Raw genomic sequence first — 101,283 nt, 5'->3', positions numbered from 1 at the left:
TGGTTTTGACGATTTAGTCATGATTATTGCTTGCGGTCTGCATAATTTTAGAATTACAAATTCATTGATTTTTAATCATATATAATTTTATTGAATATAATGTCTAATTAAAAAAAGAAAATTATGGTAACAGGCAAAGTAAATGGTGAAGCAAAAGGCACTTGGTTGGAAGATTTTATTGGGGTTGACCTCCCAATAGTTAAAATCTCCAGTGATGGTAAAGTATGCACCTGCATAATGGATAATGAGGGTAAAAAAACTGAGGTAAATATAAGCTCAATGTATGTTACAATTTTGGATAATAATGAATAAATTAAGATAAAGCTATAGCTCTTTTCTACACTCATACTTTTTTCTACATTAATAATGATGGGGTTGGAATAACTTAATAGTAGTTCCAATCTTTTTTATTACCATTTGACAATAAAAATATACAATCTTTATCTATTTTTGTGGGATGAAAAAAAATAGAGTAAAAAAAGCCATTGAACCCATATTACCTGCCATATCGCTGGCTTATATTGCACAACAGTATTTTGGAAAATCGAGGCAAAATATATATCAAAAAATCAATAATTTAACAATAAATGGAACAGAATATAATTTCTCTGATGGTGAGATTGATGTAATGATTAATGGATTGAAAGATATTAATAGAAACATCACTAAATCAATTGGTATGTTACAACATACTAAGAGAATAAGAGCTAAACATTATACAAACAATAATCCTTTCAATCATCAAATGTTTAAAGAATGGTTGTATCAAATTCCCAACCATCATAAGTTGAAGTATTTAGAACCATTTGCAGGGTCTAATAATATTATCCAACTTGCACAAGATATTAATAATAACATAAATGATTGGTCTTGTTATGATATTGAACCACCAATCACAAATAATGTACCTCAATATAAAATCATAAAAAGAGATACAATTAAATCATTTCCAAGTGGCTATGATGTGATTATAACTAACCCACCATATTTGGGTAAAAGTTCAGCATCCAGAAGAAAATTGAATTTCCCTGATACCCACTATGATGATTTATATAAATTGTGTTTGGATATAATGTTAAATAATTGTCCTTATGTTGCTGCCATTATACCAGAATCATTTATTACTAGTGGTTTGTTTCATAATAGGTTGTTTGGGGTGATTTCATTAAATAGTAAGATGTTTAATGATACTGATTGTCCTGTTTGTTTGGGTTTGTTTATTCCCAATAATCAAGACAATGGTGATTTCAAAGTATATATTGGTGATGATTATGTTGGGATGTATAATGATTCAAAACAATATGATTTATCAGAATATGTAAAGAGCAATAATAATTGGGTGTTCAATGATTCACAAGGTAGTATAGGTGTTAAATGTGTTGATAGTCAGAAAGGTGCTGATATCTATTTCCATAGAGGTGAAATAATAGACCCCAATAAGATAAAGGTTAGTAGCAGGGCATTTACTCGCATTGGTGGGTTGCCTGAAAATATTGATTTAGATAGGTTTATTGCTGAATGTAATAAGGAACTTGGATTATACAGAGACAACACCAAAGATATATTTATGACTTCATTTAAAGGGTTACGAAAAGATGGTAAATATAGAAGAAGAATCGACTTCAAGACAATCAGATACATTTTGAATAAAGTATTAAAAAGGCAGTACCCAAACATATAATGCACCTCTTTAAGAGGTGCAGATATTGCATTTACTTAGTAATAACAATAAATTTGTCTTCTTAGTGATAATAATAATTTCATCTCCATAGTGATAACAATCTTCAAACTTCCTTTGAGGAATAACAATTTTCAAACTTCCTCTTAATAGTTATATTATATATTATAAGATAATAGTTATAAAGTAATAGTTATAAGCAATAAATAAATTAACTAATTTTATAATTATAAGAAAATTTGAAATTGAAGAATAATATTTATAATACAATTGATAATAAACTTAATATATAGAACTATCTTTATTTTTATTGAAAATATATTAAGAAATATTTGGTTAATTCAAATTTTTGTACTATCTTTGTTCATCAATTGAGAATTACCTCAATTCATTTAATACAATTCCCTGCAATAGTAGCAGGCTACGTAATTAAAATATCATTAATAACAAACAAAGGAGGTTACTCAGTAGTGATTGGGTAATAGTTGGAACAAACAATAAGTGATTCCAACATAAATTTCTTTCTTGTTGTTTTTGGTGTTTTTTCTTTTTATCCAAATCAGGATAGTAGAAACTTCCCATTAATAGCATATATATAGCTTCTTCCAAGACAGTAATTAACTGCTTTGGGCTTATATCTTCAATATCCCTACTGAGGTTATAGGTAGCACTTATTTGTTGGGGTTTATGTTATTTAAAAGATTTTTAGGTTATGAGTAAAATGGGAAGATATTACCAACAGCAATTAGATTATATACCTTATGGTGAGGTACAACAAGATAGCAATTATCCAACACCACAGGAATATGAAGAATACTGCGAATGGGTCAAACAGAAAGAGTTAGAAGACTTTGAGAATATGCGATAGAAAAACCTTATAAAGTGTAGATAATCATAAAAGTTTTCTATATCTACTAAATAGTAGACACTTTGAGGAAAAAGTTAATATTTATATATAAAGGGTTGGTGATAATATGGGGCTTGAAATTCTTCTTTCATCTTGCTTCAAGCCCCAACAACCTGACATAGAAAACTAATGAAGATGAAAGAAAAAATAAAAACAAAAACAAGATGAAAACAAAAACAATATTCCAAGACTTTAGCATTAACTGCTTAGACCTGTTGAATATAGACAACATTAATATAACTGATATGATGCTGATGAGCTACATCATCAACTTAGTAGGCTCTAACTATGAATTAAAAAAATACTTCAACAATGATAGTAAACAATTTCATTTGATGATAAGAACAGAAATGTTGGAGAATAAATTTAAATTATCCAAAAATACAATTCTTTCTTTCTTCAAGAAAATGAATGAGTTAGGTTACATCAAATCATTTATAGGTAAATCAAATGACACACCAAAGATTAATTGCATTATAATTAACTTCAATCAGTTATCAACTTCTATTGGTTATGATTTCTTTGAATATGATAAGGCTGGATTATCAACTGCTTGGGAGAAGTTTAAATATAACAAATCCCAACAACAAGGCAGTACACATGAAGATGCTGCACCCACCCCAATAACTGAGGTTAAAAAAGAAACTAAGATTATAAATATGGTAGATAGACAACCAGTTAAGATAGCTATGAGCAAGCAGCAGCCAATAACCCCACTAAATGAATTATTACCATCTTCAACAGATGACGAACCACCACTACCATTTGGTGATAATAATAGTTATGATGAGGATGAAGATAGTAATAATGAGATTGAACCAATACCATTGATTGATGAATTTAATGAAGAATTTGGTGAACTTCCAGATACTGCATCAATTGCGAATTTAAAAAATACCCTGAAGCGAGAATCGAAAATAGGGAGGGAGCAACTAATTTCTGATTTGGGTTATCACCTAAATAACCATTTAACAGGATTTATGGCAGACCCACATATTAATGATTCCCAATTTAACCAAATAGAGAAATGGTTTGAAAAAATAATATAATAACTAAAAAATAAAACAAGATGAAAGAAACGATTAAGAGCAAGTTCATAAAAAAAATGAATCAAAGTTTTAACCTATCAAAGAAAAATAAATTTTCATTGCCTGATATGGCAATAGAGATAGGTGCAACAACAGTAGGTTTAAATAGAATAATTGATAAGTTAATTACAGATGGTGATTTTAACTTAGTTAAAAAATGTGGGAAATACATAACATTGAAGGATATGCGAAAGGTAATAACCAAAACCACAGCAATAGAAATATTAGGTGTAAGTAAAAAAATCTTCCAAGAAATGGAAATACCAATAATGAAGGAAACAAAGAATCCACATTACAGTTGTGCAGCACCAATGGTTTTATATCTCGAAAGTGAGATTATTAAATACAAACAAGCCTAAAGATGAAAGAAGAATTTATATACACTAATCCCAATCCAAATGGAGATAACATAGGAGATTGCTATTTAAGAGCATTAACACTACTGTTGAAGAAAGATTTTTCCTATATAAAGGGTGATTTACTCAAGTTCAAACAAGAACTAGAAACTGAAATGAATGAAAAATACGATATTAATAATGGTTATCTATTGACCCAATACCTACATAGTAAGGGTTATATAGCATTCAATAGATGGTTCTTCAATTGCCCTGTATGGCAATTAGGTAAAAAAAGAACAACTATGTATAAAGATATAGTAGTAGCTGTTGATAACCACATAACCTTTATGAGTAAAGGTACTTGCTATGACACTAGTTATGATGTTATCTTAGAAGATGTTGATATGGTTTTTATTCACCAAAGTTCTCTAACAAGTAGAGATAAAAAAGATTTATTCTTGACATAAAAAAAAAGCTGCACATGACAATCTGCACCCATCCCAACAGAAAAAGAAAAATACTAATAAAAGAAAATTGGTATAGTAAATAGTAAACATTAATTCATATTTGATTTTGATGCCCCTAAGTCGTGATGATTTGGGGGTATTGTTATAACAACGCTATTATCAATACCATAAATGGTTATGACAGAAAGGATTATTTATATATTGGTAATAATTATATTAATAGTGGTGATGATATTCAACAAACAAACTACACATGATACCCCTGCACCCATCCCAATAACTACAATAACTGATACTATATATGTTAGGGATTCGATAATAATAACAGAGCCTAAATATATTACCAAATATCAAACTCATATAACAACAGATACATTATATACAACAGATAGTGTATTAGTTCCTGTACATCTTCCAATTGAGACTGCAATATATCAGGACAGCACCCCAACATATAAATATAAAGCTATTGTAAGTGGGTATAGGGCAACATTGGAAGAATTGAACATCTACACCTGCACACCACAATATAATACTGCCATCACCAAATATAAGCCTTATAAATGGTCTTTGTCACTTGGGGCATCATACCAACCATTTAATAATACTTTCCACCCATCAATCAATATTGGTTATAACATCTTCAGCTGGTAGCAAGTAAATAACTATTCACAATAAATATTTTTCAATTATTTTCTATATAAACCAAATAAACGAAAACTCGACACTATTTATTTATATAAGAGATTAATAAAAATGATATAATAATATGGAAAAAGAAAAACACAAACAGAATGGTTATACAAAACTATTAATAGAACTCTTAGAGGGTATGTTTATGGAACTCTACCCAGAAGATAATAACAATAAAGCAATAACCTATTATGGGTGGGATGGCATAAAAAAAGAAGAAACCCACCACAAACCAAATAAAAAATAAATGAGATATGAAAAATGAAGTCAAACCAACAAATCAAAGAAATTAATGAAAACATAGAAAATAATATTCTTCAAAAATTTAGTACAACAGAAAAAATACAAATACAAGAATATGTTAGTAGGTCAATTCTTGCTACACAATGGCTTACAGGCATTAAAGGTTTAAAGTTCAAAGATGATTATACATTCACTGATTTACAGTATGATAAGTGGGATATAGAATTACCCAAATCAAAATCAGCATTGGAAGTTAAAGAAAGAGCTACAATATATGATGGCAGTCTTATATTACAGGAAGATAAATATAATGCCTTACAAATTGCTCGTAACCCATATTATGTAAATTATACATTAGACAGCAATATAGTATATGTATATAATATTAATGATGAGAAGGTTATTAATGCTCCATTAATATTAGACCCTTTCAATAAGAATACAACAGATAGTAGGGAAGATAAAGTTGAAAAACTGGTGAAGTATCTACCTACTGAATGGGCTACCAAATGTACTATACCTAATGTAACGCAATTTATTAACCTTAAATGTCAGTATATAGATAACCTGATTAAGCACCCCACCAAACTAAATGCCATATTAAAAAAATCTACTGGAAATGAAACACTATAATTATGCAGGTAACGGACGTGGTGGTAAATATGGAAACAATAAGGGAAAAACATATATCAATTATAATATACCTCCTATAATCACCCCAGAAATAACCCAACGATTAAAAGAGTTTAATAAATGGTTTGAAGATAATTATGAGGATATCAAGACCATATTAATAAGCAAGAATAAATTTAATGATGAGGTTATCAGCGATACATATTACAAGGTATATAGGTATATCGAATATGGTGGGGTTATTACAAGTAATTTAAGGTATTATTGGAACACAAGTTATTTCACAAATCTCTTTAATTTCACCATCACCCAATCAAAAAATGAAGCAAAATTCATTTCCACATCGACAATTGATATAATAGACGACGCAGAAGAAGATGAGGTAACATATCAAAATAATATCAACTTAATTAATAATATACAGCAATGGTTGGAGGATAATATAACCAATGACATAGACAGGGAATTATTTATAATCTATATGAATTTAAAGAAACATCCCAATTTTAAAATGACATATAAGAAGCTATCAGAGATAACCAATATTCCTCAATCACGAATTGCAGAAACAATAAAAAAAATAAAAGAACAAATAAATAAAGAATTTAAAAAAACTAGACGATTATGATTAACATTTTATTCACCATTTTCATTTACACTGTTATTAATGCAGTAGCAATAACATTAGCTTGGTTACTAACAGAGAATATTGGTACAAGGATAGCAGACCTACACCCCATATTAGATAGGAAACCATTTAATTGCAAGCCTTGTACAACATTCTGGCTTACCCTATTAGGGCAATCAATAATTGCCTATATAATAGGTAGTTGGTTATGGCTCGCATTAGGTGTTGTTACTGCCTTTGTAATCTTCTTCAATATCAACTATCAAGATAAAAAACAAATAGAAGATTAATTATCAATAAATTAAAAATATTATGGATATAGTAGAAAAAATAAAAGAACTAATTCAACAAACTGAGAAATCAAAAATATATAAATCACAATTGATTACTGATTATTATAATGAAGTATTTGGTACTAATGAGAAACCAACAAATTGCGGTAGTTGCTTAAGGGTAAAGTTATTAAAATTGAAAAACTGGGTAAAGGAGCAAGAAGGTAGTTCATCGCAACCAACCCCACCAAACCACCTAACATTTGAAGAAGCTAGGGAAGAAATCACAATAATAAATGATGCTCTAAGAAATGAAATAATTGAACCTGATAGTAAATTGTCTAATGATAGATTGGTGGAGGTGATTGAAGAAAAAATAACTACTAGAAAGAAAGGTAAAAAGAAAAAAGAATGATAGTAATGATTGGGGTGGATTTTCCACCCTTTTTTTGTTGAATAATAATACTATTATTGGTATGCCATTTTTTAATACTAATATTTTTACAGCAAACCATTTAGTGATAAGGGTTTATGATGCTGCGAACCCCACCACCAAAACAATTTAAACAGTGTTTTGCCATATTCACCCACCTCTCACAGATTTTTGGTTGGGTTTGCAACTAATTTTACCCCCTGCTATTTTGGTGGGGTAAGTGCTACTATTTACCTGACAGACTGACAGTTTTTATTAGAATACTATAAATATTTCTCAACCTATTTATAATATTACCCATATTAAATTGACAATATATAATTGATTAATAATCTATTAGCAATGATTGGGTTGGAATCCCACGAGTTCTACAACCCAACTACCCCACCAAAAATATAGATTATCAATATACTATACTGGGTTGGTTATACCCAACCCCAACAAATAATAAAAATATTGATATGGGAAAGCACACGAAAAATAAAGCTGATACAGGGAAGAAAATATATGAGGTATATAAAGACTTGGTTGGGTTAATGCCAGTCCCTGACATAGTAAAAAAATACGCTGCTGAATGGGATATTGGTGAATCAACCATAAGGGCGTGGTATATACCAAAAGCCTATGAATTAGCAGAAGAAAATTTACAAAAGAATACAGCAAAAATATTATCACGACAAATTGCAACTATCAGTAAGATAGGTGCTGAAGCAATTGCTAATGGTCGTTATAGAGAAGCATTACAGGCAACAGAGCAATTAAATAAACTATCCAATCTCTATACAGAAAAGATTGAATTGGAACATAAAGGTAATGTTATTAATCTACAATTTGCAGGTTTTGATTTATCAGATAATAATGATGAAGAAGAACCAACAGATAATGAAATATAATATGTATAGGGCGTTCACATGGAACGCCTTTTTTATGTTATAATCATATAAATATCAATATTTTAAAATGTTGGTATTAATGAAAAATAAACAAAACATATATGATTTACATCGCAAGCGACAGTTAGAAAAAGCACAAAAACAAGCCAATAAGCCTGTTGTACAGTTATACCATCCTCACAAGGGGCAACAACATATACATCGCTATATATGTAACCCCAACAAAAAAGAGGTATCTAAAACTATCTTCTTGTGTTGTAGTAGGCGTTGGGGCAAGTCATATTTTGCACTTAATCAAGCCCTATATGATGCCTTATCAATTCCCAATAATAAGATTGGATTTCTAACACCAACATATAAGTTAGCATCTGAGTTATTTAACCTGCTATATGCAGCACTTGGTGAATCATTCCCATATTATCTAAGCAAGGCAAAAGGTGCAAACAGCAGTAGTTTGAAGTTCAGATTTAGCAATGGTAGCAGTATTGAGTTCCATTCATTTATCACCCAACCTGAAAACCTTAGAGGTTTGACCTTCACAGAAATGTATGTTGATGAGTTTTGTTTAATGGAACAATCAGTATATAATGCTATTGTTAAACCTATTACCTTAACCTGTACTCGTGTGGTGTATATGAGTACACCAAGGGGTAAATCACATTTCAGCCATAAGATATACCTATGGGGTCTTCGTGATGAATATAAGAATTATAAATCATTTCACTTTGATATATATTCAAATCCACTTATACCAATAGATGAAGTTGAATTAATAAAAGAATCAATGCCAGAGTTAATATTTAGACAAGAAATATTAGCAGAATGGATTGAGGACGATTTAACAGCATTATTTAAGAATGTTGATGAAGTTATTACCAACATAGATAACATTCCTGTAAAACGTTTATATGGTGGTTTAGATGTGGGTAAACAGGATAGTACAGTTCTATCAATCAGTGATGAAGATAACAATGTAAAGTTCATATATAGATTCAATAACCAAGACTATAATCTGATAGTTGAACAAGTGATACAGAAGTTGAAATATCACAATGTAGTATCTTGTATATGTGAGACTAATGGGGTGGGTTCACCTGTATTTGATATGCTTAAATCATCAGCTAAAAGAAATGTATGTAGAACCCAACTGAAAGAATGGTATCAGTTGAATAGAAATAAGAATTATATAATTGAGCAATTAATAATATTGTTCCAAAATCGTGATATAAAAATATCTAATGCTATTGAATGTTTAGAGCAATTAAAGTTAGAACTTAAGAACTTTGGTATGGAGTTTAACCCCAAAACCAGAACCATTAGATATTGTGCAAAGGGTGGTTACCACGATGATATAATATTGTCTTTGGCTATGTGTATGGAAGCAGTAAAACAAAAATCATCTAATACATTATCCTATACTGTTGTGAATATGGGAAACAGAAATAGGTCGTAAAGAAAACGCAACCTAAAATTTTAAATAATCAACCTAAAAAATGGGTGTAATCAACCTATTTTTTGAAAAAAGCAACCTATTTAGTTGGGGTCCTAAATTATTATAACTATCTTAGCTGCAGATAATTAAATAGTTCTTTGTTGTAATTATAATTAATATTGATTGTTGCAATTTATAATAATTGATATAAAATAGGTTGAGAAATCTATTTATTCACTCCAACTGAGGTACGGGCAACTGTACAGGTGGTTTGAATCAATTTGCAAATATAAACATCTAATAATCAACGCTATTTGCAATATTCAGACATAAAAAAAGCAGCTAAATAGCTGCTTATAAATTGTCTAATTTTCTAATAAAAGCGGAAGCGGGGGGATTCGAACCCCCGGTACAGTTACCCGTACGTCAGTTTAGCAAACTGGTGGTTTCAGCCACTCACCCACACTTCCAACACAATCTTAATTCCAGATCGCGATGCAAAGATAATTGATTGTTTTGATTATACAAATACTATTCATCACAATTATTTACATTTTCTAAATTACTTACTGAAAGAATAATCGTATTTTTGTTGTCTCTGAACGATTTAATATCGTTTTTGTATTAACCGGAATTATTCAGAAAAAAAATATAAAATGAATTGGGAACAACTACTTTCATCCAAACGCTTCGGGATGGAAAAATATCACGATGAAAAAAAACACGACAGAACTGCCTTTCAAAGAGACTACGACAGGTTGGTGTTTTCCGCACCTTTCAGGAGGTTGCAGAATAAAACTCAGGTATTCCCTTTGCCCGGAAGCATATTTGTTCATAACAGATTGACGCATAGTCTCGAAGTTTCATGTGTGGGACGTTCCCTTAGCCTGTCGATATCCCGTGAACTGAGAAAAAAATATCCGGAATCTGAAGCTGCTTTCGAAGAAATTGGAGCTATCGTTGCGGCCGCTTGTCTGGCTCACGACCTGGGGAACCCTCCTTTCGGACATTCTGGCGAGAAAGCTATTTCAACTTATTTTGCCGAAGGAAAAGGCAGGTGTCTGGAAAATGAAGTCCGAAGCACAGGCGGAAGATGGGAAGATTTTATCAATTTCGACGGTAATTCCAATTCTATCCGTCTTCTTATCCATCAATTTAAAGGAAGAAGGAAGGGAGGTTTTGCCATGACCTACTCCATGTTGGCATCCATAGTAAAATATCCCTATTCATCTGTAAATGCAGATGGTAAGTTAGGATTCTTCCAATCGGAAGAGAACGATTATAAACTTATCGCCGAAGGGTTGGGGGTACATAAACTATCCGAAAATCCTCTGCAATATGCACGCTTTCCTCTTGTCTATTTGGTTGAAGCTGCCGACGATATCTGTTACAAAATAATGGATATTGAAGATGCCTGTAAATTGCACATATTGTCGATGGATGAAACTATAAACCTTTTTCTGAATTTTTTTTCCGAAGAAAAGCAAGACCACATGAAAGATACCATGTTGATGGTTGATGATGTGAACGAAAAGATAGCATATCTTCGGTCGAGTGTGATCGGGCTTTTGGTGGATGAATGTGCCCGTATTTTTCTTGAAAATGAAGAGAGTATTCTTGCGGGAACTTTTCAAGGAAGCCTCATCAAACATATATCGGAAAGAGCGAAAGAAGCCTATCGAACATGCACAGAGGTCAGCATAAAGCGCATTTACAGGTCGAAAGATGTTCTGGATATAGAACTGGCCGGGCATCGCATCATCGGTTTTCTTATTGAGGTTTTTGTTGACGCTATTCGGAATCCAAACGACAGATATTCTCAACTTCTGCTGGAAAGGATACCCGAACAATATGAAGTTAAGGCAGAAGACTTATATACACGGATTCTGGCAATACTCGACTACATATCGGGAATGACTGACGTTTATGCATTGGATTTGTACAGAAAAATAACCGGTATGAGCCTGCCTGCCGTTTAATGATCTCTTATTTTAATTAACTTTGTTCCGTTTATAAAAATCCATATCCACCTTATGCAAGAAAGACATTTAAACCGAAAGCAATATTTTGAAGAACAAGCAGCAACTTGCGAAAAATATTATATTCCATATATTGAGAATATTGTACCCGTTTCAGGTCTTTCGTCAATTTTAGAAATCGGTTGTGCTGATGGTGGTAATCTCTTGCCGTTTGCAAAACGAGGAATTGATGTAATAGGAGTGGATATAATGGACGGATTTATAGAACTGGCTAAAGAAAACTATAAAGAATTAGGCATAAAAGGAACATTCATTGCTACCGATATATTTAAAACAGACAATGTTTTAGGCACTTTCGATATGGTGATCGTTCATGATGTTATCGAGCATATCTACGATAAGAAAAATTTACTGTTGCATATTAAGAATTTTTTGAAACCGGGAGGGGTTGTCTTCTTCGGATTTCCGGCATGGCAAATGCCTTTTGGCGGACATCAGCAACTTTCCAGAAATAAATACATATCGCACATGCCTTTCATTCATCTTTTACCCAATTTCATTTATAAAGGATTGATGAAAGCAGGAAAAGAGCCGGAAAGCGTAATGGACGAATTACTGGACATTAAGCGTTGCCGGATATCAATCGGTATGTTCAAAAAATTGGCAGCAACAACTAACTTTGAAATACTAGACGAACGTTTCTATTTCATCAATCCTCACTATGAGATAAAATTTGGATTGAAACCCAGAATTCTGCCGAAATTCTTTTCCAAAATACCTTATGTCCGCAATTTCTACACCACGGCATGTTTTTTCATAATCAGACCCGTGTAAACAAAGCAGTTCAACTCTTACGGGTTTAACAATTCTATTTCTGTTCTTTTTGCGTAACGGTTGACGAGGCATTCACACAGCGCAGATAAGCGACCGGAACAAAAAGATGTTAATTAAAATTTCAATCGGCTAAATTTCTTTCTTCTCCGTATATAATAATCCCAGAGAAGACTTCTCGGGTATATGGTTATCGTAGTCTTATTCACCGTTTTAGATAGGTTTTCTTTTCTCGTTTGGCGATAATTCGATTTTATTTTCCTGAACTCCTGATTTGCCTTTAATACGGCTTTTGCATTAGAAACCTGACCTGTAATCAACATTTGAAAAGCCGCTAGCAGATCGAGAAAATAACGCATCCAAAGCACCAGATTCAACCTCTTGGATGGCATGTTTTTATACATCATCAACAGGTTATTCCGAAAATTGAGAAAGGTTTTGTGTGGACTTGATTCGCTCAAGGTTGCGCCTCCCACATGATAAACAACCGAGGTGGGAATGCATACCACTTTCCTCCCTCTTGCATTCAAACGCCAACAAAGGTCTATTTCTTCCTGATGAGCAAAAAACGATTCGTCCAACCCTCCGGCATCAAGATAATCTTTCAATCGGATGGTTATACATGCCCCCGTTGCCCAGAAAATATCTATTGTAGTGTCATATTGTCCATTATCTTTTTCCACCTCGCTGAACAATCGCCCCCGGCAAAACGGATATCCGAGTTTGTCGATGAAGCCGCCTGCAGCTCCGGCATATTCAAAAAAGTGTTTTTCCCTTTGAGCTAGAACTTTGGGTTGCAATGCTGCAACATCCCGATTGTCATCCAGGTGTGAAATCATCGGGTCGAGCCAGTTTTCAGTAACTTCCACATCCGAATTCAGCAAGACAACATATTCCGAATCAACCTGTGCCAGAGCCTTGTTGTAGCCTCCTGCATACCCATAGTTGTCCGGCAATAGAATCAGTTTCACGGATGGATAATTTTCCCTGATAAAAGATACGGAGTCGTCGGAAGAGTTGTTGTCGGCAACAATGATATCAACACTATCTCCTTGCGAGTATTTTGTAACAGAGGGAAGAAATTGCTCCAGCAATTTTCGCCCGTTCCAGTTGAGAATAACTACCGATACTTTTTTCATCCAGCTTCTGTAAAATCTTTTTTCTTGTACTTCCAGCGTTTGTGAGTCCATAACCAATATGCAGGATTACGCAAGATAGTTTCTTCCATCGCGCGGATATACTTTTCGGTTATTACATTTTCTGGTTCTTCTTTCGGTTTTTCAGATATCAACCTACATTCACCTTCATACCTTCCTCTGGAAATCTTTTTCACGTCGAGGTAGACTACGGAAAAACCCGTTGTTTTTGCTATTCGTTCCACTCCTGTGAAAACAGCCGTATCCTGATTCATGAACTTTGTCCAATAATGAATGTTCCCTTTGCTGGGTGTCTGGTCGGACATAAATCCAATGAGTACTTTTTTTCCTGATTGCCTCATCCTGACAATTGCTCGAAGAGTATTGTTTTTAGGAATGTTGACAGCCCCAAAGCGGCTCCTTATTTTCAGGAAGATATCGTCAACCGCTTTGTTTTTTAACGGACGGTATATGTCGCCCGTCATCACATCATTGCCCATCAACAACGTTATAGAGGGCACCCACTCCCAATTGCCGTAATGCCCCAGATACATTAGAGCCGAATTGCCGTCTTTCATGAGGTCTTTCACCAAATCTATATTCTTGAAAACAAATCGTTTCTGCATCTCTTCGTTACTTATATGCAGTAGTTTGATTGTTTCCACAAAATAGTCGCAAAAATTATGGTAAAAATCTTTCTCTATCTGTGCCAATTGTTTATCGGTCTTGTCGGGAAAAGAGTTCTTCAGGTTTTCTCGTACCACTTTCAGCCGATAACCAAATATTTTATATACAAACAGATAAAGTATATCGGAAAGAATATACAGTAGTCTGAAAGGCAATAAGGCATGAACAAGCATCCATGAATACAATAGAAAATATGTGATTTTATTCAACATCGAAATATTTTTTTAAGATTTGTCATTCAGCAAGACTTGTAACTTACACTACTGGTAACTCGTAACTTGTCTACTCGTAACTGTTTAATGTCAGGGCAGAGCAACTTGCGTTGAAATCTCCCAGCTCTACTGTTTTTATTATATTTACAATAGATTCGTTGTAATCAGCTTCAACTTTTACATAATTTTCCGTGAAACCATACATTTTATCATCATGACGGGTATGCTCGAACAAAACCTTGCCGCTTCGGCCTTGTTGCGAGCGGTAAAATTCGTTCAGTTTCCGGTCCGAAATATCCAATAAGGTTTTACATCTGTCGTGTTTCGTTTTCGGGTCGACAACGAAATCAATTTTTAATGCCTGCGTATTAGGTCGTTCCGAGTAGGTGAAGACATGCAGTTGAGATATGTTGATACTATCAATAAACTGACGGGCGTCCTCAAAATATTCGTCCGTTTCGCCACGGGTTCCCACAATAACATCTACTCCGATGAATGCGTCCGGCATCACTTGTTTAATTTTTTCGACCCTCTGTTTGAACAATGCCGTGTCATATTTTCGTTTCATAAGACTCAAAACATTGTCTGAACCCGATTGCAAAGGGATATGAAAATGAGGGGCAAAACGTTTCGACTGTGCTACATATTCAATTATCTCATCGGTCAGAAGGTTTGGTTCTATGGACGAAATGCGAAAACGCTCGATGCCCTCCACATCATCTAAAGCCTTCACCAGATCGAAGAATGTTTCGCCTGTGGTTTTGCCGAAGTCGCCGATATTGACACCTGTCAGAACTATCTCCTTGCCACCTTTCGCAGCCACTTCTTCCGCCTGTTTCACCAAGTCCCGAATAGTTCCGTTACGGCTTCTTCCTCTGGCCAGAGGAATGGTGCAATATGTGCAGAAATAGTCACATCCATCCTGAACCTTAAGGAAATAGCGCGTGCGGTCATCCTGTGAGCAGGATGGCACAAAGGTTTTTATATTATTTGTTTTAGAAGTGCAAACCGTTCCTTTATCCTTTTTCTTCAACTCGTTCAGATAAGAGACAACATCCAGCTTTTGTTCAGCACCTAAAACAACGTCCACGCCCTCTATCGCAACAATATCTTCGGGTTTCAACTGTGCATAGCATCCCGTAACAATAACAAATGCTCCCGGATTTTCCTTTATCAGCTTCCGTACCGCCTGACGGCATTTCTTATCCGCCAGTTCGGTAACCGAACACGTATTGATTACACAAACGTCAGCCACCTCTCCCTGACGGGCTTTTCTGATACCCAATTCCAAAAGTTGCTTGCTAATGGCCGATGTTTCTGCAAAATTGAGTTTACACCCCAATGTCAGGTATGCGGCTTTTTTATCTTCAAATATCGAATTATCAATCATTTATATAGTAATATAGCTATTCCTTATTTATCCGGAATCTACAAAATTACATAATTTGTATCTATTTTGAGGATAAAATGCTTGGAGAATATATCATCTGTAACTATTTTTGCACAAAACCGCGAAAAATGAGCAATAATTATGATTAAAGAAAATTTTATACAGCTTTATGAGGAGAGTTTCAAAAACAACTGGGATCTTCCTGCTTTGACCGACTACTCAGAAAATAATACCAGATATTACAAAGATCTAGCAAAGGAAATAGCTGAGATTCATTTGTTTTTCAACAATATAGGAATAGAACGGGGCAACAAAATAGCCCTTGTCGGAAAAAACAGCAGCACGTGGTGCGTTGTTTATCTTGCCGTTATCACATACGGAGCGATAGTGGTTCCTATATTGCCCGATTTTCATCCGAACAATGTTCAGCACATAATCAACCATTCCGACTCAAAACTTTTGTTTGTGAGCAATCAAATATGGGAAAACCTGGATGAAGAACAAATTCCTCTGATAAAAGGGGCGATTTCTCTATCCGACTTGTCTTGTCTGTATGATAAGAACGGACATATAAAAAGCGACCTGACTCAAAGGCAAAATCGCTTGAAGGAGTTGTATCCCGACGGATTCGGTAAAGAAAATATAAAATATGCGGATGTTGACAATTCGGAAGTCGTTTTGTTGAACTACACTTCCGGAACAACAGGATTCAGCAAAGGTGTTATGCTGACTGCTAACAATCTTGCTGGAAATGTGGTTTATGCCCACGGACTCGACTTGCTACACCGGGGCGAACGCATCCTTTCGTTCTTGCCATTGGCACACGCATACGGTTGTGCGTTCGACTTCCTTTATGCGATGTCGGCAGGCGTGCACACTACATTGTTGGGCAAAGCACCCTCCCCGAAAATATTGATGCAGGCTTTTGCCGAAATCAAACCCAATCTGATCGTAACTGTTCCGTTGGTTATCGAAAAAATATACAAGAAAGTTATTTTGCCAAAACTTAGCAGTCCGACAATGAAAGTGGCTCTGAGTTTGCCAATCGTTAAGCAAAAAATTTATGCCAAGATAAAAAATAACCTGACGCAGGCACTTGGAGGCGAATTTTGCGAAGTTATTATTGGTGGTGCGGCTTTCAACAAAGAGGTTGAGAGTTTCTTTCATCAAATCAAGTTCCGTTTCACGGTTGGTTATGGCATGACCGAGTGTGCCCCTCTTATTTCTTACGATCATCACTACGATTTCATCCCTACGTCTTGCGGACAAGTGTTGAAAGATATTATGGAAGTGCGTGTAGATTCGCCCGATCCATACAATGTGTTGGGAGAGATACAAGTAAGAGGTGAAAACGTGATGGCAGGATACTATAAAAATGAAGAAGCCACTCAAGCTGCATTTACCGAAGATGGTTGGTTGAAAACGGGCGACTTGGGTACTATTGACAAAAATAACCGCATCTATCTGAGAGGAAGAAGCAAAACCATGCTGTTAGGTCCAAGCGGTCAGAATATTTTTCCTGAGGAAATTGAAGCCAAACTGAATAATATGCCTTACATCATGGAGAGCCTTGTTATCATGAGAGAGGGCAAACTTGTAGCTCTGGTTTATCCCGATTATGAAGCAATGGACAATGATGGGATAGGGGATAAGGATCTGGAAACCATAATGGATGCCAATAAGCAATCTCTCAATAAAATGGTTTCGAACTACGAAAGCATCAGTTCTATACACATCTATCCCACCGAGTTTGAAAAAACTCCGAAAAGAAGTATTAAAAGGTATTTATACGAAACATAAATGTACATTTTTGTGTACATTTATGTGTGCATTTTTCTTATCTTTACGAGAAACAACTAAAAGCTGTATGTTATGATAATTATTAGTCCGACCGATTTAAGAAACAATCAAAAGAAATATCTTGATCTGGCTGAAACTGAAACAGTTGTAATAAAACGAGGTAAGAAATTGATAGAATTAGTTGTAAAAGAGCGGCTGATTACAGATGAAGATTTGAAGAAAGGAATTTCGGGAGAAGAGTTATTAAATAGGCTCAAACCCCGAATTAAAAAGCTTTTTGATAAATGAAGATCATCTTTGATCCTGAAGCCGAAGAATTTTTGTACCAACTAGTGGAAATGTTATACCATAAGGAATATTTCGGGTTCTATGAAGATGCGGTGGAATATGTTGCAACTTTGATTGCAGACATAAATACATCTTTACCAAATAAGCTAAAGAAATCAGCTTCAAAGCATTTTTCCAAATACGGAAAGAACCTGGTTTACACTATGTTCAAAAAGAATGACAATACACAATGGTATGTCTTCTTTAACTATGAAGATGATGTTTATTATATTCGTTATATCGGGAATAACCATACTTGTGCCCAATATTTGAATGAATAAGAAGCCACTCAATTATAAAAATGACCCGTACCGCACATGTATGGGTCATTTTATTTTCCAGTCATTAAAAAGTTATTAATTTTGTATCCGATTGGAAATTAAATAACAACATATACGCTTGTGAATACGGAAGAAAATTGGGATATAGTAATTAAGCCCAAAAAAGAAAAATATGGTTTGAATCTGAAAGAAGTATGGCAATACCGTGATCTTCTTCTTATGTATATCAACCGCAATATTACAACGGTATACAAACAAACGGTGTTCGGGCCTCTCTGGTTTTTCATTCAGCCTATATTTTCCACCATTATGTACACGTTTGTTTTTGGAGGCATTGCGGGAATACCAACGGACGGGATTCCGCAACCATTGTTCTATATGGCAGGAATACTATGTTGGACCTATTTCACGGAGTGCCTGAACTCATCCTCAAGCACATTTTCGGGCAATGCCAATGTATTTAGCAAAGTGTACTTTCCCCGACTGGTGGTTCCCTTGTCCGGCATCATATCCAACATATTTAAACTCAGCATACAGTTTTTCTTATTCTTTGCGCTTTACATCTATTTCGTTGTAGCTAAAGGAACACCTATGAGTATCAATATCTATGCTTTACTGTTTCCTGTCCTGATAGTTATGTTGGCTTTTCTCGGATTTGCTTTCGGAATCATCATATCATCCATGACCGTAAAATACAGGGACTTAACAATATTAGTTGCATTTGCTGTCAACCTCTGGATGTATGCTACACCTATCATCTATCCATTGTCGATACTGAAAGACAGATTTCCCGAATGGGCATGGCTGATAGAATACAACCCGCTCTCGCCAATCATCGAAACGTTCAAGTTTGGATTTCTCGGTGCGGGCGAATTCAGTTGGTATTCTTTAGGTTACAGTTTGCTGTTCACTGTCGTAATCACACTTTTTGGTATCAGGACATTCAACAAGGTAGAAAGAAACTTTGTCGATGTAGTCTAGGGCATTGGTAAGTAAAATAACCATTATTGTAGGGACTGCGATTTGCACTGTCCGAAAAATAAATTCGCTTATTGATGAACATAGCCTATATCTCACGGTTCGAATCTGTAAATATCAAAAATTGGTCTGGTACAGAATATTTCATAGCCGAAGCTATCGGAAGCAGATTGGGCAATCATCTTGACATCGTAGCCGGTCTGCAGGAAAGACTGGATATATGGACACGCATCAAATATCAGGTCAACTTCAGAATGGGTAGAAAGTATAGCCTGAACAGGTCGCCCTATGTTGTCAAGCAATATGCAAAGCAGGTTGAGCACCAACTGAAAGGGAAAGACATAGATATAATTTTTTCGCCGGGAGTGATGCCTATCGCACACCTCGAAACCAATACCCCCAAGGTTTTCTATACCGACGCCACCTTTGCCTCGATGGTCAATTATTACGACTGGTATACCGATCTGAGCAAAATCACAATCAATGAGGGTAACAGGCTCGATCAGATTGCAATAGATACATCCAATCTTGCCATTTTTTCGTCCGAATGGGCAGCTCAGAGCGCAATAAATGACTACGGCGCATCTCCCGATAAGGTGAAGGTTGTGCCTCTGGGTGCGAACATCGAAAAAGAACCCGAACTCAACGACATTAAAAATGCAATATCGAATAGAAGTAAAGATGTATGCAAGATTGTATTTATTGGGGTGGATTGGATCAGAAAAGGTGGAGATACTGTGTTCAGAACAGTCAAAGAGTTGAACAATAGTGGATTGGAAACCGAATTGCATACAATCGGGATAACAAAATTGCCAGCCGATGTTCAATCCGAATATTTTGTTTTCAATCACGGCTTTATTGACAAATCAACGCCATCCGGACTGTCGGAATTGGAGAAAATAATCAGCGATTGCCATTTTCTTTTTGTACCATCACATGCCGAAGCCTATGGCTTAGTATTCTGCGAAGCCTCCGCTTACGGACTACCTTCCATCGCCACACGCACGGGAGGCATACCAACAATCGTAAAAGACGATTTGAACGGGCATACATTCAATCTCGATAGCTGCATATCCGAATATGCCGAATATATATATAATGTGTTCAATAACAAGAAGATGTATGCCGAGTTAGCACTTTCATCCTATAATGAATACAAAACCCGCCTCAATTGGGATGTAGCGGGGCGGATATTGAACAAGTATATGAAAGAATTATTATAAAGAATCCTTACAACCTATTGTTTTCAAAATACTTGCACCACTTTTTTATTCCACATTCCTCACATTTCGGCTTTCTTGCCATGCAGACGTATCGTCCGTGTAGAATCAGCCAATGATGCGCTTTTGAGAGCAAATTTCTCGGAATATTTTTCACTAATTCTCTTTCTGTTTCTTTAGGTGTTTTTGAGTTTGTTGTAAGTCCTATTCTGTTTGCTAACCTGAAAACATGCGTGTCGACAGGCATAGCAGGCTTATCGAAAGCTACAGCCAACATCACGTTTGCGGTTTTTCTGCCTACACCCGGAATCGACTCCAAATCTTCGAGTGTGTCCGGCACTTTTCCGTCAAAATCGGCAACCAATTTTTTCGCCATGCCTAAAAGGTTCTTAGCCTTGTTATTAGGGTAAGAAATACTTTTTATGTATTCATATATAACCTCCACCGATGAATTGGCCATTACTTCCGGCGTTGGATAAGCCTCAAACAGAGGAGGCGTGATCATATTCACACGTTTATCGGTACATTGAGCAGACAAGATGACAGCAATCAGCAGATGAAAGAAATTGTCATAATGAAGTTCCGTCTCCGCTATCTGCATATTCTCCTCAAACCAAGATATAACTCCCGAATATCGCTCTTTTTTAGTCATATACCTACAATTAGTTTTCCAAAACAAACTTAATAAAAAAAACTCTCATCGGTTTCCCTTTGAGAGTTTTTCTTATATATTCTACTTTTAAAGTTCTTAGAAGAAGTTGACTCTGTTATCCTTAACTTTCAACTTTTCGTACAAACTAGATAAGGTGCGTGATGCTATGTTGTTGTACATATTTTGTGACTGCATTCTGATAGTTTTAGGATCATAATTGCCACCTTGTTCTTCTCTCTTAAGAACGCTTAAAACAATCACACCGTTCTCACCCTTCAATGGCTCGGTCACTTTATTCAATTGTCCTACTTCGGCATAAGCATTCACAACCGGCTCGTATTGCAAACCTTGAATTGATTGAGTAGAGAAAGTTACAAATCTTGTTGTATCTACTTTTCCATTCATCACCTGAGCATAAGCGTCAAGAGTTGTTGCCGATTTAGATTTCAAATCAGCTATAATTTGCTCTGCTTTCTTCTCTCTGATTATTTCGGGTTTCAACATACTCTGAACTTCAGTAGCTGAATAGGGAACATATCCGGCTTCAATTTTGTCGGTAATGATAGCTACTACTCTCTTACCTGTATAATCGAATTTATCTATCGATCCAACCTTTTCTCTGAACGCCCAGTTTACAACCTGGCGAGAACCTTGCACACCACCCACGCCTGGCATTGTAGGCATTAACATTTCGTTGGCCATAACAGAGTATCCTTTTTCAGTAGCTCCCGTTACAAAATTGTCGAGGTTTCCGCTAACTGAAATAAATTGATTCAACTCTGTATCAATATTGCTGATAGTTCTCGAACTTGGCGAAACAGGCACTTGTACCGTGATCAGATTAACCTTCTCTATTGGTTGTGATTTAGAGTTTATCTTAACCAAACGGATAGCTCTGCGATCTTCCAATCTCAAAAGTTCTCCGGATGTAGCATTGAAACAAGCTGTTATAAAACTATGGTCGAAACCATTTTGTGCCAACATTTCTTCTGTCACATCGCCTAGTCTTCCTCCATTCGATTGAGGCATCAATTCGTTGGCAACTGTTGTGAATTCTTTTCCGTCTTTCAATACGGTCATTATACTGTCGGCAAAACGCTCACTTATAGCTCTGTCTTGCAATGGAATTGATATCAATTGAATATTCACAGAATCGGCACGCGTAGTTTTGTCAACCAGACGATACAGGTAATAGTTTGTATTATCTTTTATTGGCCCCAACACTTGACCGTCGGCAGCTGTTTGAACAAAGTTCTGAACATCCGCATCCAACTTGTTTTGTGCCACAAACACATTGTAATATGGTGTTGTCGGATAATCATCTACCACTTCTTCTGGTTTTTCTGCAGTTTGCAGTCTTTCCTTTACTTTTTCAAGTTCTTTTTCCGCAGCCTCGTAATCTTCGGCACTTGGCACTACATCTTTCACGAAATAAGAGATTCTTCTCAAATCCATAGATGTTTTGAAGTTGTTCTTTTTCTCGTTATATAGCTTTTTGATCTCACTATCCGACACTGTTATCGTAGAATCGGGTATTGACGAGTATCTTTGTACAACATAAGCCAAGTCGGCAGAATTTTTTGTTCCTTCGTAGCTTGCTTTTGTTTCCAAATCGTTCATCATCAGGGATCTGGAGAATAAATTGTTGTATTTTCTTTGCAAACGTTCGTTGATAATTTCTTCTTCAATCAGCACCCATTGAGCATTGCTTTGAGCCAATTGTGCGCGTTGTTGGTCAGATTCAAGAGTTGAAGGGTCTGTATTCAGATCTGATATGAATTGTTGCAAAACAGCTCTGTTTATTTGACCTTGCTGATCGCCAAAGTATTGCATCAAAACAGGGGATAGTTGTTGACCTGAAACCAAATCTTGAAATTCTTCGTTCGACACGGCAAGACCTAATGCTTCAGCCTGATTTTTAAGAGCCATTATTCTTACCATTTCCTGATACACTTCATCTCTTACTTGTGCTGTCTGCTCTTCAGTCAAGTTTCGCAAGTTAGGATTGCTTTGTAGAATCATATTAACTCTTTGCTCAACTCTTCTACTAAATTCACCTGTTGATATAACCTCGCCATCAACTTCAAAAGCGTTATCCTTAAATTTATTGAACATTGTTGTTCCTGAGTTCAATAAGTCTCCTAAGACAAAGCACAACAGAGCAACGCCTAATATACCGATAAGAAGGCCAGCTCTATTTCTAATCCTCTGTAATGTAGCCATTTATAATAAAATGTTTTGTTGTTTTATATTAATTTTTATTTTTTTCTGCAAATTGGCATGCGAATATAAGCATTTTGAACCGAAAACAAATAATTCCGTGCAAAAAATATGCTTCTGCATGACTAAATTAGCATTTTGACTGCTTTGTTAAAACTCCTTGTTTTCGTCAAAATACAAATCCGTGTCAAATGGCTTGATGATTCGCCACGATGTCATACTTTGGTTCGACTCAAATCCAAGACCTTGCACCAATCCCTTGTTTGGACGCACTATTTTTATATATTTATCCGAATAGATCTTTTCTTTTTTTTCGTCCCAAAACAATTCTTCGCTCGAAAAAGTTTCGTCTATTATATTTTTTATAAAAACATTTCCTTTCAGTTTCCATATCTGCTTGTTCGTATACCTCCAGGCGGTATCCGACTTAATGCTGACTTCGATATGAAACAGGGAGTCGAACTGTTCTACGTAAAATCCATCAGGGAAATACCAATGCGGATCTTTTGACTTTTCGAAAAATTGCCAGGTTTTTGTCACCAGTTTATACCTGATTAAACCTGAATCGGAAATCAATGTAGTGACGCTATCCGAGTCGATCATGGGTACGGTTTCGGAATCGAAAATAAGTGTTGCTAGATCTTCTTTTTCCTTTTTGCAACCAGACAAAAGAAAGATAGCAACCCCTAGAAAAGTTGCTATAAATGCTTTCGTATATTTTTGTATTGTGGTCAAAAGTTGATCAATTATTAGGTTATCTGAATTTGTTTTTAACAAACCACAAGTCGTTTATGTTGACACCTAACGATACTCCGAAATATTGCTCTTTCACCATGTTCGATATCTCGGGAGCCAGATGCCTGTACTCGAAATTGATATTGATGTATGACGTACGACCTGTGAAGTTCATATCCCTGAACGGCAACCCGAATCCGAGGGTGACGCCATATTGTTTATACCCGCCTATGCTGCCTTCGTTAGTTTTTACGTTCAGATACGAGTTTGAGTAATTTGCTCCTCCTCTGAATTTTATCCTCTTGAAATAACTGCGATCCATAGGGTTGGCCACATATTCAAATCCGGCGCTTACTTTCCATCGGTCTTTAAATCGTTCAATATCGTCCAGATTGTCGTTACCCAGGTTCTCATATTTTATTTTAGACCATTCTTGAAACGTTACATCTGCACCAACCAGCCAATTGTGTCTGTTAGCCAGAGTGAATCCTAAACCGTACGATGCCGGCATACCGCTATTCACGTTGTGTGTGGTATCTACTCTGGCAGTGGTTACAGAGCCTGAAGAATTGTACGTGTAAACTCCTTTTATGAATCGGCTTTTAGAATTGATTGCCGGAGTATATACAGCTCCGATTGTCAGTAATTTATTGTTCATTACGGGCATTTCGTATTGTGCCCCTATGTCGAATTTTACAGTGCTGATTTTCGACTCTGTCACAATGTAAAGCGAATTAGTGTAGTTTTCGCCGAAAGCCGGAACACTCCTTGTATTATCTAGCGAGCCAAAAAGATATGACACATTTGCTCCTATCGAGATACCTTTGAACGGCTCGTAAGCTAATCCTCCATATATTTGACTCAATCCTCCCGAACCATTGAATTCGCGTTTTACGTCAACACCGTTTATCGTTTCAATGTTTCCGAACTGATAGCCTACCGACGAAAAGGGCAGGATACCAAAGCTTATCCCGATTTTTTTCGATAAGGGCATCATCATTGTTATATAGCCCAAGCCTCCGTTATCATCGGTTTGCGACCCGCTGTTGTCGCTCAGTTTGGTTTTGGAATAGCTCACTCCAAAATCGAAAATAAAAGTAAGTGAGTCTATTTTAGAATAGGATGCCGGGTTTCCGGGGTTGATGTTGGCACTTTTGCGTAAACCGTAACTCAATCCTCCCATTGAGCGGGATATGCCTGCGCCTTGGTCTGTCAAAACGCCATAGCCATAGCGGCTATACGGTGAGTTTGTATTCTGGGCAAAAGATATTGAAGAGAAGCACAGTAATAGGACTGCTAATAACGATTTACTAATATTCGACATACAATAATTTTATATTATGTATAGATTAAATCTTCCACAACGTTTTTTCGCCTACAAATGTATTGTTTTTTCATTCACATACTAAACAATTTGGAAACTTTAGTAAATTTTACTGTCCCAAATTTTAAATATGTTAACTAATTTAACCTAAATATTTGAATACAAAATAACATTGAGAAATATTGCGATAACAATCATTCACACTTTAAAAACATTTTTTAATCCGGCTTGCCATGTTTTTTTATTATTTTTCATTGTTATATGTAGTATCTTTGTAGCCTGGTTACGAGCAGTTGATAACTGCTGAATATAAACATCGTATAGTTAATGAGACTCAACATCAAAGCTCACATACAAAATATACTGAAAGCCATTGCTCCGATCAAGGATATTCTCTGGTTTCTATTTCTTTTTCTTTTACTCAACTTTCTTTGGAAATTGGTGGTGGACGACAGTGCCAAAAGATTATTGATTGTGTTGGGGAAAGACCTCACATGGTATGTTCATCCTGTATGTGAATGGACGGCAGGCGCTACATATTGGGTGATACACGACTTGCTTGGCTATCATGAGTATGTGAAGGCGGGCACGTTTTTGTATTTTCCCGACTCTCTCAAACTGGTGATTGTCTGGGATTGTACGTCCATCAAACAGGTCATTATTTTCACCATATTGTTTGCCTGCTATTATGGGCCTTGGAAAAAGAAACTGATCTTCATTCCTGTTGCTTTGCTCATTATCAATGTGATAAATATCTTGCGTATTGTTAGTATTGCCCTGATTGTTAAAGACGGTTTTCCCGAATGGTTTATCAATTTCAATGAGTGGTATAACAACAAAATCTGGATAAATGACCAAATATCAAAGATGGAGTTTGAGCGGGATTGGTTTCAATTATTTCACCGGGATATATTCACCTGGATATATTACGATGGTATCATTTTCTTGTTGTGGTTATATTGGCAAGAAAAGATAAACCTGCCATATCAGCGGTTGAAAGCAAGAACCAGAGATCAGGCTGCTGTCAACAGTTAGCAAAATAACTTTTCACACAGAAATTACTCACTCAATTGTTACATGTGCGCCGACCTGTACTTCTGGTTATCTTTCTTCCTGCTCAAAAATTTGAAGCGGAAATTGTATATCGGTTGCAGTATGTCGAACAATATGAATGATATATAGAATCTTGGCGTTTTGAAATATTCGCTTGCTTTTTTCAGAATAAAGTATTGAACAAAATATCTGATAAAGAACAATAAGGCTATTATTCCCAGATACACCCAATTTTCCGATAAAATGCCATACGTCAACAAAAGAGCAAACGAAAGATAGAACAGATAGCGTGTTGTGGCTTCGAGCGAAAATATGCTATGACCATCTTGCTTGAAATAATTTTTTGCCCTCAAGTAGGTGGTTTTAAGCCCTCGCCATGTTGAGTACGAATCCAAATCCATCTCCATGAAGCTGTCTTGATGTACCTCCACAGCTGTATTTTCCTTTGTTACTATCCGGTTGATGAATACTTCCTCTCCGTTTTCGTAGTTAAGAACCGAAGAAAAACCTTTATTGTTGAAGAACAATTCGCGCCTGTATGCCAAGTTGCGGTATGTGCCTGTAAACGGCTTCTTTTTTATGGCTCGCGATAGGTATTGCAAGCTGAAAAACAGGTTATCGAAGCAAGCCAATCGCTTGAAAAAGCGTTTCTTGCCGGTTATGTAACTGTATCCAAGCACAACATCTTTATCTTCCGTAAAGTTCTGAGCCATCAACGAAATCCAGTTTCGTGAAACAGGTCGGCAATTGGCTTCGCAAAACAACAATATGTCGTTTTTTGCAGCCTTTATGCCTATTGTCATCGACAGCTTCCTGTCTCTCGAATCGGGCGAAAAGGTATGATACAAATTAGAATGGCTTGCGCTATACCTGTCCAGCAGTTTCTCGCTTTCGTCCGTAGAGCCTTCATTTACCACAATGACCTCAAAATCAGGATAGTCCTGATCGAGAACGATAGGCAGATTTTTTGCCAGGTTTTCAGATTCATTTTTTGCAATAATAATCACCGATACCGATGGTTTTCCGGTATTCAGCACCCTGTCCTGATTTTTATTATCTTTCTTCTGTTTATTTGCCGGACGGCGATAATATACAAGATAGAACAGTATTTGGATAAAGAATATAAGGAAAAACACACCCAATGAAACCAACTCCGGTTTTGTAAAGTGAATATTATTCAAAAAATCTTCCATAATTTTTTAAGAAAAACAGGAGCCGGGAAATTTATCTCAACTCCTGCCTTATAACGATTATATACGGTTTTATAATTTGTCTGAGTAATATGGTTTTGGCAACTCGCGGCAGTTGTACCTCGATGCCATAATTTCGCCATAAGCTCCGGCCGAACGCAAGGCGATCAGGTCGCCCCGTTTTGTCTCATTCAGCGGGTAGTCTTTTGCAAAAACATCCGACGATTCGCAAATCGGGCCCACTACATCGTATTTTTCTTCCGGCAGGTTAGACGATATATTTTCTATTTTATGATATGCCTGATAAAGAGCCGGACGAATAAGGTCGGTCATTCCTGCATCCAGAATCAAGAATTTTTTCTCGTCGCCATGCTTCACATAGGTCACGCGGCTAATTAACGAACCACATTGAGCTACTATTGCCCTGCCTAATTCGACATGTAGCATTTGCCCCTGACGAAGTTTCAGGTTTTTATGATACAACTCGAAGTAAGTCTCAAAATCTGGTATCGGGTTGGTATTCGGATTTTCATAATCTACGCCAAGTCCACCCCCTACATTTATATGTACCGGTTTTATGCCTTTTTCTTCAAAAAACTCCTGAAGCTCGTTCACCTTATCACACAAAGGCTTGAAAGCCTCCTCTATATCCAATATCTGCGATCCTATGTGAAAATGAATGCCAATGAGCGTTACATTTGCCATCGTTTTCAAGACATCGAGCGCCGACGTGATTGTCGTAAGGCTGAATCCGAATTTGTTTTCATTCAATCCGGTTGTTATATATTCGTGTGTGTGTGCATCCACATTCGGGTTGATGCGCAATGCTACCTGAGCCACTTTCCCTTTTTTTCCGGCAAGTTCGTTGATTACCTCCAATTCGGGCAACGACTCCACGTTGAAGCAGAATATGTTCAGGTCTAAGGCTTCATTTATTTCTTTGTCAGTTTTTCCCACACCTGCAAAAACGATCTTACTGGCCGGAAAACCTGCCGTAACGGCCGCTTTCACTTCGTTTCCGCTAACGCAATCCGCACCAAATCCGGCAGCTGCAATTTGTTGTAGTAGATGATGGTTTGCGTTTGCCTTCACTGCGTAGTGTTGTGCATATCCGTATTTGTTGGTCAATGCTTTTACCGTTTGCAATGTCTTTTTCAAAAGCTCCACGTCATAGTAATAGAAAGGAGTTTCAATACCTTTAAAACGATCTACAGGAAAATTTCCTTTTGTCATAAAATATTTAATTAAAAAACAATCTATTTTGCTAATATCTTTATCTAATAATCTTTAAAATAACTCTTCGTTCAACAACCTCAATGCATCCGGCTTATCTTTGCTATCGACAAGAAACGATACGTTAAAATTGCTGCCACCATACGAAATCATACGTACGGGCAATGTTTTCACAGCATTCAACACTTTCGACTCGAAACCAACATTGTGCCAGTCAAGATCGCCGACAACACATATCAGAGCCATATCCTTATCAACCGATACGGTTCCGAATTTTTTCAGATCGTCCAGTATTTCTTTCAGGTAGCGGTCGTTATCGATGGTTACGGAAACACCGACTTCCGAGGTCACGATCATGTCTATTGATGTTTGATGAAAATCGAACACTTCAAACACTTTCCTCAAAAAACCATGAGCCAGCAACATTCTTCCCGATTTTATCTGAATGGCGATGATACCGTCTTTTGCCGCAACGGCCTTGATTGTGCCTTGCGAAAGTTTGTTCGAAATCAGCGTCCCTTGTGCCTGAGGTTCCAGCATATTGAGCAACCTGACCGGAACATTCGCCATCTTTGCCGGAAGCACACAGGTGGGATGCAGTATTTTATCTCCGAAATAAGCCAATTCGGCTGCCTCGTCAAAGCTTAGTTGCTCTATCGGCTTAGCGGTATGAACATACGCCGGATTGTTGTTTTGCATCCTGTCGGAATCTGTCCAGATTTGGATTTCTTCGGCATTTATGGCTGCCCCTACCAGCGATGCTGTATAATCACTGCCGCCCGAACTGCGCAAGTCGTCTATTTCGCCATACGCATTACGGCATATATACCCTTGCGTCACGTATGCCGCCGCATCAGGGTTTTCGGCTAATAAGCCTGTTAATTTTTCTTTTATATATACAGGGTCGGGTTCTTTATTTTTGTCTGTACGCATGAAATCGGCAGCCTGAATCAGTTTTGCGTCAATGCCTTGTTCTACCAGCAGCAGATGGAAAATTCCTGAGCTCAGCAACTCTCCCTGTGCCAATACAATACGTTCTTCGAACAGTGTAAACAAATCTTTAGTGAAAGAACGGACATAGTTTATCTTTTCCGTCACAAATTCTATTGCCGCAGTTTTAGCTTCTTCCGTTGAATAGATACCCGAAATTTCCATCAGGTAACGAGCTTCAAGCCTGTTGATGATTTCGTTTGCACCCTCAATGTTTTTGCGGTACAAGTAGTTAGAGATATCTTCCAATGCTTGTGTGGTTTCTTCCATAGCCGAAAGAATCACAATACAACCCGGAGTATTGCTAACAATATGAGATACTTGCTTCATCCTATCGGCCGAGCCTAGGCATACGCTACCAAATTTTAGAACTTTCATCTCTTTTCCTACTTTAATAATACCTTTGAGAATATCTGAGCAAAAGTACAAATTAATGTTTTAACTCTAGTAATATCTTGGCAAAAATCATATCCTTATCACCATACTATGGGCTCAATGCCTTTCGACTCAAGGTATTCGTTTGTTCTGCTGAAATGCTTGTTGCCGAAAAAACCGGAATGTGCCGACATGGGTGACGGATGAACGGATTTGAGCACCAGATGCTTGTTTTCATCTATAAATGCAGCCTTGCGCTGGGCATAAGATCCCCAAAGAATGAATACAAGATTTTCACGTTCGTCAGCCAATCGTTTTATGGCCGCATCAGTGAAAGCCTCCCATCCCTTGTTCTGATGCGAACCTGCTTTGTGAGCTTCGACCGTGAGCGTAGCGTTCAACAGGAAAACTCCCTGGTCTGCCCACCGAATCAAACTTCCCGACGCAGGACGTGGTGTACCTATATCCGCTTCTATCTCCTTGAATATATTGAGTAGCGAAGGCGGAAAGCGTACACCATCGTTCACCGAGAAGCAGAGCCCGTGAGCCTGCCCGTCGTTGTGATACGGGTCTTGTCCCAGAATGACCACCTTTACCTTGTCGAAAGGAGTATGGTCGAAAGCGTTGAAAATCAGCTTTGCCGGAGGAAATATTTTTTTTGTTTGATATTCGTTCCTGACAAAATCGGTCAACTTGAGGAAGTACTCTTTTCCAAACTCATCTTTCAATTGTTCTTTCCAGCCTTCTTCAATTCTTACGTCCATATTCTTTTCTGTTTTTATTTTGACCCAAATATATCACATTTAATTTTAACATAAAAGATTTCTATTCAGGTAAAATGAAACAAAGATGTAAAGAACGTTTTTCGTTACTCATTCTTCTTGTTCATCTCGATGGTCAAGCTATCCGTACTTGAAGGGGTTTCCAGTATTGTCAACCCAAATACTCTCACAATTGTGATAAGATGGTTTATAACCTCTCCCGATATGCGTTCATAGTCTAGCCAGACAGTTGTGTTGGTGAACGTATAAAGCTCGATGGGAAGTCCGCCTGTCGATGGGGCCAACTGCCGCACCATCAGGGTCATATTTTGGTTTATGTTCGGATTGTTTTGCAGATACCATGTGGCATATTGCACAAACAAATCACAATTTGTCAGTCTGTAACCTAGCAAAGGAGAATCTTTGCCAATGCCTAGTTTTTTGTTCAGGTTGTCATATTCCGAACGTTTTTCTTTAAGAAATCCCTTGAACGGAGGTAAAGACTGATATTTATCCAGTTCTTCGTCTGTGAGGAAACGGATGTCCAGTTGCTTTATTATTAATGACCTCTTCAAACGTCTGCCACCGCTTTCCTGCATGCCTCGCCAGTTCTGGAACGAGTCGGAGACAAGCGAGTATGTGGGGATGGTGGTTATCGTTTTGTCAAAATTCCGCACCCTTACGTTCGACAGGTTTATTTCTTCTACATTGCCATCGGCTCCATATTTGTTCATCGTAATCCAGTCTCCGATCATAACCGTCTTGTTAGACGAAATCTGGATGCTTGCCGCAAATCCCTTGATCGTATCCTGAAACATCAGCATCAGTACGGCGGAGGCTGCACCCATAGCCGCAAAAAAGGCGGTGGCAGATTTTCCTGTAATAATAGAATATATAGCCACGGCAACAAATATGTAAAGGATGATTTGTATCACCTGCAAATAGCTCTTCATCGGCCTGTTATGAAAAGCAGGCTTTTCTTGCAATACATCAGCAAAAGACCTGATGACGGACATTAAAGTCCAGACAATCATAAATGCGATATAGACATCGGCAAGTTTCATCAAAGGACTTATCCACGATGGATAATCGGCAAAAATGGTTGGTATTGCATTCACTATAAACGTATAAGGAACAACCATTCCCAGATAAAATGAAAATTTATTCTTTTGAAGGCGTGAAAATATTTTCAAATGTGTGATTTTCTCAATTCTTTTGAAAAGTTGGTTTAGGATGAAGTCGATCAGCTTTTGCAGAATGACAACAATAACGATCACTATAATCAACAGTAACAGTAGATTAACAAAACTGATCCACCCTTCGGGTACGCCCCAGCCATGCAGCAGGTTGCGGGTGAATTGGGTTATCGCATTGGCAGACGTGTTAAATTCTTTGTCTAAAATTTCCGGTTCCATATTTATCTTTTTTTAGTTATGTTCGAGTTGTATAATAGTATAAACGCAAATGCAGCCTAAATATATTAAAATTTTACATTTTTTTTACATTAAAGTTCGTGTTGATATAATATCTGTTTTATATTAATCCCTTGATGCGAAATAAATACTTAAAAATAACACTTGCATAGTATTCAATTCATCTAATTATCTTATTTTTGCTGTTTATTAAGTGAAAAAGCATTTATTAAGATATAACTTGCAAATTGCGAAAACAAATAAAAAAGGTTTGCGACCCTTTAAGATTTGAAATGCCGTATGAAAGAGATCAAAATTAAAGATAAGGAGTTTGAAGTATTCATTCAGGAAGAAAAAATACGTGAAGCAATAAAGGTTATAGCACAACGTATGAATAAGGATTTGGAGGGTAAAGATCCTCTGTTTATCGCAGTGTTGAACGGAGCGTTTATGTTTGTCGGCGAGTTGATGAAGCACCTGACAATCCCCTGCGAAATATCTTTTGTTCGTATGGCTTCGTACCAAGGAATAAAATCGACCGGAAAAATCAAGGAAATATACGGATTGGAAGAAGATATAGAAGGACGGACTATCGTCATTCTGGAAGATATAGTGGACACAGGGCATACCATGTCGCTGATATTAGACCAGCTTGCTTGCGACAGTCCTGGCGAGATAAAGGTGGCCACGCTTTTGTTCAAACCCGATGCGTTGAAAACAGAGCTTAAGTTGGACTATGTAGCTCTCGAAATACCAAACGATTTCATTGTGGGGTATGGACTCGATTATGACGGATACGGACGCAATCTGGCTGATATTTACAAAATAAAATCGTAAGCAGACAAAAAGAAATACAAAATATTCATATACCTAATATAAGAAGCATGCTAAACATTGTAATTTTTGGAGCTCCCGGATCGGGAAAAGGAACACAAAGTGAAAATCTGATTGAGAAATACAATCTTGCGCACATCTCGACGGGAGACGTACTCAGGGCTGAAAAAGCTGCAGGAACGGAACTCGGCAAACTAGCCGATAGCTATATGTCGAAAGGACAGTTGATTCCCGACGAACTGATGATTGATATTCTGGCAAGTGTTTTCGACCAAAAAACAAAAAACGGAGATTGCAAAGGCGTTATTTTCGACGGTTTTCCCCGTACCATTCCACAAGGAACTGCATTAAGCGAAATGTTGAAGGAAAGAGGTGAGAAAATTGCTGCCGTGGTCAGCCTTGATGTAGCCGAAGAAGAACTGATAGACAGGCTTATCAGCAGAGGACAGAAGACAGGTCGCACGGACGACAACTACGAAACCATCAAAGCCCGTTTGGATGTTTATTACAATCAGACAACACCTCTGAAAGAGATGTACGAAAAGGAAGGCATACTTCATGCAATTGAGGGTATCGGTACTATCGACGAAATATTCGGACGCATCGCTACCGTAGTTGATAAAGTAAAATAAGACAAATGCAGAATACCCGAAACCGGGAATCGAATCTCTATGGCGGTTCGTTTCTTGGTTTTGGTTTATTATATTCCCTCTCTTCCGGGGAAGATTGGGGAGAGGTGTAATCAACTGTTGATTCGCATTATTTAGTAAATAAGTTGCGGGATACAGGTAAATTTTCATTCTTAATTTAAAATATATGTCAGGTTCAAATTTTATAGATTACGTTAAAATATACTGCCGATCGGGAAAAGGCGGTAGAGGTTCAACCCACTTCCGTCGCGAGAAATACATCCCGAAAGGCGGGCCTGATGGCGGTGACGGTGGTGATGGCGGACACGTCATCTTGCGTGGAAACCGCAATTACTGGACGCTTTTGCACCTGAAATTTCAGCGACACATTCTTGCAGGGCATGGCGAAAGCGGATCGGGCAGACTGAGTACCGGAAAAAAAGGTGAATCTAAAATCATTGAAGTGCCTTTAGGCACAGTGGCTTATGACGCTGAAACCGGCGACTATCTGTGCGACATAACAGAAGACGGACAAGAGTTGATCTTACTGAAAGGTGGTAGGGGCGGACGTGGAAACAACCATTTCAAAACGCCTACAAATCAGGCTCCCCGCTATGCTCAACCGGGCGAACCCTACGAGGAGCGGCGAGTGATTCTGGAGCTGAAAGTGTTGGCAGATGTAGGTTTGGTTGGTTTTCCCAATGCAGGGAAATCGACTCTGCTGTCGGTGGTATCGGCAGCAAAGCCTAAAATTGCAAATTATGCCTTTACAACACTTGAGCCTAGTATCGGGATAGTCAGTTACAGAGATCACCAATCGTTTGTGATGGCAGATATTCCGGGAATTATTGAAGGCGCAAGTGAGGGTAAGGGGCTAGGATTAAGGTTCTTGCGACACATCGAGCGGAACTCTCTACTTCTGTTTCTTGTTCCTGCCGATGCCGACGATATACACAAAGAGTATAATATTCTTTTAAACGAACTGGCACAATATAACCCTGAGTTGCTTGATAAACGCCGTGTGTTGGCAATATCCAAATCGGATATGTTGGACGACGAGTTAATGGAAGCCTTGAGTGCAGACTTGCCCGATGTTCCTCATATCTTTGTTTCGTCCATCACCGGGTATAATCTTCAGCAGCTTAAAGACTTGCTTTGGTCTGAGCTGAACAAAGACGGAGACTACCGCAAAGAGGCACATACAATAGTTCATAAAAAACTGAACATCAAATCTATTCTGGGAGAAGAAGAGGAAGATGATCTCATCCCAGAAGACGATTACGATGAAGGAGAAGATTATGGCTACGAGATGGAAGATGAGGATGGTTTCGATCCTGAGTTCTATTACGAAGACGGTGAGGAATTTGAGGAAGACAAAGACGAAGATGAAGAAAAATGATAAATACGGCAATTTGCTTCAATTCGAGAACCTGAGCAGGTTCAATTCTCTTTTCCATTTTACCACAACCATTGATGGTGGCGTGAGCAAGGGCAACTATGCCACCTTTAATCTGGGTATTTATGCAGGTGACGACCCCGACAGTGTGGAGGAAAACCGTAATCGCCTAGCCGTAATGGCAGATGTGGATGCCGAAGACTTGTATTTCCCGTACCAAACGCATGGTAGTGAGGTGAGGGTGATTGATCGTGATTTTATGTCGAAATCTGATCTTGAGAAAATGCAACTTCTTCATGGCATTGATGCTGTGATTACGAACAGGCGCAATATCTGCATAGGTGTTTCAACAGCCGATTGTGTGCCTATCCTGATCTACGATCCTGAGAAAAATATACTGGCGGCGGTTCATGCGGGTTGGCGCAGTACGGTTGCACGGATAGCCGAAAAAACAATTGAAACGATGTCTCAAAAATTCGGTTGCAGTCCTTGTAACCTTGTGGCAGGTATCGGACCATCTATATCGCCGGAATATTTTGAAGTGGGCGATGAGGTTGCCCAAGCATTTACTGATGCAGGCTTCAATATCAACGAAATATCTTTCAGAAACGACAACACAGGCAAGGTGCACATCGACTTATGGAAAGTAAACCAAATTCAATTGTGCGATGCAGGGGTGTTGAACGAGAATATCGAAATTGCTGCGCTTTGCACTTACTCTCTGCCTGAATTGTTTTTCTCAGCCCGTAGGCAGACAATACATTCGGGTAGGATGATTACGGGCGGAGTTTTACGGTAATTACTTTTTCCAGTAGTGTTTCATTAACGTATTCCCGCTTGCGAAGTAGATGCCGTTCTGCCTGACGGGCGTAAACGTGACATTTGGCTAATTGACGGGGTACCCACACAGCGCAAATAAGCGATAGGAACAAAAAGTTGTTTGAGCATAGCCGAACTATTCTGGTTTTGACAGGCTTTTGGTGCGAGTTATTTTTTGTTCAGCTTATTAAGTTGTATAGTGGGTCGGCAAGGAGCCTTGGTCACAAAAAGCCTTTTTGATTCCTTTTGAGGCTTAGGTCAAAAGGAATGCAAGCAATCTTGATTGCGCGCAGTGTAGGGGGGTATTTATAAAAATTAAAGTTGAATCTAAAAAATATTTTTATGAAAACGATATTTAAAACATTGCTTTGTGCTTCAATTTTTATCTTGACAAGTGTAAGTCTTTCGGCAGAAGAGAGAAATATAGCAGAAGAATTTGAACAGGATACGGCTCGATTGGAAAAGAAAATAGCCGATATGCTCGAAAGTGATTACAGCACAATGGGCATGATTGAAGCTGCCAATGCTCAGGCGGAAGGTTATGATGCCTTGTTGAATAAATATTACAAGATATTGATGCAATGCCTCACCGAAGCCGATAAAAAGGTACTGAGAGAGTCTCAACGCAATTGGATAAAGTTTCGAGACGGGGAATATGCTGTGATTTCAGGTCTGGTGGCTTCGAGAAAATATACGGGAGGGGGAACCATGTGGGGACCCGTAAGCGTATCTATGAGAGCATCCTTAATCAAGCAACGGTTGATGGAAATCTATGCTTATATCGATGTTGTTTATCCGGGCACGGTTTATGAATGAGAATGATTATCTTTGCGTGACAAAAAAAGTTGGCACAAAAGGTAAGAAGATAATGGCAGGAAAACTAACATTTTACATAGCACGTCATGGAAAAACATTGCTTAACACGCTCGACAGGGTTCAGGGGTGGTGCGATTCTCCATTGACACAAGAGGGCATTGAGGTGGCTCAATTTCTGGGCAAAGGTTTGGAAGACACGATGTTCAGGTCGGCATATTGTAGCGACTTGCGCCGTACATTGCAAACTACAAGAGTCATACTTGATGCAAAAAATCAGAATGATATTCCGGTGATGGAAATGGCTGGTTTTCGGGAAGCCTGTTTCGGTAGTTACGAATCGGACTTCAATCATCGGATGTGGACTGATATTTCCATTTATCTACAATATGTTACGATAGAAAAGATGTATGACGCCTTTCTGCGAAAAGAGATTACATATCGGGAGATAATGGCAGCTATTGTTGAACTGGACAGGCTGGGAACGGCTGAAAGTTTTGAGCAGGTGAAAGAACGTTCGATCAGAGCATTATTAGACATTTGCCAAAAGGAAGAAGCCGGTGGAGATGGAAACATACTTGTTGTATCGCATGGCATGACTATTCTTGTGCTCATGTTTGCTTTGGAAGCCGAAAATCTCATTGAAGGGCATTTGCCAAATGCAGCGGTGTGTAAGGTGGTATATGAAAATGGTAAATTTAACGTGCTTTCGGTAGGTGACCTGAGCTATGTAAATCGGGGAAAAGAAAAATTAAATAAGTGACCTTTTTGTTTACATCTTGTATCGGAAATTACTACCTTTGTTCATCTTTTATAACAATAATTATTAAAAACAAACTTTATCATGAATAAATTTTCTTTGGATGCATTCTTGAAAGAAACTGCACAAGACGACTCAAAACACGGTTTTTTTGAATTAGAGAAACCTGAAATGTTGGAGTTGAATCTACAAAATCAAACCGTAATGATGAAAGCCGGTTCGATGGTGGCATACGACGGTGATATCAAATTTAAACGTGAAAGTATTCTTAGCCAAGGACTTGGTAATTTGCTGAAAAAAGCAATTTCGAGTGAAGGTATCAAGGCTATGGAGGCTTCGGGTACAGGGCGCATCTATGCAGCCGACCTGAAGAAAAGAATCCGTATTCTATATCTTGAGAATGAAACGATATTTGTTAACGGAAACGATGTTCTTGCATACGAAAAAGATGTGAAATCAGAAATAAAAATGATGAAATCGGTAGCCGGAATGGTAGGCGGTGGTCTTTTTCAGGTGAAACTATCCGGAACCGGGCATATTGCCATTACAACACACGGAAATCCTCTTACATTGCGCGTAGAACCGAGTAAACCTGTATTTGCAGATCCTAATGCAACAGTGGCATGGTCGGGAACGTTGACTCATTCAATCAAGACAGATGTGTCGTTCAAAACATTTTTGGGAAGAGGTAGCGGCGAAAGTATCCAAATGAAATTTGAAGGTTCGGGATGGGTACTCATCCAACCTTATGAGGAATCTTACGGAACGGCGAAGTAACATTTTGATATATATCGATTGATGAAGGTGACCATTCTGACAAAGGTCACCTTTGTTTTTCTTATATAATCTGCTTTGGTAAAGGTATTCTTCATTTAAAATTTTTATCTTTGATTATTGAAAAATCATTGATGATGACAGAAGTTACAGGCGAAGAAAAAAATACACCCGAATCGATGAAGGCTCTTATAGAGGCCTTTACGGAGGCAGCACGTAAAAAACTAGAATATGACGTGGAAAAGTATAGGCAAAAGCGAGCCAATGGTAATATATTGATGATGGATTATTACAAAAGAAAATTATACAAAGCCATCTTGGCTTTGCGTGACTTTGAATCTAAAGTAGGGAAATAGTAATGCGATGTGTGGGTGAGTTACATTCCCATGCCTAGCCAAACATAATATTCTTTCGGAAAAATATTGTCTAAGCTGACTTCTTTCTCAAAAATTCCAAAGACGGATGACCCCGATCCCGACATAGAGGAATAAATAGCACCAGCCTCATATAATTTGTTCTTAATCTTTTTTATCTCAGAGAATTGAGGGAAGATGCTTTTTTCAAAATCATTATACATCAGGTGTTTCCATTCCTCAACAGGTTTTGAGGCGATTTCTTTCAGCGAAATCTCAGGTTGTTGAGGCTTAATGAGGGCGAAGGCTTCTTTTGTTGAGATATGTATATTGGGTTTAATCAGTACAAATTGGTATTTGCTCAAATCTAAATTAACATTTTCGAATAGTTCGCCAATGCCGGAAGCAAACAAGGGTTTGTTATAAATGAAGAAAGGGCAGTCTGCTCCTAGTTTTCGGGCATATATAGCTAATTCTTCGTTTGAAATATTGAGGCTGAAAGTATCATTCAATAGTTTGAGCATGAATGACGCATCAGCCGAACCACCTCCGATACCTGCGCCGAATGGTATTTTTTTTAGCAAAAAAATGTCGATAGGAGGAATCTCATAGTCTTCCCGCAAAATATTCAAAGCCTTTATCACCAGATTGTTCTCAGGGAGCGAATCTACTTTTATTCCCGATTCCGAAAAACTATCTTTTCCGTTTTTTGAGGGGATAATTTCCAACGCATCTTTTATGGCGATAGGATAAAAAATGGTTTCGAGATTGTGATAGCCATCTTCTCTTTTTGAGACGATATTTAATCCGAGATTTATTTTGGCATTAGGGAAGCAGATCATATATTTTGAGATTAAAAAAACAAGAGCAGAGTTATGGCTCTGCCCTCAACTTATTTTTATTTAAACCAGTTTTTTTATCAGAGCCTCTTTATCTCCGTAAATATAGTCAATAATCGGCACTTCTATCATCGTGTATGCTCCCGGTCTTTGCTTCATTGTTGCACGAGCAGATGCTACAAGAACCTGTGCTGTGAGAGCCGGATTATTTATTTTCATGTTGAAGTCGAATAATTGATTTTGAGTTTCACCGGAAACACCTTTGCGAACCATGTTCACACCATGTCCCATATCTTTCAGGTTATCCACATTGTCAACCTGCATTACATGAGTTTCGTCGTGAACGAAATAATCGTCTGCTTTGATTGCTGCCGCTACTTCATCAAATTTGTAACCATCTTCCACCTCAATGTAAACCATACGGCGATGAATGCTCGTGCCTAACGGGATGGTCATGGAAAGGGCTGCTTTGACTCCTTTTATCGCCTTCACCGCTACGGTGTGACCCATGCTCATGCCCGGTCCGAAATTGGTATAAGTAACCCCTTTAGGAGCCATGAATTCGAACATAGAACGTATCATCGAATCTGTTCCCGGATCCCATCCGGCAGAAATAATAGCCACTGTGTTATTGGCCTGCGCCACTTTCATCAATTCGCTACGGAGGTTGACTATGCCACCGTGTATGTCGTAACTGTCAACAGTGTTGATCCCGTTGGCAAGGCAATCTTTCGCATACGTCTCAACACTGCGGGTCGGCGTACATAAAACAGCGACATCAACGTCTTTCAGTTTTTTTACATTGTCAACAACCTCGTATTGTTTAATCTCTTCAGGGATATTCGACACATCACGGCGTACAATGCCGGCTATCTCTATATCGGGAGACGTGTTTATGGCTTCCAACACATATTTCCCTATATTGCCATATCCTACTACGGCTGCTCTTATTTTCTTCATATTACGTTTTTATTAATTCAACTATTGTGTTACATTTAAAGAAATTTCCGCTACTATCTATTTTCTACGAAAATAACCCAAAAATATAAAAAAAGATTAATTATAGAGGCACTTTTCCATTCTTTATGATAGTTTCTGAAGATTTAATAGTTATATTCGCAATTCTAAACTATTGTCAGGTATGAAATTAATTGATAAGTTTCCGGGCGACATAAGAAATATTATCTTCGATTTTGGAGGCGTGATTATGGACATTAATATTGGTAAGACTATCGTAGCCTTTGCCAATCTTGATATTGCCGGCCTGAAACCGGATGATATAATTTCATCACACAAAAGTTTCCTTTACGAATTGGAGATCGGTACAATTACTCCCGACGAATTCATAAGTTCCCTTTATCGGGAATATCCTACTGCGAAGAGGGTATCAGACAAATTGATTTGGGATGCATGGAATGCTCTGCTACAACCATACGACCCGGAACGTATTTTGATGGTGGATAAGTTGAAAAACGACTATAATCTTTATTTGCTGAGTAATACGAATTTTCCGCACAGAATAAAATTCAAAGAAATGTTCAGGCGGCAATTTGGCGAAAATTTCGAGGATCTTTTCATTGAATGTTTCTATTCGGACGAGATGCACTTGAGGAAACCCGATCCGGAAATATACAAAAGAGTGATTGAGGAAACGTGGGTAGATCCCTCCAAAACCCTTTTTATTGATGACAATGAAGCAAATATAACGTATGCCCGTAAAGTGGGGCTGCATGCCTATCACCTGACGGGAGGCGAAAAGATAACCGATTTGTTTGAGTGACATCATCGGAATGGTATAAAAAGAAAAATGAAGAATTTGTCAGTAGTGAGTACAAATTCTTCATTTTTTTTTGTCGATATATCCAATCTTTACCTTAACGGCTTATCCGTCAATATTGCTTCTTTACCGGTGATGGTGCCAAGTTGCCCTACACCGCCGGAGAGATTTACAGCACCAAGATATTTTATTGGGGTAGTGTTGAGAGCATTTCGAATCTTACTTCCTCCGTATGCGATAAGTGTGCCCCAACAACCCATATTAGCTTCAGCAATATCGCTACTTCTTGAAGATGTGTATAAGCTTGCTTTATGAACACCATCTCTGTCATAGAATTTTATACACCTGTTGGTTTGAAGATTGCCACAATATTGCAACGCATCGGGATGAGCCAAAGCTTCATCTTCATTGTTACACTCTATTACCCGTGCAAAACCAGAACTTCCTCCCGTATAATTTTCTTCGGTGGTTACGACATACCATTTAGAATCTTGATTGAAAACGAATGCCCTGGCTGCAGATCCGTTTGGACATTCTGCCGGCGGTTTTAAAACAGAAAGATGAATAGAACATGTGCTTCCGCCTATGTTGATCGGGAACGATACTTTGTTCATTGTGTTGGTTGGGGTTCCCGAAAATTTGACATCAATAAATCCGGATGGTGAGTTGAGGGTTTGAGCCTCAACATTGGCTACGATACTTCCTACCGTGCCTATTGTTCCGGCAGCCAAAGAGTAACTTCCACTCGATAGTGTATAAGGTATTTTTACGACAGGCGTCGACACACTCATATCTGCATTAATATATCCTGTTGCAAAAATATTCGTACATTCAATGGCTAAAAGATCTGTAGTGTTGATAGAAATATTACAACTGCTACCACCTATCGTAATAGGTAAGTTGAAGCTGGAAGATACCGTAGGATTTCCGATGATGGTTACGGTAATCTCCCCGGTTTCGGTATTCAATGTTTGTTCCCTGGTTATTACGGCTCTAATATCATTGGTTGGTCCGCCAACTATACCTACAGGTATGGTGTATGGTGTGTTGCTTATGGTATATGGTATATACACTTCTTCGTTTATAGGTACATTGATTGATCCGGAAACCGATATGCCGGTGCAATTGATGTCGAACGAGAAGGCGCATGGATCTAGAAGTCTTTCCCATTCTTTGCCATTCCAAACATACGGTCCGGGGCATAAGCCTTTTAGAGGATCATTTGTTAAATTGTAGACAATGAGTCCGGTATGAATAGATCTTTCATAAACCGTATAATTCATATCATTTGACTCGAACATAGGATAGAGTTCGTCTATAAGCGTCAAATTGACTCTGGGCAACATCATCCCCTTATTGGTGTTGCTATCCATATTTTCATTTTCTTTCAGGTCGAGCAGTGCTCCTTTTCTGGCATCTATGCCGGAGCCAATGGTAACCTGAGCGTGCATTTCCTGCGTAATGAAGAACAGTAGAGTAAAAAAGATTAGTCGTTTCATTTTTCTTATTGGGTTTAAATTCGACCTGTTTTTGAAATTGAAAATGTAGGGGGTATCGAAAGTCTTTTCTTCCCCTAATTGGCTCCGCCGAACGTTGTTTCTGAACGGAGTGACGGATCTCTGTTTTGAGAGTTCCGATGCTTTGTTTCACTCAGCATGACAAAAATGAACAAAGCTAAAAGTCAAGATGACTTCATTGTATCTATTAACAAAAAGATGATAAGTGGTAAAAAATAGTCGTATCCTATCTTACAATTAACCTAAAGGCAAATTTATGAAGACTTTTACAAAAATTATATTTTTGATGTTTCGGATTACAGACAGAGATAAGAATTCTTTTTTGATTATAGTTTAGATGTCAGACTGATAGCTCGACGTGTTTCAGAATCCGTAAAAATATATTCGGGTGTTTTCTTATATTGAATATCCCTGTTGGGATGGAGCAGAAATCAGAGTAAATGTGAAAGAGCAAAAGGTATTAGCACAGTCAAAAGAAGAGTTGAAGACTTTGATGTTAACTCATTATATTATAAGATTTATATCGGTTTTGTCATTTTGTACGAAGTGAAAAATCTGGATGTTTTCAATCCAAACCCTTCATTTTACTCAGAAACAACGTTCGAGGAGCGAAGGCGGCTCAATGACAGTGTAAATATGTATTATATTTCTGTTAGTTATCTTTTATTTATGTGAATCAGTAGTTGAAAAGTGTTGGATTGTTTTCGATATTGTGTAGGGGCGAATAAACATTCGCCCTGACATTCGGGCGTAAAATTTTACGCCTTGTTTCGCTTAACGTGTTCCCGCCTACGAAGCAGATGCCGTTTCGCCTGACAGGTACAAACGTGACATTAGGCTAATTGACGGGGTACCCACACAGCGCAGATAAGCGACTAGAAGAAAAAGCTGTTTGAGCATAGTCGAACCATTCTGATTTTAACAGTCTTTTAGTGCGAGTTATTTTTTGTTCAGCTTATTAAGCTGTAAAGTGGGTCGGCAAGAAGCCTAAGTCACAGAAAACCTTTTTGATTCCTTTTGAGGATTTGGCCAATTAACAATCGAGGAGCGAAGGCGACTCAAAAGGAATGCAAGGAATTTTAATTCCGCGCAGTGTATTAATAAAACTATTGAAGTATCTTTTTTGTTACTTATATTATGAAACCGTCTAGACTTTTTCGTTTTATTCAATTTTGTCATCCTGAGAGTATCGAAGGATCTGTTTTTTAGATGTTTCACTACGTTCAACATGACAAAAACTCAAAAATTAAGTATAATTTAAAAAGTCTAGATGACTTCTATGTCTTACCTTTGTGAAATTCATAAATAGCATTATGCAAAAAGAAATCAATTTAAGAATAAGTCCGGAAGCAGCTTCCGATATCAGTTCCGTAAAAAGAATATTTGCTTCGGAAACCGGAGTTCCGGTCGAAGAAATCAACTCGGTTCGCATCATAAAACGGTCGATAGACGCAAGGCAGCGAAATGTGTTCATCAACCTGACAGTCAGAGGGTATATTGGCGAATCGGAACCCGAAGTTCAATATACACAAATTCACTATCAGGATGTTAGCGACAAGCCACAGGCTATTGTGGTTGGAGCAGGCCCGGCGGGTTTGTTTGCTGCATTGCGGTTGATAGAGTTAGGTGTTCGCCCGGTTGTTGTAGAACGGGGAAAAAATGTAAGGGACAGAAAAAAAGATACGGCTCGCATCAGTACGGAACACATTGTCGATCCCGATTCCAATTATTGCTTTGGAGAAGGTGGGGCAGGGGCCTATTCGGATGGAAAATTGTATACCCGCAGCAAAAAAAGAGGAAATGTGGAAAAGATATTAAGCATATTTTGCCAACATGGGGCAAGTACGAATATCTTGATAGATGCACATCCTCACATAGGTACAGACAGATTGCCTGCGGTAATTGAAAAAATGAGAGAACAGATTATAAGTTCGGGAGGAGAGGTGCATTTTCAGACCCGTATGGACGAACTTATTATAGAAGACAATCGGGTGAAGGGCGTAAAAACAAATACAGGTAAGACTTTCGATGGCCCGGTTATCTTAGCCACAGGACATTCAGCAAGAGATGTTTTCTACATGTTATATGATAAGAAAGTGAAAATAGAAGCCAAAGGTTTGGCTGTTGGCGTTCGTGTAGAGCATCCTGCACATTTGATAGATCAGATTCAATATCATAATCAGGAGGGTAGGGGAGAGTATCTTCCTGCCGCCGAATATAGCTTCGTAGTTCAGGTGAAGGGTAGGGGAGTATATTCGTTCTGCATGTGTCCCGGAGGCACTGTCGTTCCTTCGGCAAGTGCGCCTGAGCAGGTTGTGGTGAATGGAATGTCGCCCGCCAACAGAGGTGCTCATTGGTCTAATTCGGGAGTGGTGGTTGAAATTCATCCCGAAGATTTTCCCAATTATCAACAATATGGAGAATTGTGCCTGTTGAAGTTTCAGGAAGACTACGAAAAAATGGCATGGATTGCCGGAGGACGCACTCAGGTAGCCCCTGCGCAGCGGCTCTACGATTTTGTAAACAACAGACAGAGCAAATCTTTACCGAAAACATCTTACACACCGGGTATAATATCTTCTCCTTTGCACGATTGGATGCCCGATTTTATAAGGGAAAGATTGCAAGCCGCATTCAAGGAAGTGGGAAAGAAACAACGTGGATATTTGACCAACGAGGCCATATTGTTGGGTGTTGAAAGCCGCACGTCATCCCCAATTCGGGTTCTGCGCGATAAGGAGACATTGCAACATGTAGAGGTTGAAGGTCTGTTTCCTTGTGGCGAGGGGGCAGGCTATGCCGGAGGAATTGTTTCGGCAGGGATGGACGGCGAGCGTTGTGCCGAAGCATTGGCGCAATATATGATGAAATAACCGTATTTCTTAAAATATCATAAATGTAAGCAGGGTTTATGAAAAAGGCATGTCAAATTGCATCTATGAATAAACGTTGCATCGAAATAGAGTGTTATTTGATTAGCAGTTGGCTTTTATAGTCATGCTGAGTGAAACGAAGCATCTGTGCTAAGATCAGTTGACGAGAGAACAAGAAAACAGGTAGACAAGAAAAAACTTGTACCTTGCTAACCCGGATAAAGATCCTTCGCTATGTTCAGGATGACAAAAGCTAATCGCTTCGTATAAAACTCTGAATGTTGGAAGAAATTAAAATAATATATATTTATATGAGAAGATTAATCGCAGTAGTTTTTCTCCTGACCCTTGTAATGGGAGTGTCAGCTCAATCTAAGCAAAATCAGAATACAATGAAATCGTATGAAGAATTGTGGAAGGAAGTAGGTTTGATGGACAAAAAAGATTTGCCAAAATCGGCAACGGAAATAGTAGACCGTATCCTTCAGAAAGCCATTTCGGAAAAGAATACTCCGCAAACGGTGAAATCGCTTATTTATAAAAATAAGTATGCCACGATAATAAATAAGGATGAAGATAGCCATATTTTTGACGATTTGGAACAGCTATTGGCTTCTATCCCGAAAGTGGAAGACCAAGCCTTGTTGCATTCAGGTCTGGGACAACTGTATCTGAACTATTATCAGTCCAATCGGTGGAAAATAAACCAAAGGACAGATTTGGGCGACTTTGTTCCCGAAGATATGAAGGAGTGGACTAAAGGCATCTTTTTCAAAAAGATAAGGACGCATCTCACGCAATCGGTCAAAGACCGGTCTTTGTTGGAAAAAGCAACCACCAAATCGTATCAGGATATTATAGAACCGGGTGAAGACTCAAGAACTATTTATCCTACCCTCTATGACTTTCTGATGAAAAATGCGATTGAAATATCTTCAGCTATTGATGTTGTTGATTTTCAGCGGGCACTGAAAACGAATGATATACAGGTTTCCGATCTAGCAGCTTCGGCCGAAAAATTTGTAAGGTTGAATTTTTCGGATAATGATGATTTGTTAACTCTTTCATTCTATGCTCAATACTTGAAATCACTCCTGTCTCGAAATATGGGCGAAACGATAGTTCTGACCGAATTGGATAGGAATAATTATTTGAGGGGCAAATCGCAGACATACCGTACCAAACATTCTATGGATTTCCTTTTCGCTCTGGAAAAGAAATATCAGGATAAGGATTACAGTGTGGAAATAATCGGTGCGATAGGCAACAACTTGCAATCGTACAATTATGCTACAAGATACTCTGCGCAATCGGACGAAAGAAATGAAAATCTTAAGCAGGCATACGATTGGTACGCCAAAGGAATAAAGAAATATCCCCATTATAAGCGCATTAATGTTCTGAAAAACGCCCTTAATAATATGGAGCAGCCTAATGCTCAGGTTTCGGGGACAGCGGTTTTTCATCCGGATAATGAAAAGAAAACATTTAAACTTACTTACAAGAATCTAAGTAAGGCAACCATTACCGTCAGGGATATAAAAACAAAAGCTGTTGTCAAAACCATTCAACTGGATTTGGCTCCTAAGGCTTCATACCTGAATGATAGTAAGGATTTTACCGTAGACCTGAATAAGGTGGGTGAGTATGAATTGAGTGTGTTGTACGACAAAAAAACAACTTCGGGGTCGAGCAATAAGCTGAAATTCAAAGTCTCCCGTTTGGCTTATTTCAATAGGTTTGCAGGAGATGATAACTATGAGTTTTATGTTGCAGACCGCATTACAGGGGCGCCTGTTGCCGGAGCAGCAGTAGAAATAGTGCGAAAAACCGGTTCGTATAATAAGCCTGTTTATACAAAGATAGTGGATGGCACCACTGATAAACAGGGAATTGTTCAATTGAATCTGAAAGATAAGAATGACAAGTACAACTACTTCTATCGCATCAGTAAAGCCGGAGATATAACTTCCGATTATAAGAATTTGCCTTACTCATACAATTACGAATCCGATTCGGACGAGACTTCCGAGTATGTCAATATTTTCTTAGATCGCAGTATCTATCGTCCGGGGCAAACGGTATACTTTAAGGCGATAGTCGTCAAGCTCAGCGAAAAGACAGACGGACAGGTAATAGCCAACAAGAGCTATAAGGTGAGCCTGTATAACCCTAATTATCAATTGGTGTCGGAGAAAAACTTGCGGACAAACGAGTTTGGCTCTTTGTCGGGCGATTTTACCTTGCCTCAAGGTGGATTGACCGGTGGATACAATATTAAGATAGGCGATCAGAACGAATACTTCAGCGTGGAAGAATATAAGCGTCCGACATTTCAGGTAACTTTCGATCCGATAAAGGAAACCTATACATTTGGCGATTCTGCTAAAATTGTAGGACGGGCAGAGAGTTTCTCCGGGGTGAAGTTGCAGGATGCAACGGTGAACTATACGATAAATAAAAGTACGCTGTTCAAATGGTTTCCACAGTCTCCCGAATTTGTAGAAAGCGGAGAGGTTACGACCAAAGATGACGGGTCGTTCGAGATCAACTTCCTGATACCTCAGAATGATAATGTAGGAGGTATTCGCCCATTGAATCAAATATTCAATTTCAATGTAGAAGCATCCGTGACCGACCTGAATGGTGAAACTCAATCGGGGGATAAAGGGTTTGTTGTGGGTAATGTGTCTATGATGCTTTCTGTTTCTATCCCGGATATGTTGGATAAAACACGAAAAGATAGCATCAAGGTGAAAGCCTTCAACCTGAACGGGCAAGAGGTACAAGCTGCAGGAAACTATACAGTGTATAATCTCTGGGAGAATGACAGCATCAAGGCTGAGGTGACTTCGGGCAAGTTCGATACTAAGGGCAATTTCGACCTGATGCCAATGCTGAAAAAGCTGCCCTCGGCTAAATATCGTATCAAACTGACATCGAAAGACGATAAAGGGCGGGAGATAGCATCAGAGTCCGATTTTATACTGTATTCACTTGATGACAAGAAACCTCCGTATAAAACGAACGAATGGCTGATATGGCATAAATTGTCTTTCGACGAGAAAGAGCCTGCCGAAATCGTCATTGGAGCATCCGCCAAAGAGGCTAATATTATGTTAGACCTGATAAAAGATGATAAGGTGTTTGAACGCCAGCAATTTAAGTTGAGTGACTCGAACAAGAAAATCAGCATACCTTATAAATCTGAATATGGAGATGGCGTAACCGCATCGTTCACGTATGCCGTAGACGAACAGCCATATACCATACAAATGGATATAAAGAAGAAGGAAGAAAAAAAGGCTTTGACTTTGAAATTTAATGTTTTCCGTGACAAATTGCGTCCGGGGCAACAGGAAGAGTGGAAAATCTCCATCAAAGACAAGGACGGAAAGCCTGTGGCTGCCGAACTTCTTGCTTCCATGTACGATTCTTCTTTGGATAAGTTGCGAAATACCAACCAGTGGAATTTTACTTCTAAATTGAATGTGTACAGAGGCAATTCAACGTTCGATGGTTACGAAACATTCAGAAGTACAAGCCTGTATAGCTATTTCCCATATACAAATTCAAACGTACCTCAGTTTAAATTTGATCGGCTTGATTGGTTTGGTCTTTATCTGGGCGGATTTGATGATATTGTTATGTATGGAGCAACAAGATCTAAATCGGCAGACGGAGCACTTCAAGGACGAATGGCAGGAGTAAATGCAGCACCGATGGAGGATCAAGCTATGGTAAAAGAAAGTGCTTCCGATGAGTCGGAAATGAGTGCTAATGTGCAGTTTACCCCTCCTTTGGTTGCAGAAGCTAACGATCAGGTTGAATTTGAAGGTGGATGGAGACAGACAGGCGTTGTGGGAAAACTTGAAGATAAGTTTTCGAATCAGGCACTTAAAATCCGTAGTAATTTCAACGAAACGGCGTTCTTCTATCCTCAGTTGAAGACGAACGAAAAGGGTGAAACGATTCTTGCGTTTACTGTTCCCGAAAGCAATACTACATGGAAGTTCCGAGCATTGGCTCACGACAAGTCTTTGAATACAGGCTCGCTGGAAGCAATAGCTATGTCTCGTAAAGAATTGATGGTAACGCCAAATATGCCACGGTTTATCCGTCAGGGAGATAAGACAAGTATTTCTACGAAAATATCCAATCTTTCGGACGGAGCGATCAGCGGAAAAGTAAGGATCGAGTTTTTCGCCCCGTTAACCGATAAGGCTCATAACATTTCGATAAGCAATCAGTCTCAGGATTTTTCTATCGGAAAGGATGCTTCAACTTCTGCGGAATGGACATTCAACGTTCCGTCGGATATGGATATGATAGGGGTGCGTATTATTGCCGAAAGCGAAACATTCAGCGACGGCGAACAGCATGTTGTTTCTGTTCTTCCTAACAGGATGCTGGTAACGGAGAGCATGACAATGAACATCAAAGGCGATCAGACGAAAGATTTTACGTTCGATAAACTTGTAAACAGCAATTCGTCTTCGCTGACAAACTACCGCCTCACACTCGAGTATGCGGGAAATCCTGCTTGGTATGCTATTCAGGCATTGCCAACCATGAGCAACCCGACAAACGAAAATGCGGTAAACTGGTTTGCCAGTTACTATGTAAATACGGTTGGCTCGTCTATCGTTCGTCAGTATCCGAAAGTGGCAACAATGATAGACGCATGGAAGAAACAGGGTGTAGACAAAGAAACCCTCGTATCTAAATTGCAGAAGAATGAAGAGCTGAAATCCGTTCTTCTGGAAGAAACTCCTTGGGTGATGGATGCAAAAGACGAGACTGAACAAATGAGTCGCTTGTCATTGTTGTTCGATATGAACAATTCGAAAATGCAAACCGAAAAAGCTATCGAGAAACTGCTTGAGCTTCAACGCGAAGATGGCGGTTGGGCATGGTATAAAGGAATGTATTCGAGCAGAAGCGTTACACAATATATGCTCTATGGTTTCCATCAATTGATAAAACTGAATGCAATTCAATATGGCGAAGATGTGAAAGTGGCGCAAATGAAAGCATTGAAATATATCGACAGCCAGATAACTAAAGATTTTGCCGACCTGAAAAAATGGAATAAAAATTGGGCTAAGATAACCACAATCTCTACTAACCAATTGGAATATATGTATGTACGTTCGTTCTATCGTGACATTCCGATTGATAAGAGTGCCCGTGAAGCCGAACGTTTCTATACATCTGTTGTAGAAAAGAACTGGACAAAACTGAGCCTTTACGAACGTTCTCTTTTGGTTGTACTAGCCAAACAAAACGGAAACAAAGAGCTGCAAAATGCAATAATGAAATCGTTGCGTGAACATGCCACAACCAATGACGAAATGGGAATGTTCTGGGCAAACAACCGTAGTTCGGCATTTATGTCGCAGTCGGCAGTGTCGGTTCACTCGTTCATAATGGATGCCTTCAAGGAAACGAATGCCCCGGCGTCTGAAATGGATGGTATGAAACAGTGGTTGCTGAAACAAAAGCAAACGCAGGTTTGGGAATCTACCCATGCTACAATCGACGCTGTTCAGGCATTGTTAAGCACAGGTTCAGATTGGTTTGCAAGCGATGGCGAATCGGTGGTTAAGGTTGCTAAAAAGACAGTAGAACCCGAAAACAAAGAGCTTGGAACAGGCTATTTCAAAGAAACATGGAACAAGGGCGAAATAACCAAAGATATGGGTAAAGTAAGCATCAATAAATCGGGTAATGGTGTTGCGTGGGGTGCTCTCTATTGGCAATATTACGAAGACCTTGACAAGATTACAGCTCAATCCGGAGAGTTGAACGTGGATAAGAAACTGTTTGTGGAAGCAACGTCCGACAAGGGTAAGAATCTGGTTCAAATCACAGAAAACAATCCTATTAAAGTGGGAGATAAAGTGGTTGTGCGCCTGACGGTAAGGGTTGATCGTGATATGGAGTTTGTTCAACTGAAAGATATGCGTGCGTCTTGTTTCGAACCGCTTGAAACCATTTCGGGAATCAAATGGCAGAACGGTACGATTTATTATCAATCGACTAAAGACGCGTCAACCAATTTCTATTTCGACCATTTGCCAAAGGGTACTTATGTGTTTGAATATCCTGTGTATGCAAATCGCACAGGTGAATATTCGAACGGAATCACCAGTATACAATGTATGTATGCACCTGAATTTGTATCACATACAGCAGGAATAAAAGTTAGTGTGAAGTAGAAAATACACCTCCCCCTACCCCCCCTCCCTAAGAGGGGGAACAAAAGGGAGAGGGCGAAATTAACTCCTTCCCTTTTGGGTGGGGTGATAGTAGGGGCGTAAAATTTTACGCCTCTATTTTTGTTTAATACATATCTTGTAGGGACTAGGGGCTGTCTTGTCTGTTTTTTCTTTTCAGCTCAGCCAATCTTTTTAAATCCTTATCATTTGCTGATTTTGAGTGTAACTGTGACATAATATTTTGTTTAAAATTGTTTTATGTTTGTTTAGAAAATAGAACAGACATAGAGTTCACTCCTGATTATTAACATTATAGTATGGCTTTTCGTTATCTGTCGGTTTTTCAGTCTTTTCATTGTCTTGTTTATCCTCTTTCTTGTACCAGTTCACCTTTCTGAGGATAAACATAACGATGGCTAATGCAACAAACAGTCCTACGGAACCGATAAGTAATGCCGTATCTTCAAGTTGCAGCACCACATACAGATACGTATACAATCCGGCAAGGAAGCCTCCCATCAACAAGGTTTGCTTCAAATCCTTGAATATGGTTTTAGAATAAGCCGTAATCAATATTACCGTTGCAGCAGCCGAGATCAGGTATGACAACGCAAATTGCATGTGTTCCGAAAACGAAAGCAACAAGGTATAAAACAACACCAATGCTAAGCTGACCAGAACATATTGTATCGGATGAATTTTTCTCTTACCAAGAATTTCAACCAAAAAGAACACGAGAAAAGTAAGGGCAATGAACATCACCGCATATTTGGCCGAACGCATTGTTTGCTGGTATTCATCAATCGGTAACAAAAGATCGACTCCGAGATTCGATTTTTGCAAGTCGCTGTATCCTCCCGTAATCCACATTTGTGGATAATCCCTGTTGTAATCGAATATATCCCACTGGGCATCAAAGCCATTGTCGTCTACTACACGCTTGTTTGGCAAGAAATCGCCGGAAAACGTAGCAGTTTTCCAAAGAGATGATATATGAATGTGGGTTTGTTTGCCAATCGGTGTAAACTCAATGCCTTGTGTCCCGTTAAGGGTCAGGTCGAAATCGAAGTTGTAAGACATCAGGCTTTCCGGATTGATCGGAACTTTTATGGTTAATCCCGAAGGCAAAATCTCTTTGTTCACCGCACTTGATAATTCGCCTTGAGGTTTTCCGTTCCAATTGAAACTTATTTGATTTTTTATTCCTTGAAGATGAGGTATACCGATCAACACATAAGCCTCGTCCCATTTCATATGATCTGGGTTTAAACCCAATTTCCGAACATCGGGTGTCAGGAATTTGCCACTTATTTTTGCTTGTGCCTGATAGCAAAGTATGTCATACACCCCTCTCGAACGTTCTTCTGTGTCCATTTTTCCATCTATATTGTATTCGTCCGGTAAGAAGTAGGCAAAGAGAGTTTTCTCAGTTCCCTCGCCGGACACATGTTTGTATGGCAAAACAAGAATGGGTCCTGTTATTGATTGTTTGCCTCCCCATTTCGAACTGATGTCGTCCTGCACCTGAACCTTGTTCTGTGTTCTTTCTTCAATCAGTGATTTTATCATGCCTACGGGTATGAGCATGAGTAGTGTTAAAACAGCAACCAGAATGGCTTTTACTGTAATTGTGTTTGCTTTCGATAATGTTTCTTGATTCATAATTGTATGTATTTGTTGAATTAAAAAGAACTTTGAATTGCAAAGTGTTTGATTAAAAAAAATTATGATAAAGGGTTAATTAATTTTTCAAGAGCGTTGATATGTTCCATAAATAGTATCCGACCCAATTCGGTCACCATATACGATGTGTTTGGTTTTCGTCCTATAAACTGTTTCTTCACCTGAACAATGCCTTCTTTTTCAAGAGCTTTCAGGTGGCTGGCCAGATTGCCGTCGGTCACTTCCAACAACTCTTTCATGGTGTTGAAATCGACGCTGTCGTTCACCACCAATACCGACATTATACCCAAACGAATACGACTGTCGAAAATCTTATTCAACCCCGATATAATATCTTTCATGCGGCTGTTTGTTTTTTATTTCGTCCCGAGTCGTATTTGTAATAGATAACAATGCCATAGACAATGTGAAGCACGCCAAAACCTATCGCCCATATAATCAGGCCATAGCCGATAGAAACTCCGGCAATGAATCCCAATATTATTTCACAGGCTCCCAATATTTTAATGTCCCGATAGGTACGGTTGCCCGCTGCAATGAGGGATATTCCGTAGAAAACCAATGTTGCCGAACCTACCAGATAGCCACAACGGTTATAGATGAGTATCAAACAGAAAACTCCTCCGGAAAATAATGGAATGCAAAGGTCTTTCGCTATTTGTAAGGTTAAGGGTGACCAAAGTTTGGCGTTGTTCTTTTTTGCTTTTCTTGCCGAGAAATACAATCCGGCCGAAACGGCCATAAACAAGACTACGGCTGCAATTATCAGAAGATCGCATATCAAATTTTCGGTAATCACAATATTACCTTTAATAGCATAATGGGCTATTATCGCTCCGATTATGGCAAACGTACCTGCCAATACGCCCGAAATTCCGCTGATTGACAAAAACTTTGTAGAGCGTTCCATCATGGAGCGGATATGTCTTAAATCTTCAATGTTGTTATTCATGCTTTTTAATAAAAGAACTTTGAAATACAAAGTAAATGTTTATAAATTATATATGCAAGGAATCGGGTTAAATTATTTTATTTATTTTTGAATGACTATTAACAAAGAAGACAGGTATGGGTAAAGATGCTACGATAAACACACATCGAAGGAGATCACATTGAATGGGAATGTGAGGATATAATGATGTCATTTCTTTCAAAGTTTCCTTTTTCTATCAAGAATACCTCAGAAGGGGTATTCCTCAATGCCTATTTAACTATTTAAAGACAGGAACACCCTTTTTGAAGACAATTTTACCTATCGAAATGAAGCATCTCCATTTACTTTGCAGGTATTAACATTCATAAACGTCTAATATCAAAAAAAAGTGAAATGAGAAAAAGTGTCCTTTTGTTTTTAGGATTATTCCTATCCACACTTATTATTTATCCGGCATCAAATATTCCTCGGCCGGAGTATCCTCGTCCTCAATTTGAACGAGCAGATTGGGTTAACTTGAATGGTACGTGGAGCTACGAATTTGATTTTTCAAAAAGCGGCAAAGAACAATTGCTGTTTACATCCAATGGGTTTAAAAAATCAATAATGGTTCCTTTCTGCCCCGAAAGTTCGTTGTCGGGGGTTGACCATAAAGACTTCATAAATGCGATGTGGTATCAACGTAAAATAAATATTCCTGCCAATTGGGATGGAAAGCGTATACTGCTCAATTTTGGAGGTGTGGATTATAAATCTACTATTTATATTGATGGAAAAGAAATATTTGTCCATTATGGAGGTTCATCTTCTTTTTCGGTAGATATAACATCTTATGTTAAAGCAGGAAGTGCCAGCAATCTGATTGTATTTGTTGAAGACGATTTACGTTCCGAGCTGCAACCTGCCGGAAAGCAATCGCTTCGTTTACATTCGTATGCTGCCTTATATACGCGTGTAACAGGTATCTGGCAAACAGTGTGGCTGGAAGCCGTTGCTAAAGGAGGATTGAAAAATTGTCGGATAACACCGGATTTAGACAATAAACAATTTGTATTTGAACCTACTTTTTATGATTTAGATCAAGAGACTTCGTTTAAAGTCAGAGTTCTGGATGGTGGTAAAGAAGTATTCTCTCAACAGGTAGAAGCAAGTAATAATTCCTTTGTTTTCGCTAAATTGAAAAATGTAAAGACTTGGTCGCCGGAGTCTCCATTCCTTTATGACATTGAGTTTTCGGTATTGAATTCGAAAGGGCAAGTGATTGATAAGGTAAATTCTTATGGAGGAATGAGAAAAGCCGAACTTCGTGGAAAAACTTTCTACCTTAATAATGAGCCATATTATCAGCGTTTAGTACTCGATCAAGGATATTACCCTGATGGACAATGGACTGCACCAACCGATGAACAAATGAAAAGAGATATAGAATTAGGTAAAAAGGCAGGATTCAATGGAGCCCGTTTGCACCAAAAAGTGTTTGAACAAAGGTATCTCTATTGGGCAGATAAGTTAGGTTATATTACGTGGGGAGAATCGGCTAGTTGGGGTATGGATTGGACGGATCAAATAGCAGCCCGCAATATGTTGTCAGAATGGGAAGAGTGTATCCACAGAGATTATAATACACCATCTTTGGTAGCATGGTCACCCCTTAATGAAACGTGGAAAGAAGATGTGGACAATCAGCGTGCTCGTATGACCAACGACCTCTATTTCATGACAAAAAGAATAGACAGAACCCGTCCTGTTGTAACTGCAAGTGGAGGCTATCATGCCGGATTTACAGATATATACACCGAACATACCTATGTTCAGGACCCGGTGCAGCTTTATAAGCAATTGAAGTGTGATGAAAATGGTTACCCTTATGTTTTTCGTCCCGAATTCAGCGCACCTTATAAAGGTGAAGCATATATGGTAGATGAATTTGGCGGAATTCAGTGGATAAAAGAAATGAAAGCACCTGAAGTAAGCGAGCGGAAAGAATTTTGGGGATACGGAGAGGCTCCCAAAACACTGGATGAATTCTACAAAAGACTCGAAGAACAGGTGAATGTTGTTTTGAGCCTGGATCATATAACAGGATTCTGCTACACACAAATAGTAGACGTGGAGTTGGAAAAAAATGGAATCTATACTTACGACAGAAACGAGAAGTTTGATATGGAACTTGTCAGAAAGATTTTCACAAAGTCGAGAGAACAGGCCAAAAAAGAAGTAGAACAAATGTTGAAAGAACGAAGAGAAGAAAAATAACTAATTGCTACATAAATAAACTAACTAATTTATTTTTTCACTTTAAAAAATAATAACATGAAAAAGAAGACTTTATTAATTTTGACCTCTCTTTTTGTGATGGGAGGAGTTTTCGCACAAACATTGCCTGATGGTATGGTAAGTCTTTTGCCCGCAGGGGTAAAGGCATCCATTGGCGACGAAAGAAAAGCCGCCAAGCAAAAAAATTTGGTAGTTGCCGGAGACAAAACAAAGGGCTACAAAGCGTTTTTTGCTGCATCGGATGACATTAATGGTGAAGAACTCTGGGTGACTGACGGAACAGTGGCAGGAACCAAAATGGTGAAGGATATTAACAAGGGGGCAACAAGTTCCGATATTAGCTGGCTTACTCGTTTTAACGATAAAGTGGTTTTTGCTGCAAATGATGATGTAAATGGAGTGGAAGTTTGGATATCTGATGGAACTGAATCCGGAACTTATATGATTAAGGACATTCATGATTTTGGATCTTCCGAGCCAAGAGGTTTTGTACAGGTTAATGAAAATCAATTCATATTTGGAGCAAAAGATTTTGATAGTGAAAACTATAGCGACCGTGGTGCGCAATGGTGGTTGTGGGTTAGTGACGGAACAGCCGATGGCACAAAGTTGATCTATGAATGCGATACGAAATTTCCGGGGCAAGATTATCATACATCGTCAACTCCATATTGCCGTGTAGGACGTAAGGTATTCTTTAAAGCAGACAATAAGGATGGAACTGTGGGCGAAGAATTATGGGCAACTGACGGAACAACCGAAGGAACCGTTTTTGTGAAAGATATCAATACAGAAACAATAGCTACAGGAACGGCAAATTCGGCCATAGATAACATGGTGAATTTTTACAACGAAAAGTTGTTCTTCAAGGCCTTTTCCATCGAGAGTAGTAACGAGCCTTGGGCCAGTGATGGAACTCCGGAGGGTACGTATGAAATATTCGATTCGAATCCGACGTTCGACGAAAACGGCTTCCCTCGTGGTGGTGGAGCATCCGACGCCGGTGTTTTCCCTTACAATGGGAAAGTATATTTCAGAGGATTTTCGTTGGAAACAGGAACCGAGTTGGCATGTACAAATCTGGAAAAGGGCGATTTTACCATCTTTGATATAAACAAAAACGAACCGACAAGCGATAACCATAGTTATGCTGACGTTGGTGTTGAATACGATGGCGTTTATATGTTTTGTGCTGCAACAGGATTTGATGCAACAAAACCAAGCAACTTTGGAGGAGAGCTGCATTATACCGACGGTAGCACTATCACTATGCAATCGGATATGGGACCCGGTATACAAAGTAACTGGGTGAAAGAACTGACTGTTGTTTCGGGTAGCTTATATTGGTGGAATGAGAGCGGAGAAGTAGCCGAAAACAAGCAGAAATTATTCCGTATTGATAATAAATCACAGTTTCCGGTACGTGTAACAAACCTTAATCCTGACGGAGACAGAATACATACGTTACGCAATCTGGGAGGCGATCTTATCTTTACAACCTCAGACGAAAGCAAATCTTTATACGCATATCATTACCGGAAGGCTGGATATGATCCTGCAAAAGATGCTGACGATTTAGATATTGAATTCAGAACTCGTAACGAGATTATAACCGGAATTGAAACGCCTCAGCAATCGGCAAAACTAGCAATTCATCCGAATCCGGCAACAGAAAGTTTTAGCTTTAATATCGGAGAAAAAGTTTCTTCCGTTCAGATTTATGATTTGACAGGACGGTTAGTATATCAGAACGTAAACCCTGAAAATAATACTGTTAATGTTTCATCTCTAGCAAAAGGAATTTATAAAGTTTTAATTATAAGTCCAAACGCACAACATGTTTCAAGCTTAATAGTAAAATAAACTTTAATTAGTATAAGGGGTAGGATGTATTGCCTTAGTTCAGAGTAAAACATCCTCCCTTATACATTATAACCTTAAAGTTATTCTATCATTTGAGTGGTGGATTGTAAACTATCACCGTAAATCAGATTAACAGATGATTAAAAAGAAATTTATCAATATAGCAATTTTATTTATTGCTATATTTTATTCGATCTCTTCCTATGGTCAAAAATCAATATCGGGGAGCGTGTTCGACAGCCGGAGCAGAGAACCTCTTATTGGGGTCATTGTGTCGGAAAAAGGTGTGACCAATGGTACGGTCACAGATATTGATGGGGAGTTTAATCTTAAAACAGCGGCAGACGCAACCCTTGTTATTAGTTATATGGGTTATACAACTCAGGAACTGAAAGTTGGAGATGAAAAAATAGTTGTTCTTCTGGAAGAAAAAAAAGAGCTTCTTGACGAAATTGTAGTTATAGGATATGGAGTCCAGAAAAAGAGTGATGTCACGGGTGCAATCTCTTCTATTTCGGGGAAAGATATAAACAATGTTCCGGTAGCCTCTGCTTTGCAAGCCTTGCAGGGTAAAGCAGCCGGAGTGAATATTATTCAGAATACCGGAGCTCCCGGAGGTAATACGACCATAAAAATTAGAGGAACGGGCACAATAAACGATGCAGACCCGTTGTACGTGGTCGATGGCTTTATTGTTGACGGGATAAATCACATAAACCCGAATGATATTGCCAATGTGGAAGTACTTAAAGATGCAGCATCGGGTTCGGTGTATGGTGCGCGTGGAGCTAATGGAGTTGTTGTTATAACAACAAAAAGCGGGGAAAAAGGTAAAACAAAAATAACGTTCGACAGTTTTGTGGGTTTTTCTAATCCATGGAAAAAAATAGATGTGATGAACATAGGAGACTTTGCTCTTATGCAAGATTATATCAATGGGTTAACAAATTATTCGGTTGATGGAAAATTGTACTATTCAAAAGATCCTGCTACGCAAGAACTTGTTTACGACAGAGCCAAATATCACCGGATTGATACGATAAGATCTAATTCACCTTCAAACTGGTGGGATGCTATCACCCAAACCGGAATTAAACAGCAATATAATTTATCGGTTTCGGGCGGAACTGAAAAGACCAGATACATGGTGAGTGGTAGTTACTACAAGGAAGAAGGTATTGTAAAAACCTCGGAGTATGAACGATTCAATACCCGCTTAAATATAAACACACAGTTGTTGCCTTGGCTAAATCTGAGTGCAAATATGATGTACACCAATGAAGATCGTCATATTGTGCCGGAAGGAGAAAACAGTGTCATGAAGCGTGCCCTGTTTCAAAGTCCGATGGTATATACTTACAATTCGAAAGGATATTACTCGGAAGACCATCCTCTGGCGGTGCTTAATCGCAATCATAACAAGATGGAGCGGCATCGTATTGATTTGAATATGAGCCTTACGGCCAATATAACGAAGCAGCTGACCTATCAGTTTAAAGTATCTGATTATTTTGTTCCCGAAAATCTGAGCAATTTCTTCGAAGTAAATAAACTGGACGAAGATTTTGAAATGCCATACGACCTGACCGGAGTTTATAGACGAAAAAATGAGGCTAATAAGTGGGAGGTTAATAACTTGCTTACTTTTACATGGAACAATGACAAGCATGATATAACAATTCTGGGAGGGCAAATTCTTGAAGGGTATAAATCTAATTTCCAGGAATCGAACAGAAAAGGAACGGCTAGCAATTCGTCAGACCTTTGGTATTTGTCAAGTGCTTATACCGGAGATAAAACATCCGGGCTCGATCGTCATTGGACGGCAGTCGGTTTTATCGGACGTGTCAATTATAGTTTGTATGACCGTTATTTGTTTCAGGCAAATTTCCGTGCCGATGCGTCGTCTATTTTTGCGAAAAAAGAAAGATGGGGATACTTCCCGTCGGTTTCTCTCGGATGGAAATTCTCTTCCGAATCTTTCATGGAAAATATGAGTTGGCTTTCCTCAGGAAAAATTCGTGTAGGATGGGGAAATCTGGGGAATAACAGAATAGATGAGATGTCTCGGTATACGCTTCTGAACACACAGTACAACTATCCTTATGGAATCGGGAATCACATCCTTTATCCCGGAACAACCGCAACAACAATAGGCAATCCGGATATACATTGGGAGAAAACAGAGACATATAACATCGGGCTTGATTTTGGTTTCCTCAAAAACCGATTGACAGGAAGCATTGAATTTTTCAATAAAAAAACAACTGATATGTTGCTGAGGGTTCCCGTTACCCTGTCGGCAGGATTGGACGATGCTCCGATGACTAACGCCGGAGCTGTTCGTAACCGTGGAGTCGAATTTAACATTAACTACAAAAACAACATCAATAAATTCAGATACGAAGTTGGCTTCAATATTTCTTACATCAAGAACAAAGTAATAAGCCTCGGAACCGGAAACGAACCGATTTATGGAGGTTGGTTAACAGAGTCGAGCATTCTTGACTTTACAACTAAAACAGCAGTAGGTAAGCCAATTGGTAGTTTCTTCGGATATGTAACAGATGGAATATTCAATACGTATGAAGAGGTGAAGGCAAGTGCCCAATATGACGAAGGAAAAAATGATTTTGAACAGACAACACGTCCGGGCGATTTCCGTTTCAAGGATTTGAATGGAGATGGACGCATAACAGCCGAAGACCGTACCTATCTGGGTTCACCGCTTCCTGATTTTGTATTTGGTATTCCATTGTCGTTCAGTTATGCAAACTTCGATCTGAACATGTTTTTCCAAGGGCAAACAGGAAATAAAATTTTCAATGTGATGGATTATTATCTAAACAATGCGGCTTCGGGAAATCTTTATGCTGATATCAGAAGTAAACACTGGTCGGGACAATTGAGGTCGGATAGAGAATTTTTCCCTCTGAACCTGAATGCGTCTGTTCCCGATCTTGATCCTTCCGATGCAGCCCGAAATTTCAGGGCATCCAATTTCTTTGTGAAGGATGGTTCATACATTCGCCTTCAAGAACTTCGATTGACTTACAATTTTGACGAAAAGATATGTTCCAACCTGAAATTGTCAAATCTGTCTGTATTTTTAGGAGCTTACAATTTAATAACCTTTACAAGTTACAATGGCTTTGATCCTGAAGTCGGAAAAATAGCCGGAACCGAAGGCAATAATCTTAATATGGGCGTTGATCAGGGAAACTATCCACAGGCACGCACATTTACTGTCGGATTTAAAATTGTTATGTAATTAAAAGATATCAAAGATGAATAGAATATTATTCAAGATACTGATATTCAGTATTAGTTTTTTTACACTAACCGGATGTGATGATTTCTTAGATAAAGAAGTTCTTGGAAACTCAACAGATAAGAATTATTATGACACCCGCTACAAGCTTCAGGCGGCCTTAAATGCCGGTTATGACGTATTGCAGATGGATCTTTTCAACGAATGTGAGTGGCGTTTCGGTGAAGCCTGTGCCGATGATGTTTGGGGAGACGATGAAGGTCTGTCAAGCCAAATGGGGCAGTTGGTGCAATTTCGGTTTAGCACATCAAACGAATGGGTGCAAAATAGATATACGATCAATTATAAAGGCATCCATCGGGTAAATCAGGTAATAGCAAATGCGCATAAAGTGAAACTGTCGGTTGACGATTATGCGTCGTATAAGGCTATACGTGAGATATTGGGACAGGCTAAATTTTTAAGGGCTTTATACTATTTCAATTTGGTTAAAACTTACGGGGGGGTACCTATTCGCCCGGAGGTGGAAACGGTAAAGAATCTGGTAATACCCCGTAGCTCGGAAAAAGAGGTTTACGCCTATATTGAAAAAGACTTGAGAGAAGCTGCAATTATGTTGCCTGCCCGCTACATGGGAACCGATGCCGGCAAAGCCGGAGAAGGCGCAGCAGTAGCTTTGTTGATGAAGGTGCTTATGTATCAGGCAACTCCGGGCGAAAAATCGGATTACTGGAGAGAAATGGTACGTTTAGGAGAGTTTTTTGTTGACGGAAGGTCTATGACTTTGGGTGAGATTCTCAAATACGATTCGTCTAAGGAAGATTGGGAAAGCCTTCGTAAACGCTTGTGGTTTAAGCCGAAAGAATTAAACTCATCAACAGATCCCTACGAAACTGAAAACACAGAATTGCCGGCATTGCAGAATGCATATTCGCTCGAATATAAAGACTATTATGGAAAAGATATAGACTATGTTGATCAGTTTTTTCAGGTAGGCGAATTTAGCAAAGGTTCTGTCTTCGAGGTTGTTTTCAAAGAATCGGCCGATGGTTCGGAAGGTGATATAAATGAAGGAACGCCAATCTACACGAACCATTATTCAAGTACTCCTCAAATCTGGACAACTGATGATATAATCCAGCAGATATTTTCCAGCGATCCTCGTCGGAACTATACTATCGGGCATCAGCAATATGCACCTGACGGAGATTTGTGTCAGAGTGGACCGGGGCGTTATCTCTCATTGAAATGGTATACGCCGATCAAAGACCGCCCGCAATATGGAGGCGATAATGGGAAAAACAGGCGTTTGATTCGTTATGCGGAGGTTGTTCTGATGTATGCCGAAGCCTTGAATGAGTGTGGGCAAGGAGCGATGGCTTTGGTTCAATTGAATAAAAACAAAGCACAGGCTAATACTATAAATAACAGTTCGGCATTGTATATTGGAGGCGGTTATGGTCAGATGCGCGATCAGATATGGAAAGAGCGACGTACTGAATTATGTTTTGAGTGGGATCGTTTCTTTGACCTGGTTCGTCAAAAAAGGGCCGCAGATGTTATTAAAACGTATGGTGCAAAACGAGCCAACAAAAGAGGCTATTATTTCAGAGAGGGAATCAACGAGTTATTCCCTATACCTCAAAGTGAGATTGATATATCTAATGGTGTTGTAGAGCAAAATCCGGGGTATTAATTATTAATCAGAAACAGAATGAAAATGAAAATATTTTTTAAGATATTGTTGGGAGTTTGCCTGCCATTGTTTCTTCTCTCTTGCGAAGAGGAAAGTGCCGATACTCCTATCGCCCGAATGACCATTAACAAGGATAATTTTGAAATTAATGAGTCGATGATTATTAACTTCACGGGATATGCAGATCAGGTTGTTGTTTATACCGGTGACGATATGCACAATTATGAACTTAGGGAGCAGAGTAATACCGGATTTGTGGTGAATAAAGGTTTGTTCACTTATTCATATTCATCGCCGGGAATATACAAAGTTGTGTGTATCGCTTCTACGCATACCGATAAAGCAAAAGACCTGAAACGTGACACGTGTTCTTTTACAGTAACGGTAATTGACAATCAGACAGAGATAGATAAGCTCTCGTGCCCTCAGATTCTTTATGATGAAGTGTTTGCGCAAAAGTTGGCTGATGATGAGTGGTTGATGGTTTTACCCCGTAAAGTGAAATATAACAACTCGACTCCGTCGATAGCTTTGTCTCAAAGGTTACGTTTCTATATTCAATCCGATTCTACTAAGGTCTTTGTCAATGATGCGGAGTATTCAAGTACGACTAAGTATAATTTATCGAATACTGTCTATATTTCAGTAAAATCAGATTTCGGAACAGTACGCCCATATAAACTTCACACAATGTATTATCCTGAATTTAATACATTTAAGATGCTTGGGGCAGAAGGGACATTGATACGTAACGAATTTGATTATAGTACTTTCGACATGGCAATTTCGTTACCCGCAGGAACAGATATCAGCAATATTATACCGGAGTTTACAACACACTCGTCAACCGATAAAGTTTACATCGGGAATATTGAACAAACATCAGGAACAACTGCTGTCGATTTTAGTCAAAATGTAGTTTATCGTTTGGTTTCAATTTCTCCCGAAAATGCAAATTTACGGTCGAAAGCGACTGTCAACGTGAAGATTAGTTATCAGTGAATAATATAACAATGAAAAAAAATAAAATTATATTACTATTGTTTGCGTTGACAATGTGTGTCCCATCTTTTGGTCAACGAGTGACACCTTATCAGGGCTCGCGGATATTTTGGGATCTTGGTAGTCAAACAACAGTATTTCCATCGGGGAATTATGCCCGTATGATTGAGCTTCAGGATGGGAGGTTATTGGCTGTTGCCGAGGCTTTGGGAGGAATTAGTATAACGTTCAGCAATAATAAGGGAACTTCGTGGTCGTCTCCCCGGCTTATAGCGTCGCCACCCAATAAAGTATCTTATGCAGTTCCTGATGTTGTTCAGCTGTTGGATGGTACAATTTTAGTCGGATTTAATCCCCGGCCTATGGCCCCGTATTCAACCGATCGCCTTTTCGGTATTCGTGTTTTGCGCAGTACAGATAATGGCGAAACCTGGAGTGACCCATATTTTGTGTTTGACGCGAAGCATGTTTTTGTTGATGGCTGTTGGGAACCGGCTTTTCTTGAATTGCCGTCAGGTGAAGTACAGTGCTATTTTGCAAATGAAAATGAATATACCACAAATGAAGATCAGAACATATCCATGTGCCGTTCTTTTGACAAAGGGGTAACATGGAGCAAACCTGTAACTGTTTGCTATCGTGCTGGTTCGAGAGACGGTATGCCTGCTCCTCTATTGCTTCGCGATGAGAGTGAAATTGTGGTAATCATCGAAGATAACGGATGGCCTGGAAGAAGACATTTTGTAGCTACTACTGTACGTAATACTTTAGACGATAATTGGACAAAAGGGCCTGTAAGTGCAACTAGTTCTAATCGTGAAATGATTTTTGAAACGATACCCCCTGCAGGTTTAATTTCTGCGGCTCCATATATCCGTCAACTTCCATGGGGAGAAACTGTAGCTTCTTATCAGAGTAATGAGAATAGAATCTCAGACGATTTACAGTATTTCGATATGCACGTATTGGTCGGAGATGAAAGAGCGCAGAACTTTAAGGCTAAGAGCACACCGTTTGCTCTTGGCAATGACAAACATTCTATTTGGAATTCTGTGTCGGTCATAGACACGGGAGTTGTTGTGGCTTTAGGGTCTGTCGGGCCACCTAATAAGCCTAATGATGTTTTGATGATTAAAGGATATCCTATCCGTCAGGCACGAGCCGACTATGGAAAAATTACGGTTGACGGGGTGAAGACTTCGGGCGAAAAGTGGACAACATCGAATCTTTCGCAGCTTCATTTGGGGCATGTGAGCAAAAATAAAACAACGGTAGACTTTTTGTATGATGAAAAGTATCTTTATTTCACCTCCCGTGTTATCGACCGAAACATTATAAATACGGGACTTGACAATGACGGCGTACGTTTTATGATTGATGCTGATGATGTTTCAGGGTCTACTCCACAAGAAGGAATGTATAGCTTTTTCTTCGACACGGATGGAACTGTAAAGTTTCAGCGTGCAAGCAACGGCGTGTGGAAAAACGACAATAATACCTCTGAGATATTATATGCCGTTGACGTAAAGTCTATTTATTATAATATAGAAGTAGCTATCCCCTGGAGTTTGATGGGCAAAACTGCTCCTCCTATTGATACCCGAATGGCAATAGCTGTTGAGGTTGTCAATAAAGAGCAATATAAACTCACAACGGATAACATTGCAGACGTTGATAACGACGCTTCGTGGACATGGTTGGAGTTTCGCTTGGTTCCGAATAAAGGCTCAGCGATAACTGCAGATAAAGATAATCCGAGTGTACGGGCTTTCGTCGAAGACAACATTTTGCATATAAATAGTCCGTTCGCAATAAGTGATTTATTTTTCTACTCTTTCACTGGTGGGTTAATTGATAGGAAAACAAATCTGGATCAAAATACCCAAATCCCTCTTCCCCAGTCATGGGGAGGCGGGATTTTGAGGCTACATCTTGTTAGTGGAGATATCGTAAACAAAAAAATATTATTCTGAAATCGGAGCAAGAATATTTTTGTTTAGAGCCTGTTTAAATTTTTAATGAAAAAGATTTGAGGAGTAAAAATTGCCTTTTTAGGCACACAATAATTTCAAAGAAAAATTTTCAACCAGACTCTTAGTAATCTTATCTTTATGACAGAGAAACCGTCTAGACTTTTTCGTTTTATTCAATTTTGTCATCCTGAGAGTATCGAAGGATCTGTTTTTTTTAGATGTTTCACTACGTTCAACATGACAAAAACTTAAAAATTAAGTATAATTTAAAAAGTCTAGATGACTACAGAATTAAATAAAATCAGAAAACCAGAAACCTGATTCATGAAAAATTGTTTTAACCCGGATTCTTATATTTTGAAGATTTTCAGGAATAAATACCTGTTAATCTTTTTCTTGTTTATTTCTATAATGGCATTTCAGCCGGTATTGTTGTTTGCGGCCAATTACAGGTTTATGCACCTTACGGGCAAAGACGGACTGCCTCATCAGCAGGTCGAAGCATTGATGCAGGACGATAAAGGTATGCTTTGGATAGGAACGCGTAACGGACTATCCCGTTATGACGGATATGAAATCACAAGTTATTTTAAACAGGTTGGCAATCCTCATTCTCTGAATCAGAATTTTGTCAGGGCAATATATCAGGATCGGAAAAAAAGAATCTGGGTTGGCACATACGAGGGTGTTTGTTTGTACAGGCCTGCAACAGACGATTTTAAGTGCTACAATTTGTCAAATTCGATAATATCGTCTATCGTAGAAACCCAAACAGGTAAAATTATATGTGGAGGTACTCAACTGTATATATACGACGAAATTGCCGACGAGTTTGTTATGCATCCACGGCAAGACGCTGAATATATAGTGTCGATGGCGGTAGATGCAGACGACCGTTTGTTTATATCGACCAATCAATCCATATTCTACTATGACTCGTCTTTTGCAAAGATAACGCAAATAAGACCTGGTTATTTTTCAGATTTTATAACCGGCTCAGATGGTATAATACCTTTATATTTCGACAAGAAAGGATGCCTTTGGATAGGACGCAATGGCAAAGGCGTTATGAGTATTGATCTGAAAACGGGGAAAGATAATATATACCATGCCGGTCAGCTTTCCGACGGAACGGTGCGCACTATTGCCGAAGATGACCGGGGGCGAATGTGGTTTGGTACGGAAAAGGGTATTACAATATTGGATTCTGACGGTAGAATCGAAGTTTTGCAGCAAGATTTCGTAGACAAGAACAAGTTGAATGACAATGCCATTTATTCAATCATTTGCGATAGGGATGGCAATATGTGGATAGGCACTTATTTCGGGGGAATTAATATTCTACTTAAAAATAGCGAGCAGTTTCTTTGGATTGAGGCGGGATATGGCTCCAAGAACATTAAAGGAAAAGCTGTTCGCAAAATTGTAGAACCACAAAAAGATATTTTATGGATTGCAACCGAAGACGGAGGATTAAATATATACAACACCAAAACCGAAGAAGTAAAGGTTTTTGATCGTATCGAAACATTAGGTCATAATGTTCATGAGCTTTTTTATAATGATGCAAAAAAGGAGATGTGGATAGGAACGTTTCGCAACGGGTTGTTTTGTTACAATCTCTCGTCCGGAGCTTGGGAACAGTATATGCCGGGTTCGCAAAACGGCTTGGCGTCGGATGCTATATTTGCTATTGTGAAAGAACGAAGTGGTACGATGTGGGTAGGTACAACCCAAGGATTGAGGTACTATGATTCTGAAAAAAATATGTTTTTGAAAATCAACCATCCCGTGTTGGACAACGATTTTATTTATTGTTTACTTATTGATAAAGATAATAATATATGGGCAGGAACCCGAAATAGCGGACTTTTCAGGGTCGACAGCAAGACGGGAGAAGTGAATGGATGGAGTGCAAAAACAAATAACTCGCAACTTAAAGACGATTATATAACCAGCTTATATCAGGATTCGGATAACAGAATCTGGATCGGAACCAATAACGGGGGATTGCAATATATAGACCTTTCCGATTTAACAATTAAAACCTTGGCGAATGAGCTCAGCTTGTCGAAAACTACTATTTGCAGCACAATTGAAGACGAACTGGGGCGATTATGGATAAGCACTAGTCAGGGTTTGTATCAGTTTAATAAAGAGCGCAGTGCATTTATCTGTTATACGGTGGAAGATGGCCTTCCCATCAATCAGTTTAATTTTTCGTCATCCATCCAGGCTCAGAACGGACAGTTATATTTCGGGTGTGTGAATGGTTTTATATCATTCATTCCGGAAGATATCAAGATCGAACGAAAGCTCTTTCATGTTCATCTGATTAATTTGAATGTAAACAATCAGATTGTTACTTCAATCGGCAAAGACTCACCCCTGACAGGCGCTTTGGACGATATGACCGATATTACGTTCTCATACGGTCAATCCCGTTCTTTTAGTATCGATTATGCGGCAATATCGTTAGGAAATACCAGTACGATAAACTATCAGGTTCGTTTATTAGGAGTTGATAGAGAATGGCGAAATGTTGGGCAGGAATGTAAATTTGTGGGTTCGAACTTGCCGTTTGGAAACTACACACTGCAAATAAGAGCCAATAACTCGAACGAAGGCTGGGAGCAAGCTCCTATAAAAGAAATCAGATTTATTATAAAGTCTCCGTTTTATCTTTCCGTATGGGCATTTCTGATTTATATTGTAGTTATAGGACTGATTATCTATATCGTGTATAGGATATTTTCGATGCGGATAAGAGAACGAAATGCCGTAACCCTGGCCAATATGGAGAAAGAAAATATGGAAGAAATAAATAGAGTTAAGATGGACTTCTTCACATCGGTTTCACATGAACTGAAGACCCCTCTTTCTTTGATTATGGCTCCACTGAAATATGTATCGACGCACGAAAAGCTATCAGCCGAGTCTTCCGAAAGATTGGATGTTGCTATAAAAAATACAAATAAAATGGTTGGGTTGATTGACGAGTTGGTTACATTCAACAAAGTAGAATCCGGGAATTTTCAGTTCTATATTCAAAAAGGAAATCCGCTTGATTTTATCGAAAATATAGCTCTGTTGTTCAAAGAAAGTGCTTTGGAAAAATCCATATCTTTTTATATTCATTGTGAAAACAATGGCGAAGAAGTTTGGTTTTCGCCGTCGTATGTTGAAAAAATAACAAACAATTTACTTTCCAATGCCATAAAATTTACACCTTCGGGCGGAAATATCATCATAAGTGCTGCAATTACTGAAAATTCGGAAGGTTATACATGTCTGCGTATTGATGTTAAAGACACAGGGATAGGTATTGCCAAGGAAGAACTCGACAACATTTTTGAAAGATATTATCAAACAAAACGAGGTTATAATGTCAACAACAAAGGGTGGGGCATGGGGCTGGCTCTGGTCAAAAAGTTTGCTAAAATTCATAAAGGAGATATTTATGTTGAAAGTTCTATTGGAGAAGGCTCTTGTTTCGTTGTAACGTTAAACGTTTCAGAATCAAGTTTCAGTGCTCAGGATAAGATTAATCCGGATAAAACATTGATCTCGCTTAATCAATACGAATTTGCCGCACCTTTTTTAGAACAAGCTAATTCAACACCTCTGTCCGAAAAGAAAAGTTCGTATTTAGAATCCTCTATTCTGATAGTGGAAGATAATGAAGAACTGCTCCGTTTTTTGTCAAATATGTTTACTCCGAAGTACAATGTTTTTTTAGCAAAGAACGGTGTTGAGGCATTGGAGATTGCACGTAAATATCCTGTCGACTTGGTTATCTCGGATGTTATGATGCCCGAAATGGACGGAAACGAAATGTGTAAAATATTGAAAAATGATATTTCCACATCGCATATACCTATAATTCTGCTGACCGCCAAAAACGACACGGAAGATGTGAAGAAAGGATATGAAAGCGGAGTTGAGGCATACGTGGAGAAGCCGTTTGATCCTGAGATATTAGAGCTTCAGGCAAAAAATATCATCCACATGAAGCAGGTGCAGCGGGGAAAAATAGTGAGTGCCTTGGGTGATAATGTCGAATCAGAATCGCTAAGCAAGTATGATAAGGAATTTATGGAGCAAATAAATCGGCTTATCGAAGAAAATATGGATAATGATCAGTTTTCAGTTGCCAATATAACTCAAAGTCTTTCAGTAAGCAGAAGCCTGCTTCACGTTAAAATGAAAAGTTTACTTAATATATCGATAGGAGATTACATCAGAAAGAAGAGGCTTAATAAGGCATGTGAATTGCTCTCTAATGGCTATAATGTTTCGGAAACTGCGTATAGGACAGGCTTTTCCGACCCCAATTATTTCTCTAAAAGTTTTAAAAAGGAATATGGTGTTAGTCCTACTGAATATCAGAAAAAATAACCCCACCCCTACAATCAAATAGGGTGTTGTCGTAGAAAAGTAGGGGCGAATAAATATTCGCCCCGATATTCGGGCGTAAGATTTTACGCCCCTACTTTTGGGCAGACTAGAAGCCTGCCCTGGAGATAATTTATCAGTTTACTTTTTTATAAAAGTCAATACTTCTTTTGCCGACGACGCTTTATCTGTAACTTCAAGTAAGAATAGCGACGAAGCCAGAGCAGAAATATTTATCTCACAATCTTGTTTCGAAAGATTCCGGGTAAGTAAGCGTCTTCCATCGGATGCCAGAACGGTACAGCTATATTCTTTTCCGGCGTCAAGCCCACCCACACTGATAGCATTAGTGGATGGATTCGGATAGATATAATATTCAGAACGGTTGTCCGACGTGTCGGGCGCAATTGCACTGGTTGTATCAGTTACTAAAGTCAATCTGTTTGTACTTTGTGCCAGATTTTCAAGAATACCCTCTTCGTTTCCTTTCGAACCATCTAAAGGAGCGTATATTTCCAAACTCGATTTCAACATTTTACCTTGAGCAAGTTCTGTTATTTCTTCGATATTCATACCCGAACGATAAAAGAATAATTCTCGGAAATCAGAGACACCATTGGTTTCAAAATCGTTCAGATGGAATGTTTTTGATACTATTTTTTCATTGCATCCACCTACATTTTGTCCATTTACGTACAGTATGGTTCGTCCCCAAGCATAATAATGCGTAAGAGTTATTTGTAGCCATTCGTCATTGTTGGCAGTAGTTGAAGTTGAAATTAAAGTTCTGTTTCCCGCAGTATAACTCAATTTTCCGTCTTCTGTTATTGTCAGATAGCGAGTGCCCGACGCAACATTTGTTTGGATAGAGGCAATGTTTCCGGTTGCTTTTGTTTTTATTCCGAATGAATATGTAAACGAATGTGCTGTGGCTTCGGGAGTAAAAGATATTTTACTTTTCGACACCGACGGATCGAATTTGTAGCTTGTGCCTTCAACTCGTTGAGGCAAGGGTTTACCAGCCTCTAAAGCATCAAAAAGAGAAGGTACTATTGCATAAGACAATTCGGTGTGCCCGTCTGTGTTAGGGTGAAATGCGTCCCCTCCATTCTGATAGCCGGTTGCCCAACGGCCGGCTCCATTGTCTATTGCACCCAGCAAGTTCACACTGGGAACGTCCCACTTATGAATCAGCAGGTTCATTTGTTTTATAAAATCATAATCGGTTGCATTAAAATCGCCACGGGTATAATTGTTGGTTACAACGGGAACTTTGCTTACCTCTCTGGCTTTTTCTATTAGATGTAACATATTGTCACGGTATCTGATGAATCTTTCTTCACCAAAGTCGTGGATGCCTTCGTTGCCTAACGACAAAGCATATATTACGTATGGAGCGCAATCGCTCAATAAGTCTCTTTCCCAACGATTTAGTAAATCCACAGTAGAATTACCACCAATGGAGATGTTCGATGTTTTCCAGTTTAACCCTAATTGCTCGTCAAAACGTTTTTCCAACAGGTTTCCGAACATGTGGATATATCCGAAGTTGTTGCTGGCTCCGGTACCACTGGGAACAGAAGATCCCATGACTGAAATTTTAAGCTCTTCTTTCGAATCACAATCAATATAATATGTATAATTCAGCAAGTCGAGTACAACCTTGAAAGTTCCGCCTTTCATTGTAATATCCTGAAGCGTATACCCGTAGGATGGAGCCTCGGACATATAAAATACCGAATTTTCATTGGCAATCTTTTTCAGTTCCACACTCTTGTTAATTATAAAATGGAGTTCGCCCTGATTTTCAAAATTCAGAGTTTGCGACCAGACGCCGTTTCCTTTATATTCCAAATTCAGACCTTTTTCTTTGTCCCAGCCATTGGATGTTACCGTACCAATAACACTAACCTCATTTATGGCAATAATTTCGTAGGTGTAATCCGACAAATTTGCACGGATAAGAGCCGGACCGCTAAAGTCTACTGTAATCGGACTTCCGTTTAGCTTCAATGAACCGGGAGTATCTCCCATTCCAAATTTTAGGGTGTTGTTTTTGTCGGCATTAAATAAGATAGTCATGCCCGAGGTAACTGTCGTATACATTTCGTATACGCCTGCACCGGCACCGTCAGCTCTTTTCAGGTTCTTCATTTGCAGACCGTCGCCAACATCTTGCCCGTTTTCTAAGGTATACAGTTCATTTATCTGATTAGAAATAGTTATACTTTTTGTGGTGGAGATTTTTTCGTCATTGCTGTAAACAATTGAAGCTGTAACCTGTACAGTTCCATTGATTTTTGGGTATACTTTTCCTTTTGAGTCGATACGTGCTATGTCTTCGTTATCCACAGACCATATAATATCCGGATAAATAGCTAATTGGGGTAAAACACTGGCAGACATTTGTATAACCTGTCCGGGTTGTGTTATGTTTTCGCCCGATATGGAAATGGATGTTGCTTTGGATATATTGATATCACACTCTTCAATTTTCAACGTATTGATATGTGCAAAACCTCCCCTGAGAAGAGAAACTTTGAAGGTTATTATTCCATCCTCGTTAGGCATGATCAAATCTGAAACAAATATCTCGCTGTCGTTTTTATTTTTATCCAGGTTTGCATCCACACCTACGGAAAGATTGTTTCCTCCCATTTTGTGAGGCCCTACCGAAGAGTTAGTTCCTGCAAAGGTGAATAGTCCTATCCGGTCGTTACTATCCTGTCGGCTACCGAAAGCATAAAACCGATAATACTTGTTTTTATTCAATTTCGAAAATTCTATACTACTGTTCAACGTATTGGCAGTGTTGTCTACAAAAAAGTAATCGTGCGTAGCGGTAGCAATGGCGAAGTCGCTAAGTAAATCCCGATTGGGACTGAGCAGTGCGCCGTTTTTCATGCCATTGGATAAGTAGTTTCCTTTCAGAGTAAGTGTATAAGAGCTATTTGCATTATCAGCTGTTATCAGGTTCAATGTAGCTCCGCTTTGGGTAGCAATCATATTATTCCAATAGTTGCCATTTTCGTCAGGACTCTCGGTTTTAAGCCCGTCAGTTCCGTTATCTTTACCGAAGTCGATATAGAATTTATCTCCGGCAGTAACCACAATGCCGTTGTATTCTTCTATCTTCATGGCGTTAATGTAAGCAAAACCTCCGGTCAGAATTGAAAGTTCGAATTGTATTTCTCCATTTTTATCGGGGAAAATCATATCCGAAGTAAAGATGTTACTGTTGTTCTGATGTGTTCCGGTTCCTCCCAGGTTAGCGTCCGATGTTTGATGTAAGCTGTGGCTGCCGTTTGCTCCCGATAAGGAAAAAATTGAGGTTCGGTTTTGATCATGGCTCCGGCTACCGAAGATATTAAAACGGTATGCCTTATTTTTATCAAGATTTTTGATTTTAAAGGCTCCCGCACGATTGTTATCCACAAAGAAATAGTCGTGTGTAGCAGTGACGATGGCTAAGTCGCCAAGCAAATCGGCACTGGGATTGAGTAATGCTCCATTTCTCTTTCCGTTCGAAGAGAAAAATTTTGTTATTTCTAAAGAATAACCGGTCGATACATTTAGTGCATTTACTAAATTGAGATTAGAACCCGCCGCAGTTTCGACTGCATTATTCCAGTAATTTTCATTGATGTCGGGACCCAGAGTTATTTCTCCGTCGTCGAAATTGTTTTTACCGAAATCAATGTAAATCTTTTGTTCCAAAGTCTGTGCTTGCGACCCAATGCAAAACAGAATGCTAAAAAAAAGAAATAGTTTTTTCATGATATAAAAATGATATTCACAATCCGAAATTTCTTTTGAATTGTGGTTAATGATTAAGTTATTATTGGTAATTTAATCTTATAAATACTAACCTGCAGGGATGTGATTTATAGTGTACAAACTTATTTATAAAGCGAAAAAGTGAAGGGTAAATGTGTCCAGAATGTGGGTAAAAATGTCTTGTCTGAATGGAAACTTATCAAATTGGGTGTTTCGGTAAAATCAGCTTCTGTATTCCTGTTCGTCAAATACTTCTAATAAAGCTTAGTTCGTTTGTTCCAAATCGTAGCATTCAGCATAACAGATTAAAACAGGAAACCCAGATTTTCTTTAAAAATCTGGGTTTTGCTTACTTCTATGTATTATTTATTTGTTGTCTCACTAGGATTCGAACCTAGACTGGCAGAGCCAGAATCTGCAGTGCTACCATTACACCATGAGACAATACCAATTCCTTAATGCAAAGGAATAATTTTTTTATTTAACTATAAGCAAAAAATAGTTTTTCTTGCCTTTTTGCGCTAAAATATATTTTCCTCCGATCAGGTAAGACGCATCAATTAAAGTATCCTGATCTTCCAGTTTCGCTTTATTTATCATCACTCCACCTGCTTGAGTTGTTTTGCGCATTTCTCCTTTCGATGGAAATACGGATGCTTTTTCGGTAAGCAAGTCTATTGCTTTTATTCCCGCCGAAAGTTCGTCTTTCGATATTTCGAACTGAGGCACGCCTTCAAATACTTGCAACAGGGTTTCCTCATCCAACGACTTCAATTCGTCGGCCGTAGAATTCCCGAACAAAATATTGGATGCGCTAACTGCTGCCTCATAATCTTCGACAGAGTGAACCATCACAGTGATTTCTTTCGCCAATCGTTTTTGCAACGGACGCAAATGCGGTGCAGCTTCCTGCTCTTTCACCAAAGCATCAATCTCGTCTTTAGACAAAGCCGTGAATATCTTGATATATTTTTCGGCATCTGCATCGCTCACATTCAGCCAGAATTGGTAGAACTTGTATGGCGAGGTATATCTTCTTTCCAACCAAACATTACCCGATTCCGTTTTACCGAACTTCGTGCCATCGGCTTTCGTGATAAGCGGGCAAACAAGAGCAAATGCTTCTCCTCCAACCTTACGGCGTATCAGTTCCGACCCTGTGGTGATATTGCCCCACTGATCCGAACCTCCCATCTGGATTTTGCAGCCATAATCCGAATAAAGATGTAGATAGTCATAACCCTGCATCAACTGGTAAGAAAACTCAGTAAACGACATGCCTTCGGACGATTCTCCACTCAACCGCTTTTTCACAGAGTCTTTTGCCATCATGTAATTTACGGTGATATGTTTTCCTATATCACGAATAAATTCCAAGAAAGAAATATCCTTCATCCAATCGTAATTATTCACCAACAATGCGGCATTGGGTTTGTCCGACTCAAAGTCTAAGAACTTAGCCAACTGCTTTTTAATGGCTTCCTGATTGTGACGAAGTGTTTCTTCATCCAGCAATTTCCTCTCTTGCGATTTCATAGATGGATCGCCAATCATACCCGTAGCTCCTCCAACAAGGGCTATCGGACGATGTCCGGCACGCTGAAAGTGTTTCAAAATCATTACACTCACAAGGTGACCAATATGCAACGAATCGGCCGTCGGGTCAATACCAACATAGCCTGAGGTCAATTCTTTTTGCAATTGTTCTTCTGTTCCCGGCATAATTTCTTGAATCATGCCACGCCATCTTAATTCTTCTACAAAATTCATCGATAGATTTAAATTACTTATTTTAATAGTTTGAAGGACAAAAGTACGACTTCTTTTTAGAAGAAAGAAAAAAGTACTGAAAGATTGTAGGGGAGAATTTCTCTCCTACCGATAAATTGTTGATATTCGGGCGTAAATTATACTTTTTTGCAAAAAAATAGCAGCAAGCTAAATAACTTACTGCTAAATATTATATTACAATTAAATAATCAACATCAAATCCAACGAACAAAGGCAAAGTCCATTCTATGAGGCAGATCAGGGTTGCTAGGATAAACCCTGTATGCAAACCTGTGATATCCTGTATATTCGATATTCTCAACTGCTTTGAAATAGAGCTTAGAACCTTCTTTCCTCTCCAATTTGAATGGCATGGTTTTGATGAACTTGGTTTCATTGGTCTTATTGTCATATCTCGACAACACTGTTTCTATGCCCAAATCGCCAATCATGTCTTTTTTGTCGATAACAATTTCTACCGAAATTTCGTCATGTTCAAATAAATTCATCGCAGGAACAGAAGATGCCTCCTGACCATTTATTTTCAACGATTCGACAACAAAGCTATCCCATTTAGATGCCATATCTTCTTTCCATGCAGCTATTTCCTTAGCTTTCGCATAATTGTTGTCCGTAACCATTTTCTTACGTGTAGCCAACGGAATATAGAATCTTTCGATATAATCGTCGATCATACGTTTGGTTGTATAATCCGGAGCTATTTGCGCGATACAGTTTTTCACGTATTTAACCCAAGCAGGTGAAAATCCTTCTTTGTTACGGTTTTCGAAATACAATGGTAGAATCTTGGTTTCGAATGTATTGTAGATAGTTGCCGCATCCAATTCGTCTTGGAACGCCTGATTTTCGTAACTTCTCTTGTCGGTCAACGCCCATCCGGCTTCTTCCGTATATCCTTCATACCACCATCCGTCAAGCACAGAGAAGTTTAACACTCCATTCATAACGGCTTTTTCTCCCGATGTTCCGGATGCTTCCAACGGACGGGTTGGTGTATTCAACCAAATATCAACACCCGAAATCATACGTTTTGCCAATTGCATATCGTAATTTTCAAGGAAGATGATCTTACCTTGGAATTGTGGCATACGTGATATTTCGATGATTTTCTTTATCAACCCTTGACCTCCACCATCGGCAGGGTGAGCCTTTCCTGTAAACAGGAACTGGATAGGACGTTCCGGATTATTCACCAACTTAGCCAAACGATCAAGATCGGTGAACAACAAGTGCGCTCTTTTGTAAGTAGCAAAACGGCGTCCGAACCCAATCAGCAAGGCTTCTGGGTTTACTTTTTCAACTATCGAAAGAACGTGTTTCGGATCTGTCTGGTTTTTAATCCAACTTTCCCTCAAATATTCCTTAACATAATTGATAAGGCGTTTTTTTAGCGATTTTCTTAAATTCCAAACTTCCGAATCGGCAACATCATAAATTGCTTTCCAGATATCTTTGTTCGATTGGTCGTTATAGAAATCTTTATTGAACGATTTTTCATACAATTTTTTAGCCTCGTTTGTGGCCCATGTTGGCAAGTGAACCCCGTTTGTCACATATCCCACATGCAACTCTTCGGCAAAGTAGCCGCTCCAAATCGGTTGAAACATTTTGCGGGATACAATTCCGTGCAAGTAACTAACTCCGTTTGCCTGACTGCATGTGTTCAGAGCAAAAACACTCATGCTGAATTTTTCGCCCGATCCCGGATGTTCACGCCCCATATCAATAAACTCTTGCCAAGATATGCCCAAACGCGCAGGATAGCTGCCCATATATTTGCCCAGCAATCCTTCTTCGAAATAGTCGTGACCTGCCGGCACAGGTGTGTGAACCGTGTACAAACCTGATGCACGTACAACTTCAAGTGCCTGATTGAATGTCAAATGCTCTCCTTCTATAAGATCAAGAAGGCGTTGTATATTTATAAATGCGGCATGACCCTCGTTGCAGTGGTAAATATCTTTCTTAATACCCAATTTATTTAACAATTGAATACCACCGATACCTAAAAGGTATTCTTGTTTCAGACGGTTTTCGATGTCACCGCCATACAATTGGTGTGTAATAGGACGGTCGAATTCGCTATTGCTATCTAAGTCCGTATCCATCAAGTATAAAGGTATACGACCTACATTTACTCTCCATACATGGCAATAGATATCTCTACCGGGGAATGGCACAGACAAGATCATCGGATTTCCGTCAGATTCAAAAACCTGCTCTATCGGCAAGCTGCCGAAGTTTTGAGGCTCATAATTCGCAACCTGCTGTCCATCAGGAGATAATGTTTGCGTAAAATATCCGTATTTGTAAAGAAACCCTACTCCGGTAAGGTCTACATGGCTGTCGCTGGCTTCTTTCAGGTAGTCGCCCGCCAAAACACCTAAACCTCCGGAATAAATTTTCAGAATATGGGTGAATCCATATTCCATACTGAAATATGCTATTGAAGTTTTGTTCGGATCAAATTTCTCTGACATATATTTGTCGAAATCGGCAAATACTTTTTCGGCTTTCGCCATCAATGCTTTATCCTTAACAATCTCTTCTTCTCTTGTAACAGAAAGGTTCTGAATCAGAATAACAGGGTTTTGCCCCGACTCTTTCCATAATTTAGGATCTAATGCTTCGAAAAGTTCAGCAGCATCGCTATTCCACACCCACCATAAATTTCGAGCGATTTTTTCTAGTGGCTCAAGTTCCTTGGGTAGTTTTGCTTGTGAATAAATTTCCTTCCATGCAGGTTGATTGGAATTACTCGCTTGAATTTTCATACTTACAGTGATTTTAGTTTACGAAATAATATCTTGATTTTCTTGAAAAAAGAAGACACAAAGATAAGGATAAATTCTAAAAAAAAATCAGGTTTTATATTTAATATAGTTATATTCAACCAAAAATGAGGTTCACTTGTTATGATAATGACAATTAAAAAGAGTAGAAGAAGCCTCTTTTTATATACCTTTACCAATTGAAAATGGAGCACACAAAATGAACTTGGAATTTTTTACATTTATTCTGTTTCTTGGGGCTATTTGCGCCGGTTTTTTAGGCTCTTTAACGGGGCTTGGCGGTGGAGTCGTCATTATTCCGCTGCTCACTCTGGGATTCGGTATAGACATGCGCTATGCTATCGGCACAGCTTTGGTTACGTCCATTGCCAGTTCGTCGGGTGCTGCCGCTGCCTATATAAAGGAGGGAATAACCAATGTGCGCATAGGGATGTTCCTCGAAATTGCCACCACAACGGGCGCCGTTGCAGGTGCTTTGATTGCCATGTATCTCGATAAGATGTATATTGCCATCATATTTGGTTGTGTATTGATATTTTCGGCCGTTCGCTCGGTTTCTCAAAAAACGGAAAACGTGGACTACTCTGCCCCGGGAGATAAACTGGGCGAGAAATTGAAGTTGAACGGATCGTATACTGATAACGGAAAAGTAGTTGATTATAAAGTAAAAAACGTTGCCGGAGGCTATTCGCTGATGACTTTGGCTGGAGTTTTATCCGGATTGTTGGGTATAGGCTCCGGAGCATTGAAGGTTTTGGCAATGGACACAGCTATGAAAATACCGTTCAAGGTTTCCACAACTACCAGCAATTTTATGGTGGGAGTAACCGCCGCCGCCAGTGCAGTCATTTACCTTCAACGCGGATATATTGATCCCGGTTTGGCTTTACCTATTGTGGTTGGCGTTTTGCTGGGTGCATTTTTCGGATCGAAAATATTACCGAAAGCCAACGTCAGGAAATTGCGTTTACTGTTTAGTGTGGTAATATTCTTTCTCGCAATAATGATGATGTATAATGGTATAACAGGCAAGCTATGAGCAAGATGAAACCTAGTATATTTTCAAAAGAATTTTGGGTAGAGCGGGATGTTGAGCTGTATATCGGGAAATTGTTGCGCTACGGGGTGATGCTCGCTTGTGGCATTACGCTTTTGGGCGGAATCATTTATTTGATACAACATCACGGAATTGTACCCGATTACAAAACTGTGCCTTCGGGAGAAACCTTTGCGGGAGTAGATCAAAGCCTGAGGGAATTTTCTTCTATCTGGAAGGGGGTATTGGCTATCGATGGAGCTTCGATAATTCAGCTGGGAGTGATTGTGCTGATCGCAACTCCGATAATGCGGGTTGCTTTTTCGGCTGTTGCTTTTCTGATTGAAAAAGATTATATGTATGTTGTGATAACGCTTATCGTGTTATTTATCATTTTAGCTAATGTGATATTCGGGTTGCATTGAACATTATTATTAGTAAATAATGCCAATCAGTATTCGGATTTTCTATAATAAAAACGTTGGATTTTACTCAACGAATATCCGGGTGGAGTAGAAGCCTGCCCAAAAGTAGGGGCGTAAAATCTTACGCCCGAATATCAGGGCGAATGTTTATTCGCCCCTACGGTCATTATTATCGAAATTAATCCAACCTATTTTAACTACTGATTCGCATAAATAACGAGTTATGTACAACAATAATTAGGTAAATTTTTAGTTTAAAATAAGGTTTCAGTCCTTTTTCTTATTTTTTTTGTAGGTTCGATAGCAAAGACAGCTATATTTCAGAAATATATCATTTAATACTTTTATTAATTTACTGTAGCAATGAAAAATAATAAAATAACATCTCTTTTTGGGATTCAGTATCCGATAATATCGGGAGGAATGGTTTGGTGTAGCGGATGGCGTTTGGCTTCCGCAGTGAGTAATGCCGGTGGGTTAGGTCTTATTGGAGCAGGTTCGATGCACCCTGAAACACTTCGTGAACACATTCAAAAGTGTAAGGCTGCAACGGATAAGCCATTTGGTGTTAATGTGCCATTGATGTATCCCGAAATAGAAACAATAATGAATATCATTGTGGAGGAGGAGGTTAAGGTTGTTTTCACATCGGCCGGAAGTCCAAAGGTATGGACTAAGTTTTTGCAAGAAAAAGGCATCAAAGTAGCTCATGTTGTGGCAAGTTCCAAATTTGCGTTGAAGTGCGAAGAAGCCGGAGTAGATGCCGTTGTTGCCGAAGGGTTTGAAGCCGGAGGGCATAACGGACGCGAAGAGACAACGACAATGGTTCTTATACCTCAAGTGAAAAAAGTTTTGAAGAATACGCCTCTTCTTGGAGCCGGAGGGATAGGCACAGGCAAAGGAATGTTGGCAGCAATGGCTCTTGGGGCAGATGGTGTGCAGATAGGAACTCGCTTTGCTTTGACCGAAGAAAGTTCCGCATCGGAAGAATTCAAGAAACTATGTATTAGCCTGGAAGAGGGTGGAACAATGTTGTCACTGAAAAAAGTTAGTCCTACCCGACTAATCAAAAATGATTTCTTCTATAAAGTTAACAATGCTGAAGACATAGGTGCATCGGCAGAAGAAATAAAGGGTATTTTGGGTAGAGGTCGTGCCAAGAAAGGAATTTTTGAAGGTGATTTGATTGAAGGAGAACTAGAGATCGGGCAGATTTCATCCTTGATAGAGGATATTCCAACCGTTTCGCAAGTCGTCGGAAATATAATATCTGAGTATAATGAAAACGTTGAAAAATTAATAAAGTTCTAAATTACGATGAAATATTTTGTCCATACATTCTTATTCGTTTTCAGCATTCTTTTTCTCTCTTCTTGTGGTGAGGAAGATACCCAAAGAAGTACAGCCAAAGTCCGATTTAAATTGGATTTAATAGGTTTAGACAATAATCTTAGTGCACCATATAGTTATAGTATTTTTAATAAGCCGAGAAATAAAGAAGAATATCTTGGCTATTCTGGATTGATTATTTTCAATAACGATAATGCCTTGGGTGATGGAAAATTAAAAGCTTATGATCAAATGTGTCCTCACGAAAATCAAGCTAACATAAAAATTACTCCAACTGAAGACTTCAAAGCTGTCTGCACAAAATGCAATTCAATGTTTGATTTAATATATAATGGAATTAAACTATCTGGACCATCTAAATACAGTTTGTATAGATATTCTATTTATGGTAGTGGAACAAATTTAACAGTGGGAAACTAATTTTTTTATTGATTTCTTTTGTTAAATAGGAAAACATTTTTACATTTGCAGTCGCTAAAACGAACAAAGGAATTGAATAGTGTTTTGATTTATGTTTTAGGATAGCAATGTTTGCGAAAGTAGCTCAGTTGGTAGAGCACGACCTTGCCAAGGTCGGGGTCGCGGGTTCGAATCCCGTCTTTCGCTCAACTCGAAAAAGACACTTTAGAGAAAACAAAGAATAATGCCTTTCAAACAAACAGTTTGGGAGGCTTTTTTTATATTACAGCTTCTAACTGGAACTCTTTTCTACAAAATCCCTCAATTTTTTACATTGATCCACAATATATACCAAAAAAAAAGAGATAAACTAATTCAAGTTTATCTCTTTTTTGAGCCTCTTGTCGGATTCGAACCAACGACCCCGAGATTACAAATCACGTGCTCTGGCCAACTGAGCTAAAGAGGCAAGTGGGTAAGCTTACTACATCGCGTCGCTACGACCAACTACCCTTGCTGCGATCAAACCCTGGGGGATTTGTTAGGAGCTGACCGTATAGGACTTACCCGAGCACAAAAGTAGTGCTTTTTTTTAATTCTCCAAATACATATTTTTATTTTTTCTTTCCTATCCTTTTTCTATCTTTGTTGTAGACTTGGCTGGAGTAGTATAAAACAATTATAAAACAATGACTTAATGGTTGTTGTTATGAATATAGACAATTGATATAAATTATCTAATTTTTTTTCGAATGGTAACACTTATAGATCGTTTTATTAAATATGTGAAGTTTGATACGGAATCAAACCCCGAAACGGGAGTAACACCAAGTACGCCCGGACAGATGGTATTGGCTAAAGAGTTGGAAAAGGAATTGAAGGAAATGGGCCTGGAAGATATTACCTTGGACGAAAAGGCATATCTGATGGCTACATTGCCCGCTAACACAGACAAACCAATACCTACAATCGGATTTATTGCGCACCTTGACACAAGTTGCGACTTGACGGGGAAAAACGTAAATCCGAGAATTGTACAGAATTATGATGGAAAACCAATCATATTGAATGAGGAACAAAAAATAATCCTGTCACCAGATGATTTCCCTGAATTATTGAACCATATAGGTGAAGACCTTGTTGTAACAGATGGTACAACATTGTTGGGAGCCGACGATAAGGCAGGGATCGCTGAAATTCTGACTGCCATACAATATCTGCAAAATCACCCGGAAATTGAACATGGAAAAATACGTATTGCGTTCAATCCGGATGAGGAAATAGGCGAAGGTGCTCACAACTTTGATGTGGAAAAATTTGGAGCCGAATGGGCATATACAATGGATGGAGGTGAAGTTGGCGAATTGGAATTTGAAAACTTCAATGCCGCCGGAGCCAAAGTAACCATTCAGGGGAGGAACGTACATCCCGGATATGCAAAAGGAAAAATGATAAATGCTCTGGTAGTTGCCAACAAACTGATAAGTTTACTACCGCCCGATGCTCGCCCCGAACATACAGAAGGATATGAAGGTTTCATTCATCTTGTGGGTATTTCCGGATCGGTAGACTCGGCAACCGTTCAGTTCATAATACGTGATCATGACCGGAAATTGTTTGAGCAGAAAAAACAACTGATGAATGATTGTGTCGATTTTATAAATAAGCTTTACCCCGGTTCAACGAAATTGGAGTTGAAAGATCAGTATTATAATATGAGGGAAAAAGTTGAGCCTGTGAAGCATATTGTAGATATAGCTTTCGAAGCAATGGAATCATCTGGCATCGAGCCACAGGTAAAACCTATCAGGGGAGGAACAGATGGTGCTCAACTATCGTTCAAAGGCTTGCCTTGTCCAAACATTTTTGCGGGAGGACTTAATTTTCATGGACGTTACGAATTTGTCCCCATTCAGTCGATGGAAAAGGCTGTGAATGTGATTGTTAAAATCGCTGAACTTGTAGCAAAAAAAGGGAAATAAAACTACCAAAATGCAAACTAAAATACTATGAACTATTACAGAAAACTACTCACGTTTGGCTTGTTAGTTGCTTTAACATTTTCATTATCAGCCCAAAAGGGCAACAGAAAAGGAAGCGTAACAGGAGCTAGTACAACGGAAGCTCAGGCTTCAAAAATTATTGAATACACAAATGCTGTTATAGAATTGAATAACAGGCAATTTGATAGATTGAAGGATTACAGGAGCGTTTTGAAGGCCGGGGATGCGGCTTTGGAAAGATATAAACGAAATTATGACCCACGTTTCCCCGTTTCATTCACGCAAACCAAGTATCCGGTTCCGGCAGGATATATAGCACAGTATGAGGAGGCGGAGAAAAAAGCGCCTGCTTTTCCTGAAAAAGCGGAAATTGTGCAAGCAGTAAAAAACGCCCGGGCAAGTGTGGCTAAGTTGGACGAATGGAGCGACAAAATGGGTAAGTATTTTAAAGAAACCCAGTTTACGCAAGACAATTTTGCCCAATATCCAACAATAAGAGACAGTGTTGAATATTATTTGTCCGACAGCAGGAAAATGTGGCGGATAGCCGCCAGATGCGCATCGGCCGTAGGAAGCGAGAAAGAAAATATATTTCTGAAAAAAAGCAAAGTGGCTCCATTTATCATCCCGATGAAAAACGATCTGGGTTTGATGAAAGATATTGTTACAGAATTATATGATTCTGTTGACGATAGTTTCCAGATAGACAAAACCGTGCTGCCAGCCTTAAAGTCGGGGTTGGATGCTACGAATGCTTCTCTAAAAAAGAATGAAGACCTTAAGGGTCGTAATACTTCGGCTCTGACACGTATAGACGATTATAAATATTTCTATTCTAAAGCTGCAGAATGTACAAAATATTATGCAAAAATTCTGGACGGTTTCGCCGTAGAGCGTCCTGATTATGATAGGCTTGACTCGGATTTCAGAATGTTGAGCCAGGAATATAACAACTTGATCGGTATATATAACCACTTTGCGGAAAGGGCAGGGAAATAATAAAACAATGAATTATGAAAACCACACCATTTACAGATGTACATATTGCACTGGGTGCAAAGATGCATGAATTTGCAGGCTACAACATGCCTGTCGAATATTCCGGTATCATTGACGAGCATCAAACCGTATGCGATGCAGTTGGAGTTTTTGACGTTTCTCACATGGGTGAGGTCTGGATTAAAGGTCCGAATGCAGAAAAGTTTGTACAGAAAATAACTTCAAACGATGTATCCACACTACCTATCGGCAAAGTTCAGTATACTTGCCTGACTAATCCGAATGGTGGAATAATCGACGATTTGTTGGTTTATCACTACGAAGCCGAAAAATACATGCTTGTGGTGAATGCTTCGAACATAGAGAAAGACATCAAATGGTTTGAGCAAAACAACGATTTGCGGGTTACGATCGACAATGCTTCCGACAGATTGGGATTATTGGCCGTTCAAGGGCCTAAGGCTTTGGCCACCCTTCAGAAATTGACAAAGGTAGATTTGACAAAGATTCCGTATTATTCGTTTGCTGTGGCTTATTTTTCCGATATTGACGATGTAATCATTTCAAACACAGGTTATACGGGAGCAGGTGGTTTTGAAATATATTTTTATGCCGAGCATGGACTTAAGTTGTGGTATGCGATAATGGAGGCGGGAAAAGAATTCGGAATCAAACCAATAGGGCTGGGGGCACGTGATACGCTTCGCTTGGAAATGGGATTCAATCTATATGGAAACGATCTGGATGATACAACAACTCCGCTTGAAGCCGGATTGGGATGGATTACGAAATTTGTGGACGGGAATGATTTTGTCGGACGAAAAGTTCTTGAAAAACAGAAAGAAGAGGGTGTCAGCCGTAAACTTTGCGCTTTCAAGATGATAGACAAAGGTATTCCTCGTCATGGATATGAAATTCTGGATGAGGATGGTAATGTGATAGGCAATGTCACTTCCGGAACGATGTCTCCAACCATGAAAATAGGCATAGGTTTAGGCTATGTGAAAACGGGTTTCGCAAAACCGGAAACCACTGTATATATTAAAATAAGGGATCGAAAGCTGAAAGCAGAAGTAGTGAAATTGCCTTTCAGAAAATCTCAGGTTTAATAAATAAAGCGAATTGTTTTTAGGTTAACATAAACATAAAAGTAAAGATGAAAAAAAGATTAACAATTGCTCTTGTTGCACACGATCAGCGAAAAGCCGATATGGTTGAATGGTGTTACTACAATTCTGATTTTCTAGCTCAGCACCACTTGGTCTGCACCGGAACAACAGGGCATTTGATAAGAGAAGCCTTTGACAAGAAAGGCATTGAAGCGGAAATAACGTGCATGCATTCGGGACCTCTGGGTGGGGATGCCGAAATTGCGGCGATGGTGGTTCGGAAAGAGGTCAATATGGCCGTGTTTCTTATCGACGACCTTAATGCACAGCCACACGAAGCCGACATTATGATGTTGCTTCGGCAATGTCGTGTGCATAATGTTCCTATTGCCTGCAATCGATATACAGCCGATCTGATGATTACGAGTAGCTTGTGGGATCAAGACGCTTATGTGCCAACCCAGCCTCGTTATATTCCATTCGACAGAGATAATTTCGAAAAAATGATAGATAGAGGAGAGGTTTGAAAAAACTCTTTTTATTTCAAAGAAGTTAATTATTTTGAGTATACTCCATACTCTCTTTATCAATAATAGTAAAGCTCTGTCACTTTTAAAGTGGCAGAGCTTTGTATTTAAAAGAGAATTTCTTTTTTCCTTTATTGTTCCAAGGCAGAAGCTCCGCCGATAATATCCAGCAATTGATTCGTAATTGCAGCTTGCCTGCTCTTGTTATACTCAATTTTAAGTTCGTGAACCAGCTCCTGAGCATTGTCAGTTGCAATTTGCATCGCCATACTACGAGCAGCATGTTCCGATGCCTGGGAGTCGAGTAGGGCAGAGAACAGATTGGAAGCTAACACTTTCGGGATTAACTGTGACAAAAGTTCATCTTTAGATGGTTCAAGAATATAATCCGGCAGGATAGTGTTTGTAGAATCTTCCTGTGTTGCACTCAAATCGATAGGCAGATAAACAGACCTTGTCAACTCTTGCGAGCCGGCCGATTTGAAATGTGTATAAACAAGAATGATTTTGTCTACTTCCTGATCCAGAAATTTTTGTACCAATTCTTTAGATAAATCTAATACCGGTTGAAAAAGAGGCTTGTCAGCCATTTCTTCATAATTCCCTTGAGCCTGAATATTTTGCTTCTGAACATATGTCGCTATTTTCTTGCCTATGGGATAAACCAGAATATTGTCTTTACCAAGACTCTTATATTCGGAATATACGGCCGCAAACTCTTTAATTATATTGGCATTATAACTTCCACAAAGAGACGAGTTGGACGAAAATGCAACTATTGCTACCTTCTTCACCTCACGTACTTTCGAGTATTCAGAATCGAAGTCGTTGTCTGCGGCAAGGAGTCCTGTTAAAATCTGGTTCAATTTGACAGAATAAGGCAAAAATGAAGTAATTGCGGTTTGTGCCTTACGCAACTTAGCCGACGCAATCATCTTCATAGCCGATGTTATTTTCATCGTACTATTTACCGATGCAATCCTGTCTTTTATTGCCTTCAAAGATGCCATATTTTAACTCCTTTATTAAGTAATTGATAAAATTTGATGATATATTTCAAGTCGTAATACGCTGTGCTTTTTCTACTTGCAAAGCAACAAAAAGGCCTGAGGCCTTATTTGTACAGACTGGCAACACTTTCCGCAACTTTCTCAATTGTTGCCGTTACCTCATCATTAATAACTCCCGATTTCAGAACGTCCAGCACGTCTTTCTGATGCTGCATTTCCAATACACGCAAAAATTCACTTTCAAATTCACGAACCTTGTCGATAGGAACAGATTTCAATAAACCATGCGTTCCACAATATAAGATTGCAACTTGCTTTTCAACGGGCATTGGTGAATATTGAGGCTGTATCAGCAACTCAGCGTTCTTTTGTCCTTTGTCAATTGTCAAGGCAGTTACAGGGTCCATGTCTCCACCGAACTTTGTAAATGCTTCCAACTCACGGAACTGTGCCTGGTCGATCTTCAATGTTCCGGCAACTTTCTTCATCGCTTTTGTTTGTGCACTACCACCCACACGAGATACAGAGATACCCACATCAATAGCCGGACGATTACCCGAGTTGAACAAGTCCAAGTCGAGGAATATCTGACCGTCTGTAATGGAAATCACATTGGTGGGGATGTATGCCGAAACGTCTCCCGCCTGAGTTTCAATGATGGGCAAAGCTGTCAAAGAACCTCCACCCTTAATTCTGCCTTTAAGCGAATCAGGTAGGTCGTTCATCTGTTCTGCAACTTCTTGTTGTTCAATGATTTTTGCTGCTCTTTCCAAAAGGCGTGAGTGCAAATAGAATATATCTCCGGGATATGCTTCACGTCCGGGAGGGCGTTTCAGAATCAGGGAAACTTCACGGTACGCAACAGCCTGTTTCGACAAATCGTCATAAACAACCAAAGCATGTCGTCCTGTATCACGGAAATACTCGCCGATAGCAGCACCTGCAAAAGCCCCGAAATACTGCAATGCAGCAGGTTCGGCAGCAGTGGCAGATACTATGACCGTATAGTCAAGAGCGCCTTTTTCACGTAATGTTTCCACAATATTGGCAACAGAAGATGCTTTCTGTCCAATTGCCACGTAGATACAATATACAGGATCGCCGGCGTCATAATTGGCCTTCTGGCTGATTATGGTATCTATGGCGATTGCAGTTTTTCCTGTTTGACGGTCACCGATAATCAACTCACGTTGCCCTCTACCAATAGGTATCATGGCGTCAATCGCTTTCAAACCTGTTTGTAGAGGCTGTGTTACGGGTTGACGAAAGATAACTCCCGGAGCTTTGCGCTCAAGAGGCATTTCTATCAATTCTCCCTGAATGTCGCCTTTGCCGTCAATAGGTTCGCCCAGAGGGGTGATAACACGCCCCAAAAGACCTTCGCCCACGTTAATAGAAGCAATCAAGCCCGTACGTTTTACAGTGTCTCCTTCCTTTACCATGCTGGTAGGCCCTAGCAGAACGGCTCCGATATTGTCTTCTTCAAGGTTCATGGCAACGGCTTTCAAACCATTGTCGAATTCCAGCAATTCGTTCGATTCTGCATTCCTCAAACCGTAGATGCGAGCCACACTGTCACCGACAGAAAGCACTACCCCGATTTCGTCGAATTGAACACGGTTGTTTATCCCGTCCAATTGCATTTTCAGAACATCAGAAACTTCACTGGGTTTTATATTTTCAGACATATTATTCTTTGTAATTAAGTAAGGTCGCAGACCTATCTATATTGCTTAATGTTTTTTTCAAACTGCATGTTTTATGCCATGCTGAATTACACAATACTTTTATTTTTTCGGAGCAATTGCTCTTTTATTTTTTTCAATTGTGTAGCAACACTGGCATCCAGACGATAAGTGTCGATGTATAGGATAAAGCCGCCATCAATTTTAGGGTCAACTAGAGTTTCAAATTCGAGAGTTCCACCTTGTTTTGTATTCACAAGTCTCTTGATTTTGTCTTCCGTTGTTTTATCAATGGCACTGGCAGTGACCAGCCTTCCAACACTTATATTTTTATGATCACGGTATAAATCCATGTATACCAAACAAATAGATTGCAGTTGAAACTCTCTTCTCTGATGTAGTACCAGATCGATGAATCTTTCGAATATATCGCTCACTTTACCTCCGGCGGCAGTTTTTATTAATTCAAACTTGTCGGAATTAAGCAATACAGGATTATCCAGGATAGTACGAAGATTGTTTTCACCATCGAAAGCAGCATAAAGCCGTTTCATCTCGTTGAAAACTGTATCTTCCATCCGCTTATCCGAAGCATATTCGAATAAGGCTCGTGCGTATCGTGTAGATATAAGTCCTGAATTCATAATGAGTAATATATTAAGATTTTGAAACCATTGCTTCGTCCACCAAGCGGTCGATCATAGCCATTTGCTCTTTACTTGTGCTCAAATTGTCACGAAGAACCTTTTCTGCAATATCAACCGAAAGATCTGCAACCTGACGACGTATGTCTTTTATTGCGTCTTCTTTTTCCAGTTTTATTTGCTTTCTAACTTCTTCCAACTCTTTCAGCCCTTCGGCTCTGGCCTGATCTTTTGCTTCGTTCACGATGCGGTTTCTGGTACTTTCTGCATCATTTAAGATTTTCACCTGCTCGTTTCGAGCCGAAGTCAGTAAGGCTTCGCACTCTTCTTTTATGTTGGCCAATTGTTTGTTAGCTTCTTTGGCTGCATCTAAAGATTTTTCGATATAGGCGTTGCGCTCATCGACCATCTTCGTGATGATTGGGAAGCCGAATTTAGCCAAGATGGCAAAGACGACCCCAAACGAGAGAAGCATCCAAAATAAAAGACCGAAATCAGGTTGTAAAAGCATATTCTTTTATTTTAATTTTCTTTATTCTTAAAGAATAAATCCACAAACTACAACAGCAAACAGAGCCACACCTTCGATAAGAGCTGCCGCAATAATCATCGACATACGAATATCTCCACTTGCTTCTGGTTGGCGTGCGATACCTTCCATTGCCGAAGCTCCGATTTTACCAATACCAATACCTGCTCCAATAGCTGCTAAACCTGCACCTAAAGCTGCACCGAATCCTGTTAAACTTGCAGCTGCTTGTAATAAAATTGCTAGTAACATAATCTTTTTATTTTTAATTGTTTAATTATATATATTTTTTAAGTTCTGAGTTTTAAGTTCTGAGTCCCAAGTTTTTCTTTTTGTCATCCTGAGTGAAACGAAGGATCTTTTTGTCAATATATCTCACTTCTTCTCTTTTCACTCATGACTTTTAGCATGATGTGGTTCCACTTGCGCCAAACCGATAAACACAGCCGAAAGCATGGTGAACACATACGCCTGAATGTAAGCAACAAGTATTTCTACAAAGTCGATGAATATTGTCAACAATACCGATACGCCCGTCATAGACAGATTGATTGCTGTACCCAGTTTTACAGTCACGAATATCAAACAAACCAACCCTAATACAATTGAGTGCCCTGCCAAAATGTTGGCAAAAAGACGAATCATCAATGCAAATGGTTTTGTAAATACACCTACAAGTTCAATAGCAGGCATAATTGGTATAGGTACTTTCAACCATGTAGGAACTTCGGGCCAGAATATTTCTTTGTAATATTCTTTAGTTCCGAATACATTGACTATCACCAATGTAAACACCGCTAAAACTAATGTAATTGCTATATTACCTGTAACATTCGCCCCTCCGGGGAATAGAGGAATCAACCCTAACAAGTTGTTGATGAATATGAAAAAGAATGCAGTCAACAGGTATGGCGCAAACTTTCTATAATTCTTACCCACGCATGGTTTAATGATGTCGTCGTTTACGTTCATGATAAACAATTCCATGAAACCAACAAAGCCTTTCGGTACTTTCGGGTCATCCGCCTTGCTGTTCTTTTTATACCAGCGAGCCACACTTAGGATGATGATGATAAGTAATATACTGGCAATGATTAAAGCTGCGGCATTTTTTGTTATGGAAAAATCCCACGGACGCACCTCTTCGCCGGCAGCATTTTTTTCTACAATCTTACCTTTATAATCACCATCTTTAGCTATGTAGAAACCGTTATGTGATTCCGCTCCATGATGAAATTTCGAGGAACTGAACATTTGAAATCCACTGCTTTCGCTGTATAATATTACAGGCAAAGGAATAGAAATATGGCTGTCTTTCCATGTGGTTATATGCCATTCATAGGCATCGCCAAGGTGGTCGAGTATCAACTCCTTAACGTTCAGGTCTTCTCCTTCATTTCCATGATCTGCGGCTTTTACCGGCTGGAATATGCCGCCTGCAATGAACAAGAAGATAAACAGTGTTATTATGTATTTGAAACGATTATTCATCACTTTCTATTTTTTTACTTAATTGCTTTTCAATCTTATAAAATAAGAATGTTTCGGCTGCCAGAAACAATAAGGCAAATGAAATGAAAACGGCTACAAAACTTTTCATATCGGTTTTGTCGGTCAACATATAGATCAGGATAAATCCTAAAGCAGTAAATAACTTGATCACTTTTGTCAACATGTAGATGTTTATCAGTTGCTTCTTATCTTTTTTCTTACTGAAGTTGTGAACAAGAGACAGTAATAAAGATTCTTCAACAGTGAAAAACAACAGTATTGCAACAAACCAATTTTGGCTGAATGTTGGCAGAACAAAATATAATACTCCGCCAATACACGCACCGATAATCAGTCCCAATGCAATAATAGAAACAATTAGCCTCGATTTGGTCAAATCCATTTTATTCAATGCAAACTGTTACTACATTTTTCAGAATTTCAACAAAACCACTGTTAACAGAAACTTTTTTCACATCATCTGCATTTTCCGATGTTCCGTACTCAATTTCACCCGCTTTCAAGGATGAAATAAGAGGCGCATGGTTGGGATGTATGCTAAAGTTACCCTCTGTTCCGGGAAGCATCACGTACGCAACCTTTCCTTCAAACAGCGATTTTTCGGCCGAAATTAGTTTTAGTTCCAATTCTTTCATTATGCTCCTTTCGATGCTTGTTCTTTCAATTTATTACCTTTTTCTATGGCATCTTCAATTGTTCCGACATTCAAGAATGCTTGTTCGGGCAAGTAGTCCACTTCGCCGTCAAGAATCATTTTGAATCCTTTTATAGTATCTTCAATATTTACCATAACTCCCGGTATACCGGTAAACTGCGTTGCCACGTTGAACGGTTGCGACAAGAAACGTTGTACACGCCTAGCCCTGTTCACTGTCAAACGGTCTTCGTCCGAAAGTTCTTCCATACCTAAGATGGAAATGATATCTTGAAGTTCCTTGTTTCGTTGCAATATTTGTTTTACCCGTTGAGCAACGTCGTAGTGTTCCTGACCTACTACGTTCGGGTCCAAACTACGAGATGTAGACTCCAATGGGTCAACCGCAGGATAAATACCCAATTCCGTGATCTTACGGCTCAATACGGTCGTAGCATCCAAGTGGGAGAAAGTCGTTGCGGGAGCAGGGTCGGTCAAGTCATCGGCAGGTACATATACTGCCTGAACGGATGTGATAGAGCCGTTCTTTGTAGACGTGATACGCTCCTGCATAGTACCCATTTCAGTTGCAAGAGTAGGTTGGTAACCTACGGCCGAAGGCATACGCCCAAGAAGAGCCGATACCTCAGATCCAGCCTGAGTGAAACGGAATATATTGTCGATAAAGAATAATATATCTTTTGCACCTCCGTCTTTTGCATCACGGAACGATTCGGCTATTGTCAGTCCTGACAAAGCAACAGAAGAACGTGCTCCGGGAGGTTCATTCATCTGTCCGAAAACAAGGGATAACTGCGATTTTTCCAATTCTTTATTATCCACTTTCGATAGGTCCCAATGCCCTTCTTCCATGCTCTTTTTGAACTCATCACCATAACGTATAACGTTGGCTTCGATCATTTCGCGAAGCAAATCGTTTCCTTCTCGGGTACGTTCACCAACTCCGGCAAAAACCGAGTAACCGTCATGCTTTTTAGCCATGTTGTTGATCAATTCCAGAATCAGTACGGTTTTTCCTACCCCGGCTCCTCCGAACAATCCTACTTTACCACCTTTAAGATAAGGTGCAAGCAAGTCGATAACCTTGATGCCGGTGAATAAAACTTCACGCGTTGTCACCAAGTCTTCAAACTTAGGAGGTTCGCGATGTATTGGTAAAGCATCAACCGATGTTAATTGATTCATACCGTCAATAGCTTCACCCACAACGTTCATCAGGCGTCCTTTAACCTGATCGCCTGTTGGCATTGTTATCGGGGTTCCCATCGCAACAACATCCAGACCTCTGCGTAATCCGTCTGTACTGTCCATTGCCACAGAACGCACCGTGTTTTCGCCAATGTGCTGCTGTACTTCAACAATTAAAACTTTGCCGTCTGATTTTTTTACATGTAGAGCTTCATGAATTTTTGGAAGGCTGAAAGTTGCATCTTTTTTCTCAAAATATACGTCCACCACAGGACCAATAATTTGAGATATATGACCTACTAATTGCGACATAATTATTACTTTATATTTTTGTTTATTTTTATACCCTGATTAACAATCGTCAGATGAGTGTTTGTTGTCTATGCAACAATATTGTTATTCTATAAAAAAAAGTGTTCGCAAACTTACTATTTTTGAATTGTAGTGTAACACTTGATCTTATGTTAGAAAACATAATCAAATCTGATTTGTTGAAGCAAATATAGGGATTAATTCATTTTTAAATTTTATTTTTGTAAAAATTTAAGCCATATAAATTGGTTTTATAATATTAATTAACACTAGAAGGATTTTATTCAGAAATATGGGAAAAGTTTTAATAATTGGAGCGGGTGGGGTAGGCACTGTTGTCGCACACAAAGTAGCTCAGAATAGAGATGTCTTTACGGAAATCATGCTTGCAAGCCGCACCAAATCGAAGTGTGATGCTATTGCGGAAAAGATTGGGAAGGACATTATAAAAACAGCTCAGGTGGATGCCGATAATGTAGAGGATTTGATAGCATTGTTTAATTCTTATAAGCCTGAATTAGTTATAAATGTCGCCCTTCCGTATCAGGATTTGACAATCATGGATGCTTGTCTTGCTTGCAGGGTCAACTATCTGGATACGGCCAATTATGAACCTAAAGATGAAGCTAAATTTGAATATAAATGGCAGTGGGCATATCAGGACAAATTTAAAGAGGCCGGACTGACAGCTATTCTTGGTTGTGGATTTGATCCGGGGGTGACAAGTGTATTCACTGCGTATGCAGCGAAACATCATTTTGATGAACTGCAAACGCTTGATATTGTAGACTGTAACGCCGGAGATCATGGCAAGGCTTTTGCAACTAACTTTAATCCTGAGATAAATATACGTGAGGTAACTCAGAAAGGCAAGTATTGGGAAAATGGCAAATGGGTGGAAACCGAGCCGCACGAAATTCACAAACCTTTGAATTATCCTAATATTGGAGCAAAGGAATCGTATGTTATTTACCACGAGGAGTTAGAGTCTCTTGTGAAGAATTTCCCTTCGTTGCAACGGGCACGTTTCTGGATGACATTCGGACAAGAGTATTTGACTCATTTACGTGTGATTCAGAATATAGGCATGGCTCGTATCGACCCTATTATATACAATGGTGTGGAAATTGTTCCTATCCAGTTTTTGAAAGCAGTCCTGCCCGATCCGGGCGAACTGGGAGAAAACTATGTAGGCGAAACGTCTATCGGTTGCCGTATCAAAGGTCTTAAAGACGGAAAAGAACGTACCTATTATATATATAATAACTGTTCGCATGAAGCGGCTTATAAAGAAACAGGTGCGCAGGGAGTAAGCTATACAACGGGAGTTCCTGCAACAATCGGGGCAATGATGTTCTTTAAAGGATTGTGGAGACAGCCGGGAGTGTTCAATGTTGAAGAATTTAATCCCGATCCGTTCATGGAACAATTGAATAAGCAAGGTTTGCCCTGGCACGAATTGTTTGATGTGGATTTGGAAATGTAATGTATTGATTTATAATTAAATGTTCTTTTTTGAAAATATAAAAAAGAACGAAATAAATATAAAAAACGAGAGAATTCAGATGAATTTGCTCGTTTTTTGCATTATCGTGATTATCTTTGCGCATCATCAAGCGAAATCAAAGTATGAAGAAACTCATTCTTTTGGCTCTGATCTTCTCATTTTTAGGAGTAGCCGAATCAAAAGCACAGTTTGAACAGAAAGGTAAAGCATCGTTCTACGCTAAAAAGTTCCACAAAAGAAAATCTGCAAGTGGAGAAATTTATAATCAAGACAGTTTAGTTTGCGCACACCGCACACTTCCTTTCGGAACACTATTGGAAGTTTACAATCCAAGTAACGATAAATCAGTGGTGGTAAGAGTGATTGATAGAGGCCCTTTTGCAAAAAAGAGGATAATAGATTTATCTCCGGCAGCAGCCCGCAAACTCGATTTTATACAGTCGGGGGTAACGACAGTCGAAATCAGGGAGTATAAACCCAGACGCTTTGAACCATTGGATGAAGATTACTTACTCAATATTTATCTGTTGAACGAAGAATTGTCTTTGCTAGATAGACGAAATTTATTTGATTTATCGACTCTTGCTAAAGAAGATTTAGTAATGAATTGATTTAATGAACAAGTGAGAGATTAAGTGCTGTTTCTGCAAAGGGATGGCACTTTTTCGTTTTATAAAAGATTATTGTAGAAACCGTCTAGACTTTTTCGTTTTATTCAATTTTGTCATCCTGAGAGTATCGAAGGATCTGTTTTTTAGATGTTTCACTACGTTCAACATGACAAAAACTCAAAAATTAAGTATAATTTAAAAAGTCTAGATGACTTCGTAGTATAAACTTTATTAGCCTATATAAATCTTCGCAATTTCGTAACAATTGCTTAGTATGGATGTTACAATTGTAGAATAATATTGTATCAGAAAAAATAGACTAAAAATAGACTAAAAAAAGATTATGAAAAAGATTATGAAAAAGATATTATTTTTTGCAATAGCAATACTCTCTCTTTCGGCATGCGGTTTCAATACTGACAATAAGCTATCCGGTTCGGGAGCAACATTTCCTCAGCCATATTATAAAATCATATTTAAAGATTTTACTCTAGCAACAAGTAACGACGTTAACTATAATGGAGTTGGTAGTGGCGGAGGTGTTCGTAACCTGAAAGATAAAACGGTTGATTTCGGCGCAACCGACGTGTTCTTATCTGATGACGAATTGAAAGAAATGGGCAGCGATATAATTCACGTTCCCACAGCTTTAGGAGCAGTTGTTTTATCATACAATTTGGATGGTATAAAAGACCTAAGATTAACTGCAGCTGTTGTTTCCGATATATATAGAGGCGTAATTACCCAATGGAACGATGAGAAAATTAAGGCTTTAAATCCTGATGTAAATTTACCTGACCTGAAGATTATACCTGTCTATCGTTCGGATGGTAGCGGAACAACCTATGTTTTCTCCGATTATATGAGTAAAGCGGATGAAAACTGGAAAAATTCAGTCGGAACAGGAAAATCTTTGAAATTCCCCGCAGGAGTAGGTATATCAGGAAAAGGAAACCCCGGCGTAGCAGGCTTGGTTGCCGAGACTAAAGGCTCGATAGGTTATCTGGGGTCGGAATTTGCTCTGGCTGTGAATATGCCGACAGCTTTAGTGCAGAACAGTTCAGGCAATTTTATAGAAGCTAATTCGAACAGCATTTCTGCTGCCGCTAATATTGACATGCCGAACGATACACGCATTATGATAACAAACTCATCCAATCCGGATGCTTACCCGATAAGCACATTCACCTGGATTATAGTGTATAAAGAACAAGGATATAACAACCGTTCGGAAGCAAAAGCAAAAGTTCTGGTCGATTTGCTCAACTATATTATAAGCGATAAGGCACAGGAAGTTGCAGCTAAAACACATTACGCACCGTTGTCTAAGGTAGCGATAGAAAAAACAAAAGTAAATATCAACTCCATAACGTTCGACGGAAGACCTGTTTCGGCAATTAAAATAGGTGATGATGAAAGATAAAATTTTCAAAATATTATTATTATCCGCATCCTGCTTAATCCTTCTGTTGACGGCCGGTGTGATTTATGCCCTGATAAGCCAGAGTATAAGCGCATTTTCCGAGTTCGGATTCTTCGGGTTCATTTCATCCGGCGAATGGGATTCGCAGAACGATGTTTATGGAGCCTTGCCTTTCATCACGGGAACCCTGATGACGGCGGTTCTGGCACTTTTGTTTTGTATTCCGTTCTCTCTGTCGGTAGCTCTGTTCAACGGAGAATATTTCAGAGGGAGAAAGATAGCAACAGTGGTCAGTTCTGTTGTCGATTTGTTGGCAGGCATACCGTCTATTGTTTTTGGTTTGTGGGGATTTTATGTTTTACGGCCCGTGCTTATAGATATGGGAGTTAATGCCCAGGGATTTGGGGTTCTCTTAGCGTCCATCGTCCTGGCAATAATGATCATAGCCTATGCCTCCTCTTTAAGCACCGAATTTATATCAATGGTTCCTAACGAATTGAAGGAAGGAGCATACAGTCTGGGAGCAACAAATCTGGAGGTAATAAGGTCGGTTAGCCTGCCTACCGCATGGTCCGGTATTTTCGCATCCTACATTTTGGCTTTAGGCAGGGCATTGGGAGAAACAATGGCTGTGACAATGCTTATCGGCAATACGAATAATATACCTCAATCTCTTGCCGACACAGGAAACACGATGGCAAGCCTCATAGCCAATCAGTTTGGCGAAGCAAGCGGATTGAAACTCAGCTCCTTGATGGCATTAGGTTTATTACTGTTCCTTATCACCGCAGCCATTAATTTTGTTGCTAAGAACGTTATGAAATTTGTAAGCAGATGACAAAAAAGATACATACAAAAACAGAATACAGAAAGGCGAAGGACAAGTTATTCTTCGGAATAGTTTGCCTGTTTTCTGCTCTTACGATGATTCCCCTTTTTCTGATAATATGGGAATTACTGAAAAGAGGTTACAAGCAGTTCAATCTCGATCTCTTCACAAAAATTGCACCTACCTCAATGGATGCAATGTTTGCCAAAATGAGCGGTGATGCTATTCCGGGAGGTATATTGAATGGGTTGACAGGTACTTTGCTTATGCTTGTTCTGGCTACGATCATGGCAATACCTGTGGGCATACTGACAGGTATCTATCTTGCCGAAAAACCTAAAGGAAAATTCAGCAGTATAATCAGAAATTTGTCAGACCTTTTGCAAGGAATACCATCTATTGTTATCGGGGTTATTGTTTATTTCTGGGTGGTGAAGCCAATGTATAGCTTTTCAGCTTTGGCAGGCGGTGTGGCATTAGCAATAATGATGCTGCCTATGATCATACGTTCGACAGAAGAAAGCGTGAAAATGTTGCCGGCATCGCTCAAGGAAGCAGGACTGGCTCTTGGAGGATCGTATACGACCGTCATTTTACGCGTGCTTTTACCATCAGCGTTCGGAGGATTGTTTACAGGATCTCTGTTGGCGGTATCGAGGGTGATGGGAGAAACGGCTCCGCTTTTGGTTACGGCATTGGGCGCATCGGCCATCAATTGGGATATAACCCAACCAACGAGCGCCGTTCCGCTTTTGATTTGGGAATTTTATAACGATCCTAACCTATCGAGTTTGATATGGGCAACATCGCTTCTGCTACTCCTCATAGTTTTAGGAACTAACCTTATAGCAAAAAGTATTTCAAGGAAATGGAAAATTCAATAGATATTCATTCTTAAAGGATTTGTCATGCCGAGTGAAACGAAGCATCTATAAAAAACAGATCCTTCGATGCTCTCAGGATAACAAAACAAATGAAAAGTCGAAATGACTTTGGTTATAAAAATATAAACATCAATGATAAACAACAATATGGCAAGAGATTATCTACTTCAACTGAAAAATGTCTCGGTTTCGTACGTTCGCGGAAAATATGCTGTCGACAAGGTTGATGCCGATATAAAAGCCAATACGGTAACGGCAATTATGGGACCATCGGGATGCGGAAAGAGCACGCTTCTGCGTGCAATTAATCGTATGCACGATCTGTATCCTGAAATAGAAACAACAGGCGAAATCTTGCTGAAGGGCGAAAATATTTTTCACATGAATCCTATGAAAGTGAGACGCTTGGCGGGTATGGTTTTTCAACGGCCAAACCCTTTCCCTACTATGAGCATCTATGACAATGTTATTGCAGGATATAAATTGAATGGTATACCTTTAACAAAAAAGGAAAAGGACGAAATTGTTGAATCAAGCCTGAGAAGCGTTGCCTTGTGGGACGAAGTAAAAGATTCGATGACAAAAAAGGGCACATTTCTTTCCGGAGGTCAACAACAACGGCTTTGCATAGCCCGTGCCATCGCCTTGAAACCGGAAGTTCTTTTGATGGATGAACCGACTTCGGCTCTTGACCCCATTTCAACCAATCGCATTGAAGAACTTATCCTTGAGCTGAAAGAGCATTATACGATTGTTATCGTGACGCACAATATGTCGCAGGCTGCACGTATATCGGACAATTCTATGTTCATGTATCTAGGCGAATTGGTCGAATACGATTCAACCCGGCAAATGTTCACCAAGCCAAAGGATAAACGTACTGAGGAATATCTAACGGGCGTATTTGGGTAATGAAAAGTGGTAAGTCCTGAGTTATAAGTTATGCCAATCAGTATTTGGATTTTCTATAATAAAAACGTTCTTTAACTTTGTATAATACACTGCGCGTAATCAAAGATTACTTGCATCCCTTTTGCCCTAAGCCGCAAAAGGAATCAAAAAGGCTTTCTGTGACTAAGGCTTCTTGCCGACCCAC

At 39.0% G+C, this 101,283-nt stretch carries 84 protein-coding genes and 4 tRNA genes; 55 read left to right on the top strand and 33 right to left on the bottom strand.

Features of this window, described 5'->3' with window-relative positions; translation table 11 throughout:
- The first annotated feature begins 123 nt into the window (after positions 1–123).
- The 14 genes from D0T56_RS13560 (at position 124) to D0T56_RS13495 (ending at position 9,726) form a co-directional block, all read left to right on the top strand.
- Positions 124–312, top strand: a complete 189-nt coding sequence (locus D0T56_RS13560) for a hypothetical protein (protein WP_163320691.1) — start codon at positions 124–126, stop codon at positions 310–312.
- A gap of 145 nt (positions 313–457) precedes the next feature.
- A complete protein-coding gene (locus tag D0T56_RS13555) occupies positions 458–1,681 on the top strand; it encodes a DUF5053 domain-containing protein (protein ID WP_163320690.1) in 1,224 nt (407 codons plus the stop codon).
- A gap of 709 nt (positions 1,682–2,390) precedes the next feature.
- Complete coding sequence (locus D0T56_RS13550; RefSeq protein WP_163320689.1) at positions 2,391–2,546, top strand: hypothetical protein; 156 nt, start codon at positions 2,391–2,393, stop codon at positions 2,544–2,546.
- 203 nt (positions 2,547–2,749) lie between these two features.
- Entirely contained in the window at positions 2,750–3,634 is an 885-nt protein-coding gene (locus tag D0T56_RS13545; RefSeq protein WP_163320688.1) for a hypothetical protein, read from the top strand.
- A 20-nt stretch (positions 3,635–3,654) separates the two neighbouring features.
- Positions 3,655–4,032 carry a hypothetical protein gene (locus D0T56_RS13540; protein WP_163320687.1) on the top strand — a complete coding sequence of 126 codons (378 nt, stop codon included), beginning with the start codon at positions 3,655–3,657 and terminating at the stop codon, positions 4,030–4,032.
- 2 nt (positions 4,033–4,034) lie between these two features.
- Positions 4,035–4,478, top strand: coding sequence for a hypothetical protein (locus D0T56_RS13535; protein ID WP_163320686.1), 444 nt, complete (start codon positions 4,035–4,037; stop codon positions 4,476–4,478).
- Between the two features lie 177 nt (positions 4,479–4,655).
- On the top strand, positions 4,656–5,132 hold the full coding sequence (locus tag D0T56_RS13530) for a DUF6808 domain-containing protein (RefSeq protein WP_163320685.1): 477 nt from the start codon (positions 4,656–4,658) through the stop codon (positions 5,130–5,132).
- 115 nt (positions 5,133–5,247) lie between these two features.
- Positions 5,248–5,418 (top strand): hypothetical protein, encoded by a 171-nt coding sequence (locus D0T56_RS13525; RefSeq protein WP_163320684.1) that lies wholly within the window; start codon positions 5,248–5,250, stop codon positions 5,416–5,418.
- Between the two features lie 14 nt (positions 5,419–5,432).
- Complete coding sequence (locus tag D0T56_RS13520) at positions 5,433–6,047, top strand: hypothetical protein (RefSeq protein WP_163320683.1); 615 nt, start codon at positions 5,433–5,435, stop codon at positions 6,045–6,047.
- Positions 6,034–6,675: a hypothetical protein gene (locus tag D0T56_RS13515; protein ID WP_163320682.1), complete on the top strand. Its 642-nt coding sequence runs from the start codon at positions 6,034–6,036 to the stop codon at positions 6,673–6,675. Before D0T56_RS13520 ends, D0T56_RS13515 begins: the two co-directional genes overlap by 14 nt.
- A complete protein-coding gene (locus tag D0T56_RS13510; RefSeq protein ID WP_163320681.1) occupies positions 6,672–6,965 on the top strand; it encodes a hypothetical protein in 294 nt (97 codons plus the stop codon). The genes D0T56_RS13515 and D0T56_RS13510 overlap by 4 nt, the downstream gene beginning before the upstream one ends.
- A 22-nt stretch (positions 6,966–6,987) precedes the next feature.
- Positions 6,988–7,362, top strand: coding sequence for a hypothetical protein (locus D0T56_RS13505; protein ID WP_163320680.1), 375 nt, complete (start codon positions 6,988–6,990; stop codon positions 7,360–7,362).
- Between the two features lie 479 nt (positions 7,363–7,841).
- Positions 7,842–8,273, top strand: a complete 432-nt coding sequence (locus D0T56_RS13500) for a hypothetical protein (protein ID WP_163320679.1) — start codon at positions 7,842–7,844, stop codon at positions 8,271–8,273.
- A 79-nt stretch (positions 8,274–8,352) separates the two neighbouring features.
- A complete protein-coding gene (locus D0T56_RS13495; protein ID WP_163320678.1) occupies positions 8,353–9,726 on the top strand; it encodes a terminase large subunit domain-containing protein in 1,374 nt (457 codons plus the stop codon).
- Positions 9,727–10,088: 362 nt separating this feature from the next.
- Here D0T56_RS13495 and D0T56_RS13490 read toward each other — a convergent pair.
- Positions 10,089–10,175, bottom strand: a tRNA-Ser gene (locus tag D0T56_RS13490).
- A gap of 186 nt (positions 10,176–10,361) precedes the next feature.
- Between D0T56_RS13490 and dgt the strand changes: the two genes are divergently transcribed.
- Both dgt and D0T56_RS13480 read left to right on the top strand, forming a co-directional pair.
- Positions 10,362–11,684, top strand: coding sequence for a dGTP triphosphohydrolase (gene dgt / locus D0T56_RS13485; protein ID WP_163320677.1), 1,323 nt, complete (start codon positions 10,362–10,364; stop codon positions 11,682–11,684).
- Positions 11,685–11,738: 54 nt separating this feature from the next.
- Positions 11,739–12,518, top strand: a complete 780-nt coding sequence (locus D0T56_RS13480; protein ID WP_163320676.1) for a bifunctional 2-polyprenyl-6-hydroxyphenol methylase/3-demethylubiquinol 3-O-methyltransferase UbiG — start codon at positions 11,739–11,741, stop codon at positions 12,516–12,518.
- 113 nt (positions 12,519–12,631) lie between these two features.
- Here D0T56_RS13480 and D0T56_RS13475 read toward each other — a convergent pair whose 3' ends face one another.
- The 3 genes from D0T56_RS13475 to mtaB all read right to left on the bottom strand — a co-directional run bounded on the left by D0T56_RS13475 (position 12,632) and on the right by mtaB (position 15,940).
- Entirely contained in the window at positions 12,632–13,654 is a 1,023-nt protein-coding gene (locus tag D0T56_RS13475; RefSeq protein WP_163320675.1) for a glycosyltransferase family 2 protein, read from the bottom strand.
- Positions 13,651–14,550, bottom strand: a complete 900-nt coding sequence (locus tag D0T56_RS13470; RefSeq protein ID WP_185153886.1) for a lysophospholipid acyltransferase family protein — start codon at positions 14,548–14,550, stop codon at positions 13,651–13,653. Before D0T56_RS13470 ends, D0T56_RS13475 begins: the two co-directional genes overlap by 4 nt.
- Positions 14,551–14,620: 70 nt before the next feature.
- Positions 14,621–15,940 carry a tRNA (N(6)-L-threonylcarbamoyladenosine(37)-C(2))-methylthiotransferase MtaB gene (gene mtaB, locus D0T56_RS13465; protein WP_163320674.1) on the bottom strand — a complete coding sequence of 440 codons (1,320 nt, stop codon included), beginning with the start codon at positions 15,938–15,940 and terminating at the stop codon, positions 14,621–14,623.
- 141 nt (positions 15,941–16,081) lie between these two features.
- Between mtaB and D0T56_RS13460 the strand changes: the two genes are divergently transcribed.
- From D0T56_RS13460 to D0T56_RS13440, 5 genes are all read left to right on the top strand, one after another.
- A complete protein-coding gene (locus D0T56_RS13460; RefSeq protein WP_163320673.1) occupies positions 16,082–17,740 on the top strand; it encodes an AMP-binding protein in 1,659 nt (552 codons plus the stop codon).
- 72 nt (positions 17,741–17,812) lie between these two features.
- Positions 17,813–18,028 carry a hypothetical protein gene (locus D0T56_RS13455; protein ID WP_163320672.1) on the top strand — a complete coding sequence of 72 codons (216 nt, stop codon included), beginning with the start codon at positions 17,813–17,815 and terminating at the stop codon, positions 18,026–18,028.
- Positions 18,025–18,348 (top strand): hypothetical protein, encoded by a 324-nt coding sequence (locus D0T56_RS13450; RefSeq protein ID WP_163320671.1) that lies wholly within the window; start codon positions 18,025–18,027, stop codon positions 18,346–18,348. The genes D0T56_RS13455 and D0T56_RS13450 overlap by 4 nt, the downstream gene beginning before the upstream one ends.
- A 120-nt stretch (positions 18,349–18,468) precedes the next feature.
- Complete coding sequence (locus D0T56_RS13445) at positions 18,469–19,329, top strand: ABC transporter permease (RefSeq protein WP_163320670.1); 861 nt, start codon at positions 18,469–18,471, stop codon at positions 19,327–19,329.
- A 74-nt stretch (positions 19,330–19,403) separates the two neighbouring features.
- A complete protein-coding gene (locus tag D0T56_RS13440; protein ID WP_163320669.1) occupies positions 19,404–20,549 on the top strand; it encodes a glycosyltransferase family 4 protein in 1,146 nt (381 codons plus the stop codon).
- A gap of 7 nt (positions 20,550–20,556) precedes the next feature.
- On the opposite strand, the gene nth is transcribed toward D0T56_RS13440, so the two are convergent.
- The 4 genes from nth to D0T56_RS13420 all read right to left on the bottom strand — a co-directional run bounded on the left by nth (position 20,557) and on the right by D0T56_RS13420 (position 25,477).
- Positions 20,557–21,198, bottom strand: coding sequence for an endonuclease III (gene nth, locus D0T56_RS13435; RefSeq protein WP_163320668.1), 642 nt, complete (start codon positions 21,196–21,198; stop codon positions 20,557–20,559).
- A 96-nt stretch (positions 21,199–21,294) separates the two neighbouring features.
- Positions 21,295–23,421 carry a peptidylprolyl isomerase gene (locus tag D0T56_RS13430; protein WP_163320667.1) on the bottom strand — a complete coding sequence of 709 codons (2,127 nt, stop codon included), beginning with the start codon at positions 23,419–23,421 and terminating at the stop codon, positions 21,295–21,297.
- Between the two features lie 147 nt (positions 23,422–23,568).
- Positions 23,569–24,153: an LPS export ABC transporter periplasmic protein LptC gene (lptC, locus tag D0T56_RS13425; RefSeq protein ID WP_185153885.1), complete on the bottom strand. Its 585-nt coding sequence runs from the start codon at positions 24,151–24,153 to the stop codon at positions 23,569–23,571.
- 19 nt (positions 24,154–24,172) lie between these two features.
- Entirely contained in the window at positions 24,173–25,477 is a 1,305-nt protein-coding gene (locus tag D0T56_RS13420) for an OmpP1/FadL family transporter (RefSeq protein WP_163320666.1), read from the bottom strand.
- A gap of 327 nt (positions 25,478–25,804) precedes the next feature.
- On the opposite strand from D0T56_RS13420, the gene D0T56_RS13415 reads away from it, so the two are divergent.
- Positions 25,805–26,512, top strand: coding sequence for an exosortase/archaeosortase family protein (locus D0T56_RS13415; protein WP_163320665.1), 708 nt, complete (start codon positions 25,805–25,807; stop codon positions 26,510–26,512).
- Between the two features lie 38 nt (positions 26,513–26,550).
- Here the strand turns inward: D0T56_RS13415 and D0T56_RS13410 are convergent, their stop codons facing one another.
- From D0T56_RS13410 to D0T56_RS13390, 5 genes are all read right to left on the bottom strand, one after another.
- Positions 26,551–27,723: a glycosyltransferase gene (locus D0T56_RS13410; RefSeq protein ID WP_163320664.1), complete on the bottom strand. Its 1,173-nt coding sequence runs from the start codon at positions 27,721–27,723 to the stop codon at positions 26,551–26,553.
- A 69-nt stretch (positions 27,724–27,792) separates the two neighbouring features.
- Complete coding sequence (lysA, locus tag D0T56_RS13405; protein WP_163320663.1) at positions 27,793–28,953, bottom strand: diaminopimelate decarboxylase; 1,161 nt, start codon at positions 28,951–28,953, stop codon at positions 27,793–27,795.
- Positions 28,954–29,007: 54 nt separating this feature from the next.
- Positions 29,008–30,321 carry an aspartate kinase gene (locus D0T56_RS13400; protein ID WP_163320662.1) on the bottom strand — a complete coding sequence of 438 codons (1,314 nt, stop codon included), beginning with the start codon at positions 30,319–30,321 and terminating at the stop codon, positions 29,008–29,010.
- Positions 30,322–30,419: 98 nt separating this feature from the next.
- The gene (gene ung / locus D0T56_RS13395) at positions 30,420–31,082 is read right to left on the bottom strand and encodes a uracil-DNA glycosylase (RefSeq protein WP_163320661.1); all 663 of its coding nucleotides are present in this window, start codon (positions 31,080–31,082) and stop codon (positions 30,420–30,422) included.
- Positions 31,083–31,186: 104 nt separating this feature from the next.
- Positions 31,187–32,494 carry a mechanosensitive ion channel family protein gene (locus tag D0T56_RS13390; RefSeq protein WP_163320660.1) on the bottom strand — a complete coding sequence of 436 codons (1,308 nt, stop codon included), beginning with the start codon at positions 32,492–32,494 and terminating at the stop codon, positions 31,187–31,189.
- Between the two features lie 297 nt (positions 32,495–32,791).
- Between D0T56_RS13390 and hpt the strand changes: the two genes are divergently transcribed.
- The 8 genes from hpt to D0T56_RS13350 all read left to right on the top strand — a co-directional run bounded on the left by hpt (position 32,792) and on the right by D0T56_RS13350 (position 38,872).
- Positions 32,792–33,328, top strand: coding sequence for a hypoxanthine phosphoribosyltransferase (gene hpt, locus D0T56_RS13385; RefSeq protein ID WP_163320659.1), 537 nt, complete (start codon positions 32,792–32,794; stop codon positions 33,326–33,328).
- A gap of 47 nt (positions 33,329–33,375) precedes the next feature.
- Positions 33,376–33,957, top strand: a complete 582-nt coding sequence (locus D0T56_RS13380; RefSeq protein ID WP_163320658.1) for an adenylate kinase — start codon at positions 33,376–33,378, stop codon at positions 33,955–33,957.
- 184 nt (positions 33,958–34,141) lie between these two features.
- Positions 34,142–35,353, top strand: a complete 1,212-nt coding sequence (obgE, locus tag D0T56_RS13375; protein ID WP_163320657.1) for a GTPase ObgE — start codon at positions 34,142–34,144, stop codon at positions 35,351–35,353.
- Positions 35,340–36,149, top strand: coding sequence for a peptidoglycan editing factor PgeF (gene pgeF / locus D0T56_RS13370; RefSeq protein ID WP_163320656.1), 810 nt, complete (start codon positions 35,340–35,342; stop codon positions 36,147–36,149). Before obgE ends, pgeF begins: the two co-directional genes overlap by 14 nt.
- Before the next feature lie 362 nt (positions 36,150–36,511).
- Entirely contained in the window at positions 36,512–36,985 is a 474-nt protein-coding gene (locus D0T56_RS13365; RefSeq protein WP_163320655.1) for a lysozyme inhibitor LprI family protein, read from the top strand.
- Entirely contained in the window at positions 36,978–37,745 is a 768-nt protein-coding gene (locus D0T56_RS13360; RefSeq protein ID WP_255491180.1) for a histidine phosphatase family protein, read from the top strand. The genes D0T56_RS13365 and D0T56_RS13360 overlap by 8 nt, the downstream gene beginning before the upstream one ends.
- An 81-nt stretch (positions 37,746–37,826) precedes the next feature.
- Entirely contained in the window at positions 37,827–38,519 is a 693-nt protein-coding gene (locus D0T56_RS13355; RefSeq protein WP_163320654.1) for an AIM24 family protein, read from the top strand.
- Between the two features lie 131 nt (positions 38,520–38,650).
- On the top strand, positions 38,651–38,872 hold the full coding sequence (locus tag D0T56_RS13350; RefSeq protein ID WP_163320653.1) for a hypothetical protein: 222 nt from the start codon (positions 38,651–38,653) through the stop codon (positions 38,870–38,872).
- Positions 38,873–38,892: 20 nt separating this feature from the next.
- Here D0T56_RS13350 and ispE read toward each other — a convergent pair whose 3' ends face one another.
- Together ispE and D0T56_RS13340 are read right to left on the bottom strand one after the other, a co-directional pair.
- The gene (gene ispE / locus D0T56_RS13345) at positions 38,893–39,711 is read right to left on the bottom strand and encodes a 4-(cytidine 5'-diphospho)-2-C-methyl-D-erythritol kinase (RefSeq protein WP_163320652.1); all 819 of its coding nucleotides are present in this window, start codon (positions 39,709–39,711) and stop codon (positions 38,893–38,895) included.
- Positions 39,712–39,771: 60 nt separating this feature from the next.
- Positions 39,772–40,668 (bottom strand): diaminopimelate dehydrogenase, encoded by an 897-nt coding sequence (locus D0T56_RS13340; protein WP_163320651.1) that lies wholly within the window; start codon positions 40,666–40,668, stop codon positions 39,772–39,774.
- Between the two features lie 181 nt (positions 40,669–40,849).
- Between D0T56_RS13340 and D0T56_RS13335 the strand changes: the two genes are divergently transcribed.
- Positions 40,850–41,488 carry an HAD family phosphatase gene (locus tag D0T56_RS13335; protein ID WP_163320650.1) on the top strand — a complete coding sequence of 213 codons (639 nt, stop codon included), beginning with the start codon at positions 40,850–40,852 and terminating at the stop codon, positions 41,486–41,488.
- Between the two features lie 89 nt (positions 41,489–41,577).
- Here D0T56_RS13335 and D0T56_RS13330 read toward each other — a convergent pair whose 3' ends face one another.
- On the bottom strand, positions 41,578–42,984 hold the full coding sequence (locus D0T56_RS13330; RefSeq protein ID WP_163320649.1) for a hypothetical protein: 1,407 nt from the start codon (positions 42,982–42,984) through the stop codon (positions 41,578–41,580).
- A gap of 1,331 nt (positions 42,985–44,315) precedes the next feature.
- Between D0T56_RS13330 and D0T56_RS13325 the strand changes: the two genes are divergently transcribed.
- Together D0T56_RS13325 and D0T56_RS13320 are read left to right on the top strand one after the other, a co-directional pair.
- Positions 44,316–45,875, top strand: a complete 1,560-nt coding sequence (locus tag D0T56_RS13325; protein WP_163320648.1) for an NAD(P)/FAD-dependent oxidoreductase — start codon at positions 44,316–44,318, stop codon at positions 45,873–45,875.
- 311 nt (positions 45,876–46,186) lie between these two features.
- Positions 46,187–52,096, top strand: a complete 5,910-nt coding sequence (locus D0T56_RS13320; RefSeq protein WP_255491179.1) for an alpha-2-macroglobulin — start codon at positions 46,187–46,189, stop codon at positions 52,094–52,096.
- A gap of 291 nt (positions 52,097–52,387) precedes the next feature.
- Here D0T56_RS13320 and creD read toward each other — a convergent pair whose 3' ends face one another.
- The 3 genes from creD to D0T56_RS13305 all read right to left on the bottom strand — a co-directional run bounded on the left by creD (position 52,388) and on the right by D0T56_RS13305 (position 54,731).
- A complete protein-coding gene (creD, locus tag D0T56_RS13315) occupies positions 52,388–53,758 on the bottom strand; it encodes a cell envelope integrity protein CreD (protein ID WP_163320647.1) in 1,371 nt (456 codons plus the stop codon).
- A 62-nt stretch (positions 53,759–53,820) separates the two neighbouring features.
- On the bottom strand, positions 53,821–54,120 hold the full coding sequence (locus tag D0T56_RS13310; protein WP_163320646.1) for a transcriptional regulator: 300 nt from the start codon (positions 54,118–54,120) through the stop codon (positions 53,821–53,823).
- Positions 54,117–54,731 carry a hypothetical protein gene (locus D0T56_RS13305; protein ID WP_163320645.1) on the bottom strand — a complete coding sequence of 205 codons (615 nt, stop codon included), beginning with the start codon at positions 54,729–54,731 and terminating at the stop codon, positions 54,117–54,119. Before D0T56_RS13305 ends, D0T56_RS13310 begins: the two co-directional genes overlap by 4 nt.
- Positions 54,732–55,106: 375 nt before the next feature.
- On the opposite strand from D0T56_RS13305, the gene D0T56_RS13300 reads away from it, so the two are divergent.
- From D0T56_RS13300 to D0T56_RS13270, 7 genes are all read left to right on the top strand, one after another.
- On the top strand, positions 55,107–56,969 hold the full coding sequence (locus tag D0T56_RS13300) for a glycoside hydrolase family 2 protein (RefSeq protein WP_163320644.1): 1,863 nt from the start codon (positions 55,107–55,109) through the stop codon (positions 56,967–56,969).
- Between the two features lie 57 nt (positions 56,970–57,026).
- On the top strand, positions 57,027–58,853 hold the full coding sequence (locus D0T56_RS13295; protein WP_163320643.1) for an ELWxxDGT repeat protein: 1,827 nt from the start codon (positions 57,027–57,029) through the stop codon (positions 58,851–58,853).
- A gap of 136 nt (positions 58,854–58,989) precedes the next feature.
- On the top strand, positions 58,990–62,124 hold the full coding sequence (locus D0T56_RS13290; protein WP_185153883.1) for a TonB-dependent receptor: 3,135 nt from the start codon (positions 58,990–58,992) through the stop codon (positions 62,122–62,124).
- Positions 62,125–62,140: 16 nt separating this feature from the next.
- Positions 62,141–63,820, top strand: a complete 1,680-nt coding sequence (locus D0T56_RS13285) for a RagB/SusD family nutrient uptake outer membrane protein (protein ID WP_163320642.1) — start codon at positions 62,141–62,143, stop codon at positions 63,818–63,820.
- Between the two features lie 24 nt (positions 63,821–63,844).
- Positions 63,845–64,822, top strand: a complete 978-nt coding sequence (locus tag D0T56_RS13280; RefSeq protein ID WP_255491178.1) for a DUF5017 domain-containing protein — start codon at positions 63,845–63,847, stop codon at positions 64,820–64,822.
- An 11-nt stretch (positions 64,823–64,833) separates the two neighbouring features.
- Positions 64,834–66,795 (top strand): sugar-binding protein, encoded by a 1,962-nt coding sequence (locus D0T56_RS13275; RefSeq protein ID WP_163320640.1) that lies wholly within the window; start codon positions 64,834–64,836, stop codon positions 66,793–66,795.
- Positions 66,796–67,119: 324 nt separating this feature from the next.
- Positions 67,120–71,193, top strand: a complete 4,074-nt coding sequence (locus D0T56_RS13270) for a two-component regulator propeller domain-containing protein (RefSeq protein WP_255491177.1) — start codon at positions 67,120–67,122, stop codon at positions 71,191–71,193.
- A 138-nt stretch (positions 71,194–71,331) separates the two neighbouring features.
- Here D0T56_RS13270 and D0T56_RS13265 read toward each other — a convergent pair whose 3' ends face one another.
- The 4 genes from D0T56_RS13265 to glgP all read right to left on the bottom strand — a co-directional run bounded on the left by D0T56_RS13265 (position 71,332) and on the right by glgP (position 79,532).
- A complete protein-coding gene (locus tag D0T56_RS13265) occupies positions 71,332–74,967 on the bottom strand; it encodes an Ig-like domain-containing protein (RefSeq protein ID WP_163320639.1) in 3,636 nt (1,211 codons plus the stop codon).
- 373 nt (positions 74,968–75,340) lie between these two features.
- Positions 75,341–75,411, bottom strand: a tRNA-Gln gene (locus tag D0T56_RS13260).
- Between the two features lie 33 nt (positions 75,412–75,444).
- Complete coding sequence (gene tyrS / locus D0T56_RS13255; RefSeq protein ID WP_163320638.1) at positions 75,445–76,737, bottom strand: tyrosine--tRNA ligase; 1,293 nt, start codon at positions 76,735–76,737, stop codon at positions 75,445–75,447.
- Between the two features lie 215 nt (positions 76,738–76,952).
- Positions 76,953–79,532, bottom strand: coding sequence for an alpha-glucan family phosphorylase (gene glgP / locus D0T56_RS13250; protein WP_163320637.1), 2,580 nt, complete (start codon positions 79,530–79,532; stop codon positions 76,953–76,955).
- 217 nt (positions 79,533–79,749) lie between these two features.
- Here glgP and D0T56_RS13245 point away from each other — a divergent pair, with 217 nt between their 5' ends.
- The 5 genes from D0T56_RS13245 to D0T56_RS13225 all read left to right on the top strand — a co-directional run bounded on the left by D0T56_RS13245 (position 79,750) and on the right by D0T56_RS13225 (position 82,967).
- Entirely contained in the window at positions 79,750–80,589 is an 840-nt protein-coding gene (locus tag D0T56_RS13245; RefSeq protein ID WP_163320636.1) for a sulfite exporter TauE/SafE family protein, read from the top strand.
- Entirely contained in the window at positions 80,586–81,011 is a 426-nt protein-coding gene (locus D0T56_RS13240; RefSeq protein WP_255491176.1) for a DUF1634 domain-containing protein, read from the top strand. The genes D0T56_RS13245 and D0T56_RS13240 overlap by 4 nt, the downstream gene beginning before the upstream one ends.
- A 363-nt stretch (positions 81,012–81,374) precedes the next feature.
- Entirely contained in the window at positions 81,375–82,322 is a 948-nt protein-coding gene (locus D0T56_RS13235) for a nitronate monooxygenase family protein (RefSeq protein WP_163320635.1), read from the top strand.
- Between the two features lie 6 nt (positions 82,323–82,328).
- Positions 82,329–82,781, top strand: a complete 453-nt coding sequence (locus D0T56_RS13230) for a hypothetical protein (RefSeq protein WP_163320634.1) — start codon at positions 82,329–82,331, stop codon at positions 82,779–82,781.
- A gap of 113 nt (positions 82,782–82,894) precedes the next feature.
- Positions 82,895–82,967 (top strand) — tRNA-Gly (locus tag D0T56_RS13225).
- Between the two features lie 188 nt (positions 82,968–83,155).
- Here D0T56_RS13225 and D0T56_RS13220 read toward each other — a convergent pair.
- Positions 83,156–83,229 (bottom strand) — tRNA-Thr (locus D0T56_RS13220).
- Positions 83,230–83,512: 283 nt separating this feature from the next.
- On the opposite strand from D0T56_RS13220, the gene pepT reads away from it, so the two are divergent.
- Genes pepT through D0T56_RS13200 form a run of 4 tightly spaced genes read left to right on the top strand, consistent with a single transcriptional unit; the run spans position 83,513 to position 87,398 of the window.
- On the top strand, positions 83,513–84,742 hold the full coding sequence (pepT, locus tag D0T56_RS13215) for a peptidase T (protein ID WP_163320633.1): 1,230 nt from the start codon (positions 83,513–83,515) through the stop codon (positions 84,740–84,742).
- A 27-nt stretch (positions 84,743–84,769) separates the two neighbouring features.
- Complete coding sequence (locus D0T56_RS13210) at positions 84,770–85,762, top strand: hypothetical protein (protein ID WP_163320632.1); 993 nt, start codon at positions 84,770–84,772, stop codon at positions 85,760–85,762.
- Positions 85,763–85,776: 14 nt separating this feature from the next.
- Positions 85,777–86,871: a glycine cleavage system aminomethyltransferase GcvT gene (gcvT, locus tag D0T56_RS13205; RefSeq protein ID WP_163320631.1), complete on the top strand. Its 1,095-nt coding sequence runs from the start codon at positions 85,777–85,779 to the stop codon at positions 86,869–86,871.
- Positions 86,872–86,918: 47 nt separating this feature from the next.
- Positions 86,919–87,398, top strand: coding sequence for a methylglyoxal synthase (locus tag D0T56_RS13200; RefSeq protein ID WP_163320630.1), 480 nt, complete (start codon positions 86,919–86,921; stop codon positions 87,396–87,398).
- Between the two features lie 131 nt (positions 87,399–87,529).
- On the opposite strand, the gene D0T56_RS13195 is transcribed toward D0T56_RS13200, so the two are convergent.
- The 9 genes from D0T56_RS13195 to atpD all read right to left on the bottom strand — a co-directional run bounded on the left by D0T56_RS13195 (position 87,530) and on the right by atpD (position 94,933).
- The gene (locus D0T56_RS13195) at positions 87,530–88,408 is read right to left on the bottom strand and encodes a F0F1 ATP synthase subunit gamma (protein WP_163320629.1); all 879 of its coding nucleotides are present in this window, start codon (positions 88,406–88,408) and stop codon (positions 87,530–87,532) included.
- 104 nt (positions 88,409–88,512) lie between these two features.
- Positions 88,513–90,096, bottom strand: coding sequence for a F0F1 ATP synthase subunit alpha (gene atpA, locus D0T56_RS13190; protein ID WP_163320628.1), 1,584 nt, complete (start codon positions 90,094–90,096; stop codon positions 88,513–88,515).
- A gap of 86 nt (positions 90,097–90,182) precedes the next feature.
- Positions 90,183–90,737, bottom strand: a complete 555-nt coding sequence (locus D0T56_RS13185) for a F0F1 ATP synthase subunit delta (RefSeq protein ID WP_163320627.1) — start codon at positions 90,735–90,737, stop codon at positions 90,183–90,185.
- A 13-nt stretch (positions 90,738–90,750) separates the two neighbouring features.
- Positions 90,751–91,248 carry a F0F1 ATP synthase subunit B gene (atpF, locus tag D0T56_RS13180; RefSeq protein ID WP_163320626.1) on the bottom strand — a complete coding sequence of 166 codons (498 nt, stop codon included), beginning with the start codon at positions 91,246–91,248 and terminating at the stop codon, positions 90,751–90,753.
- Between the two features lie 27 nt (positions 91,249–91,275).
- Entirely contained in the window at positions 91,276–91,518 is a 243-nt protein-coding gene (atpE, locus tag D0T56_RS13175; protein ID WP_163320625.1) for an ATP synthase F0 subunit C, read from the bottom strand.
- A 138-nt stretch (positions 91,519–91,656) separates the two neighbouring features.
- A complete protein-coding gene (gene atpB / locus D0T56_RS13170; RefSeq protein WP_163320624.1) occupies positions 91,657–92,757 on the bottom strand; it encodes a F0F1 ATP synthase subunit A in 1,101 nt (366 codons plus the stop codon).
- Positions 92,750–93,169, bottom strand: a complete 420-nt coding sequence (locus tag D0T56_RS13165) for a hypothetical protein (RefSeq protein WP_163320623.1) — start codon at positions 93,167–93,169, stop codon at positions 92,750–92,752. The genes atpB and D0T56_RS13165 overlap by 8 nt, the downstream gene beginning before the upstream one ends.
- Entirely contained in the window at positions 93,162–93,413 is a 252-nt protein-coding gene (locus tag D0T56_RS13160) for a F0F1 ATP synthase subunit epsilon (RefSeq protein WP_163320622.1), read from the bottom strand. Before D0T56_RS13160 ends, D0T56_RS13165 begins: the two co-directional genes overlap by 8 nt.
- Positions 93,413–94,933 carry a F0F1 ATP synthase subunit beta gene (gene atpD / locus D0T56_RS13155; RefSeq protein WP_163320621.1) on the bottom strand — a complete coding sequence of 507 codons (1,521 nt, stop codon included), beginning with the start codon at positions 94,931–94,933 and terminating at the stop codon, positions 93,413–93,415. Before atpD ends, D0T56_RS13160 begins: the two co-directional genes overlap by 1 nt.
- A 292-nt stretch (positions 94,934–95,225) precedes the next feature.
- On the opposite strand from atpD, the gene D0T56_RS13150 reads away from it, so the two are divergent.
- The 6 genes from D0T56_RS13150 (at position 95,226) to pstB (ending at position 101,099) form a co-directional block, all read left to right on the top strand.
- Complete coding sequence (locus D0T56_RS13150) at positions 95,226–96,419, top strand: saccharopine dehydrogenase family protein (RefSeq protein ID WP_163320620.1); 1,194 nt, start codon at positions 95,226–95,228, stop codon at positions 96,417–96,419.
- Between the two features lie 143 nt (positions 96,420–96,562).
- The gene (locus tag D0T56_RS13145) at positions 96,563–97,051 is read left to right on the top strand and encodes a septal ring lytic transglycosylase RlpA family protein (RefSeq protein ID WP_163320619.1); all 489 of its coding nucleotides are present in this window, start codon (positions 96,563–96,565) and stop codon (positions 97,049–97,051) included.
- Positions 97,052–97,406: 355 nt separating this feature from the next.
- Positions 97,407–98,474: a phosphate ABC transporter substrate-binding protein PstS gene (gene pstS / locus D0T56_RS13140; RefSeq protein WP_163320618.1), complete on the top strand. Its 1,068-nt coding sequence runs from the start codon at positions 97,407–97,409 to the stop codon at positions 98,472–98,474.
- On the top strand, positions 98,464–99,312 hold the full coding sequence (gene pstC, locus D0T56_RS13135) for a phosphate ABC transporter permease subunit PstC (protein ID WP_163320695.1): 849 nt from the start codon (positions 98,464–98,466) through the stop codon (positions 99,310–99,312). The genes pstS and pstC overlap by 11 nt, the downstream gene beginning before the upstream one ends.
- Positions 99,309–100,187: a phosphate ABC transporter permease PstA gene (gene pstA / locus D0T56_RS13130; RefSeq protein WP_163320617.1), complete on the top strand. Its 879-nt coding sequence runs from the start codon at positions 99,309–99,311 to the stop codon at positions 100,185–100,187. Before pstC ends, pstA begins: the two co-directional genes overlap by 4 nt.
- Before the next feature lie 132 nt (positions 100,188–100,319).
- Positions 100,320–101,099, top strand: a complete 780-nt coding sequence (pstB, locus tag D0T56_RS13125) for a phosphate ABC transporter ATP-binding protein PstB (protein ID WP_255491175.1) — start codon at positions 100,320–100,322, stop codon at positions 101,097–101,099.
- Positions 101,100–101,283 lie beyond the last annotated feature (184 nt).

Origin of the sequence: Dysgonomonas sp. 520, assembly GCF_010501095.1 — a bacterium.
GTDB lineage: Bacteria > Bacteroidota > Bacteroidia > Bacteroidales > Dysgonomonadaceae > QVMP01.
This window is presented reverse-complemented; position numbering and strand designations above follow the sequence as displayed.

Coding starts and splice junctions, on each gene's coding strand:
- D0T56_RS13560 (WP_163320691.1), top strand. CDS start 124: ATGGTAACAGGCAAAGTAAATGGTGAAGCAAAAGGCACTTGGTTGGAA.
- D0T56_RS13555 (WP_163320690.1), top strand. CDS start 458: ATGAAAAAAAATAGAGTAAAAAAAGCCATTGAACCCATATTACCTGCC.
- D0T56_RS13550 (WP_163320689.1), top strand. CDS start 2,391: ATGAGTAAAATGGGAAGATATTACCAACAGCAATTAGATTATATACCT.
- D0T56_RS13545 (WP_163320688.1), top strand. CDS start 2,750: ATGAAAACAAAAACAATATTCCAAGACTTTAGCATTAACTGCTTAGAC.
- D0T56_RS13540 (WP_163320687.1), top strand. CDS start 3,655: ATGAAAGAAACGATTAAGAGCAAGTTCATAAAAAAAATGAATCAAAGT.
- D0T56_RS13535 (WP_163320686.1), top strand. CDS start 4,035: ATGAAAGAAGAATTTATATACACTAATCCCAATCCAAATGGAGATAAC.
- D0T56_RS13530 (WP_163320685.1), top strand. CDS start 4,656: ATGACAGAAAGGATTATTTATATATTGGTAATAATTATATTAATAGTG.
- D0T56_RS13525 (WP_163320684.1), top strand. CDS start 5,248: ATGGAAAAAGAAAAACACAAACAGAATGGTTATACAAAACTATTAATA.
- D0T56_RS13520 (WP_163320683.1), top strand. CDS start 5,433: ATGAAGTCAAACCAACAAATCAAAGAAATTAATGAAAACATAGAAAAT.
- D0T56_RS13515 (WP_163320682.1), top strand. CDS start 6,034: ATGAAACACTATAATTATGCAGGTAACGGACGTGGTGGTAAATATGGA.
- D0T56_RS13510 (WP_163320681.1), top strand. CDS start 6,672: ATGATTAACATTTTATTCACCATTTTCATTTACACTGTTATTAATGCA.
- D0T56_RS13505 (WP_163320680.1), top strand. CDS start 6,988: ATGGATATAGTAGAAAAAATAAAAGAACTAATTCAACAAACTGAGAAA.
- D0T56_RS13500 (WP_163320679.1), top strand. CDS start 7,842: ATGGGAAAGCACACGAAAAATAAAGCTGATACAGGGAAGAAAATATAT.
- D0T56_RS13495 (WP_163320678.1), top strand. CDS start 8,353: ATGAAAAATAAACAAAACATATATGATTTACATCGCAAGCGACAGTTA.
- dgt (WP_163320677.1), top strand. CDS start 10,362: ATGAATTGGGAACAACTACTTTCATCCAAACGCTTCGGGATGGAAAAA.
- D0T56_RS13480 (WP_163320676.1), top strand. CDS start 11,739: ATGCAAGAAAGACATTTAAACCGAAAGCAATATTTTGAAGAACAAGCA.
- D0T56_RS13475 (WP_163320675.1), bottom strand. CDS start 13,654: ATGAAAAAAGTATCGGTAGTTATTCTCAACTGGAACGGGCGAAAATTG.
- D0T56_RS13470 (WP_185153886.1), bottom strand. CDS start 14,550: ATGTTGAATAAAATCACATATTTTCTATTGTATTCATGGATGCTTGTT.
- mtaB (WP_163320674.1), bottom strand. CDS start 15,940: ATGATTGATAATTCGATATTTGAAGATAAAAAAGCCGCATACCTGACA.
- D0T56_RS13460 (WP_163320673.1), top strand. CDS start 16,082: ATGATTAAAGAAAATTTTATACAGCTTTATGAGGAGAGTTTCAAAAAC.
- D0T56_RS13455 (WP_163320672.1), top strand. CDS start 17,813: ATGATAATTATTAGTCCGACCGATTTAAGAAACAATCAAAAGAAATAT.
- D0T56_RS13450 (WP_163320671.1), top strand. CDS start 18,025: ATGAAGATCATCTTTGATCCTGAAGCCGAAGAATTTTTGTACCAACTA.
- D0T56_RS13440 (WP_163320669.1), top strand. CDS start 19,404: ATGAACATAGCCTATATCTCACGGTTCGAATCTGTAAATATCAAAAAT.
- nth (WP_163320668.1), bottom strand. CDS start 21,198: ATGACTAAAAAAGAGCGATATTCGGGAGTTATATCTTGGTTTGAGGAG.
- D0T56_RS13430 (WP_163320667.1), bottom strand. CDS start 23,421: ATGGCTACATTACAGAGGATTAGAAATAGAGCTGGCCTTCTTATCGGT.
- D0T56_RS13420 (WP_163320666.1), bottom strand. CDS start 25,477: ATGTCGAATATTAGTAAATCGTTATTAGCAGTCCTATTACTGTGCTTC.
- D0T56_RS13415 (WP_163320665.1), top strand. CDS start 25,805: ATGAGACTCAACATCAAAGCTCACATACAAAATATACTGAAAGCCATT.
- D0T56_RS13410 (WP_163320664.1), bottom strand. CDS start 27,723: ATGGAAGATTTTTTGAATAATATTCACTTTACAAAACCGGAGTTGGTT.
- lysA (WP_163320663.1), bottom strand. CDS start 28,953: ATGACAAAAGGAAATTTTCCTGTAGATCGTTTTAAAGGTATTGAAACT.
- D0T56_RS13400 (WP_163320662.1), bottom strand. CDS start 30,321: ATGAAAGTTCTAAAATTTGGTAGCGTATGCCTAGGCTCGGCCGATAGG.
- ung (WP_163320661.1), bottom strand. CDS start 31,082: ATGGACGTAAGAATTGAAGAAGGCTGGAAAGAACAATTGAAAGATGAG.
- D0T56_RS13390 (WP_163320660.1), bottom strand. CDS start 32,494: ATGGAACCGGAAATTTTAGACAAAGAATTTAACACGTCTGCCAATGCG.
- hpt (WP_163320659.1), top strand. CDS start 32,792: ATGAAAGAGATCAAAATTAAAGATAAGGAGTTTGAAGTATTCATTCAG.
- D0T56_RS13380 (WP_163320658.1), top strand. CDS start 33,376: ATGCTAAACATTGTAATTTTTGGAGCTCCCGGATCGGGAAAAGGAACA.
- obgE (WP_163320657.1), top strand. CDS start 34,142: ATGTCAGGTTCAAATTTTATAGATTACGTTAAAATATACTGCCGATCG.
- pgeF (WP_163320656.1), top strand. CDS start 35,340: ATGAAGAAAAATGATAAATACGGCAATTTGCTTCAATTCGAGAACCTG.
- D0T56_RS13365 (WP_163320655.1), top strand. CDS start 36,512: ATGAAAACGATATTTAAAACATTGCTTTGTGCTTCAATTTTTATCTTG.
- D0T56_RS13360 (WP_255491180.1), top strand. CDS start 36,978: ATGAATGAGAATGATTATCTTTGCGTGACAAAAAAAGTTGGCACAAAA.
- D0T56_RS13355 (WP_163320654.1), top strand. CDS start 37,827: ATGAATAAATTTTCTTTGGATGCATTCTTGAAAGAAACTGCACAAGAC.
- D0T56_RS13350 (WP_163320653.1), top strand. CDS start 38,651: ATGATGACAGAAGTTACAGGCGAAGAAAAAAATACACCCGAATCGATG.
- ispE (WP_163320652.1), bottom strand. CDS start 39,711: ATGATCTGCTTCCCTAATGCCAAAATAAATCTCGGATTAAATATCGTC.
- D0T56_RS13340 (WP_163320651.1), bottom strand. CDS start 40,668: ATGAAGAAAATAAGAGCAGCCGTAGTAGGATATGGCAATATAGGGAAA.
- D0T56_RS13335 (WP_163320650.1), top strand. CDS start 40,850: ATGAAATTAATTGATAAGTTTCCGGGCGACATAAGAAATATTATCTTC.
- D0T56_RS13330 (WP_163320649.1), bottom strand. CDS start 42,984: ATGAAACGACTAATCTTTTTTACTCTACTGTTCTTCATTACGCAGGAA.
- D0T56_RS13325 (WP_163320648.1), top strand. CDS start 44,316: ATGCAAAAAGAAATCAATTTAAGAATAAGTCCGGAAGCAGCTTCCGAT.
- D0T56_RS13320 (WP_255491179.1), top strand. CDS start 46,187: ATGAGAAGATTAATCGCAGTAGTTTTTCTCCTGACCCTTGTAATGGGA.
- creD (WP_163320647.1), bottom strand. CDS start 53,758: ATGAATCAAGAAACATTATCGAAAGCAAACACAATTACAGTAAAAGCC.
- D0T56_RS13310 (WP_163320646.1), bottom strand. CDS start 54,120: ATGAAAGATATTATATCGGGGTTGAATAAGATTTTCGACAGTCGTATT.
- D0T56_RS13305 (WP_163320645.1), bottom strand. CDS start 54,731: ATGAATAACAACATTGAAGATTTAAGACATATCCGCTCCATGATGGAA.
- D0T56_RS13300 (WP_163320644.1), top strand. CDS start 55,107: ATGAGAAAAAGTGTCCTTTTGTTTTTAGGATTATTCCTATCCACACTT.
- D0T56_RS13295 (WP_163320643.1), top strand. CDS start 57,027: ATGAAAAAGAAGACTTTATTAATTTTGACCTCTCTTTTTGTGATGGGA.
- D0T56_RS13290 (WP_185153883.1), top strand. CDS start 58,990: ATGATTAAAAAGAAATTTATCAATATAGCAATTTTATTTATTGCTATA.
- D0T56_RS13285 (WP_163320642.1), top strand. CDS start 62,141: ATGAATAGAATATTATTCAAGATACTGATATTCAGTATTAGTTTTTTT.
- D0T56_RS13280 (WP_255491178.1), top strand. CDS start 63,845: ATGAAAATATTTTTTAAGATATTGTTGGGAGTTTGCCTGCCATTGTTT.
- D0T56_RS13275 (WP_163320640.1), top strand. CDS start 64,834: ATGAAAAAAAATAAAATTATATTACTATTGTTTGCGTTGACAATGTGT.
- D0T56_RS13270 (WP_255491177.1), top strand. CDS start 67,120: ATGAAAAATTGTTTTAACCCGGATTCTTATATTTTGAAGATTTTCAGG.
- D0T56_RS13265 (WP_163320639.1), bottom strand. CDS start 74,967: ATGAAAAAACTATTTCTTTTTTTTAGCATTCTGTTTTGCATTGGGTCG.
- tyrS (WP_163320638.1), bottom strand. CDS start 76,737: ATGAATTTTGTAGAAGAATTAAGATGGCGTGGCATGATTCAAGAAATT.
- glgP (WP_163320637.1), bottom strand. CDS start 79,532: ATGAAAATTCAAGCGAGTAATTCCAATCAACCTGCATGGAAGGAAATT.
- D0T56_RS13245 (WP_163320636.1), top strand. CDS start 79,750: ATGAACTTGGAATTTTTTACATTTATTCTGTTTCTTGGGGCTATTTGC.
- D0T56_RS13240 (WP_255491176.1), top strand. CDS start 80,586: ATGAGCAAGATGAAACCTAGTATATTTTCAAAAGAATTTTGGGTAGAG.
- D0T56_RS13235 (WP_163320635.1), top strand. CDS start 81,375: ATGAAAAATAATAAAATAACATCTCTTTTTGGGATTCAGTATCCGATA.
- D0T56_RS13230 (WP_163320634.1), top strand. CDS start 82,329: ATGAAATATTTTGTCCATACATTCTTATTCGTTTTCAGCATTCTTTTT.
- pepT (WP_163320633.1), top strand. CDS start 83,513: ATGGTAACACTTATAGATCGTTTTATTAAATATGTGAAGTTTGATACG.
- D0T56_RS13210 (WP_163320632.1), top strand. CDS start 84,770: ATGAACTATTACAGAAAACTACTCACGTTTGGCTTGTTAGTTGCTTTA.
- gcvT (WP_163320631.1), top strand. CDS start 85,777: ATGAAAACCACACCATTTACAGATGTACATATTGCACTGGGTGCAAAG.
- D0T56_RS13200 (WP_163320630.1), top strand. CDS start 86,919: ATGAAAAAAAGATTAACAATTGCTCTTGTTGCACACGATCAGCGAAAA.
- D0T56_RS13195 (WP_163320629.1), bottom strand. CDS start 88,408: ATGGCATCTTTGAAGGCAATAAAAGACAGGATTGCATCGGTAAATAGT.
- atpA (WP_163320628.1), bottom strand. CDS start 90,096: ATGTCTGAAAATATAAAACCCAGTGAAGTTTCTGATGTTCTGAAAATG.
- D0T56_RS13185 (WP_163320627.1), bottom strand. CDS start 90,737: ATGAATTCAGGACTTATATCTACACGATACGCACGAGCCTTATTCGAA.
- atpF (WP_163320626.1), bottom strand. CDS start 91,248: ATGCTTTTACAACCTGATTTCGGTCTTTTATTTTGGATGCTTCTCTCG.
- atpE (WP_163320625.1), bottom strand. CDS start 91,518: ATGTTACTAGCAATTTTATTACAAGCAGCTGCAAGTTTAACAGGATTC.
- atpB (WP_163320624.1), bottom strand. CDS start 92,757: ATGAATAATCGTTTCAAATACATAATAACACTGTTTATCTTCTTGTTC.
- D0T56_RS13160 (WP_163320622.1), bottom strand. CDS start 93,413: ATGAAAGAATTGGAACTAAAACTAATTTCGGCCGAAAAATCGCTGTTT.
- atpD (WP_163320621.1), bottom strand. CDS start 94,933: ATGTCGCAATTAGTAGGTCATATATCTCAAATTATTGGTCCTGTGGTG.
- D0T56_RS13150 (WP_163320620.1), top strand. CDS start 95,226: ATGGGAAAAGTTTTAATAATTGGAGCGGGTGGGGTAGGCACTGTTGTC.
- D0T56_RS13145 (WP_163320619.1), top strand. CDS start 96,563: ATGAAGAAACTCATTCTTTTGGCTCTGATCTTCTCATTTTTAGGAGTA.
- pstS (WP_163320618.1), top strand. CDS start 97,407: ATGAAAAAGATATTATTTTTTGCAATAGCAATACTCTCTCTTTCGGCA.
- pstC (WP_163320695.1), top strand. CDS start 98,464: ATGAAAGATAAAATTTTCAAAATATTATTATTATCCGCATCCTGCTTA.
- pstA (WP_163320617.1), top strand. CDS start 99,309: ATGACAAAAAAGATACATACAAAAACAGAATACAGAAAGGCGAAGGAC.
- pstB (WP_255491175.1), top strand. CDS start 100,320: ATGATAAACAACAATATGGCAAGAGATTATCTACTTCAACTGAAAAAT.